The 115343-nt window shown below is 38.2% G+C and carries 104 protein-coding genes (2 of these 104 cut by a window edge); 6 read left to right on the top strand and 98 right to left on the bottom strand.

The window, feature by feature from the left end; all coding sequences use genetic code 11:
- The 28 genes from BHF68_RS09600 to BHF68_RS09465 all read right to left on the bottom strand — a co-directional run.
- Window positions 1-437 carry the 5' portion of a sulfotransferase family protein gene (locus tag BHF68_RS09600; RefSeq protein WP_069643417.1) on the bottom strand. It extends 343 nt beyond the left edge of the window, so 437 of the gene's 780 nt are visible here — the first part of the coding sequence; it begins with the start codon at window positions 435-437; its stop codon lies off the left edge, out of view.
- 104 nt (window positions 438-541) lie between these two features.
- Window positions 542-2320, bottom strand: coding sequence for an ABC transporter ATP-binding protein (locus tag BHF68_RS09595; protein ID WP_176719915.1), 1779 nt, complete (start codon window positions 2318-2320; stop codon window positions 542-544).
- A 35-nt stretch (window positions 2321-2355) separates the two neighbouring features.
- On the bottom strand, window positions 2356-3270 hold the full coding sequence (locus tag BHF68_RS09590; protein ID WP_069643415.1) for a sulfotransferase family protein: 915 nt from the start codon (window positions 3268-3270) through the stop codon (window positions 2356-2358).
- A gap of 8 nt (window positions 3271-3278) precedes the next feature.
- A complete protein-coding gene (locus BHF68_RS09585; protein ID WP_069643414.1) occupies window positions 3279-4073 on the bottom strand; it encodes a hypothetical protein in 795 nt (264 codons plus the stop codon).
- A 22-nt stretch (window positions 4074-4095) separates the two neighbouring features.
- Window positions 4096-5004: a sulfotransferase family protein gene (locus BHF68_RS09580; protein WP_069643413.1), complete on the bottom strand. Its 909-nt coding sequence runs from the start codon at window positions 5002-5004 to the stop codon at window positions 4096-4098.
- A 167-nt stretch (window positions 5005-5171) separates the two neighbouring features.
- Entirely contained in the window at window positions 5172-5954 is a 783-nt protein-coding gene (locus BHF68_RS09575) for a hypothetical protein (RefSeq protein ID WP_069643412.1), read from the bottom strand.
- On the bottom strand, window positions 5938-6834 hold the full coding sequence (locus BHF68_RS09570; protein WP_069643411.1) for a hypothetical protein: 897 nt from the start codon (window positions 6832-6834) through the stop codon (window positions 5938-5940). The genes BHF68_RS09575 and BHF68_RS09570 overlap by 17 nt, the downstream gene beginning before the upstream one ends.
- 20 nt (window positions 6835-6854) lie before the next feature.
- On the bottom strand, window positions 6855-7667 hold the full coding sequence (locus BHF68_RS09565) for a polysaccharide deacetylase family protein (protein WP_069643410.1): 813 nt from the start codon (window positions 7665-7667) through the stop codon (window positions 6855-6857).
- 16 nt (window positions 7668-7683) lie between these two features.
- Window positions 7684-8373, bottom strand: coding sequence for a class I SAM-dependent methyltransferase (locus BHF68_RS09560; RefSeq protein ID WP_069643409.1), 690 nt, complete (start codon window positions 8371-8373; stop codon window positions 7684-7686).
- Between the two features lie 67 nt (window positions 8374-8440).
- Window positions 8441-10489, bottom strand: a complete 2049-nt coding sequence (locus BHF68_RS09555) for a sulfotransferase (RefSeq protein WP_141706259.1) — start codon at window positions 10487-10489, stop codon at window positions 8441-8443.
- A gap of 5 nt (window positions 10490-10494) precedes the next feature.
- Window positions 10495-12204, bottom strand: coding sequence for a glycosyltransferase (locus BHF68_RS09550; protein ID WP_069643407.1), 1710 nt, complete (start codon window positions 12202-12204; stop codon window positions 10495-10497).
- A gap of 28 nt (window positions 12205-12232) precedes the next feature.
- The gene (locus BHF68_RS09545) at window positions 12233-12850 is read right to left on the bottom strand and encodes an N-acetyltransferase (protein WP_069643406.1); all 618 of its coding nucleotides are present in this window, start codon (window positions 12848-12850) and stop codon (window positions 12233-12235) included.
- A gap of 21 nt (window positions 12851-12871) precedes the next feature.
- Complete coding sequence (locus BHF68_RS09540) at window positions 12872-14206, bottom strand: nucleotide sugar dehydrogenase (protein WP_069643405.1); 1335 nt, start codon at window positions 14204-14206, stop codon at window positions 12872-12874.
- A 55-nt stretch (window positions 14207-14261) separates the two neighbouring features.
- Entirely contained in the window at window positions 14262-15368 is a 1107-nt protein-coding gene (locus BHF68_RS09535; protein ID WP_069643404.1) for a DegT/DnrJ/EryC1/StrS family aminotransferase, read from the bottom strand.
- A 10-nt stretch (window positions 15369-15378) separates the two neighbouring features.
- On the bottom strand, window positions 15379-16407 hold the full coding sequence (locus BHF68_RS09530) for a Gfo/Idh/MocA family protein (protein WP_069643469.1): 1029 nt from the start codon (window positions 16405-16407) through the stop codon (window positions 15379-15381).
- A gap of 35 nt (window positions 16408-16442) precedes the next feature.
- On the bottom strand, window positions 16443-17228 hold the full coding sequence (cysQ, locus tag BHF68_RS09525; protein ID WP_245669657.1) for a 3'(2'),5'-bisphosphate nucleotidase CysQ: 786 nt from the start codon (window positions 17226-17228) through the stop codon (window positions 16443-16445).
- 27 nt (window positions 17229-17255) lie between these two features.
- Window positions 17256-17861 carry an adenylyl-sulfate kinase gene (gene cysC, locus BHF68_RS09520; RefSeq protein ID WP_069643403.1) on the bottom strand — a complete coding sequence of 202 codons (606 nt, stop codon included), beginning with the start codon at window positions 17859-17861 and terminating at the stop codon, window positions 17256-17258.
- 49 nt (window positions 17862-17910) lie between these two features.
- Complete coding sequence (locus BHF68_RS09515; protein WP_069643402.1) at window positions 17911-19683, bottom strand: SLC13 family permease; 1773 nt, start codon at window positions 19681-19683, stop codon at window positions 17911-17913.
- A gap of 11 nt (window positions 19684-19694) precedes the next feature.
- On the bottom strand, window positions 19695-20888 hold the full coding sequence (sat, locus tag BHF68_RS09510; protein ID WP_069643401.1) for a sulfate adenylyltransferase: 1194 nt from the start codon (window positions 20886-20888) through the stop codon (window positions 19695-19697).
- A 148-nt stretch (window positions 20889-21036) separates the two neighbouring features.
- On the bottom strand, window positions 21037-21663 hold the full coding sequence (locus tag BHF68_RS09505; protein ID WP_069643400.1) for an acetyltransferase: 627 nt from the start codon (window positions 21661-21663) through the stop codon (window positions 21037-21039).
- 11 nt (window positions 21664-21674) lie between these two features.
- The gene (locus BHF68_RS09500; RefSeq protein ID WP_069643399.1) at window positions 21675-22298 is read right to left on the bottom strand and encodes a sugar transferase; all 624 of its coding nucleotides are present in this window, start codon (window positions 22296-22298) and stop codon (window positions 21675-21677) included.
- A 298-nt stretch (window positions 22299-22596) separates the two neighbouring features.
- Window positions 22597-25263 carry an S-layer homology domain-containing protein gene (locus BHF68_RS09495; protein ID WP_245669661.1) on the bottom strand — a complete coding sequence of 889 codons (2667 nt, stop codon included), beginning with the start codon at window positions 25261-25263 and terminating at the stop codon, window positions 22597-22599.
- Window positions 25264-25413: 150 nt separating this feature from the next.
- Complete coding sequence (locus BHF68_RS09490) at window positions 25414-27615, bottom strand: S8 family peptidase (RefSeq protein ID WP_069643397.1); 2202 nt, start codon at window positions 27613-27615, stop codon at window positions 25414-25416.
- Between the two features lie 119 nt (window positions 27616-27734).
- A complete protein-coding gene (locus BHF68_RS09485; protein WP_069643396.1) occupies window positions 27735-29204 on the bottom strand; it encodes a stalk domain-containing protein in 1470 nt (489 codons plus the stop codon).
- A 182-nt stretch (window positions 29205-29386) separates the two neighbouring features.
- Window positions 29387-31738, bottom strand: a complete 2352-nt coding sequence (locus BHF68_RS09480; RefSeq protein ID WP_069643395.1) for a copper amine oxidase N-terminal domain-containing protein — start codon at window positions 31736-31738, stop codon at window positions 29387-29389.
- Between the two features lie 254 nt (window positions 31739-31992).
- Window positions 31993-33894: an O-antigen ligase family protein gene (locus BHF68_RS09475; protein ID WP_069643394.1), complete on the bottom strand. Its 1902-nt coding sequence runs from the start codon at window positions 33892-33894 to the stop codon at window positions 31993-31995.
- A 144-nt stretch (window positions 33895-34038) separates the two neighbouring features.
- A complete protein-coding gene (murJ, locus tag BHF68_RS09470) occupies window positions 34039-35598 on the bottom strand; it encodes a murein biosynthesis integral membrane protein MurJ (protein ID WP_069643393.1) in 1560 nt (519 codons plus the stop codon).
- Window positions 35599-35608: 10 nt separating this feature from the next.
- Complete coding sequence (locus tag BHF68_RS09465) at window positions 35609-36709, bottom strand: glycosyltransferase family 4 protein (protein WP_069643392.1); 1101 nt, start codon at window positions 36707-36709, stop codon at window positions 35609-35611.
- Between the two features lie 187 nt (window positions 36710-36896).
- On the opposite strand from BHF68_RS09465, the gene BHF68_RS09460 reads away from it, so the two are divergent.
- The gene (locus tag BHF68_RS09460) at window positions 36897-38258 is read left to right on the top strand and encodes an O-antigen ligase family protein (RefSeq protein WP_176719914.1); all 1362 of its coding nucleotides are present in this window, start codon (window positions 36897-36899) and stop codon (window positions 38256-38258) included.
- Window positions 38251-41253 carry a hypothetical protein gene (locus BHF68_RS09455; protein WP_069643391.1) on the top strand — a complete coding sequence of 1001 codons (3003 nt, stop codon included), beginning with the start codon at window positions 38251-38253 and terminating at the stop codon, window positions 41251-41253. The genes BHF68_RS09460 and BHF68_RS09455 overlap by 8 nt, the downstream gene beginning before the upstream one ends.
- Window positions 41254-41291: 38 nt before the next feature.
- On the opposite strand, the gene hepT is transcribed toward BHF68_RS09455, so the two are convergent.
- From hepT to BHF68_RS09435, 4 genes are all read right to left on the bottom strand, one after another.
- Complete coding sequence (hepT, locus tag BHF68_RS09450; RefSeq protein WP_218070347.1) at window positions 41292-41723, bottom strand: type VII toxin-antitoxin system HepT family RNase toxin; 432 nt, start codon at window positions 41721-41723, stop codon at window positions 41292-41294.
- A gap of 29 nt (window positions 41724-41752) precedes the next feature.
- Complete coding sequence (gene mntA / locus BHF68_RS09445; RefSeq protein ID WP_084019337.1) at window positions 41753-42205, bottom strand: type VII toxin-antitoxin system MntA family adenylyltransferase antitoxin; 453 nt, start codon at window positions 42203-42205, stop codon at window positions 41753-41755.
- Window positions 42189-42368 (bottom strand): hypothetical protein, encoded by a 180-nt coding sequence (locus BHF68_RS09440; protein WP_069643390.1) that lies wholly within the window; start codon window positions 42366-42368, stop codon window positions 42189-42191. The genes mntA and BHF68_RS09440 overlap by 17 nt, the downstream gene beginning before the upstream one ends.
- Window positions 42369-42521: 153 nt before the next feature.
- Window positions 42522-43919, bottom strand: coding sequence for an NAD(P)/FAD-dependent oxidoreductase (locus tag BHF68_RS09435; protein WP_069643389.1), 1398 nt, complete (start codon window positions 43917-43919; stop codon window positions 42522-42524).
- A gap of 601 nt (window positions 43920-44520) precedes the next feature.
- Between BHF68_RS09435 and BHF68_RS09430 the strand changes: the two genes are divergently transcribed.
- The 3 genes from BHF68_RS09430 to BHF68_RS09420 all read left to right on the top strand — a co-directional run bounded on the left by BHF68_RS09430 (window position 44521) and on the right by BHF68_RS09420 (window position 45894).
- Window positions 44521-45162, top strand: coding sequence for a YigZ family protein (locus BHF68_RS09430; RefSeq protein ID WP_069643388.1), 642 nt, complete (start codon window positions 44521-44523; stop codon window positions 45160-45162).
- A gap of 101 nt (window positions 45163-45263) precedes the next feature.
- Complete coding sequence (locus tag BHF68_RS09425) at window positions 45264-45491, top strand: type II toxin-antitoxin system Phd/YefM family antitoxin (RefSeq protein ID WP_218070346.1); 228 nt, start codon at window positions 45264-45266, stop codon at window positions 45489-45491.
- Entirely contained in the window at window positions 45475-45894 is a 420-nt protein-coding gene (locus BHF68_RS09420) for a PIN domain-containing protein (RefSeq protein ID WP_069643387.1), read from the top strand. The genes BHF68_RS09425 and BHF68_RS09420 overlap by 17 nt, the downstream gene beginning before the upstream one ends.
- 1 nt (window position 45895) lies before the next feature.
- On the opposite strand, the gene BHF68_RS09415 is transcribed toward BHF68_RS09420, so the two are convergent.
- The 4 genes from BHF68_RS09415 to BHF68_RS09400 all read right to left on the bottom strand — a co-directional run bounded on the left by BHF68_RS09415 (window position 45896) and on the right by BHF68_RS09400 (window position 54811).
- Entirely contained in the window at window positions 45896-47350 is a 1455-nt protein-coding gene (locus tag BHF68_RS09415; protein WP_141706258.1) for a glycosyltransferase, read from the bottom strand.
- 82 nt (window positions 47351-47432) lie between these two features.
- Entirely contained in the window at window positions 47433-48926 is a 1494-nt protein-coding gene (locus tag BHF68_RS09410) for a stalk domain-containing protein (RefSeq protein WP_069643385.1), read from the bottom strand.
- 17 nt (window positions 48927-48943) lie between these two features.
- Window positions 48944-50257 carry a nucleotide sugar dehydrogenase gene (locus BHF68_RS09405; RefSeq protein ID WP_069643384.1) on the bottom strand — a complete coding sequence of 438 codons (1314 nt, stop codon included), beginning with the start codon at window positions 50255-50257 and terminating at the stop codon, window positions 48944-48946.
- A 120-nt stretch (window positions 50258-50377) separates the two neighbouring features.
- Window positions 50378-54811, bottom strand: coding sequence for an S-layer homology domain-containing protein (locus BHF68_RS09400; protein ID WP_069643383.1), 4434 nt, complete (start codon window positions 54809-54811; stop codon window positions 50378-50380).
- Window positions 54812-55250: 439 nt separating this feature from the next.
- On the opposite strand from BHF68_RS09400, the gene BHF68_RS09395 reads away from it, so the two are divergent.
- Window positions 55251-56135, top strand: a complete 885-nt coding sequence (locus BHF68_RS09395; RefSeq protein WP_069643382.1) for a class I SAM-dependent methyltransferase — start codon at window positions 55251-55253, stop codon at window positions 56133-56135.
- A 64-nt stretch (window positions 56136-56199) separates the two neighbouring features.
- Here BHF68_RS09395 and fabZ read toward each other — a convergent pair whose 3' ends face one another.
- The 62 genes from fabZ to BHF68_RS09085 form a co-directional block, all read right to left on the bottom strand.
- On the bottom strand, window positions 56200-56622 hold the full coding sequence (gene fabZ / locus BHF68_RS09390; protein WP_069643381.1) for a 3-hydroxyacyl-ACP dehydratase FabZ: 423 nt from the start codon (window positions 56620-56622) through the stop codon (window positions 56200-56202).
- A gap of 177 nt (window positions 56623-56799) precedes the next feature.
- A complete protein-coding gene (locus tag BHF68_RS09385; protein WP_069643380.1) occupies window positions 56800-57009 on the bottom strand; it encodes a DNA-directed RNA polymerase subunit beta in 210 nt (69 codons plus the stop codon).
- A 122-nt stretch (window positions 57010-57131) separates the two neighbouring features.
- The gene (locus BHF68_RS09380) at window positions 57132-58010 is read right to left on the bottom strand and encodes a flagellar hook-basal body protein (RefSeq protein WP_069643379.1); all 879 of its coding nucleotides are present in this window, start codon (window positions 58008-58010) and stop codon (window positions 57132-57134) included.
- A gap of 46 nt (window positions 58011-58056) precedes the next feature.
- Window positions 58057-58950: a flagellar hook-basal body protein gene (locus BHF68_RS09375; protein WP_069643378.1), complete on the bottom strand. Its 894-nt coding sequence runs from the start codon at window positions 58948-58950 to the stop codon at window positions 58057-58059.
- A 186-nt stretch (window positions 58951-59136) separates the two neighbouring features.
- Entirely contained in the window at window positions 59137-60162 is a 1026-nt protein-coding gene (locus BHF68_RS09370; protein ID WP_141706264.1) for a rod shape-determining protein, read from the bottom strand.
- A gap of 180 nt (window positions 60163-60342) precedes the next feature.
- Complete coding sequence (gene spoIIID / locus BHF68_RS09365; RefSeq protein WP_069643376.1) at window positions 60343-60603, bottom strand: sporulation transcriptional regulator SpoIIID; 261 nt, start codon at window positions 60601-60603, stop codon at window positions 60343-60345.
- 131 nt (window positions 60604-60734) lie between these two features.
- Window positions 60735-61493, bottom strand: coding sequence for a M23 family metallopeptidase (locus BHF68_RS09360; protein ID WP_069643375.1), 759 nt, complete (start codon window positions 61491-61493; stop codon window positions 60735-60737).
- A gap of 681 nt (window positions 61494-62174) precedes the next feature.
- Window positions 62175-63320 carry a stage II sporulation protein D gene (gene spoIID / locus BHF68_RS09355; RefSeq protein ID WP_069643374.1) on the bottom strand — a complete coding sequence of 382 codons (1146 nt, stop codon included), beginning with the start codon at window positions 63318-63320 and terminating at the stop codon, window positions 62175-62177.
- 141 nt (window positions 63321-63461) lie between these two features.
- Window positions 63462-64823, bottom strand: a complete 1362-nt coding sequence (gene murA, locus BHF68_RS09350) for a UDP-N-acetylglucosamine 1-carboxyvinyltransferase (RefSeq protein WP_301553616.1) — start codon at window positions 64821-64823, stop codon at window positions 63462-63464.
- Window positions 64824-64967: 144 nt separating this feature from the next.
- On the bottom strand, window positions 64968-65219 hold the full coding sequence (locus BHF68_RS09345) for a DUF1146 family protein (protein WP_069643373.1): 252 nt from the start codon (window positions 65217-65219) through the stop codon (window positions 64968-64970).
- Window positions 65220-65838: 619 nt separating this feature from the next.
- Complete coding sequence (locus BHF68_RS09340) at window positions 65839-67290, bottom strand: NADH-quinone oxidoreductase subunit N (protein ID WP_069643372.1); 1452 nt, start codon at window positions 67288-67290, stop codon at window positions 65839-65841.
- A gap of 5 nt (window positions 67291-67295) precedes the next feature.
- The gene (locus tag BHF68_RS09335) at window positions 67296-68828 is read right to left on the bottom strand and encodes a complex I subunit 4 family protein (protein ID WP_069643371.1); all 1533 of its coding nucleotides are present in this window, start codon (window positions 68826-68828) and stop codon (window positions 67296-67298) included.
- Entirely contained in the window at window positions 68828-70684 is a 1857-nt protein-coding gene (gene nuoL / locus BHF68_RS09330; RefSeq protein ID WP_069643370.1) for an NADH-quinone oxidoreductase subunit L, read from the bottom strand. Before nuoL ends, BHF68_RS09335 begins: the two co-directional genes overlap by 1 nt.
- Window positions 70685-70728: 44 nt before the next feature.
- Window positions 70729-71034 (bottom strand): NADH-quinone oxidoreductase subunit NuoK, encoded by a 306-nt coding sequence (nuoK, locus tag BHF68_RS09325; protein WP_176719917.1) that lies wholly within the window; start codon window positions 71032-71034, stop codon window positions 70729-70731.
- Window positions 71035-71038: 4 nt separating this feature from the next.
- Window positions 71039-71539, bottom strand: coding sequence for an NADH-quinone oxidoreductase subunit J (locus BHF68_RS09320; RefSeq protein ID WP_069643368.1), 501 nt, complete (start codon window positions 71537-71539; stop codon window positions 71039-71041).
- The gene (locus BHF68_RS09315) at window positions 71536-72324 is read right to left on the bottom strand and encodes a NuoI/complex I 23 kDa subunit family protein (RefSeq protein WP_069643367.1); all 789 of its coding nucleotides are present in this window, start codon (window positions 72322-72324) and stop codon (window positions 71536-71538) included. Before BHF68_RS09315 ends, BHF68_RS09320 begins: the two co-directional genes overlap by 4 nt.
- A 4-nt stretch (window positions 72325-72328) precedes the next feature.
- Window positions 72329-73288, bottom strand: a complete 960-nt coding sequence (gene nuoH, locus BHF68_RS09310; protein ID WP_069643462.1) for an NADH-quinone oxidoreductase subunit NuoH — start codon at window positions 73286-73288, stop codon at window positions 72329-72331.
- Window positions 73289-73293: 5 nt separating this feature from the next.
- Window positions 73294-74400 (bottom strand): NADH-quinone oxidoreductase subunit D, encoded by a 1107-nt coding sequence (locus tag BHF68_RS09305; RefSeq protein ID WP_069643366.1) that lies wholly within the window; start codon window positions 74398-74400, stop codon window positions 73294-73296.
- A gap of 14 nt (window positions 74401-74414) precedes the next feature.
- Window positions 74415-74903 carry an NADH-quinone oxidoreductase subunit C gene (locus BHF68_RS09300; RefSeq protein WP_069643365.1) on the bottom strand — a complete coding sequence of 163 codons (489 nt, stop codon included), beginning with the start codon at window positions 74901-74903 and terminating at the stop codon, window positions 74415-74417.
- Window positions 74890-75405, bottom strand: a complete 516-nt coding sequence (locus BHF68_RS09295) for a NuoB/complex I 20 kDa subunit family protein (RefSeq protein ID WP_069643461.1) — start codon at window positions 75403-75405, stop codon at window positions 74890-74892. The genes BHF68_RS09300 and BHF68_RS09295 overlap by 14 nt, the downstream gene beginning before the upstream one ends.
- Window positions 75406-75455: 50 nt before the next feature.
- On the bottom strand, window positions 75456-75821 hold the full coding sequence (locus tag BHF68_RS09290) for an NADH-quinone oxidoreductase subunit A (RefSeq protein WP_084019335.1): 366 nt from the start codon (window positions 75819-75821) through the stop codon (window positions 75456-75458).
- Window positions 75822-76452: 631 nt separating this feature from the next.
- Window positions 76453-76851, bottom strand: coding sequence for a F0F1 ATP synthase subunit epsilon (locus tag BHF68_RS09285; RefSeq protein ID WP_069643364.1), 399 nt, complete (start codon window positions 76849-76851; stop codon window positions 76453-76455).
- Between the two features lie 24 nt (window positions 76852-76875).
- The gene (atpD, locus tag BHF68_RS09280; RefSeq protein WP_069643363.1) at window positions 76876-78282 is read right to left on the bottom strand and encodes a F0F1 ATP synthase subunit beta; all 1407 of its coding nucleotides are present in this window, start codon (window positions 78280-78282) and stop codon (window positions 76876-76878) included.
- Between the two features lie 31 nt (window positions 78283-78313).
- Window positions 78314-79183, bottom strand: coding sequence for an ATP synthase F1 subunit gamma (gene atpG, locus BHF68_RS09275; RefSeq protein WP_069643459.1), 870 nt, complete (start codon window positions 79181-79183; stop codon window positions 78314-78316).
- A 66-nt stretch (window positions 79184-79249) separates the two neighbouring features.
- A complete protein-coding gene (gene atpA / locus BHF68_RS09270) occupies window positions 79250-80764 on the bottom strand; it encodes a F0F1 ATP synthase subunit alpha (RefSeq protein ID WP_069643362.1) in 1515 nt (504 codons plus the stop codon).
- A gap of 16 nt (window positions 80765-80780) precedes the next feature.
- Entirely contained in the window at window positions 80781-81332 is a 552-nt protein-coding gene (locus tag BHF68_RS09265) for a F0F1 ATP synthase subunit delta (protein WP_069643361.1), read from the bottom strand.
- Complete coding sequence (gene atpF / locus BHF68_RS09260; RefSeq protein WP_069643360.1) at window positions 81329-81814, bottom strand: F0F1 ATP synthase subunit B; 486 nt, start codon at window positions 81812-81814, stop codon at window positions 81329-81331. The genes BHF68_RS09265 and atpF overlap by 4 nt, the downstream gene beginning before the upstream one ends.
- A gap of 99 nt (window positions 81815-81913) precedes the next feature.
- On the bottom strand, window positions 81914-82144 hold the full coding sequence (gene atpE, locus BHF68_RS09255; RefSeq protein ID WP_069643359.1) for a F0F1 ATP synthase subunit C: 231 nt from the start codon (window positions 82142-82144) through the stop codon (window positions 81914-81916).
- A 93-nt stretch (window positions 82145-82237) separates the two neighbouring features.
- A complete protein-coding gene (gene atpB / locus BHF68_RS09250) occupies window positions 82238-83029 on the bottom strand; it encodes a F0F1 ATP synthase subunit A (RefSeq protein ID WP_069643358.1) in 792 nt (263 codons plus the stop codon).
- Window positions 83030-83032: 3 nt separating this feature from the next.
- Window positions 83033-83422 (bottom strand): ATP synthase subunit I, encoded by a 390-nt coding sequence (locus BHF68_RS09245; RefSeq protein WP_069643357.1) that lies wholly within the window; start codon window positions 83420-83422, stop codon window positions 83033-83035.
- An 81-nt stretch (window positions 83423-83503) separates the two neighbouring features.
- Entirely contained in the window at window positions 83504-83710 is a 207-nt protein-coding gene (locus tag BHF68_RS09240; protein ID WP_176719912.1) for an AtpZ/AtpI family protein, read from the bottom strand.
- 96 nt (window positions 83711-83806) lie between these two features.
- Window positions 83807-84943, bottom strand: coding sequence for a non-hydrolyzing UDP-N-acetylglucosamine 2-epimerase (gene wecB, locus BHF68_RS09235; RefSeq protein ID WP_069643356.1), 1137 nt, complete (start codon window positions 84941-84943; stop codon window positions 83807-83809).
- A 607-nt stretch (window positions 84944-85550) separates the two neighbouring features.
- On the bottom strand, window positions 85551-86180 hold the full coding sequence (gene upp / locus BHF68_RS09230; RefSeq protein WP_069643355.1) for a uracil phosphoribosyltransferase: 630 nt from the start codon (window positions 86178-86180) through the stop codon (window positions 85551-85553).
- Window positions 86181-86216: 36 nt separating this feature from the next.
- Window positions 86217-87470, bottom strand: a complete 1254-nt coding sequence (gene glyA / locus BHF68_RS09225; RefSeq protein ID WP_069643354.1) for a serine hydroxymethyltransferase — start codon at window positions 87468-87470, stop codon at window positions 86217-86219.
- Window positions 87471-87524: 54 nt separating this feature from the next.
- Window positions 87525-88064 carry a TIGR01440 family protein gene (locus tag BHF68_RS09220; protein WP_069643353.1) on the bottom strand — a complete coding sequence of 180 codons (540 nt, stop codon included), beginning with the start codon at window positions 88062-88064 and terminating at the stop codon, window positions 87525-87527.
- Window positions 88065-88080: 16 nt separating this feature from the next.
- The gene (rpiB, locus tag BHF68_RS09215; protein WP_069643352.1) at window positions 88081-88530 is read right to left on the bottom strand and encodes a ribose 5-phosphate isomerase B; all 450 of its coding nucleotides are present in this window, start codon (window positions 88528-88530) and stop codon (window positions 88081-88083) included.
- 218 nt (window positions 88531-88748) lie between these two features.
- The gene (locus BHF68_RS09210) at window positions 88749-90086 is read right to left on the bottom strand and encodes a methyl-accepting chemotaxis protein (RefSeq protein ID WP_084019333.1); all 1338 of its coding nucleotides are present in this window, start codon (window positions 90084-90086) and stop codon (window positions 88749-88751) included.
- Between the two features lie 62 nt (window positions 90087-90148).
- Window positions 90149-90652, bottom strand: a complete 504-nt coding sequence (locus tag BHF68_RS09205; RefSeq protein WP_069643351.1) for a low molecular weight protein arginine phosphatase — start codon at window positions 90650-90652, stop codon at window positions 90149-90151.
- A 79-nt stretch (window positions 90653-90731) separates the two neighbouring features.
- Window positions 90732-91475, bottom strand: a complete 744-nt coding sequence (locus tag BHF68_RS09200; RefSeq protein ID WP_069643350.1) for a ZIP family metal transporter — start codon at window positions 91473-91475, stop codon at window positions 90732-90734.
- Window positions 91476-91511: 36 nt separating this feature from the next.
- Window positions 91512-92678, bottom strand: a complete 1167-nt coding sequence (locus BHF68_RS09195; protein WP_245669656.1) for an L-threonylcarbamoyladenylate synthase — start codon at window positions 92676-92678, stop codon at window positions 91512-91514.
- Window positions 92679-92686: 8 nt separating this feature from the next.
- Window positions 92687-93139 (bottom strand): GNAT family N-acetyltransferase, encoded by a 453-nt coding sequence (locus BHF68_RS09190; RefSeq protein WP_069643349.1) that lies wholly within the window; start codon window positions 93137-93139, stop codon window positions 92687-92689.
- Between the two features lie 56 nt (window positions 93140-93195).
- The gene (gene spoIIR / locus BHF68_RS09185; RefSeq protein ID WP_069643348.1) at window positions 93196-93849 is read right to left on the bottom strand and encodes a stage II sporulation protein R; all 654 of its coding nucleotides are present in this window, start codon (window positions 93847-93849) and stop codon (window positions 93196-93198) included.
- Between the two features lie 398 nt (window positions 93850-94247).
- Complete coding sequence (gene prmC, locus BHF68_RS09180) at window positions 94248-95180, bottom strand: peptide chain release factor N(5)-glutamine methyltransferase (RefSeq protein WP_084019332.1); 933 nt, start codon at window positions 95178-95180, stop codon at window positions 94248-94250.
- Between the two features lie 32 nt (window positions 95181-95212).
- On the bottom strand, window positions 95213-96283 hold the full coding sequence (gene prfA, locus BHF68_RS09175) for a peptide chain release factor 1 (protein WP_069643347.1): 1071 nt from the start codon (window positions 96281-96283) through the stop codon (window positions 95213-95215).
- A 204-nt stretch (window positions 96284-96487) separates the two neighbouring features.
- Window positions 96488-97297 carry a YhcN/YlaJ family sporulation lipoprotein gene (locus tag BHF68_RS09170; RefSeq protein ID WP_069643346.1) on the bottom strand — a complete coding sequence of 270 codons (810 nt, stop codon included), beginning with the start codon at window positions 97295-97297 and terminating at the stop codon, window positions 96488-96490.
- 141 nt (window positions 97298-97438) lie between these two features.
- A complete protein-coding gene (gene rpmE, locus BHF68_RS09165; RefSeq protein WP_069643345.1) occupies window positions 97439-97636 on the bottom strand; it encodes a 50S ribosomal protein L31 in 198 nt (65 codons plus the stop codon).
- Between the two features lie 108 nt (window positions 97637-97744).
- Window positions 97745-98680: a peptidoglycan DD-metalloendopeptidase family protein gene (locus tag BHF68_RS09160; RefSeq protein ID WP_069643344.1), complete on the bottom strand. Its 936-nt coding sequence runs from the start codon at window positions 98678-98680 to the stop codon at window positions 97745-97747.
- 107 nt (window positions 98681-98787) lie between these two features.
- The gene (gene rho / locus BHF68_RS09155; protein ID WP_069643455.1) at window positions 98788-100032 is read right to left on the bottom strand and encodes a transcription termination factor Rho; all 1245 of its coding nucleotides are present in this window, start codon (window positions 100030-100032) and stop codon (window positions 98788-98790) included.
- A 21-nt stretch (window positions 100033-100053) separates the two neighbouring features.
- Window positions 100054-101022, bottom strand: coding sequence for a class II fructose-bisphosphatase (gene glpX / locus BHF68_RS09150; RefSeq protein WP_069643343.1), 969 nt, complete (start codon window positions 101020-101022; stop codon window positions 100054-100056).
- A 70-nt stretch (window positions 101023-101092) separates the two neighbouring features.
- A complete protein-coding gene (murA, locus tag BHF68_RS09145) occupies window positions 101093-102376 on the bottom strand; it encodes a UDP-N-acetylglucosamine 1-carboxyvinyltransferase (RefSeq protein WP_069643342.1) in 1284 nt (427 codons plus the stop codon).
- 123 nt (window positions 102377-102499) lie between these two features.
- Complete coding sequence (gene fsa / locus BHF68_RS09140) at window positions 102500-103150, bottom strand: fructose-6-phosphate aldolase (protein WP_069643341.1); 651 nt, start codon at window positions 103148-103150, stop codon at window positions 102500-102502.
- A gap of 42 nt (window positions 103151-103192) precedes the next feature.
- A complete protein-coding gene (locus tag BHF68_RS09135) occupies window positions 103193-103576 on the bottom strand; it encodes a response regulator (RefSeq protein WP_069643340.1) in 384 nt (127 codons plus the stop codon).
- Window positions 103577-103909: 333 nt separating this feature from the next.
- Window positions 103910-105520: a CTP synthase gene (pyrG, locus tag BHF68_RS09130; protein ID WP_069643339.1), complete on the bottom strand. Its 1611-nt coding sequence runs from the start codon at window positions 105518-105520 to the stop codon at window positions 103910-103912.
- Window positions 105521-105660: 140 nt separating this feature from the next.
- Window positions 105661-106248, bottom strand: a complete 588-nt coding sequence (gene rpoE / locus BHF68_RS09125) for a DNA-directed RNA polymerase subunit delta (RefSeq protein WP_069643338.1) — start codon at window positions 106246-106248, stop codon at window positions 105661-105663.
- A 100-nt stretch (window positions 106249-106348) separates the two neighbouring features.
- Window positions 106349-107449: a putative lipid II flippase FtsW gene (ftsW, locus tag BHF68_RS09120; protein WP_069643337.1), complete on the bottom strand. Its 1101-nt coding sequence runs from the start codon at window positions 107447-107449 to the stop codon at window positions 106349-106351.
- A 183-nt stretch (window positions 107450-107632) separates the two neighbouring features.
- Window positions 107633-109078: a lysine 2,3-aminomutase gene (kamA, locus tag BHF68_RS09115; protein WP_141706263.1), complete on the bottom strand. Its 1446-nt coding sequence runs from the start codon at window positions 109076-109078 to the stop codon at window positions 107633-107635.
- A gap of 158 nt (window positions 109079-109236) precedes the next feature.
- Entirely contained in the window at window positions 109237-110961 is a 1725-nt protein-coding gene (locus tag BHF68_RS09110; protein ID WP_069643336.1) for a methyl-accepting chemotaxis protein, read from the bottom strand.
- A 155-nt stretch (window positions 110962-111116) separates the two neighbouring features.
- On the bottom strand, window positions 111117-112121 hold the full coding sequence (locus BHF68_RS09105; RefSeq protein ID WP_069643335.1) for a rhodanese-like domain-containing protein: 1005 nt from the start codon (window positions 112119-112121) through the stop codon (window positions 111117-111119).
- 65 nt (window positions 112122-112186) lie between these two features.
- A complete protein-coding gene (locus BHF68_RS09100) occupies window positions 112187-113065 on the bottom strand; it encodes a rhodanese-like domain-containing protein (protein WP_069643334.1) in 879 nt (292 codons plus the stop codon).
- A gap of 121 nt (window positions 113066-113186) precedes the next feature.
- The gene (locus tag BHF68_RS09095) at window positions 113187-114455 is read right to left on the bottom strand and encodes a rhodanese-like domain-containing protein (RefSeq protein ID WP_069643333.1); all 1269 of its coding nucleotides are present in this window, start codon (window positions 114453-114455) and stop codon (window positions 113187-113189) included.
- A 104-nt stretch (window positions 114456-114559) separates the two neighbouring features.
- A complete protein-coding gene (locus BHF68_RS09090; RefSeq protein ID WP_069643332.1) occupies window positions 114560-114754 on the bottom strand; it encodes a hypothetical protein in 195 nt (64 codons plus the stop codon).
- A gap of 82 nt (window positions 114755-114836) precedes the next feature.
- Window positions 114837-115343: the 3' portion of a TorD/DmsD family molecular chaperone gene (locus tag BHF68_RS09085; protein ID WP_069643331.1), read on the bottom strand. 120 nt of this gene lie beyond the right edge of the window; the window shows 507 of its 627 coding nt (coding positions 121-627); the start codon falls outside the window, past its right edge; the stop codon is at window positions 114837-114839.

Raw genomic sequence — 115343 nt, 5'->3', positions numbered from 1 at the left:
CACCAATAATCATTGCTCTTGTTTTCTATAATTGATGTAACTACATCAAGACCATTTCTTACTGTACTAATAAAATAAGCTTCATTATTCTCTGCCACAAGACGATGATAATGGAAGCTATTTATTGGAGTCTTTTCAGCCCAAGCTGCCTTCCTATCACCTGTTAATTCCATATATTTAAGCATTATATTATCATAAGCTTCAAATGTATTAGCTGCATTATTTATTGCACCTATCATGCAGTCTTTTTCTAAATTTAGCTTGTTGTGTAACACTTTTGCGGTCTTATCAACCATCATCTGATGCCTATATAAAGGTTCTAGAAAAAATCTTGTTTCAGGCCCTGAAATAACAGATTCTGAACTATCTAATATAAACCGTAACAATGTTGAACCTGACCTAGGTAACCCGCCAATAATTATTCTTTTCTCAAACATTTCAGCACTACCTTTCAATATACAATTATAATTTCATATCACAGATGCAATAACTCGGTATCTCAGTAACATTCTTAATAAATATCTATAACCAAACACAGCTATTATATATCGTCTGGTTCGAATTCTTCTTCACAGCTATTTTTTCTGTCATTTTTTTGCTTTAGCCACTGCTTTAATGATTTTTTATTTACTTTGGCCCAAGTGGTTTCTTTAATAGAGTCTATTAATCCATTTTTAAATATAACCACTTTTTCTACAGATATTTCTTCAAAAAAAACAAGGTCTTTACCACAATCTAATATTATGGTTTTATTTTTTAAAGTATCTAATACTTTTTCTCTTAGTTCCTCTGATAGTTGATATAACTCTTTAATTTGTACAACTATTATATCTGAATCATCTTCATAGGCACTAATTACTGAAAGTAAGAATTTATGCTCAATAGGAATATCATTCCACTTATTCTCTGAAATGTGATTAAATAAGTTATAAATTTCATGGTTTCTCGAGTCGTTATTAGATTTTAATCTATTAAAAAAATCAAGTATTTTTTTATTGCAAATATTTTCTTTAAATCCAAATAATTTATACATAGGAGCTGGTATCCAGGGAGCATATCCAGTTATAATAAATGGGGTAGACTGTTTATTTAGGTCCTTATTTATTAAGTTACTTACTTCAATATAGCATGAATAATTAGTTTGCAGATTCGATAAAATTGCAATAATTCCATTACTTGAATTGCCTAGCATAAATTCATCTGTACAACTTTCATTTTTATAGTTTCTTCTTTCAGTGTTTTTGTTTTCTGCTGGTATAGATTCTGTATCTATTATAAATTGATAATATCTTTTTAATTGTGGATAAAACCTATTAATACTAGTAAGAAGCCTGTTTACTTGTCTTAAGCTCATCAATGTAAAACGAACAGCAACAATATATGCAACAACAATTGTCCAGCTTTTATCATATAAAAGTGCTTCTCTAATTAGAATTACAAGTATAAAAAATATTCCTGCTGCTATCAAAATGTTGCTGATAAATGAACTTTTTTCTAATGACAACAATCTTCCATATAAAGCACTATAGAATTTATTTAATGAACCTCTACCATATGCTTTATCGATATATTCATTAACTAATTCACTATTAATATTTTTAGGGGCTAATGATAGTGAGTTAAATAATTCCCTTCTTTCTTTACTTGCTGCGCCAGCGTTCCTTTCCACATTAATAGAGTAACCTGCTGCTGCCTTGCTTACCTTGTATTGAAATAATAATGATATAAATGCCAGAATTATTACTATAACCGATACTCTAGTTTCTAAATACACCATTATAGGTAAAGAAACCGCAAAAATTATTAGTGGTCTAATTAAGCTCAAGGTCATTCTTAATACTCGTCCGCAAAAGGTAGAATCTGAACTTGTTAAACACATAATTTTGGATTCATTATATTCTCTATTAAAATTAGTGTGAAATCTGCAATCGTAGTAATTTGATAATACTCTTTTGGAACAAAATTTTTGGTAATGGATTCTCAGATGGTACATTTTAGTCCCTGATAAATACAATAACATGGCCGCTACAAATAACAAAGTAAAAACCATAACACATACAATTATAAATAATTCAATTAACTCCCTAGGGTACCCTGAGATTACAAACATAGTTAAATATTCATTTTTTTCCAACATATATACATATTGAATTGCTAAAAGTATAGCACTTGCTTGCAAAAATACCCCAATTGCCTCTCCGATGATGATAAGTATTGACATTTTTCTAAATCGAAAAAGTGAGTCTTTTAACATCCATTTTATTACTTCATAATAATTAACTATTGTATTGAACAAATTTATTTCCCCTTTAGCAAGCACTACCTTCTGAAAAATAATTAGTTGTTTGGGTTTTCTTATATCTCATCGAATTTTACTGTGTATTGCAGTGTATTTAATACATCAAAGGCTATCTTGTTAAAAATAAGAATGTCTTGTTGAGTTAAGTCTTTTTTGTACCGACCGATAGAACTATCGTTCATTGGATTTATTACACTATTTATACTCGGGTGATTATAATGATTTTTGAACAGTGAGTGGTTTTTTAAGTGATGACTCATCAATGAGTCGTCCCATTCAATTTCGAGAAACCCACATATGTCCATTAATGTTTTTTCGGGAGTTAATATTAAATCTTCATACCTAATTTCACAAACTGGGAATTTTTTTGCATAATTTCTAGCCCTGTTAATTATATCCACCCAACCTAAAGCAGCCGATTCTATATCTGTATATCCCCATGAACTATGATCTATCATCTGAGATGCTGCCACATCTCTACCGTCTCTTACAATATGAATAAACTTTGCTTCGGGCCATATTTCAATATATTTATTTAAAATTTTTATATCACGCATAATTTTTATGCCCCAATATAAAACACCTTTATTTTTCTTTATTATTTCTCCTAATAAATCTATTAGTTTACATCGTTCCTCAAACGTTTCTATATTACATTTCTCTTTTCCCTTAATATTTATTATAGCTTCTTTTAATTTATCAGACGAGATACCCATCCTATGACAGCGTATAATAAAATTCATACCTGGGTTAAGTTCTTTTATTTTTTTCAATTCAACTATGTCTTTTTCAGAACTCTTTTCTTTATCTAAACACTCTAAAATATATGAACCTAGGTTTTTAGGCCCCCTAAAATGTAGTTCGGGTCCACATGCTATGTCCTTGTGAGAATTTAAAATAAGACTTAATAGGGTTGTACCTGACCTTCCGTCGCCACCTATGAATATTGGATCTTTTTGCGCTTTTTTCATCAAAGAAATCACTCCCTTTTGGGAAGAATTAAATAGGTCGGCTCAAATAGCATTTTCTTTTTCCATTGTTGTAACCCTTCTTTCCCTTGATAAAATCCTGCATATATTAAATGTTCTAATCCCTTTGTATATATGTTTTTCAAATCACTAATTGACCTCATAATATCAAAATGTAAATAATACATGATTCCTTGTTTTAGGTATTCTCCGTGTCCTAAAATCTGTGCGTATAGTGCATAGTTGCCATTTCTTCTTAATCTAATGTAACCCAATAACTTTTCATTAGTAACAATATCTCCTTGTTTGTATCCTGTCAATGGCTGAAAAACACCCCACCACATATCATAGTGAACTGGGCAATTTGGCAATTTCACATCTATATATTTTTCAGGAGCACCACCAAGCTCGTCTATTGAACGTCGGTATTGCTCTGTCATCGGGCGACCACAGCGCATTTCTTTCGAATGATTAATTTCTACAATATCAGGGATAAATAAATCATATGCAAAGGGTTTACATATGTATCCTTTACGCTCAGATTTTTTTGCATGTCTTAGTGCACTACCTTTATTTTTTTTCTTTACCTTTTGTATATATTCTTCAAAATTTAGCTTATTAACATTTAGCATTGCCGCAACAATTTGCTTGTCAAAAGGTTCACCTAGCCCTATATATCTTCCTACTAATTTTTCATACATTTGTTCCTTATACCATTTACATCCTTCATCTAATATACAGCCGCCTTCTCCAAGCATTAAATCAATATAACATATTGGCAATTGAAAATCTATTTGTTCACTCATTTACTTCTCACTCATTTACAATTTATATTTCGTATTCAAATTCCTGCAAATATTTTTTGGCAATTTTATTAAATGCCTCAATTTGATCTATTGATAAATCCCTCTTAAATCTTCCTACACTTGAATTATTAATAGGTTGTACCACCTGTTTAATACTTGCGTGATTATATGGGTTTTCGAACAAAGTATGTTCTTTTTCACTATGCTTTAATAAATCATCGCTCCAAGGCACATCAAGAAAATCTACAATTTTACCAATTGTTTTTCTTGGTTCTAAAACCAATTCTTCATACTTGACTTCAAATAATGGAGAAGCCTTAGCATTCTTCCTAGTACGTTCTATGATATCTACCCAACCTTTGGCCGCTTTTTTTATATCTTCATATCCCCAAGATCCATGTTCTATCATTTGAGACGCCGCTACATCACGTCCATCACGAATAATATGAATATATTGAGCATTGGGCCAAATTTTACTATAAACATGTATGTTTCGTATTTCTCTCATAATTTTAATTCCCCAACGTTTCTTATCACGTTGTTTTCTTTTAAATTCACCAATTGCATTGATTAATGAACAGCGTTCTTCAAAAGTTTCTAAATTACTATTTGTTTGTTCCATTTGTTCATTAACTAACTCCTTAAGCTCTATAAATTCAACGCCAAACCTATGGCATCGCTTTGCAAATTGCACACCATGTTTTAATTCCTTATTTTCTTTTAATCCTTTCCCAAATACTCGCGAATCATTTTCTATAAGCAAGTCTAAACATTGAATCATATAACTACCTAGGTTTTTAGGTCCGTTAAAATGCAACTCAGGCCCACCAAGCAAGTCTGGATGTGAATCGATTATTACACTTAATAATGTTGTTCCCGACCTTCCATCTCCACCAACAAAGATTGGATTTGTATTATAATTTATAAACATATTGCACCCCTATTCAATATTTTCCGTACACCTAATTTTTGTTTGTTCTGGATAACGTATTCTTAATTGAACACTTAACTCTTTTGTAAGTATTTCACATTCTTTAAATATGTCTAGGCATTCTGCCCATTGTTATCATAACACTACTCCTTAAGTAATTATTACTATCAACTGTTAAGAGTTAAATATGCACCTTCAAATAAAGCTCTTTTTTTCCATTGTTTAAGACCTTGTTCCCCTGAATTGATTGCACCATAGACTAAATATTCTAATCCTTCTAATAATCCGTCTTGGTTTTCGTCTACCCACTTCATTATTGAGAAGTGCAAATTATACATTATACCTTGATCTAAATAGTCACCATGCCCTAGAATCGATGTATATAACGCAAAATTGCCATTTCTCTTAAACTTAATATAACCTAATAGTTTCTCATCTGTTTGAATATCACCTTGAAAATAACCTTCTTTTTTTTCAAAAACACCCCATGTATGGGTGCAATGCACGTTACATTTAGGATTATTCACTTTCAATATTTCTTTTGGATTTCCTCCCATATCTTCTATTGATCTTTTATATGCCTGAGTCATTTTACCACCACTTCTAACTTCCTTAGAGTGATTAATCTCAACAATATCAGGTATATGGTTTTTCCAGACAAATGGTTTACAGTAGTGTCCAATTCGTTCAGCTTTCCTACTATGTCTTAGTGCTGCCCCTTTATGAACCTTTCTAACTCTTGATAGATATTCATCAAAATTAAATGAACGCAAATCTAATACTGCAGATTCAATCTGGCCTTTAAATGGACTACCTTCAGATATATACCTACCTACTAATCTATTCATTAAATTAATCTTATACTTTTCACATATCTCATTTTGAGTACAGCCGTATTTTCCATGCTGCAGGTCAACTGTTAATATAGGTGTATCATTGATTATTTCCATTCTCTTTTACCTCCCAATGACAAGGGTGTGTCATAACTTGCATTGCCCTAACGCCTGAATTTGGTGTTAAAGTAGATATTAATTTTTTAAATTCTTCAAGGTTAAAGTCATTGAACATCTTGTCTCTATCAATTTGATTTCCTAGTATTCTACCACCCCATCTACCTCCAGATTCAGAGATACGCGAGTCTCTTGGTAATGAATAGGCTTCATATTGGAATCCAAAGTCCGATAAATTCAAACTATGAAGCTTTACTTTCCATCCGTTATGTTCTATAGTCCTTCCTTGCTCCCATCCTTTTCGAATACACCCATCAAATAACTCTCGATTATTAAACTTTAGTTGCCTTGCTAAAGGACTCCCATGTGCTGCTGTACCAACTAGTTCGATATTATGCTTATCAAAATAGTCAAGTTCCCTTTTAATTAGTTCAGCTGGGTCTTTTCTTAATTTTAGAGACATAGCAACCATGTCATTGTGCAAACCTATATGATGGCCCAATTCTAGTAGTCTTTTACATTTATCAATTAATTTTGAGTCATATTTGATTTTCCCGTCTTCTAACGTACCATAATAATTTTTTTCTTCACCGTAGCTTCCAGTCGGAAGTAAAAAATAAGTGGATTTATAACCTAGCTCCGCTTCAACTTCAGCTTTTTTCAACCCCATCTCTAAACTATGATCTACATCGTGCCTTATATATAGACATGGTTCATTTTCTTTATAAACCTCAGTCATATGAACATTTTTCAAATTTATCAGGCCTATAAAGTCATCTATATAATTCACACCATCATTTTTCTTTGTGACATCAAAAATTCGCTCTCTTGCTTTATTATCTTCACCTTTAGTTAATAATTTCTTTAAAAAACTAATCACTATAATTATGCCTCCATATTCTAAAAACTTCTATCGAAATCCCACCAAATCGGATGAGTTAATATCCCTACTAAATTACCTTGATGCGTAGCATTTATTTCTAAATGTGTTCTGCCTTCTATATTTCTAAAACTTCTAATCCTACCACCAGAGTCTGTTATATATATATCTTTATCAAAGTCATATCCCTCATATACTAAACCCAATTCTTTCATAGAAACACTGCCTAGTTTAACACTCCCATATAAACCCTGTATTTCTCTTTTGCCTAATTGCTCGTTTACAGCTTCACTAAAAATTTCAAAATTTCTATAGTTTAATAATCTACATAATTTATCCCCGTGTGTGCTTGTCCCTTTTATGTCAATATTTATTTTTTTAAAAAAATTCAGTTCAGATTTAAGTACTTTGATAGGATCTATTCCTGTTTGTAATGACATTGTAATTAAATTATTATGAAAATTTATTTCGTGCCCCATGTCTCTTAACTCTTTACAAAGCGTAATTAATTCATTCGTATGAATATATCTTCCTTCTCTATACATACCGTAATACCAAGCTGAATGTAATATGCAAAAGGTGCTTCTAATTCCCTTCTTTTGTTCCCATTCACCTATTCTTAATGCAGTTTCGTAATCATGGTCAATGTCATGGCGAATTAAAAGTATATTATCGTAATACCTTTCACTTTGTGCAAATTCAGCATGTGTAAGTATACGGAATTTATAAATATAAGGCTCCAATAATTTTTCGTAATGGTATGTTGTAAAGACCTTTTTCTTTGAAAATATGTCCTTAATTTCCTTCACATCTACATCATGCAAATTAACCAAATAAATACCCCTTAATTCATTTATTGTCTTTTTTCGTCACTAGAACATGCATATTATTTACAAATGAATAACTTACAAGCTTAACATTTTCTGCCTTCCAAAACGGTGTCAGAAATGATTCAATGTTGTGATGGTACTTCCCACCTAGAAAATCAACTGCTTCTGTTTTTCGAGGACTACGATTATATGGGAGTTTAACTTGATTCATTGGTGTGTATGTTCCCATCTTTTCAGGCGTAGAAGCAAATATAGAATAAAAAAGACCTCTATCCGATAGCTTGTTATGCCAGTCTTCTATAATCTTAATAGTAGCCAATCTATCCATGCTGTGTTGATTATATAACCCTGGTCCTCTTGCAAATATAACATCAAAGAAACTATCTTCAAACGGTAATTTACCCTCTGCATCACCTATTACAAAATGTTGAGAGTCACTTTCCATCAAAATTCGAGCTTTTTCGATCGCACCAGATGATATATCTATGCCAAAATATTCTAAATTGGGATTAAGGATTTTCATCCCTTTTGACCAAATCCCATCGCCACAACATAAATCTAGTACATTTCCTACACGCGGAAGCTTAATATGTTTATCTAACCATTTTGTCACTTGATCTTCTGAATATTGAAAACCTTCAAGGTCTTTATAAAATCCATTAGTTGCTTCTAATGCTTCTAATGGTGTTTCATATATTTCTTTAGCCATCAATAACACCTCTTCCTATTACTCTTGCTAACTAAACATATTGCTATTTAAAAATCACGAGCCTAAATCATAAATATTGCTTCTCAACTATTAGTTTTTTTATCGTAATTTTATTAAATGATTTGCTAGATGGTAAGTAGATTGCTAAATTATATTTGCTGAAGTCACTTCTCACACGGAAAGTAAAACTATAAGCTGAGTCAAAGCTTTTAACTTGTCCAAGAGATTTTTTTTCAGCTAACTTGCCATCTTTGCCATACATTAATAAAAATAATTGAAAAGGTTGATCTACGTCTAGTATCCCTTCTATCTCTCCACGATAATAACAAGCAATATGATTTTTCCATCCTTCTCCATCATTAACCTTATACCAATCTCCACTACCAAGAATCAAATACGCATTCTTAGTACCATCAGTAGATATTTCTATGCCCTGTTCGTTATATTTATATGAACAATTCTTCGCAGTAAATGTTCTGCTTTTATCCTTGAAATGTGTTTCGTATATTAACTCTGAGGCATTTTTTTCTTGCTTTATTTCTCGTCCATTTTTTTTATTCTTCATTAAATATAAAAACTTATTGAGTGTTATTTTTACATAGTTAAGCAATTTATTGTTAAAAACTAAATTATCATAATAACCCAATTTATCACTGATCTTATCAGTTACATAATGAAATTTTTCTTTTTGTCTTTTAGACCACTGTTTATATTCAGGAAAAAAATCGTTTCTATTTTCATTTATTCTATTACTAAATACTTCATCTAGTAGTCGTGGATACGTAGCTATTCCTAAATCTTTTAAGGTTTGGTTTAAATACTCCTTATCACTTACCATACTGTCAAAACGAATTTCACTATCACAGAAGTGATTCAATCTTTCATTAGTATTAGCGACATAAATACAACACTTTCCAAATTGCGTTTTGCTATACCAGTTCTTTATATTAATTATAGGATGTTTCGTATCTTCGGGAGTATCATACCAATCCCTGTTCATGATAGAACGTACTACATCTTTCGGATTACGGTGCAAATGTATACAATATGCATCTGGAAATATTTCTTTCATCAAAGGAAGAAACTGCTCTAGATACACATTAGCCTCGGCCACATCTGTATTATGAGACTCTATAAAAGCTCTTGTCTGAATCAGTAGTTCCTGTGCTTCTTCTTTTTCTTTAACTAAACTAGTGAAATTATGGCTTGTACGCTTTTCTGGAATTACTTCACCTTTTATAAAGTTATGATTTAGACTCCATTCATGATAAGCTTTGACTGAGGAAGCTTGATCTAACATAGTAGCAAGCCACTTGGATCCTGAGCGAGCTGTAGACAAGAAAAAGTATATTCTCTGCTTGTCACGCCAATGAATTGGATGGAATAGAACTTGGTTTCTACCTTTTGACATATTCACGTTAAGCGGATTTGGAGAACGAGTCCAACTTCCTCCACTATCAGTATAGTAAGTATCCATTGGAATATGGTTAGCATCATATTCTAGATTGAGCTCTTCCATTGATATCGACCATAAAGGAAAAACACTTCCATCTTCTCTTTGTAATGAATGATTCAGTGGATATTGGATTTGCCAACGTTCATCTAATACTGGTATTCCTTCTGCTGATAATAAGTTTTCACTTTCTAATGGATTATAAGGGCGTAGCTCAGAAAAACACCAGTAGTTGATATATCCCTTTTTGTAGCAGTTTCTATCTCCGTGCGTGGAGATTCCAGATATAATCAGACCTTCTCTTCTTAGGTAATTTAATATTTCCTCAAGATGGGTTTTTATATCGTTTACTTTCCCTTGCTCCCACTCAGTAAGCAAATTTACATGAAGACCTATTTCATGACCAAAATCTTGAATCTGCAAGCATTTTTGAATAAAGTTTGGCTCATTCCAATATGAAGCAGTATGCAATAAAAAGTACGTTGAACGAATCCCATGTTCCTTTTCCCAATAACTCATCTCTAAAGCATAATCTAAGTTATGATCGACATCGTGTCTTAGGGCAATAACATTTCTTTCTTTTGGCTGTGAAGCAAATTCTCTCATTGTTACTGTTTTGCCAAAGTGCTGTAAATAATCAAAGTATTTTTCATTAATACTCATAGTAATCAACTCACAGTCTGGTATAACTCCACTAATTTCTTTGATTCGTTCTCCCAATTATAAACTTTTGATGCTTTAAGAGTGTTCTTCTTCATTTGTTCTAAACGCTTTTGATCAGCAAATATAAAACGAACTGCTTTAGCAATGTCCTCTGGACTATCTGGGTTAAAAGTAGTTCCAATATTAAACGTATTTACTACCTTAGATAGCTCTGGAAAATCACTTGCTATTACAGGAATGCTAGCATTGATATACTCAAATACCTTATTCGGTGAACAGTAATAATAGCTTAGGCATACGTTTTCTATTGGTGCAACCCCTAAATCTGCACTAGCTGCAAAACTTGTTACTTCTTCTGAAGGGACTGGACCAAAAAAAACAAATCTATTGTGAACATTCGTTTCTTCTGCTATGCTACTTAGGCTATTTTTATAATCCTCGTTACCATATCCCATAAAAACCAGATAACAGTCAGGTAAAAACTCCATACTTTTAATGAGATTTTCTAAGCCACGATTAAACGTTATACTGCCACAATAAAGTAATACATAATAATCATCTGGTATATTAAGTATCCCTTTTAGGGATAAACTCTTGTTGTCTTTAATAAATATTTCCTGAGATGGAGTATTCATGATTACGCTCGGCGTTTTAATCTTATATCTCTTTGAAAACTCATTTGCTAAGGCCTCATTCACAGTAATTGTCAAGTGAGCTTTCTTAATCATATATGACTCTGCCCATGTGAGTAATATTTTACCAGAACGTGATTTGGTTTTTACATTACGTTCTACATAAAATTCATGTGCATCATAAATTAATTTCGCATTTTGCTTTCGGCTTGCCCAAACTGCAACTGGTAAAGTGTTCAAGTCATGAGCATGGTATATATCTGCTGAATATTGTTTTGCTAATTTATAGCTGCGTAAATAATAATCAAAAAAACAGAAGGGTTTATGAAACTTTAACAATGTTTTCTTTAATAACTCGTAAATAATATTTTTTACCTTTTTCGATGGTATTATAAATACCACATGAATTATTTTTTTCAAATATTTATGCCGAATTATATACAAAGGCCTATAGATACCAAAACGGTATGCTTTTTTTATATATCTGGCCCATATTATTTTCATTGGACGCTGTATAGCTTTAGTGTACACTTTCTTTACATATCGAGCCCATATTATTTTCATTGGACGCTGTATAGCTTTAGTGTACACTTTTTTTAATATTCGAAAAAAGATGTACAGAAGGAGCATCATGCCCTTTAGCCCTAGCAGCAATTTCTTAGGATTTTTACGCCATTCATCTTTAACATATTTTTTCAGACCGATTTGTTTAATTGCTGCTTGAGCATCATTATACTCCCTTTTTTTTGCTGCTATAAAACCTATATTTTTGCTATTATTAGCTTTATTAACTTCGTCGGGCTTATTATTAATAAAACCTTTAACTCTTTTAGTTAATTTATAAAATACACTTTTAAACGTAAACTCTCTGACATGTTTAAGAAACCTTAAATGAAACGGTTTTTTTTCCACACGTATTACTCTTATCCCCTCAATCTCTTCATAAGGGGTAGTTTTGTCATCTAAAACTGCTACTATAGTTACTTCGTAACCAACTCCAGTTAGGGTTTTAGCTTCTTTAAGCACACGTGTATCGTGGGTAAAGTTGTTATAAACAAACATCATTACTTTATGATTTTGCATTTTCCCTCTCCAGTTTATACTTTTAAATTCAAAGTATTTGTATATTACTTATACTACTTCGGTATGTTTTGCCACACTCTTTGCATAGGCCTAGTTCTATTTCTAATTCCAACAAACTTCCACAATTACATGCCCAGCCAATTTGCTTCGCTGGTACACCTGCCATTGCTGCATTGTCCGGAACATCCTTGGTCACTACGGCCCCTGCAGCTATAAAAGAGTTCTTCCCCAAGACGATACCGCAAACTATAGTGGCATTTGCACCTATAGTAACTCCTTGCTTTACTCTTGTTATAAGATAATCATCGCTTGTATTCCTAGGCACTGCGCAGCGAGGGTTCTTGACGTTAGTAAACACCATGCTAGGACCACAGAAAACGTCATCTTCGAGTATAACCCCTTCATACACACTAACGTTATTCTGAATTTTAACATTGTTGCCAATCTTAACATCTTTCCCTATGAATACATTCTGACCTAAATTGCAATTATCACCTATGGTAACGCCATTCATCACATGAGAAAAGTGCCATATTTTTGTACCCTTACCTATTGATACTGGTTGATCTATATATGCAGATTCATGTGTTGTGTAGCCTAAACTGCTAATTATTAATTGCCCTTTTTGTTCTTTTATCTCAGACATTTTTTCATCCTACCTATTTTATTATAATTTTATATATCTATTAGATAAAGGTTTGTTGGGAAATACATTCCTAGTGTCAAATATCACCTTTGCTTCTTTCTCAATTAAATCGTAGTCGAAGTTGCTATGGTCAGTCGTAACGACTACAATGTCTGCCGTTTGCAAAGCTTTCTTCGTTAATGGGGTTGTAAGATAATCCTTACCAGCACAATCAAACTCATCTATAAAAGGATCACTAGTTTGAACAATTGCTCCTCTGTTCTCTAGTATTTCGATTATTTTTAGTACTGGGGACTCCCGATAGTCATCGATATCTTTTTTGTATGCGACTCCTAGCAGATATACAGTGGATCCATTTATTGGTTTCTTATGCTCATTCAAAATATAGCTAATGCGATCTACAACAAATTCTGGCATGCTATTATTTATTTCTCCTGCCACTTCTATTAATCGTGTGTGATAGTTATATTCTCTAGCCTTCCATGTCAAGTACCACGGGTCAATAGGTATGCAGTGCCCCCCCAAGCCAGGGCCTGGATAAAATGCCATAAAACCGTATGGTTTAGTTTTTGCCGCTTCTATTACTTCCCATATGTCTATTCCCATACGTTCACATAGGATTGCCATTTCATTTACTAACGCTATATTGATATTTCTAAAAGTGTTTTCTAGGATTTTCTCCATCTCAGCAACTGCAGGTGAAGAAACACAGTGCACTTCGCCTTCAAGTATTTGCTCATACATGGCAGCCGCGATTTTTGTGCAATTTGTGGTTATGCCACCAACCACTTTAGGTGTATTCTTGGTGTTGTATTCTTTGTTACCTGGGTCAACTCGCTCTGGTGAGTAGGCTAGATAGAAATCCTCTCCACAGATAAAACCAGTTGACTCCAATATTGGTTTTACTATTTCTTCAGTTGTTCCAGGGTACGTAGTACTTTCCAACACTACCAGAGTCCCCTTATTCATATACTTAGCTATTTCTCGAGTTGAAGCTTGGACGTAACTAATATTAGGCTGCTGATACTTGTCTAAAGGAGTCGGAACACATATCGAGACTACATCTAACTCTTTTATATAAGAATAATCTAACGTTGCTTGTAGCTTATTGTTCATTACGAGGTTCTTCAACTCATCATCAACTACATCACCAATGTAATTGATGCCTTGATTCACCATGTCAATCCGTTCTTGTTGAACGTCAAAGCCTATAACTTCATATCCTGCTTTAGCTTTTTCTACTGCTAATGGTAGACCTACATACCCTAAGCCAACAACACCTAATCTTGCAGTTCGGCCTTTCACTCTTTCTAGTGTTTTTGCTAAGAGATTTTGTTCTTTGGTAATCTGGCTCATTTCAGACTCCTTTCAGACTTCACTGTTCTATCACTCTAAATCTATTATAACGTGATTACTTATAATATTTTAATATTGTATCAATAACATAATCTTGATCTGAATCTGTTAATTCTGGATAAAGTGGGATTGCAAAAGTTCTTTCTGCCATTCTTTCAGCGACAGGTAATGATCCCAGCTCATAGCCTAAATGTTTATATACCTCCTGCTGATGCAATGGTACTGGATAATAGATTCCTGTTGCTATACCATGTTTTGCAAGATATTCTATTAAATCTTGACGGTTATCAGCTTGTAGAATATATAAGTGATATACATGTCTGCGATCACTTTCTTTAAATGGCAAGACTAATGGGGTGTTCTTAAATGCTTCGTTATATCTCATGGCCTTTTCAATTCGTGCATCATTCCATGTATCAATAGATTTTAGTTTAACAGATAACATGGCTGCTTGTAGTGCATCTAATCTACTATTATAGCCTATCATTGAGTGGTAGTATTTTGGGCTGCTGCCATGGAATCTTAGGATGCGGGTCTTTCGTGCTAACTCATCGTCATCGGTAACTATGATTCCCCCGTCACCGTAGCCGCCAAGGTTTTTGGTCGGAAAAAACGAAAAACAACCGCATGTACCTATAGAACCTGCCTGCTTTCCTTTATATGTAGAGCCGATTGCCTGGCAGGCATCTTCAATTACATATAAATTGTATTTCTCAGCTAATTGCATAATTGGTTCCATGTTTATTGGTTGTCCGAAAATATGAACTGGTATAAGCGCACGAGTCCTAGGGGTTATCGCTGCTTCTAATTTCGATACATCAAGATTATACGTTTGTGCATCAATATCCACGAATACTGGTGTTGCACCCATCTGTGATATTACCTCAGCTGATGCAAAAAATGTAAATGGTGAGGTTATAATCTCGTCGCCTGGCTCTATCCCTAAAGCATCTAGAGATAAGAGTAATGCATCAGTGCCATTCGCTACACCTATCGCATGTTTGACACCTACATATGATGCAATTTCGTCTTCAAAATTCTTAACATACGGCCCCATTATATATTGTCCACTTTCCATTACTTCATCAATTGCATTATGAAGTTCTTGTTTGTGAGCTTGATATTGTGCCTTTAAATCTAATAACGGAATTTCTCTACTCATTATGATCCTCCTAATTAATTGAATCCCAATTTACAGAATTATCTTCTTCAGCTGCTTGACATATTGCTAGCACTAGCTTCAACGCTTCTCTTCCTTGTTCACCAGATACAATTGGGTCTCTGTTTTCTTTAATCGATTCAATCATGTCTTGAATTATCATTTGATGACCTGGTGTTCCATACGGATCCTTGTCTATTTTGTCTACAACTTGCTTACTTGTTTCAGTATCTAATTGTTGAAATTGAAAATGTTTAATCCAGTTAGCAGTTTTGCCACTTAATACGGCAGATCCTGTCTCACCAAAGATACTTAGAGACTCTTCATAATTTTCTGGATAGATTGTTGTAGCTGCCTCCACAACACCTAGGGCTCCATTAGCAAACTTAATTATAGCTACTCCTACGTCCTCAGACTCAATATTACGTAATCGAGTTGTTGTGTAGGCTTTAATTTCTTCAATTGGCCCCATAAACCACAAGAGGAGATCGAGGTTGTGAATTGCCTGATTCATCAGTACTCCACCGTCCATCGCCTTCGTACCACGCCAAGCAGCTTGGTCGTAATACTCTTGATTACGATTCCAACGAACTGTGGAATTCGCATGACTTATCTTGCCAAACAATCCTTTACTAAACGCTTTAGTAAGCTCTATTACCGCAGGTCTGAAACGATTCGGGTGTACAACCGCTAGCTTCACATTGTTTTGTTTGCAAGCTTCTATCATTTCATTCGCGTCTGTTAAGGTAAGTGCGATTGGCTTCTCTACGATTATATGTTTGCCAGCTTCTGCAGCTTGAATTGTTAAATCTTTATGGAGTCCACTGGGAGTGCATATATTTACAACATCAATCCTTGGGTGAGCTCGAAATAATTCGGATAATGACTGATAGCCTTTAGCATCACATAAGTGACTGAATTCTTTTATGCGTTCTTCATTCACATCGCATAACGCTTCTACTTTAGCGTTATCTATATTATTTATTGCTTGAATGTGTTTCTTAGCAATGTGACCACACCCTACTACTGCAAAACTAGTTATACTATTGTTGATGGTAAACACCTTCCTATCTTATGTTATAATCGCTTTGCTATGAAAAAACCGTTTCTTAAGCACTCCTTATTATAACTTAATCTTCTGCCACTAGGAGTCTCTACTACTCCACCTGCAGCTTCAACAATTGCTTGTCCCGCTGCTGTGTCCCACTCCATTGTAGGGCCAAACCTAGGATAATAGTCTGCTTCACCAGCAGCGACAGCACAAAACTTAAGCGAACTACCACGACGAATCCTTTCAATATTATTGTAGCTATTATCTAAGCCTTTAGTAAATACTTCAAGTTCAGGCGAAGGATGTGAACGGCTCTCTACAATGATTGCTTTTTTCTGATCCTTTGGCTTAGTTTTTAAGTCTGCTCTGTTTTCCCATTTTGTAAAACTAAATGCTTGCTTATAGAGCTTGTGACCAAAATAATAAATCCCTGTAACTGGTGCATAAATAACTCCTGCCTCAGCTTCCCCATTAACAATCAATGCAATATTAACCGTGAATTCACCGTTTCGATTAATAAACTCTTTTGTACCATCTAATGGGTCTACTAGCCAGAATTTAGACCATTCCTTTCTTTCTTCGTAGGGTATATCCTTGCCTTCTTCTGATAATATTGGTATGAACGGATATAACTCTTTCAGTCCGCTCATTATAATGTTGTGGGACTCTTGATCAGCTAGCGTTAAAGGTGAATTGTCTTTTTTATGTTCAACAACATAGCTAGTGTCATGGTATATTGCTAATATTTTCTCTCCTGCTTGTTGCGTAATATCAAATATTGCTTTCCAGTCGATTTCTGTTGATACACTCACAATAACACCTCTAGTCTGATTGCATTTTTAATTAATATATTTGTTTTGCTTTAAGTAGTCTATTATAATATCTGCTGATTCATCTAGTGTATGTTTGTCTGTCTCTATAGTAATTTCTGCTTGTAGTGGTTCTTCATAAGGTGCGGATATGCCAGTAAACTCAGGTATTTGACCAGCACGCGCTTTACTGTATAAACCTTTCGGATCACGTTTCTCACATTCATCTAGTGAGCATTTTACATATACTTCAATAAACTCATCTGTTTCCAATAAGCTACGAACAGTTAATCGATCTTTCCGATATGGAGATATAAACGCCGTCATTACAAATATTCCTGCGTCAACAAATAGCTTTGCTACTTCTCCAATACGGCGTATGTTCTCTTTGCGATCTTCGGGGCTGAATCCCAAATTGTTATTTAATCCGTGTCGAATATTGTCTCCATCAAGCACATAGGTACGTATGCTTTGTTGATGTAATCTCTTCTCTACTTCCGTTGCGAGTGTTGATTTGCCTGCTCCAGAAAGTCCTGTAAACCAAACAACACAGCTACTATGCTTATTAAGTTCTCTGCGGTCTTCCTTACTTACAGTAGTATTATGCCACATTATGTTTGAAGATTTTTTTTCCATGTTTAGCACCTTTCAATCTTTATTTTTTATTTGTCTGATAAATATCATTCTATCCCCAAATCATACTGACTATGAATACTGTTACTACCATATAAAGCAATGTCAGTGGTAGTCCTACTTTAATGTAGTCAGTAAACCGGTACCCCCCTGGTCCATATACAATTAAATTAGTCTGATAACCTATCGGGGTAATAAAGCTTGCCGAAGCAGCTATTGTAAGTGTAATTATGACTCCTAACGGCTCAATATTCATTTGTTGAGCAGCCGATAGTCCTATTGGAAACATAAGAACTGCTGCTGCGTTATTAGTAATCATTTCAGTAAAAGCCGCCGTTATAATAAATATAATAATCAACAACCCTACTGTCCCGAAAAGCATTGAAGCTTGTACAATATATCCAGCTAAAAAGTCAGCAGCACCAGATTTTTGTAACGCTATACCAATTCCAAAAGCACTAGCTATAACAAGCAAGACACTGAATTGGACAGAGTTTTTTGCATCTTCTGGTGTAATACATTTCGTAACAATCATAAGACCAACTGCCAAAATTGCAGCTTCAAACATTGATAATATACCTGTACTTGCTAGTACCACCATAGCTATCAATGTTGCAATAGCTATTTTACCTTTACGAGCATCTGCAAGGTTAGGTTTGCTCTTTGGCATGATGAAGTAGAATTCATTTGAATTAGCACTACGTTTTTTAAAATCTTTACCTACCAGTAATAGCAAAGTATCTCCAGGTTTAAGTACTATCTCTCCTAGTTTCCCTCTAATACGTTCATTGTTGCGATGTATCGCAACTACTGCTGCATCATACTTACTACGGAAATTCGTTTCTTTGATAGATTTATTGAGCATACCTGATTGATGAGATACTACTGCTTCAATTAACTGAGTATTGTCATTTCGCAAATCTTCTAAAGATAAGTCTGATCCCGTCTCTAGACGTAGTCCTCGAATATTTTCTAGTTCTACTATTGTAGATACTAAGCCTGTAAATATTAAACGATCTCCCGAATGTATAGTCTCATAATAAGGAACAGGCATGATTCTTTCATTATTGCGAATAATTTCTATCAAAAACAAACCCGTTAAATTCCTTAAACCTGCTTTTTCAATAGTTTTACCAACTATCACACTGTCATCTTCGACTACCATTTCAGCTAAATATTGCCGACTTTCCTTGCTCAATTCTTGTACTAGTGTTTTATTTTCAGGGAGCAGCTTGTGCCCAATGGTTGAAAGGTAAATAATACCTAGAATTCCTGCAGGTAATCCAACTATAGTTAACTGGAACATAGAATAACCAGCAAATCCATAATCTAGTAGCAAGCCGTGTACTACTAAATTCGTTGATGTCCCTATCAAAGTCATAGTGCCACCGAATATCGATGCGTAAGATAGTGGCAATAAAAATTTAGACGGCGATACGCCTTTATCTTGACACCATTTGCGAATATCTCCCATAAGCATAACGACTATAGGTGTATTATTAAGAAAGGCAGACATCCCTGATACTGGTACTAGTAATCTAGCAAGAATTCCCCCAGTACTTTTACCCTTCCCTAATAATTGCTGCAACCAAAAATTTAGTAAACCAGCCTTGTGTACTGCACTAGCCACAATAAACAATAGGGCAACGGTTAGCATCCCTTCATTAGAGAAACCGCGTAAAGCTTCCTCAGGAGTAACAATACCTACTAGAAGTAAAAACGCTAAAGAAAAGAAAATTATTATATCAGGTCGGGCTACTTCTTTAATAAGACATACTAACATAATTAATAATACAGTTAGTACTATAACAATGTCTAAGTTCATTCTCTTCTCCCCTAAATATCTTTCATCCCTTTCATTAATACCTCTGCTACTTCAGGTCTTGTAAACTCAGCTGGTGGCACTTCTCCATTTCTTAACATCTCCCTAACCTTAGTACCACTTAATATTAATCTATCATCTTTACCATGGGGGCAAGACTTAGTAGAAGCCATATTCCCACATTTTTTGCAGTAAAAGCTATGTTCAAAAAATAGTGGCTGTATTCCAAGGTCTTCTTTTGAAAATTTTCTAAATATTAGTTGGGCATCATATGTCCCATAGTAATCTCCCACACCAGCATGGTCTCGTCCAACTATAAAATGAGTACAACCATAGTTTTTCCTCACTATTGCGTGGAATATAGCCTCACGGGGCCCTGCATAGCGCATTGCCGCTGGAAATATTACTAATCTTACTCGATCCATTGGGTAATAATTATTTAGTAATACTTCATAGCTTTCCATTCTAATATCTGCTGGAATATCATCTGACTTAGTCTCACCAACCAAAGGGTTTAAGAGTAAACCATCAACGATTTCTAATGCCGACTTTTGAATATATTCATGTGCACGATGTACTGGATTTCGCGTTTGAAATCCTACAACTGATTCCCAGCCTAAGTCGACAAACATTTTACGGGTCTCTTTCGGATCCATATAATAATTTTCAAATGGTGAGTGGCTAGGTCTGTTTAATAACCAAATTGCTCCACCTAAATTTACTACTCCTTTATCGTTAACCTTTTTTACGCCTGGGTGATTGTTATCTTCAGTTCCATATACATTTCTAGCTTCTTTCTTTTTATCATAATTGTATATTTCTGCTATTTCGATAACTCCATAGATTATGCCATCTTTACCTGCAAGAGCAACTTCATCATTTACCGCTATCCCTTTAGCTTCTGCTTCAGTTATTGATAATGTAATTGGTAGGCTCCATACAGTACCATCTTTTAATCTCATTTTTTCAACAACATTATTGTAATCTTCTTCGCACATAAAGCCTGTTAGTGGACTAAACCCACCAATAGCAATTAACTCCAAGTCCGATAGTGCCCAATTATCAAGAGTAATCTTTTTTAGACTTTCTGCCTTTTGTAATAAATCATCTCTTTCTACTCCAGTTAATTCTCTATTAATTAATACTCCACCGTGTGCAGGAATATTTGATACTTCTTTTTCAATAATATTGTTTTCTTGTTTGTACATTCTACAAACTCCCCCTATAATGAGATTGATCATACGTATTTCATATATTATAGTCTACTATTATATCAATAGTAGACACTACTAGCCATAGCATTTCCTTAGAATTTTACTAAAATTAGCTATTTTGCGATATGATGTCAGCTGGTTTTTATAAAGTTTTAATTATCTTTGCAGGTACTCCACCAATTAGTACGTTATCCTTAAAGTTATTGATAACTACAGCTCCTGCAGCAACTTTAACATTCTCACCTATCTCTATGTTGTTCGCTACATTGGCACCTATACATACCCAAGAACCATTCCCTATATAGACTGACCCACCTAAATGAACTCCTGGCGATATATGAACTCCATCCTCTATTATACAATCGTGGTCAACGCTAGAAGATGTATTTATTATACAGCCGTTACCTATTTTAACATCTGCATTTATTACTGCGCCTGGCATCACTATTGTGCCAAGTCCAATTTGTGATGTTGCACTAATTGAAGTAAAGGAATGTATAAGAGTTGGAACGGTATACCCTTTTTTGATAAGCTCATTTATTAATTCTAACCGCAATTTATTATTTCCTATTGCTACAAATGCATGAGAGTAGTGCTTATAATATTTATCGTATTGATTTATTTCACCTATAACTTTATAACCAAGCACATGCTTAAGGTCTTTATCATCATCTAGAAACGCAATATCTTTCCATTTGTTCATGCTTTGTGCCACTTCTGCGACTACTTTTCCGTGTCCGCCTGCACCTAATATTAAGAGATTAGCCATATAAATCACCACTACATTGTATTTGTTTTATTACTCCCTGTGAAAGTTTCCATTGTATTGGAATCTGAGCTGTTTATATCTTTTCTTTTTATTATTTTATAAATTGTTAGGAAAAAAATTTTCAAATCTAGCTTAAAGCTTATATTGTCAACATAGTATATGTCATATTTGAATTTTTCCTCCCAGCTTATCGCATTCCTACCATTCACCTGTGCCCACCCTGTTATACCTGGGTATACATCATGCCTTCTTTTCTGTTCATTACTATATAGTTCTAGATATTGAGGGAGCAGTGGTCTTGGACCTATAAAGCTCATATCGCCTTTAATAATATTGAATAACTGTGGTAGCTCGTCCAAGCTTGTTTTTCTCAATATATTTCCTACTTTAGTTATTCGTTTTGTATCAGATGCTTGGCTGTCTTCTCTTCTAACTCCTGTTGTCATCGTTCTAAATTTATATATAGTGAAGATTCTTTCGTTTTTTCCTGGGCGCTTTTGACTAAAGAGTATTGGGCTATTTGGTTCGCTGAATTTAATAACTATTGAAATTATTACCATCAACGGAGTTAGTAATAACAATAATAGCAACGAGAAAAGTATATCTAATACCCTCTTTATATTTTTGTAACTCATTAAGCTCCACCTTTGTAAAAATTTTCAATCTATAAGATGCTTCTTACATCAATCATATACGTGACCATTTGTCTGTTTTAATAAGTAACATTAATTACACAATTTTTAAATAAATACCGTTCTCAATATAGTTTTTCAATCATCAAGTGAGTGAACTAAGCCTATCTATGGACTCCTCTAACTTTTCATACAGAATTATAGTATGTTATACTGTTCCCACGTTTACGAACTAAAAGAAACGCATTATGCGTAATATTTTTACTCATAATGCGTCTGATGTCAAATGGTAATTTAATCACTAGTGTATTCTTATTCCTAGAACACGATTATTAAAAGTATACAGTGATATTTTTGCGCCTTGCTGTATGTCTCCTGGTAAGAAAAATGTATTACTCTGCCAGATTAGAGCCTCTCTATCTAGCGCAAGGTTTCTGTAATTACCATTATTATCATAATAGTAAATCCTATTTCCAAGTGCAGAGAAGAACTCAACTTCTTGCGTAGATGATAAATATACATTTGTCTTATCACCTATTCTCTGCACTCGAACAAAATCATTAGTATTTAAATTCGGTGCCGATATCTGGTTCCCATTTGCTGAATAGATATTCAAATTGTTGTTTATTAAAATCCTCTCAACTTCGTTTCGATTCCTTACTACGATTTCGTTAGTGCTAGCTTCTATTGAAGTAATATTTCCAATAGAAGCTGGAACTACGCGAATCTCTGATAACTCATAACCAGTAAAGGTTAGTTCGACTACATCATCCACTCTAATATCTGCTAGTTCAGGATCTTCAATTCCAGGAAAGATAATTACTACATCTTCATATACATAATATCTAATCGTATCATTAGAGTTGTCAGGGTCTATAACTTCAATTCTATCCCAGTCCGTATTAATTGTTTTAACTATAGATGAATACTTGTATTTAATATCAATTCTAATAATCTTATTTCGCTCTAGTTTTGCAACCATCTCCATACCTAGCTTAATATCTTCAACAATTGCACGTCTTATATCTTGCATCCGAACCTCAACGTTATTACTTAATTCGTATGTTGTAGTTCTATTATCATGTTCAACTGTCATTGTATTTCTATTTTTATCAAGTCCTACAATTGTACCAGCTATTTGGTTGTTAACCGTTATACGTATTATTGTGTTTTTATCAATCTTAATAGCTATGTTTGTGTCTAGCAGCAAATCATCTAGTCTTCCATCTTTGTTTCCGTCTATATAGACATCTAAAAGATCGTCATATTTAAATGTCTTGTATTCTTCATCTAAAGTTTCAATTGTTATCATCTTAAGGTCTTTATTTATATTTAGTAATTTACCTCTTATTTCGTCTTGGAGGTTTCTATTAATCACTTCTAATTTTTTGATTACGCGACCATCCACTGTAAAAATCACATGATCTCCGATCTCTAAGTCAGATAGTTTTGGATTATTCACATTATTTATTTTATATTCTGTTTGCGAATTTGTTCTATAAGCTACTGGATCTGACTCGGCAGTGATAATCGTTATGACTTCGTCTCGTACTGAAATAGTAACTATAGTGCCTTGGTATTCATTGCTTTGATATGGTGTTATAAGCGTAATTTTGCTTATTTTGTTATCCTCTGTCTGAATTTGTATTTCATCACCTTTTCTCAAATCACGAACTGTAGCAAATCTGATGTTATTGTACTCTACACTCACACTATCATCGAAGGTGTATGAGGTATACCTATTATTATTCTCTAGAGTAAGTATGCCTCTTTCAATATCAATCGCAAAGATAACTCCCGATAATACAGCTTCTTGAGAAGATTTTATTACCTTTATCCCAACTATATCATTATCACCTAAAATTAATTCTAGTTCATCCCCAATATGCAGATTAGAATCACTTATGCTTCGCCCTTGTTCTAAGTCTTCAATTTCAGCGTCTGTAGCATAAGTACCTGTATATAGTCTCCCATCTTCTTGTTCTACTATCATTAGTCTTTGCTCTTGATACAATTGTACTAATGTACCCTGTAGACGATTAACTTTTTCAATGACTGGCAAGTTGTCGTAATAATTCTTATCTATTAATTCTATATACCTAAGATTACCGCTGCTTGACAATTGGTATCGTATTGCATCTTCTACTGTAATTTTATTTTGACTAATATAACTGTAACTCTGATCATATATGGCAGTAGTGTTAGTTACTCTAGCATCCGACTCTGTTGTGTTATCTGGTTTTAGAATTGTTAAAGTATTGCCCTCTATCTTTTTCACGATGCCTATAGGAAGTTGACCTGAAACATCATTCATATAACGATCAGATCGACTTATTAGTGTTGAAAGCTGTGCTCTCGTTACAGCATCATTTGGACGATAGTCGTAGCTTCCCGATAAGTTAGGTATTCCTGAGATTATATTTTTATCGACCGCTAAAGCAACGTAAGGCTTTGCCCATACAGGTATGTAATTATCATCTTCAAAAGGTGTACTAGCGATCATGTTCAATTCATTTTCCATTTTCAGCATACGAATCAATAGCTGTGCAGTCCAAGCACGAGATGCCCCAGCGGATGGTCTAAAAGTCTGTTCATCAATTAAGCTATGCTTAATAGCAACACTTACAAATCCTCGCGCATTCCATGTTGTTGGTAAGTCATAATTAGAAGTGTCAGCAAATTGATTGGTATTGTGTGTTTCATTCTCTAAACCCATAGCTCTTACTGCCATAACAATTGCTTCTAATTGAGTCACAGTCTGGTCTGGTTTGAATATACCGTTTCCATAGCCAGTAACAACTCCGCGTAGCTCCGACTTAATAATGTGTGGCAATGCCCAATGATTAGTTGGCACATCGTGAAATGGTGAGTATTGTGCGCTTTGTGCTTGTACTATTCCAAAAGGTAGCATAGTAAGTAGAAGCGCTATTATAGTTAGTAAACAAACGTATTTTCTCCCTGTTCTCATAATCACGTTATCATCTCTCCCGTTAGTATTCTTTATTACTCCGTACTAATACAATATTCAATTCTACATAGCAATAAATTTATCCTGCATATGTTTCATATTTAAGACGGAAATATACGGTGTTTTGTTTCATTAAATTACTTGTTTATTCTAATTACTAGTAAGTCTCGATACAATTGCTACTGCCTCTGCTCTTGTAGTATAGAAATTAGGTCTAAATGAGCCATCTGGATAGCCTAGTAAAATATTGTTCCTAGCTAACGAGCTTATTTGTCCATTAGCCCAATAATTATTAGGTACGTCACTAAAGCTATTTGTATTAGCTACTAATAGATTTCTCCCGTAAGCATTGTGTGTTAACATAGCTATCTCAGCTCTAGTAATAGGCATGTCCGGTCGAAAAGTGTTATCTGGGTATCCTTGTATTAAGCCATAATGTTTTGCAGTGGCAATTGCTTGGCTTGCCCAATGATTTGAAGAAACATCTCTATATGAGCGTGTATTACTTGGTGGTATTGTTAGTCTTAACGATTTAACGATTAAGCTAGCATATTCGGCTCTCGTAATATAGCGATTTGGATGAAATCGATTTTCATTAAAAGCTTCTTGTAATACATTGAGTCGGTATAACCTTTGAATATCATTGCGCGCCCAATGCTGACTAATATCAGTATAACGTACTGATGATGGTTGAAAACTAACTTCTATTGTATACGGATAATTTACAATATTCCAATTATAATCACGAACTCCGAATGTATAACGACCGATTAATCCACTCATTGTATAAACTTCACCTATACCAGCTGCGTGACTATCAACAGTAGTAGTAAAACCTCCATAACGGACCATAAGCATAGGATCCATGTGTTCTGGCACGTTTTTAATTTCAATTCGTAAATCACCAGCTTCAACTACGTCGACAAAAAACCAATCCTGATCATTATTAGAATGTAAAGTAGATTCAATACTAGAACGCAATGATAAAGGTTTTGCTTGATTGATTGTGTTATTAGGTTCCCAAACGTCAGCACTAATACGATAGTCAAAAATAAAACTAGCTGTAGTTGGAGTGTTGCTTGCATCACTACTAATCCTTATATAAGTCCCTTCTGCGCTAACGCGAAATGTTGTTCTTTGGTTGTCTGCAGTAAGCCATCTAGAGCTAATTAATCTTAGGTTCTCATCAAATACATCTAGTTTAATGTAACTATTCACCCTATTTCTGTAGGTAACAGTAATATCTCCTTCAAAACCAGCTGCTACTTTATACCATCTGTACTGATTCTCATTACTGATTCGAGTGCTGATTATCCCATTACGAGGTATGTTCATTGCTCTATTCGGTGTTGTGTTGTTATGTCTAAGTAAGGATTGTAATATCGTTGAATTCGTTATTAATTGGTATTCAGCTTCTCCATAACCGATATTTTGATTCCAATTTAGCGAGTTTTTGCTGTTAGTAATTATATGGTTAATAATTTCATCCACTGAAGCACTTGGATTTCGTCTCATTGTTTCCATTGCTAATGCCGCAACTATAGGAACTGCCATAGATGTACCATGTGCTATTCTAGTTCCTCTCTCAAGTTGCAATACGGTTACTTGCTCTCCTTGGGCTAGTACATCTAACTCATAGCCTGTGGGGCTAAATGCAGAGCGTATACCTCTAGAATCAACAGAACCAACAGATAAAACTGTAGGGTAGGCAGCTGGATATTGCGGTTGCTTAGTATAATTCCCTGCAGCAGCGATTATTAATACGTTGTTCTGATAAGCATAATCTACCGCTTCCTTTAATACATTGGAATGAACTGATATGCCCAGCGATAGAACAATAACCCTAGCCCCATAATCCACGGCAGTTCGAATACTTTGTGCTAATACAAAATCCTCAGTTTCTCCTCGGTCATTTAATCCTTTTAATATGATGTATTTTGCATTTGGTAACAACCCCCTTGGGGCGCCACTCCGGCCACTAGATGCTAGAAGTCCAGCAATTTGTGTTCCATGTCCGTGATTATCTTGCACATTGTTATTATTTGATATAACATTTCTCCAATAAATAGCATCTATATCCGATAAAGCTGTGTGATTCCATGAAATACCAGTGTCAATAATCGCTATCCGATCTTGAACGGCCTCTAATGGTGCTAAGTTAGTATATGATAAAGCAGTTACATATGATTTATTTTCATATCTGTCAATAATACCTTTTTCTTTTAAATCTACTTCTACTAATTTACCAGTATTTTTTGTCGGCTGAACTGTGGCAGCACTTGGCACAACATCTATAAAAATGAGAGTAATCAAAATTAAGACTATGATTAGTCGACTACTGTATATGTTCAATATTATCACCACTTAGCCTTTCATAAAATACTAGAATTTTAAATCCTTTCCTTAATAATACCACAAATACAGTGAATGCCAACATGACATTCACTGTATTTGTTAAATATTCCTATAAATTACTGCATATATTCAGGAGCTAAGAATGGTTTATCAATTAGTTTATATAGCTTTATGTAGTTAATTATTATATTTTGCTTTTCATTCACTAGTTCATTGATTCCAAGTTGCATTTCATGTAGTTGAGCCTCAATAATCAAACCAAGCTGATATTGTGTTTCTAGAATGACGAGCTGTTCTCTTGCGTTTTCTAAGTTGAGCGATAATAATTGATATTGATTTTCCAATTGTATCAATTGATTATAGCGTGTAAGTATAGTTTGATTGTAATTTGCTTGAGATCTTTGTAAATCTAATTTTGCTCTCTGAACATCAATTTCTTTTGCTCTGAGGGGCTCTTGACCCGCATTATATACATATAATATAACACCGTATTCTGATAGTTCTATCCTATCTTTTTGCATAAGCATATACGGGTCTGTGTTTATAGTTTGACGAATGTGCCGACTAATATCAAAATCTTGTAACGGCTTCCATTCAACATCAAACTTAAGTGTATAACGCTCATCATCTGAGTTTAACATTTTGTTTAACTTTATATATTCCGAATCTATCTCTTTTTCTATAATTTTTTTTCTTTGTTTTTCTTGTTCTAAGGTGTTAGAAAGTTTTTTTATATCATTTGTGCTTTGTACACCATGTTCTTTTTGTATTTTAGCTATTGACAAATTCCTCTTTGCATTAATAATCCGCTGATTAAGTATATCGTACTCAGATTCTTTCTGTATTATATCTAAATATAGTGTAAGCAGGCGATTCTCAAGCTGATCTATTGTTATTTCAAGCTCTAACTCTGCCATTTTTACAGAAGCATCAGCACTAAATAAGGCTTGTGTAGCCTGGTTTCTTTGAAGGTCTGCTTGGCCATATCCAGGTCCTGCGGCTCTCATACCTGGCAAAGTCCATCCCAAACGTTCTCTTACTTCTTCAGTTCTTTCTAAGCTATATTTTTTATCTTTATATTCTGTACTATTAGATAGTACAATTTCTAAAGCGTCTTGAAAACTCAATTCTGGATATTCATTTTTTTCTACTATAGTGAAATTTGTATCTACATAAACTGAATTAGTGTCAGCTAGCCAAAGTACTTCTACACCAAAGCTTTCACCTATAAATCGCAATGGCACCATTGTTATGCCATCTATTATTACTGGCGGTGCATCTAGTTCTCTTTTTACATTATTAATGTAAGCAGTTGTTGATCCTGGTGAAAATCGGACTATCTTGTATTCTTTTACAGCTTCAATGTTTTTATTTGATTCATTCCATTTAACGGTTACACCCAACTCTTCAAATATTGTTCGCATAGGAACCATAGTTACTCCATTTTCATTATACGGAGGTATCGAAGATTCAACAATGTTACCGTTCATATAAATGGAAATATCCCTAGCTTGAGCTGTTTGTACAAAGGCTAATAATACAACCAACGCAAATGTGAATTTAAGTAATTGTTTTAAACGTTCCATCTGACTACTCCTATCTGTATTGTTATTGTAATTTATGATGATGGATATATCTATTTAATTATACTATATACATAAAACAATGTCAGCCAGTATAATTGTGAAACTTTGTTTTATGTATAAAAAGAAAGAAGGACTCAAAACGAGTCCTTCTTCTTTTTATACATAAGATATATTGCTATACCTTAGTTAATTGTTACTGTACGAGTAGCATCATCCCACTGAATGCTTACGCCTAGTGCTTGTGCTACAAAACGTACTGGTAATACTGTACGTCCGTCTTTAATTTCAGCAGTAGTATCCATAGCTACAGATACACCGTTAACTAGCATTACGTTGCTACCGATTGTCATTTGAGCAATACGGTCGCCTTTCATTAATGTTACTTGCTTAGTAACTGGGTTCCAAATGATGTTATCTTCACTTACAGCTACAGAGTCAGCTACAAAGCGTACTGGAAGCATTGTGCGTCCGTCTTGAATGAATGGAGCAACGTCCATTACTCTTTCAACGCCACCTACTGTGTAAGTGCTTGAGTCAACTGAGAAAACAACTTGTTGCTCACCTTGACCAGGAATTAGATAGTCTGGAGCTCTTGTTACTACATTAGCATAGTTAACACGGTCAACTCTGCTAGCGATTGAGTTAGAGTAGCTACCAGTATATTCAACTAGTGCAGTACCCTGAACATCAACTGTGAAGTATCCTTCTGGTGCATTACGGTTAACTGTAATTTCAATACCACTTAATGTTACTGTTGAAGCTACTGATGATTCTACATCTACAGTGAATGATAATACGTTATTGTTTCTGCTTACACCTCTGATTTCTAAGTCACCTTCAGTTACTGAAGCTCTGTGACCAGTGAAAGTGAAGTAATCTGCAGCACTTGAACTTAATGCGATTTGAACAGTCTTGCCTGCTTCCCAAGCACCTGCGTATGGCTCTTCAATAACGATGTTTGGAGCAGCTTGATCTTGAATACCTAAACGAATATCTGCTACATCAATTGTTGTAACTGCTGGCGGAGTAACTGTTGCAACTTTAACAGTTTGCTCTTCAACTCCTGCACCTCTTACTGTTAAGTTCACATCTCCACTTGCTCTTCCATCAATAGCTAATGGAATTTCAAATACTAGCTTCGCCTTATCTCCGCTTGCTAGTGGAGTAAATACATCAGAACTAATTTCAAAACGATTTAGGTTACGACCTTGGTTGTTAGTAATAACTTCGAAATCACTAGCTACAATTGCAGTTGCAGCATTTGAAGATACAATTCTAAAGTCATTTGTTGCATCAACAGCTACCCATGATGGTAACTCAAATTCAATTACACGACCAGGTAAGATTGAGTCAGCAATCACTTCTTCTAGTGTAATTTCAGCAGTGATATAGTCAGAATTTGTGCCGTAATCTTTACCAGCTAATAATTCAACTGCTTCTTTTGCACTTAAAGTTGTTCCGAAAGTTTTATATTCTGCAACTACTAATCCAGCTTGTGAAGTAAAGTCACCTTTTGGATTTGTGATATCAACAACAACGTTTCCATATGCAGCGTCACGAGTAACGTTGAATACTGGAGTTACTTGCATTGTTTGTCTTGTGTTGCTTGCAAATTCAGTGTTAAATGAAACGCTTAATACACGCTTGTTTGAGCTGATTTCAGCATCAAAACCAGTGATTGTTCCCCATTCAGCAGGGAAGTCAAAGTTAGCAGTAGTTTCCATAGAGTCATTCCACTCAAAACCAGCTGGTAAACGCATGCTAAATCCTTGCTCTACTGTGTTTCTTACTGCACCAATTAAAGCTTCGTCAATAAGAATTTGTTGACCTACTTTTCCAGGTCCTCTTGTTACCGTTTCTTTCTTACCTACAGTAGCAATCGTGTTTCCAGAAGAAGAAACAGCAATTGTATGGCTACTGTTGCTTAAGCGGCTATCTCTAGCATTAACTGTTAGTACAACCTCACCAGTAATACCATCAAGCTCTACAGCAGTTAATGGAATAAATAAAGTATCCCCTGATGCAACTACTTCATTTGTTCTGATTGTTAATACTGTGTCAGTTAGTGCTCTTACTTCTAATGTATCAAAAGTGTTAAGAGCAGCTCCTGTCATATTGTTTAAAGTGCTTCCGTCTAAAGTCATAGCAGCTGCCATTTGGTCTAACTTCGCTTGGTTACCCCATTTAGCACCAGCAGGTAAAGTTAGTCTAAATTCTTGAACAGCAGGCCAGCTAGTAGCGTCGTCATTCTCAATAGCAAGTGTTGGTACACCTGAGTAGTCATTACCAACTATGAAGCTAGTAAAGTTGTAGTCATCTTTAACTGTAGGAACACGGTCTACGCTGTTAACACTACGTGCATCAGCAGTTCCAACTGGAATTATCACTAAGGATAAAACCATTGCGAAAGCTAGTAAACTAGCTATAAGTTTTCTTTGTTTCATGTTTATTGTTTCTCCTCCTTGGAAAAATGTTCTCTTTTTTTGTCTTAAGGGTGTTGATAAATGTTTGCCTTTGTTTAATTGATCTCTCATTTGTCCACCCCCTTTCTTCGAGATAAGGCTATAGATTTTGACAAATCTAGCATTGAACATGCATACACAATTATATAATAGATTCCTCCTAATTGTAAATGACTTTTTATTTACAATTACACACCATATGATTCTATGAATCTATTATATGTTTAAAGTTATTGGTGTGCACAACGCCTAGTAAGTTGTCTTTTATAATTACACAATATTAGACGCAGGTTTTTTTTATAAGTTTCGAAATATTATTAAATTCTTTAATTTGTAATATTCATGTAATATTCATGCATGTAGTTGCAGGCGACGCCTACACCTATGAGTAACCAAAACACTGGAGCTACTGAAACAATACTATCATTAAATATAGCACTTATTAGATATGCTATAACAGATAATGCAATCCCTATATTTACTGTAGCTATTTTTCTCAATTTTTCATTTTCTTTTTGCTTTTCTTTGCTAGCATTATAGTTTCTAATGCTTTTAAATAAATACATTCCGACAAATGTCAAAAAAGCTAGCAACGAGATAAACCCAGTGTTTATGCTTTTTTGTAAATATAGATTATGTGGCTTATCTACAATTCTATGAGGGCTTCCTACATATTTCATCTTGGCTATATAGTCATCTTGAGGGAAATAGATTGGAAACGTGTCAGGACCATTACCTAATATAATAGTTTCCTTTAGCATAGGTATACTTCTCGACCAAATATAACCTCTGTTCGAACCTAAATTTTCTAACCCACTAAATCCCCAGTTCGGTGCATCGATGGGATATACTAGTTGCAAATTTCTATCCATATATTTAATATTCCCTTGGTCATCTACTCCCAAATTCACCTGTACTCGTCCTATATTTACTTGAACTAAGTTTCCTATTACCAACACATTATATCTATTATAATTTGATTCATTAAATGTTATTGTATTAGCATTTTTAGTTTGCTCTGTTGTTAATCTTATTCCATCGGTATCATAAAAAGCGAAATCCGATATATCATAATCTAAATTCTGATTTAAAGAAATCGTTTGTACTTGAATTGATTCCGTTGTCATATCTATAGTTGCTTTATTGCCATTAAGGTACATATTATTAAATGCTTGTCTCTTAGGCTCTTCTGGTTCGTCATATTGTTTCCCTACAGCATTCAGCATATCACGAACATCTAATGACAAATTCTTAATATTACTAGCAACTCTTCCACCCGAAGTATAATCTATCAACCCTACAACAAGTAACGGAACTAATACGATTAATAAGACTTTTCTCCAATTACGTAATATTTCTTCATACATAAAAATTATCATAATAATAAGTGTAAAGAGAAACCCTACTAGTCCAGCTCGCGAATTAGATCCAATCAAATTACTAAACGTTAATATTAATATGCTTCCATAAAGGAGATTGCTTATTTGGTTTCTAGAAAATAAAAATAAAACCATCGTAATAATAACAATCATAACCATATAACTACCTACATAATTCGTGTTATACATAGTGCTGTATATAGCGTTCGTACCAAAAGCAAAGTCAATTGATCCTCTAATACTCTCATAAAATTCAGGAATAATTAATGTTCTTCCAAACTCACTACGAAAAAAATCGTACCCTAAATACTGAAAAACCCCTAGTACGCTTAATACTGACGCTGAAGCTAACAAGCTTCCTAAAACAAGCTTAAGATGATTCTCAGTTCTTACTATATGTGCAGCAATAAATGTAATTAAAACGTAAGACAACAACACATACATTCCTTCGTAACGATCTGGGTATCCCTTAAATGCAACTTCTCTATATACTGAGTCTGCAAATACTGCAGATAATATAACAAATACTGCATATACAGCTAGTGGAATAAATATTTTATCTTTTTTAAATTCAATAGCGTTTTGAACTTTTGCAAGTAGCAAAGTTATGAGAGAGATAGCAGTTAATATTTGAATCCATATTGCTTTGTAATAGGAAAAGAAGTCAGCATTCGTATCCCCCATCCAAAATTGAGCTACATGCGGAGGCAAAGGGACTACTTTCAAGTAAACAATAGTAGGCACTATCGCCCCAATCATTGCTAGTGGTATTAGGTAATACCAGTCTGGCCCTTGGTTTTCAGGATTAATATTTTTCATCAGATTATTAGACCGCTTCATTTTAGCCATATTTTTCCCCTTCCAGTTCCATCTACTCTTTGTATAAAGGTTCTTGCTTCCTATATCCAACATTGTTATCTAGAATTTTAACCCAAATTGAACTGTTTTTTCAATGTTATGTTTTAAGACTCCTTCTTTATAAATTTGTGTTTATTAACTCTCTTGATTTCTTCTCCTCCTTAACACCGCATGCAGGCTATCCACTCGCAGTAGCAATGTAAATACCAAGTACATAATACATGCAAGTGTAAGTGGAATTAATAGTTGAATCAATTGTTCTATCGCCGAAGTGCTAACTGTAGTATCTATAGCGAAGTACGGCTTCGCTATTAGTAACGTTATAGCCATAGCTACTGTCGCTATTGCTATTTTGCCGATTTGTAAGATTGCATGTCTGTCTATAACTACTCCAAGCTTGTATCGAATAATAAAGAGCATAAGTATGAGATTTACAATACCTCCAAGGGCCATCGCTAACCCTAGTCCACCTTGATCCAAGAAGCGAACAAGTATAATTGCAAAGATAACATTCAGTGTAATTGTGATTGTATTGATAATTACTGGAGTACGAGTATCTTGTAATGAATAAAATACCCTCGTTAGTAAATCTCTCGCTGCATATGGAAAGAAACCAATAGCCAGAAATAGTAACGCCCAGTTAGTCTCTAGTGTACTCTGTCTGGTAAATTCCTCCCGCTCGAATAGTAATCTAACGATTGGCTCGCCCATAATCATGACAACAGCCGTTACTGGCAGCATAATAAAGGCTAGCATCTTTAACCCGCTCCACATTGTCGAGATAAGCTTGTCTATACTACCCTGGGAAGCGTATTGGGATAACAGCGGGAATAGAGGTAATGTTACTGCACCAATAAACATCCCAATTGGCAGTTGGTAAATACGCGTCGCATATATGTAGGCTGCGAATTTACCTTCTTCTAATCCTGACCCAAGGATACGATCAACTATAACATTAAGCTGGTTAATAGACATTCCTAGAATTATAGGTATCATTAATATAAAGAAGCGTTTTACTTCTGGATTCTTCAAGTCTAGGCCAAAGCCGAACTGTATCTCGTGTTTCCTTACCGTTGGGTACATAATAATCCCTTGAAAAAAGAAACCAATGACTGTACCGATTGTCAATCCATGTATACCGTATTTAGGCACGAGTGTAAAAATCGAGATAATTACAATTAAGCTGGCAACAAGAGGACCAAGGCTTGGCATTAGAAAGTGTCGCTGGGCGTTTAAATAGCTCCAAAAGATACTGATTAAACCTATTAGGGCCACTGCAGGTATCATTAATGTAACGAGTTCTACCGTCAGTTCCCGAACTTCACCTGTAAATCCAGGTGCAAGAACTGATACAATCTGAGATGCAAATAAGCCCCCTAGAATTGAGAGCAGTAGAGTGCCTAGTAGGACAAGGGTTGTGACTGTATTGAAAAGACGTTGTAAGCCTTTCAAGTCACCCTTTTCCTTATATTCAGCAAATAAGGGGGTACACACAGAATTTAAAGCGCCTGGTAAAACTGCTATTAATATAGTAGGAATTGTAATGGCGATGAAGTAAGCTTCTGCCTGTGCAGATGTACCATACTGGGCAGAAATGAATATCTCTCTGACAAAACCGAAAAGCCGCCCTAAGAACGTGGCGACTAGGATAATCATACCTGATTTAATTAATGTGCGTTTGTTGTCTTCGGTCATTAGTAATACCTCATAATTTTTCGTAAAAATCAGCAATTTCTGCAATCATGCGCTCGCTATTAAAGCGTTTAAGTACATCTGCTTGTCCACGCATACCCATCTGTTGGGCTATATTAGAATCTGCTAAAAGTAGTTTCGCATTCTCTGCTATGGCGTTAGCATCCTTAGCAGATACAAGTATTCCTGTGCTTGTTAGTAAGTCTCCTGTATCCTGGACTACATCAACCATGCCTCCTACCTCAGACGCGATGACTGGTATGCCTTGTGACATTGCTTCTATAAGAGATAAACCTAGCCCTTCAGATAGGGATGGCATTAGGAAGATATCGAATTGATTCAATAAACTAGAGACGGATTGCTGAAAGCCAAGGAAGTGAACGTTGTCAGCCACCTGAATCTGCTTCGCTAGCTTCATTAAATCTTCTTTAAGCGGGCCATCACCGATAATCACAAGGTTCACTTCTGGATACTTCTGCAAAATAGCAGGCATAGCCATAATAGCATAGCGATGACCTTTAACCTCCTGTAGACGCCCTACTATGCCGATTACTGGTGGTTGGGGTAGTTCTAGTGTTGACGTTTTTTCTTCTACGAATTCAGCAAAATCAATTCCGCTATAAATTACTTCTATCTTTTGTTCGGGGATTCCACGCTTTATCATATCCTGCTTAATACTGTTAGATATGGCGATATATCTCGTCGTTAATGGCTGGGTCATCCGTTCCATTCCTAAGGCTAACATATAAGCAACTGGGTTCTGATAATCCTGGCGAAGCTCACTATGGACAGTAGTAGCTATCGGCAGCTTTAGCTTCCTAGCCGCTAAACGTCCGAAGAAATTGGCCCTTACTCCATGGGTATGTACAATATCTATTTTCTCTTGAATCATTAAACGGCGTAGCTTCTGTGCTAAGGTAAAATCAAAACGACTGGATGGTAAAACAGTATGGACGGGAATCTGATACTTACGTAGTACAGCAGCAAATTCACTATCATAAAAACAAGCCATTTGAATCTGATATGGACTTCCCTGTAGCTTACGGGCAAGGTTTACTAGGTACTGCTCTGCACCACCGTACTCGCCACCACCTATTATATGTAGAATTCGCATTGTTTCACCACCGTCAAAAATTATAGCTACATCTGTAATTGTATATGAAATTCCTTACTAGCGCAATTACAACAACCGAATAGCATTCTCTTATATGCTAAATTATAGTATACTTGTATTTGTTTATAACAATAATGGTAGCGGGTGAGATATGAGTAGCCCACATAGACACGAAAGGGAAGGAACTATGCTAAAAAAAATAATGCAACTAGATTTAATAAAGCAGCATCTAAATATTACGACCTTTTTATTTATACTTTTCTTTTCTTTTCCCGTTGTAGATTATGTGTTACGATCTGTAATCGGAATTGGAATCCTTGCTGCCCTATGGCACAATCTCGTACTAGCGTTATTGTTAGTAATTCTTGGGTGGCGTTGGTTGATGGGTGAAGTAGATTTAAATGAGTTAAAAAATATAGATGTAACAAAACCATTACTATTAATTATGGTCTATGGGTTTGCACTTATATTCTTAAATATGTCTTATATCTCAATCGGTATAGAAGGATTTCGTGCAACCTTTCAATATATGCTGGCTTTCTTCGTCGCCTTCTACTTAATACGTGATCGCGTTAAGATGCTGACGATGATCTATATCATGGTGGGGATTGGTTTCGTTATGGGTCTCCACGGTGTATATCAATATATTGCTGGAGTGCCGATGCCTGGCAACTGGGTTGATGCAGGTGAAAACGTGCGCACCAGAGCATTCTCCTTCGTCGGCAGTCCAAATGTTTTAGGCAGCTATATGGCATTTATCGTTCCTATTACAATTGGACTAGCCTTCTGGCATCTTGGACAGGCGATGGAAAAGCTGACTGCTACTAAAACCGCTGGTCGATTGGCCGCTTATAAGGAAATACTATTGAGTCGTACAGGCTTATGGTCGCTTGTGTTACTCGGCATGTCTGGAGTTATGGCATTATGTCTATTACTGACCTTCTCACGGGGTGCGCTATTAGCCTTCGGAGCAGCAGTTGGGGTTGTGGCAGTGATTTTTGCCTTGATGTATGATAGGCGCATGATTTTCGGTGTAGCTGGACTTGCTGTCGTCGGTGTCGGCGTAATCTATATGCTTGCACCTACAGTTGTGGAGCGTATGCTTTATGTGTTCTCGCCAGAGTATTTTGAAAAAAGTGCTCAGGGAGGACGTGTCACCCGCTGGTTAAATGCCTTCGATAGAATGCGTCATGAACCGTTCTTCGGGGCAGGATTAGGACACTATGGTGGTGCTGTTGGAGCTAGACACTTCGGAACAATCTATGTGGATAACTATTATGCTAAGACCTTAGCTGAGATGGGATTGATTGGGATCGGTTTGTTCCTGTGGTTGATTGGCTCCTTATTGAAAAATTGCTTAGAAGTCTGGAAATCCCTCTGGAATTCTAGCTATAAATTTATTGCGGCTGGATTATTCGGTGGTTTGTTGGCAGTCATTCTGCACAATGGTGTAGAAAATATCTTTGAGGTTCCTTTTATGAATGTGTTGTTCTGGATGAGTGCTGGGATGTTGATAGGATTAGGACAGGAGGTAGATAGCAATGATTAGGAATCACAGTTTATATGTGCTATTTGCAGTTGCTGCCTTTATATTTTATCATTTTGTCGTATTTCCGCTGTTCTTAGATTATGGGCTCTACGGTGTACTGTTAACGGTAGCTTTATTAGGCGTATTGGCGTGGATGTTGCCAAAGGAGTATCGACTGTCCTTCGGTGTGGTGTTTATTGGTTACCTGTTACTAGTACGCGGTATGATGCGCATGGAATATAAGCCCGTCTTGGAGCAGATAATCGCCTTTATTGCATTGACTCTACTCTTTATAGTAGCTAGTAAAATTTTAGCTAGTAAGGTACGTGTTACTCAGGTACTAACATTATGTATAGTTGGTGGATTATTAACAAGTATGTGGAGTCAGCAGGAGCTGTTTTTTGCGAAAAAGTTTCAAGTCATCTATGAAAGCCCTAAGTTATACTCGGATACGAATATAGACTACTTTCCATTGCAGCTGGCTGATGTGACTGGTGATGGTACGAAAGAAATAATCACCCAAGGGGTGGCTGACCCGCAGGTATCTATCCCAGGTCTTTATCCAATGCAGATGGAACTTAGTAGATATATGGTGTTTAGCTATGAGCAGAATGGTGCTGGCAACCCTTCTTTCATGGAAATCGGCACTAGTCCAGATATCGAACAAGCTCTATGGAATTATATGGTGCGAGATTATGTAGGATTTCCTTATTATACTATGGAATGGAGTACGGGTTCAGACTTTATCCACAGGTATAAAGATGCCCGCTACGACTTATTAGACCAAGGATTCCTGCAGATGGACTTTTTCCACAAGCTTTTAGAGGAATTATCTGTGGAAACCGTGGATAACATGGGGATAACTCCTTCATTTTTCACCCTATGGGATCGTCGTTCTGCCGCAGTCCTGCAACCAATTGGGGGCAATGTGGATATCTCTAGCGGAACTGTTGATAACTTGACTTCCACTATTGGAACTGAACCTAAACGTAATTTTTTTACTGATATGCTCCAGAGTTTAGATATTGTTGGTAGTCCAGATAACGGTATTTACGAGCTGTTAGTTCCACGTTTCGATAGATTACATTTAATTCAGCATATGCTACCCTTTGGCCGTACACCTTTCGCCGCATTAGGGGTTAGTATGGAAAATATAGAGGAACAAAAGGTTAATTGGGCTCAGGTAAGTCAGGATACCCAAGGGTATGACCCATTTATTGAACAGTTAATGGAAGAGGGTGTCGCAATCCTTGGCTATGCAAACCTTACTGGTGGTGCAGATACTGAGCTTGTAACTTATCGGGATGGCTTAGAAGTGTATCAGAAGCAAACTGGACAGTGGCAATTAGTAGCTACCCTGCGTCCAGATATGCTACGACAGGTGGCTGATGGAGAATTTATCTTTGCCGATGTTACTGGTAATGGTGTTGATGAGGTGCTGTTATCTGCAACTCCTTCACAGGTACTGAGGTTAGTACCGAGTAGTCCGACAGGAACGGATACTTCAAATGGCGCTAATACATCATATACCTGGAAGCAATTGTGGGTAGCTCAGGACGATGTGTTTCGCTTCGAGACCGTTACTGCCACTGGTGAAATTATTGCCTTAAGCCAAAGCTACTATCGTAATGAAAATAGAAGATTCCTTACAGGATATAGACTTGAGTCGATAGGTAATGGCTCGCAATCTCAATATGTAATGAAGCCTCAGTGGCGAACTAATAACACCGTTATCAATGTACGTGTTGGAGATATTACTGGAGACGGTAATGATGAATATGTAGCTAGTTATTTTCGGGAGCATCGCTTTGTCGTATTACAGGAGCATGGCCTACCTGTGCAGCAGGGGGCCTGGTTGTTAACATTGTTAGGATTTGTAGTTGCTGGCTGGCATCGCGTGCGTTACGAGCAGTCACACAATTCACCAAGCACAGAATCTACTAACATTATCAATAAAAACTATATCACTACAAAGAACGTATTCTTAGGTGTCTTATTAGTTACTACTTTTGCCGTATCATTATATGGGGTGTTAGACAATCGCCATGTCAGTGCTGTACCTAGTGCTACAATGCTTGGAGTTGCTACTGATGACATTCTATACCCTGCTTCTACCCAAGGAAGCGATGCTATTGCAAATCAAAATAATGATACTGATGGTAAAACAGTATTTAGTGAAGATGAATGGCGCGATTATTGGCAGACTGCAGTTAACTATTCAAACGATAATGGTGAGCGTTTCTGGTATAGCGGCTGGGTTGTATCTAAGATACAAAAACGTCGTACGACAAGTATGTATGATGGTATTATCATTCAAGACGAAGGGATATCTGTAAACGCAAGAATGCTAGGTAATCCATTCCGCTATTACGAATCAGGAGATTATATGTATCTACACGAAGACAATATGTGGAAGCGCTTAGTTAATGAAGCTGGATTCCCTGTTGACTGGAAAGGTCGCTACGGACTTGTACTCCCAGAGCGTATGGATTTTAACGAGCCATTTAAGGATTTACTGAAGCTAGTAGATTTAAATGACGGTGACAATAATCTAACCGATCTAAGCTATACCTACCGTAAACAACCAACTATTGTTGGTGAAGAAAGAATTCTCGGGGAGCTATCTGATAAGATTACCTTCACATTAGATGTTACTAGCGCAAATGGTATGGAAGGAACAACCATGGAGTGGACTGTCTGGGTTGGTAAGGATGAGCCATATATTTATCAATATGAAGTAGAGAGTTTAATGCCTGTACCTGATGCTGGGATGATGCAGCAAACGACATTTTTCCGCTTTTGGAACTTTAATGACGAAGGTATTCAAATGACGAATCCGCTGGCAATTGAAAAGCAAATTGTCGATCGAGAGCTACGTCAAATTGAGAATATCGAGCATGCGTTATATGATGAAGAAGCACGTAGTAAACTTACAGAGAGGGAAATTCTGTTACTTGAACTACGTTTAGCGATTTTACAGGATAATGTGGCTAATTCAATAGTTAACGAACAATAACATTAGATATAAAAGAGTTAGCTGAATTTAGTCTTCAGCTAACTCTTTAGGTATCTATTAACGTAATCAATATATTTAACTATGTCTGCGATTCCAACAGTTAAAACTTCCTTAAGAATGTTCTCATCCATCTCCAAATAATCATGTACTAAGATATTCCTAAAGTGAGCCATGCCAGATATTTTTTCCGCAAATGCTTTTGGAACAATTTCTTTCTCACCGAGTTTTAAAAGTGTCTCTCTATATGTATCTGGAGTCTCCCAATCATTGGCAGATATTAGTATGTTTGCGATATCTATTACAATCTCTACCGAGAGCTGCAAACCTCTTTCGATTGCCCAGTACTTTACTTCATCTTCATGAAGATTGTCTATACTAATCTCCGCCTTAATTTGCTCTAGTAGTAGTATATTTTTCTGCAAATCAGCTATTTTCTTTGTTAGCATTACCTTCACATCTTTAGCGACCATATGAAATCCTCCCGCAGTTTGCATAATATTTATTCTAGCAACTTTTTCATTCTTCGCTCAACTTGTAGCTCTAAAAGTTTCCGCTGTTTCTCTGTGTCTGCATATTCTTTCCATACCTTATTTTCATATAATACTTTCGTTAGTTGGCTCTGTTGATAGATTAGTTTGCCATACTTTACAATTTGAAAAGCTAGTGTCGGATTAGCTTGATTCAGAATCAACAAATCAATGTCATCTCTTTTTAATGCTGATGTGTACTTATCTAGTAATTCCAGTTTGATTTGCGAATACCTATTACTGTCCGACTTAGATTGCGGGTCTATGAAAATACCTATATCTACATCGCTTCTGCTAGTAGCTTTATGCGTTGCGTAAGAGCCGAATATGTAAACTAGTTGAATAGCGTACTGGTCTTTTATAAGTTCCGTTTCAATCAGCACTGTTTTCATTACGTTATTAATTTTTTCATCTGTTAGTTTCATAATCAATCTCTGCTTTCTTAATTATATCATTAAGGTCATGTTCAAGTTGAGCAAGTGTTACCCCACTTTGTCCAGCAATACGTTCCTTTTCTACATTCATTAATTCTTCACTTAATTTAAGCAATTGTTCTTTATTGTTTGTAATTTTTGTTGGCTCCTTCACCTTGAACTCAACCTCCTTTATTTAGCTACATATATTACTTTAATAATACGTTGATTGCGCCCCTGAGTCAATTTCTACCACAAAAAAAGATGTGGAACACTCATATCCACATCCTTTTGATTATATAGTTAAATATTCCTGCTTCCAGACTGTTTAACCCATTCGCTTAACTATTTCTCTTGCAACAACTACACCACTTACTCCTGCTTGAGCCAAACCTCTTGTTACACCAGCTCCATCGCCAATGGCAAACATGTTATCAATATTGGTTTCTAGTTTCTTAGATAGCTCTGGGCGCGATGAGTAGAATTTCACTTCTACACCGTATAGAAGTGTATGCTCGCTCCCTACTCCTGGAGCTACCTTATCTAAGGCTTCTAACATTTCAATGATATTCGTTAGTTGGCGATATGGGAATACTAGAGATAAATCTCCGGGTGTAGCTGATGTTAGTGTTGGTTGTACTAGACCGCGAGCCATGCGCTCTTTAGTTGATCTACGGCCACGTTTTAAATCTCCAAAACGTTGAACTATTACTGTTCCACCTAGCATGTTAGCTAAGGTTGCGATATATTTACCATAGGCTATTGGCTCTTTAAACGGTTCAGTAAATTTATTACTAACAAGTAAGGCAAAGTTAGTATTCTTGCTGCGTTTAGTCGCATAGCTATGACCGTTTACTGTCATAATACCATCAGTATTCTCGACTACGACATCCCCATATGGGTTCATGCAGAATGTACGAATCGGGTCATCAAATTTCTTGCCGTAGTATACTAGCTTGCTTTCATATATATGGCGGGTAATGTGTTCCATGCTACTAGCAGGTACTTCGACACGGACGCCTATGTCTACCTGGTTATTGGTAAGTGCTAGCCCTAGTCTCGAGCATTCGCTACGGAACCAGTCAGATCCAACTCTTCCAGGGGCAACAATGACGTAAGGTGCAGTATAGACTTCCCCGTTCTCTAATATAATACCAGTTGCTTTATTATCTTCTGTAATTATTTCTTTCACAGTCGTCAGACTCTTTAAGTCAATTTTGTCGCGCAGGTAATCGCGGATTTTCGACAATAGTAATAGATTATTCTCAGTACCCAAGTGTCGAATTTCAGCCGGAATGAGCTTAAGATCTGCCGTTGCTGCCATACGCTCGATTTCTGCTACTTTCTCATCGTAGGATCCGTATGTTTTCTCGGTAGCCCCAAACTGTAGATATACTTCATCGACATATTTGATATATTTCATGACTTCCTGCTTAGTATCTAAATATTCATCTAACCAACCACCATAATCAGCTGTAAGTGTAAGCTTGCCATCACTATATGCTCCTGCTCCACCCCACCCTGTCATAATAGAACAGTGAGGTTTACAGTTAACACAGGCAATATCTTTTGCAATCATTGGGCAATGACGTTTGTTAATATCTTTACCCTTTTCTATTAATAAGACTTTTGCTTCTGGTTTTAATTTGACTATTTCATATGCTGAAAAAATTCCTGCAGGGCCTGCCCCCACTATAATAACATCGTAATTTTTTGATTGTGACATCTTTCTACCTCCATCTAGGAATAACTTTTAGGTTTTCCAGGTTAGTTGTCAGCCATTAAGTGGCATTTTTGAGGTTCATTTGAGTCCCTTATGCATTATACGGGTTTGAAATATAAACTTCAAGCTTTTTTTCATGAAAACATGATATCTTTTTGTGTTTTCTTTAGAATTTATCTCTAAATACGAACTTTCGAAGCTTCAAAAACTAGTAATGTTCGCCTTTGATATAATTATGTATTTTGTCGTATATTGTAACCTTATATTTCCTGGGAAATAATTTGTCGTAATAGTAGTGTGCCCAATGTCGAGAGTTGTAGTAGTGAGTATGTGGGAGGGCTGTGCTCGAATGTGAGGGGCTGTGCTCGTGATGGTTCCACTTCACTCCCAGGGCTTTCAGTGTAAGCCAACTAGAATTACTAATTGAATGTGTGGTAATATGTGGTGAAGGTGTCGTTTTGCGAACTGTTGTTGGAGTCTTTTTAGTAGTGCTTGGTGCAGACTTGGTAATGTAAGCTCCAACTGTTTGAGCGGTTTGTGGATGGGTAAAATGATATCGAGCGGCATATTATTCTCTAAAAATACTTCCATTAGGAGGGCCAACATGGGAAAAGATTTCTCAATCCTTGAATATCGGACTATCACTAGCTCTGCTGAGCATACTAATATAGTTAAAAAGTCGAAATTTATCGCTCACGTAAAGCCTGTCGAAACCGAGAACGAGGCGATTGCTTTTATAGATGAAATAAAAAGGAAACATTATGATGCCACTCATAACTGTTCTGCCTATATGATAGGTGAGAATGATCAAGTTCAAAAAGCTAGTGATGATGGAGAACCAAGTGGAACTGCAGGAAAACCAATCCTAGAGGTTATAAAAAAGGAGCGGTTGAAGAATGTAGTGGTTGTTGTTACAAGGTATTTCGGTGGAATTATGCTAGGAGCTGGCGGTCTGATCCGTGCTTATGGTCAAGCTGCTGCTGATGGGATACATAAGGCTGGTATTGTGCAAAGAATTATGCATACAGAAGTAAAAGCAACTGTAGATTATACGTGGGTTGGCAAGGTGGAAAATGAGCTTCACAGTAAGGTCTACAAGATTGCTGGTAAAGAGTATACGGATAAAGTGACATTTACAATTTTAGCAAAGGCAGGAGAAGAAGCTGTGCTTGAGAAGTTATTAACTGAGTTAACAAATGGGCAGGTAGAGATTTGCTATGGAAGCAGAATCTATGTGGATATTTAATACATTAGTATTCCATAATTCTTATACCCATTAACAAATCGTACAATTAATAGTATAATAGTACAATAATCGTACAAAATATGTTCTTAGGAGGTGGTATTGTGTTGGAAGTAACAGCAACTGAATTTAAGAAAAATTTAGGTAAATATCTAACATTAGTAAATAAAGAGGAAATAATTATTACTCGTAACGGTATTCCTATTGCGCAAATTTCTCCCCCAAAAAAGAAAAGTATCGTTAACCAACTAATTGGTATTATTCCTGATGATGGCTATAGCTTAGATGATGCAAGAATGGAGCGCCTTTTAAGAAATGAAGATTCTATTTGATACGAATATTATATTAGATGTTTTACAAAAGAGAGACCCCTTTTATATTCATTCTTCAGCTGTATTGCGTATGGTTGAAACAAAGCAAGTGAAGGGCTTTATTACAGCTAACTCAGTTACTGATATATATTATATTTTGAATCGCACTATTAAAGATAAAAAAGCCGTTTATTCAGCTTTAATTATCTTATTACAAGTTGTAGATATCATAGATGTAACTAGTGCTGACGTTAAGTCTGCCTTGCGCCATGATGTTATTGATTTTGAAGATGAGTTAATTAGTGTTTGTGCCAGTCGCGCTAAAATAAACTATATTATAAGCAGGAATACTGAAGATTTTGTAGATTCCCTAGTAAACACCATAACACCTGAACAGTTTCTTGAACTATCATTTAAGAATTAACCTAATTCTTTTTATGTAATATATCCAATTCCTCTGCCAGCATGCGGGCTTGTTCGTGGCGTTGGTATTTTTTTGTTTTCTCTAATATGTCTCCAGGCATATCTATAGCTATGCCTGTGTTTAACCAGTTACGGTATAGCACCGATAGTGATTTCTTGATTTCATGGAGAGAAGTTGGGTCAGCAACGATTCCGTTTCCTAAGGATTCAATTATTTCTGTAGATTCACCTTGATGGCTGAGTGCAAAAATTGGCTTACCAATAGCTATATACTCAAATAGTTTGCCTGGTATATATGCTCCTGCAGTCTTATCACTATCTGCTATTAGTAGTTGTACATCTGCACTTGCTAACAGATTTAGTGCTTGACCGTGCGGTAACTGCCCATGCAAAATAATTTGCTCTTCTAGTTCTGTGTCTATAACCGTTTGCCAGTTGGCAGATTGTCCAGGATAGTCAAATATTCCAGCAAAGTGAAGTGCAATTTTCTGTTGGTCAATTCGACCTTCGTTTATTAGCTCGCGTATTGCACGTAGTAAGAGCCTAGGGTTTCTCTTGTCGTAGAAGATTCCTGTGTAAACAAGTTTCAACTTATCCACAGGCGCTGTTGATACTTCCCTATTCACAGAGGCATCCACAGGTTTATGAACAGGGTTGTCCACAGGTTTATCAACAGGGCTGTCCACACTAATATCCACACCATTATCATCAGTATTATTCACTGTGTGATTCAAATTATTATAATCAGCTATATCATAGCCATTGTGTACGACGCTACCACGCTTTATCGCGGTGCTCCCATATTTATTAATAAATCCATCTAAAAAGCTTTCTGTAACTGTCATGATTACGTCAGCAGAGGTAACTACCTTTCTTTCCAAACGGGCTTCTAATTTCTCTCGCCACCATATGCCTGATCTGTGCATGTTATCTGTCCATGGGTCGCGAAAGTCTGCTATCCAAGGTAAGTCCATGTGTTTCTTTAATTCATAGGCTACTAAATGGTTAGTATTAGGTCCTGAAGTTGAGAAAATAGCTTGTATATTTTGGCTTTTAATTACTTCTTTACCAAGCTTGACCGCGTTGTTTCTCCAAAGGATTTGCTCGTCTGGTATTAGGATGCGGCTTTTTAGTGCTTTAAGAAATGGTTTAATTAATTGTTTTACTCGAGCTTTCATGCTAACTTTATTGGTAGTAGTTTGATTGTTTTTGGTTGCTTGTCCAGTGAATTTTCCAATTAGGTCTAAATGATTGGCTCGATGTATTTTCACTGATGGTGGAAGTTGGTTTAGTAGGCTAGCATCTTTAGACGCAAAATACACATCCTCTGTAACTGTCAGGATGTGTGCTTCCCAGCCGTATTGCTCTAGGTATTTTGCCATTTTCAATGCCCTCTGTACTCCGCCGCCACCAATTGGAGGAAAGAGATAGGAAACTATCAATACTTTCTTATCCATTAAACCCTTCAACCTTTCCAACTTTCCACTGTTCAATTATCTAACACCTAAAAATGTCTAATTCTCTTTTCTAACTGTCCAACTATTCTATCCCCACATAAGTTTTAAAGTTATCAATTGTTGTCCATGGATATATGCCAAATCTGTTTATCTGATAAGGGTCACTATGAGGTCTTACTGTTCCAGGGCGATTTGTAAACCCTAAGCGATAGCCCGTTTCTTTAAGTGCTCGAATTGTCTGCAGGTTATATTGTCCATAGGGATATGCAAAGTAAACCGAGTCATGATTGATATAGCTTTTCAAAAGCTTTCGACTTTCATTCATATCATTAATTAATTCATTATACGGTACGGTTATTAGGTGACTTAAGTTGTTACTTAGGCGATGCAGATTATGGCTATGGGCTTCTATTGTAAATACATCGCTATGCTGATTAATTTCCTGCCAGCTGATGAAATTTATTCTGCTTGTATTAAATGTTTCTGGTATTGGTCTAATCATATCAGTGATTGCAAAAATTGTTGCTGTATAATTATGTTCCTTCAGTATTGGATAGCCGTAAACGTAATTACTTAAATATCCATCATCAAAGGTTATAAAAACACTTTTCTTTGGCAGTTTTATTTCGCCATTTATAAATTGTTCTAACACATCTAAGCCATATGTTTGAAAGCCATTTTTATGTAAAAGCTCGATTTGCTCACGAAATGCTTCGACATTGATGATTGCACTATTCGCTGGATAATTGTTATTATTTTTTTGCTCCAGTAAGTGATGATAGGTTAATACAGGTACTTCAGTAGCAAATTCGAAATCCTTTAGAAACGCATTTAAATCGGTTTTCATGTTTTCGCTTGTATAAGGCTTGACTTTGAAATACTCTATGTCTGTATTTGCGTAAAATTTATTCGGTATTTGCAATTCCTTAGCAGTTAGTTCTAGAAATTCACTTCCAGATAATAGCTTATTATTTGTCGCTTGTAGTCTATGCCAAACATCATTGACTTGATCGTATAGGGGGTTTAAGTTAACTTCAGCACTTTTAAGCGATTGCTGGTCTTTTGTAATAACAGATATTTGCTGTGCTGGAGAGTGCACATTTATTACATCATTACCATTTTCCATACGCCAATTTACTTCTGCCTGTAAAGCTTCTAAAACATACCGAATTGGTACAAATGTTGTTCCTAGCTCTTTACTATATACCATTGCAGTATCCATTAACATCTCTTGTCCATTAACTATGTATTCAGGCTTATCAGTTGTCATCGTGACAATTGTATTGTCTTTAATGATGGTAGCCTGTAGATGTTCTTGGTTCCAAAAAATCTTAGCACCTATTGCCTCTAAAACAAAGCGAATTGGAACCATTATTCTGAAATTACTATCTACATATGGTTGCCCATGGGGGAATTCTATTCTCTTTCCATCTACGTATACGACTACATTACGCTCGGGATTTCTGTCTTGAGTGTATTTCTGTGTGCTTTCTACTGCAATCGGTGGAACTATAACTAATATAATTATGCTCGTACATAGTAAGAGCATAATTAGTTTCGTTGCTGTTTTATTCATAGACGTGTGCTTTCTCCCTATATTCTTAGTAATTTTATTCCATCCGTCAGCATTTCTAGACTTATTATATTTTTAGCGTCAAATATAGCTGCCTGCTCAGCTAGCTTACTAATTACTTCCGCCCAGTCTAGGTAACGAAACTCTTCCTGCATCGTTAACAGCATAAGTGCATCGGCATCTTGAACGCAATCGTACAAGCTTGGGTATTTAAAATCATAGGTAGTAATTACTGCAGGGTCATAGGCAAAAACCTTTGCACCCTTAGATAGTAATATATTAACTATATCGATTGGTGGACTAATGCGATCGTCATTAGAATAGTCCTTCATAGCAAGTCCTAAAACAGCAATTTTCTTCCCATGAATTGTTCCGAGTGCTTGCTCGAGTCTGTCTACAATCGCTGAAGGTACACCATCATTTATATTTCTAGCTGTGCGTAATAAGTCTAACGACACTCCAAGAGATTCTGCCCTTGGCTCTAGGTAGTAAAAGGCATTTGGTAAGCAATAACCGCCTACACCAGGGCCTGGTGTTAAAAGATTTACGCGCGTATGTGTGTTAGCGACTTTAATTAGCTCTTGTGTGTCTATATCAAAGGCCTGGGCAAAGCGCGCAAACTCCTGAACCATGGCAATATTTACATCTCGCTGGATATTTTCTATAACTTTAGCCGTTTCGACGGTTTTAATGCTTGAGATAGTTACCTCTGCTTTAGTTACAATAGTTAAAATTTCTTTCGCACGTTTAGCGCTTTCTTCATTTATTCCACCTAATGCTATGGGCATCGACTCAAATTCCACAAATGCCCTGCCTTCAGCGATGCGCTCAGAAGCATAGGCCAGGTAGAAATCCTGACCTGGGATAAGCCCTGACTTCATTTGTAGTAATGGAGCGATGCGTCCTTCCGTAGTACCTGGAATGACAGTGCTACGGATAATTACTGTGTCGCCCTCTTTTAAGACCTTGGCAATTGAATTGCAGGCACTATCGATGTAAGTGTAGTTAGGCACTCCATCTTTGATTGGGATGCCGACTGTTACGATGTATGTATCAACCTGTTGGCTTGCCTCGTAATAGTTAGATGTTGCAATAAAGCGTTTTGCGGTTAACTGCTCTTTAAGAATATCTCTAATCGTAAGATTATTATATTGCTCTAGGTGGTGGGATATGCCTTGATTAATTTCATCTATGAGCTCAGGGATAACATCGATGCCTATGACATTTGCTCCGCGCATAGAATAGCTTAATGCTAGCGGTAGTCCTATAAATCCTAATCCAATAACGGCAATCCCTTTAGTATTAATATCTGAGTGTTCTGTTTCTTTCACCATAAAAAGCTACTCCCCGTATAAAGTATTATATGACTCTAACAATTATTATTACATAACATTTCTATAGTATCACATCAACTACATAAAAAAAACAGCCAAAAGGCTGTTTTTTTCGGTGCTTTAGTTACCTTGGAAATCCCTTGGGAAATCAGGTAGCATACGTTTGTCTTGTAAGACCCTGCTGAGTACGATAGCTGCATCTGGTCTATTTAATGTTTGACCTGGCATAAAGATATATCCATCATTTGGATCGTTAGGGTTAATCTGCTTGCCTTTGATGTAGCCTGCTTGTGTAATAGCTAGAACTGCTGGTACTGCATACGGACGAACATCATCAGCATCAATAAATAGTCGGTCAAGCTGCTGCTTCGCTCTTGTATAGTCAGTCTGTAATCGTAAATCTAACGCCCGTGCAAGTATTACTGCAAACTCTTCGCGTGTGATATCGTTTCCTGGGCGGAACTCGTTAGGTCCTGCCCCTTGGACAATACCATAGTGGGCGGCTGTTTCGATATGCTCAAAGTCATACAGCATATTAGTGTAAAAGTTCCCTGACGGTACATCAAAGAAGTGTGTATTTGTACGATCATAGCGCAGTGGCAATTGTAACGCTTTCACTATTGCAGTCGCTACTTCTCCACGTGTCATGCGCTGATGTACCCCAAATTCAAATCCAGGGTTAACAGCTTTCATGATACCTTTTGTGTATATAGCATTTATCTCATTACGTGCATATGGATGCTCTAATACATCCTGCATTGTTAATTTACGCTTTCCTACAGCATAATATCCAAATCTATCAAACGGTGCTGTGATTGTATTGTTTCTCCCGTTAACAGTACCGCCGATATTTACCCAAGATTGTAGGTAGTCATCAAAGAAGAACATCGATACCTCAACACTGGCATTTTCTGTGACATTAGGGTCGTACGCTAGGGTTATTGTTCCTCGTTCAGACATTTTCAGTCGAGTATCGAACTGATCTGGCACACCAGGATCTGGCGTATCGTCTATAGTTCCTGGTAATGGTACTGGACGATCATTATAACTCGGCAGCTTACGTACTAAGTTCCCATCGTCGTCAGTCACATTCGTAAAGCCTGGAGCGACAAACGGTATTGTTTTCGTATGCTGGAATGGTAGCAAGCCACGTGTTATCGGCTCATATCTCGTACCTGTGAACGGTGCTACAGAACGATCTGCATCAGCCATACCTGCATCTAGATAAAAGACTTTACTAGCCATTACAAAATCACTTGGGAAATTGCTAAAGTAGGCTCTGTATAAGCTGAAGTTAGCGTCAAATTCATTACCTTTTTTGCGTAATCCCGCATTATATACATCGTAATGATCCATACGTTGTATAACCCCATCAAATGAATTAGCAATACCAATTAAAACGTCGTGATTACCAAATACATCAGTCTTCATATCTTCAGTACGCATAACATCGTATCTGATTAATGTAGCGTTCCTTGGTACTCTTATATCTAATTCGTTATTAAAGTACCTGCCCTGCAATGATGTGAATGGCTGCAAAAGATTGTGACCAGGGATGTTTGTAGGAGCATAGAACACTTCTATAATTCCTGGTGGTGGATTATTACCACCAGAACTCTCAACTTGTATTGTTATGCGATTCGGTCTATTAAGACCTGCACGTAGGTTTTTAACCGTATATTTATAGACTCCTGTGTAAGTCTTCGGATCACCATTTTCGTCATATAGAACAAAGTTTGATCTAGCTGCTGGTTGGCCATTAACTAATACTCTACTCGCACCTTCAGCTTCCACTACGATATCTACGTAGTTCTGGTTAACAATTCCATAGCGGCCTTTCTTAAAGTTGTAGTCAACATCGCTTTCACGCGTAACGTCTATATATTCATAGTCACGAAACGGATGTAAAATTCTATACGGCGTATACTGTGGCGACACAGACAGTGAGTATTCACGCTGAATACCATCGGTATTAATGACTCGGAAAACGTATCCGTTAGCTGCTCCTGTAGTGTCAAAATTCTCTCTTAAAAGCTCAAAAGTAAAGTATCCACCATAATCGGCATCTTTATAATAGTGCACGTTTAGGTTCTCCAAACCTTCAGGGAATTCACTAGAGTTAATTGTCTCATAGTTACTACTACCATAGCTTTCAAAAATTCGCACTTGATGTATTCTTGGATTAAAGCTACCTAATAGAATTCCATTTCTGTAAACTTCCAGGCGATTGCCAGTAGGGAAACTTTGTGGGTTGCCAGCAACAACTTCTGTAACTTTAAATGAACCGAATATATTATAAGTATCTAATACGTTGCTACCAATAAAATCGCGCCCACTACTATCTACATTAAAGTTAAAGGCATCTGGAACTGCAGTCTCAGTCTGATATGGGAATATTGCTGGATTCCATGAATTATTCGGTAAAGTTCTAGTTTGTCCAGTATTCTGATTCACACTTGTAGCAGGTATATATGGAATATTGGTTGAAATAATAAAGAAATTAATTGTGCGTTCGTATTTATCTACTCCGTCGTCATAACGAAATTCAAGTGTGTTTCTACCGTTCTTTAAAGCTCCCATTACATCTGCTAGACCAGTACGGTCATCCCCCGTTAGAGTCGCACCTTCTAATCTAAATCTGGTAGGATCGTCTAAATCAATTTTTTCTAATCTAATGTATTGGCCGTTAACAAATAGTTCTGCCGTTCTTTCGTTAACAGGTGAATACTTAATGTTATCTACGTTACGAATGTTATACAGGGTACCTCGAAAGTTACCAAGGGTATTTATAACAAACGACTCTGTTATATTTGGTATATTGTATGACTGGTTAGGTATAATTTGCTCATAGTCCATAAATGGCGAAAATACATATGTGACATTTACACTCATAGCATCAACCGGATTAGGTGCAGCACCAGTGTCGTTATCAAAAACTAGATTAAGCGGTTGTGTGCCTACTTGAGCTAATGAATCAACTCTCAAGAAAATCGTCTTATTCGCTTCAGAACTTTGGTTAGGAAAACCTATAGCTGCTGGTGCCGAGCCATTTATTGTAAAATGCCCTAACGCAGTCTGAGTCGAATTATGATATGAGCTAGCATTAGACAGATTTACTGCTATATAAAACGGTGTTTGCTGAATAACGCTATTATTTAATGGTGTCCTCGGGAGGTTTCTTAGCTCGTTGTGCAGGTTAGTCCCTGTCAAAGTACCCGCAGTAGCTTGATTAACACCATTAACTAATTCCATACTTGTAATACGCGGAAGATTTGCATTCTGTAATGTAAATTGTAGCATACCAGCATTAGCACCTTGGTTGTTAGCCGTTATATCATAGTTAGCTGACCAAATGTCATCACCATCCACAATTCGCATACGCACTTCGTATCTAAATCCATGTTCACTATCTTCATCTGTGATGTGAAGATTGAATGGTCCTGTAGGCTTAAAAATTAGCACTGCTTGATCAGGACTATCTAGTGGCTGAGATTCAAAATTCACAATACTAGTCTGCTCATTAACCTGAGTGCCATTAACATTAGTTACCCTTCTTGTTACTTCTACATCAATCGCTGCTGGAGTTGTACCAGTAAAATCAGTAGGCTTATTAACCATAAGCTTTGTATCTAGATTATAGTCTTCAGGATTAGTTATATCTATATATGGTCTATCTAATAGGTTATGAGTATTAGCTGTCCCACCTGGGGCAACCTCAACCGTTGCATCATAAAATGTCGGATTGCCATTGTAAAACATCAAGTTACGTGTAGTTTGAACTTTATGTGTATTACTAGTAGCAATAATTGTAATAGTGCTAACTCCTGGCCTTAAAGGCACTAAGGCTGAAAAAGCATGATTATTTGCTGGGTTTAATTGGGCTGGAATAGCGTCGTTTCCAATACGTCTGACAGAACCGTCAGCGCTCACAACCTCAACTCTAACAGACTGGGCGTTTGGCGCATGTCCAATTACACGCACAGAATTAGTTTGTAGATTCGCTACATAGCCTTGGTTAACAATTGTTAATTCCTGACTATCTCTAATTACAAGATCTTCTACTGGAGGAATTCCTTGAACCTTTAAATCATAAAGCGCTGGTGAATCCTGATATTTAACAAATACTCTTGAACGTATTACACTTCCATATATGTCTGTACCGACAAATTCTATTTCATTTAAACCGTTGTATAACGCAATAGCAGGCACTGTTATTTCATTATTAGGTAAAATCATTGCGCCTGCAGAGTCATGTGTTTGACCGTATGTATATTTGCTAGTATCTGTATAATTATTAGTGTCCCATGATCTTAGCTCTTTAATTATCATTTGCACACTTACTAATTCGGCTCCTGTATAATGACCATCCAATCGTAGCACTTGATCTATAACTGTGACCGCATTTGCGGGATTAGATTGCTCCATATTTGGGAAAACAAAGTTTAAATCTGAAGCAGCCCCTACTGGTTGCTGTGCTACAGCAGGCATGAGGGAAATAATCATTAGAAATGCCATGACAGTAGCAATTCCTTTTTTGTACTTTTGTATTATCATGCTAGTTCCTCCTCTTTGTATGTACATTGCAGAATTTATTAATGGCTACGAATACCATCCAATTAATATAAACACATATATTATCGGAATGAGCCTGTTTTTTTTAAAGATGTATTTTCTAAAAAATTAAAAAAAATAGTTATTCACTTCCTTTCAATTATTCTAATGCTACCAATTTTCGTTTTAATCTTTCTATTTGCGTTTTGCCCTTTGCTTTTGTATATTTTTAATGTATTATAAAAGTTCCGTAAAGAATATAGGTGAGTTGTTTCTAAATTAGGAATCTTTTTCTTTTCTTCGTTAAACTGCTTCTATAAAGCTGATTAATTCATAAGCTTTATAGTGAAATATGACTAGACTTCAAATGTGTTCATAGTGTAAAATTAGATATGCAACTAATACTAATTTAGAATCATTACTAAGGGGAGGGACAGATGACTTGTACGTGACACTTTGTAAAATACTTAATAGAATATTTCCTACCCCAGTACATCCATTTAATTTGCAAAATGAAGGAAAACAAACATATGCTGAGTGGCAATTCGAGCGTGGCGAAGAAACCATTAGATACTTTCAAGAGTTTACCACGGTTGAAGAAATGTTTAAAGATAAAATAGTACTAGATATCGGTTGTGGTGCAGGAGGTAAAACTTTATATTACACTACCTTAGGCACTAAATACGTAATTGGTATTGATCCTGTAGATAAATATAAAGAGAAAGCTGAAGATTTAGCATACAAAAAAGGCCTGCACGAGGCTGTTACTTTTATAACTGGCGATGCTGCAAATATGCCAATTGAGTCAAATGCTGTGGATACTATTATTATGAACGATGCGATGGAGCATGTGGACGACCCAATTGCAGTACTCAATGAGTGTTATAGGGTGTTAAAAAAAGGTGGTCGCTTATATATTAACTTCCCACCATATCATCATCCATACGGAGCGCATTTATCTGACGTAATTGGAATACCATGGGTACATAAACTTTTCGATGAGCAAACTCTTATTAATGTTTATAAAGACCTTGTTCAAAAGTACCCAGATGCTAAAGAACGTATTGACTTCCGTATTGCCCAGCAGTCTGATGGCGAAGAATATTTTTCGTACATTAACAAGATGACTTTAGAGCGCTTTGAAAGAATTCTAGCTATTATCCCATTTCAAGTTCTACATTACAAATTTGTACCATTACGATCATATTTTAAAACCATGGCTATGCTACCAGTGTTCCAAGAGTATTTTGTAAAAATGGTTGTTTGTGTCTTGGAAAAGGCATCAACAAAAACATCATCCAGCTTATACGACCAGACAAATCAATAGAAAGCTTACAATAAAAAAACTGACAACTCATTTAAAGAGTGTCAGTTTTTTTGTTATCGTACTGTTATTGTACTGCAAACATTAATTCCCCTTCAACAGCTACCTTACCGTTTACTTTAGCTACTGCATTGCCTTTTCCTATAGGCCCCTTCAAGCGAGTTATTTCTACTGATAATTCTAATGTATCTCCAGGCTTTACTTGATTACGTATACGAAGCTTATCTATGCCTGCAAAAAGGACAAGTTTGCCTTTATTAGCAGGGGATTTCAATATTGCTACAGCACCCACCTGTGCTAAAGCCTCAACAATTAGAACTCCAGGCATTACAGGGTATTCAGGAAAATGCCCTTGGAAGAATGGCTCGTTAACTGTAACGTTCTTAATTCCTACTGCTCGCTGACCTTCTTCCACCTCTAGGATTTTGTCAATTAGTAAAAATGGATAGCGATGGGGGATAATTTCTTTAATTTCTTCAATTGTTAACATGGTATGCTCCTTTCAATATTTTTTATTTTTCTTAATTTTTCTTAATTTTTCGATGGCAACATTTAACGCCTTTATGTACGAATGACTATTAAGCTTTTGTTGTAAACTAGGTATATCTCTCCTAGGGGAGTTCACATAAAGGAGCTTTGCAACGTACTGGATGTTGCAAAGCTCTTTTTACCCAAATATTATCAAAAAAATATTGCGCCACGTTGATCCTTCAAATACTTCTCCAGCTGCGCCACCACCGTATCGATAGCCTGTTGCCATACCAATCATAAACATTATAAATGCAAAAATTGGTACTGAAAGTATTTTCATAGTCGTTAGTAAAGCCTTTTGGCCCGACGTTAGTTTGCGTTTCTTTTTCGGTTGATTATCTGACATATACGCTTCCCTCTTAACAAAAATAATGATACATGCAAATGCATTGTATCATTATTTATAGTAATTTTCAAATTATTGGTTTTAAATGTTAGTTCACAATGTTAGGTCGCTATTCACATCGATTAAGACCTAATTGTGTTCGCTAGTCCCATCATAGTGTCTGTTGACTGAATTGCTCTAGCGCCAAATTGGAGCATACGCTGAGCATTAATTAGCTCCGTCATCTGCTCAATAATGTCTACATTAGAGCCTTCTATGAAGCCTTGGGCAAATTGTGTATTCTGAAACATATCTGGATTATCGTTGATTGTTTGGAAGTTTCCTTCGACAAATTGTCTTTCTACAAATATATTGTTACCAGCATGATGGAGAGCCTGTGTATTATTGAAATTAGCCAGCATTAGCTGTGTATGCGGCGCTGCCTCTTCATTAACAAAAAGGTTTCCTTGGTTATCTATGCTAAAGCTCTCAACATCAAAATCAAATTCTATAGGATTGCCAAGACGGTCTGATACCTGATAACCCCTAGCATCTACTAAAGAGCTATACCCGCCTCTTACATCAAGGCGAAAACTGCCGTCGCGGGTAAAGACATATCCGTAATCTTCGTTATCAAAGAGTTGGGCATAGACACCCATTGCTTCGTCACTTACTCCCAGTCTTTCAGCCTCTGCAGGTGGTACTATAAGTTGGAACATACCTGGGCCTGTAAGGGCAACATCATATGGGTTACTCGTCTCCTTAAGTGCGCCTGGACGTAAATCCTGAGTTATACCATTTATACGTACACCATGACCATACTGAAAGCCTAATGGCGTTGTTCTACCTGGTAAATTAATGCGCTCTGTTTGATTAATACGTTCGTACAATAGGTCCTGAAATGAAGCTTTGCTTGCTTTAAAACCTATAGTATCTATATTAGCTATATTGTTTGATATTAAATCTACCTTCGTGCCCGCACTACGCATTGTGGACGCAGCTATGTGAAGGGATAGGTTCATATACTTTTACCTCCTACGAGTAAGCATGTTGTTATTATTTTAGCGATTATACTCTACCTACTTCATTTACAGCTTTTTCTAAGCTGCGATCGTATGATTGGATAACCCTTTGGTTAGCTTCGTACGCCCTCTGGGCTATTATCATATCCATAATCGCTTGTGTAGGATCAACATTCGAGCCTTCAATAAACTTCTGTCTAGTCTGGATATTCTGAGCTATTTCTGGTTCAAATCCAGCCCCTAAGAAGTCTTCGTTTATTCTAAATAAGCCATGGCCTTCCTTAGTAAGTCCTGGCAGTTGTTCATTGGCAAATTGAACAAGATGAAGTTCACCTTGGATTGGCGGAAAGCCTGTTTCAAACACTTCTATGCTTCCATTGGAATGAATTACAAAATCTTCTTCAATAATTTCAACTGGCATTAATTGACCTGTAAATCCAACCCCCGCGATTAATTCACGCTGCATGACAAATTCTCCGTCTTGAGTAGCAAGGTATTGAACACCGTCTACTTCGCGGAGTCTAAAATCTCCTGCCCTTGTATAAAAAACATCGTCGCTATCTAGGTCTTTTTTTACAGCGAAAAAGCCTTTTTGATCATCTAATCCATCTATAATTGCAACATTAAACTCATTACCTGTCTCTCGGATTGCCCCTTGAGCGAAACGTGAGACTATCTCTTCCACCGTTACCCCTTGATGAAGGTAGCCTACTCTCGGTGGCTGACCACCCAAGTGTGATGCAACTCGAGAATGAGCAGGAACATGGCTATGCTGTTTTTTGCCCATGAAAAATAATAGTTCTTCTGGAAATGAGCGTACAACAGCTTCCTCACCTTTAAAGCCAGGAGTATTAATGTTCGCCAAGTTATTATTCGCAATGTCATGTCTTTGTTGATTAACTTTCATCCCTTGAGCCGCTGTATATAACCCTCGTAGCATCGTTAATTCTCCTTAGTTACAAATTAAATTTATTTAAATATATATTTAAAAACTACTTTTTTGTTTATTAAGTCTAGATACTAATCATCATAATATATGCTCTCTATAATTATCGTCAATGTATAAAAAATGTTAACGCCAAAAACAAAATTAAAAGCCCCTCTATGAAGCTTTTAATTTTGTTTCTTATCTAAATAATCCTCTAGAGAATCGATTGATTTGTGTTTTCGATAATTTGTCTATGTTTTGTAACGCTATGCCAGTTCCTCTGGCGACACATTCCATCGGTTCTTCAGCAATTAGGACTGGAACCCTAAGCTCTTCAGTTAATAGCCTGTCAAGTCCGTTAAGGAGTGCTCCACCACCAGTTAACATTATGCCTTTATCAATAATATCCGATGCAAGTTCTGGAGGCGTCTTTTCTAGTACACTTTTGGCTGCTACTACAATAGCTGTAATAGGATCTTCTAGAGCCTCACGAATCTCTTCTGAGGTTATTGTTATTGTAACTGGAAGGCCTGAGACTAGGTCTCTACCCCTGATTTCCATCGTTTTTTCTTCCATGCCTGGATATACGGTGCCGACTTCAATTTTTATGTTCTCCGCGGTTCGCTCTCCAATTAATAATTTATACTTATTTTTTATGTATCTTGTAATTGCTGCGTCAAACTTGTCCCCAGCAACCTTAATAGAAGTGGCGGTAACGACGTCTCCCATTGATAGAACTGCTACGTCTGTCGTCCCTCCGCCTATGTCAATAACCATACTGCCATTCGGTTCAAATATCTCTAAGCCTGCGCCGATTGCAGCTGCCTTTGGCTCCTCCATCAAATAAATTTCTTTGCCTCCACAACGCTCAGCTGCTTCTTTTACAGCTTTTTGCTCAACTGATGTTACATTTGTTGGAGTGCAAATCATTATTCTAGGTTTGAAAAGCATATGGCTACCAATTGTTTTCTTTATAAAATATTTAAGCATTGCTTCCGTCATATCAAAATCTGCTATGACTCCATCTCGCAAAGGTCTAATTGCAACAATATTGCCTGGAGTTCTCCCTAGCATTCTGCGAGCTTCTTCCCCTACTGCGAGCACTTGATTAGTAGTATTGTCTATAGCAACTACTGAAGGTTCATCTAAAACGATTCCTTTGTCCTTAATGTAGACTAATACATTTGCTGTTCCTAAATCGATTCCTATGTCTTTGCCAAACATCATTGGGTACCTTTTCCTCCCCGTATAATCGTGTAATACTATGTTGTTCGACAAAAAACGATAAAATCCTTTACGAAATCTCAATAAAAACACTTTTTCTTTTAATTGTCACATTTAAATTCATTTTAATTAAATGACGCACTTCTTTCACTGTATTCTTCTACTGTGTTCTTTCGCTGTTTACTCCTCTACTTTTTCTTTTAAGTATTTGTTTTTCGTTGCTTCTCCTCCCCTTAAATGGCGAATGGATTTGTGGTACTCCAAAATATTCTTAACTCTGTCTGCTAATTCTGGATTAATATCAGGTAAACGCTCTGCTAAATCTTTATGGACTGTCGACTTACTAACACCGAATTTTTTTGCCAATTCACGGACTGTATCTTGAGTATCTAAAAAGTGATTCGCAATTTTCAGGGTTCTATCTTTGATGTAATCATGCAAACTTCCTCGCCTCCTACTAAGGAATGTTGTTACATTATATGAGGCAGGAAATGAGATATGCTTAAATTTGTTTAATGGCGAAAAAAAGAACGTAAGGACAACGCGTCCTCACGCTCTTTTAAAAATACATTTTAGGTTCTTTCGTCATGTAATGCTGGTAGAATTGAAGTTGGATCGACAACTTCACCAGAGCGGTATGCTTCGAAATATAGATGGTTTGGTAGGTCTTTCTTAATTTCAGACTTTCCTGCTTGGCCAATAACTGTACCTGCAGCTACTTGGTCTCCTACTTCCACTTTCATAGACGATAAACTAGAGTAAACTGTTTCAAGTCCGTCTTCATGTACAATTTTAATTTTGTTGCCATGAAGCACGTCTGCTTCAGCCATTACAACTTTACCGTCAGCTACTGCTAGTACGTCGAATCGCTCGCCACCTTTGATAATATCAATCCCACTACTTGTATAGATTGTGTTCTGATATTCGTAGATTGCCTGGATGCGATCTTCTCGACTTGCTGCTTGATCGTAAAATTGACGAACAATTTCTGCATTCTCAGTAATTTCTAGTGGCCACATAATCTTCGGCTCTTCGCCTATTACTGGAACTGCTTCCTCACCAGCATATTCAGCCTCTAGACCATCAATGTCTAAGCTAGGTTCTGCTGAGATTGGCTCTTCCTGAACAATTTCCTGTTGCTCATTGAATAAGCTGTCATCCTTCGTTAACTGGTAGTTACCAGTATCACTTCTTGTCCACAAAATAGTTACAATGAGTACAGAGGCCACTAAATAAATCGCTGGAAAAGTCCATTTCTTCCCTAATAGGGATTTCCACCATTGTACTTTTGGATTTGATTCTGAATTTTGGTTTTTGTTTTCATTTTCCATTTGGACATCACCTCAATTTCCAGTGTGTCCATATTTTTCCTAAGTATACAGGGTTGCATGAATTTTTTTGTAATTTATAATATGTGGCTTGATATCATTTTACTCACATAGGTTTCCGGCTTTAAGAAGTGCTAAAGTTTGACTTGGTAAATCTCCAAAACTCGCACAAATCGCTCAAACAGTTGGAGCTAATATTACCAAGTCTACACCAAGCACTACTAGAAAGCCTCCAACAACAGTTCACAAAACGATACCTACACCACATATTACTTTAAAAAATTGTGTGTTGCTTATGCGGAGCCATATGCCAACCTTTCGTCAAGCACTACTAAAAGCCTTCACCAAGGTTCGCTCATCGACACCAGCCCATCTTTTCTGATGTACAACATACAATATCATTTATACAACTAAGCTGAGCTGTGTGAAGAGAATGGTTTCGCTGAGCAGCCTCAAGCGTTGTCTACCCTGTAAAAGTACTTGGGATGGGTTTAGCGAACGAACTTTGTCGGAGGTATGCTAATATTTCTTAGTGAAGATATCCCCAAAAAAGCTTCACCTGTTTGAGCGTATTTTGCGAGTTTGAAGCTTAGGGATATCGAACTTAGAAATATCAATACCAGAGGCCTTGAGAGCGAGCTGAGCCCATTCTAAGTACTTTAACCCACACATCCATCTGAACTTCTAGCTACTCACATCTGTCTGCGCCACTTGATTAGCTTCATTTGTTGCAGCTATTGTGTCTTTAATTTTTGGCAGCAAGCTAGCAATTTGAATGTATGGCTCGATGTCAGTGCCTTGATAGAAGTATCTAGTTATATCCTCTGCCTTCATGCCGTCTCTAGCCATTGCTTCTGCACCCCACTGACTCATACCAACCCCATGTCCATATCCATAGGTTGTAAAGTGCATTTTGCCATCTTTGATGCTAATCGTGAAATGGGTAGAGTTAAGGCCGAGACGCTCGCGGACTTCACGACCTGAAAATGTTTGGTCTCCAATTTGCATCTCAATAATTCGCTGTGCATTTGAGCGTTTAGTTGCAACTATTCTTGGCATCTGATCTCCACCACCATTCCATGCTGTTACAGGGATTGCAAGTCCTAGTTTCTCATGGACCTCCGATATTGGTATGCTTTTGGTCACTTGAAAATTCGGCGAAATAGTATCCCACGGGCTTTCTACGCTACGCAAATATGGTATAGCAGCGCTCCAGACATCCTCCGAGTTCTCAGTAAACCCATTTGAAGTGGAAAAATAATATGCTTCAATTGGCTGCTGATTAAAGGTAAGAATCATTCCTTTAGTTTCATTAATTGCTTGATTAATTTTATTTGAGTACTCCTGATAGGATCCTCCCCAGCGTATCTTAAGCTCATCATCAGAGTAATAGGCTTGGTCAATCCGAAAGTCATCCGATATTGGTCGATTTTCTGTAATCCATTTATTTATAAAGTATGTTCTTGCTGCTAATGCTTGTGCTTTTAAGGCTTCCATTTCAAATGAAGCTGGCATTTCTGCAGCAACTACCCCTCTTATATACTGCTCTAAGGGTAATTCAACTATTATATCTTCTTTGCTTCTATGTAGTTGTACCATAAAACCGTCTTCATCAAGCTCTAATTCTATTGGCTCGATTTTTGGGTCAGTGACCCAAAGGGCAATGGATGGAATACCTATAATCAGAAGCATTGTAATTATAAATCCTAAGGATGTTGCAATAATAACTTTTTTTCGTGGCGAGGATGTTGTTGGAGATTTAAATAGATGATTGTAGCGTCGTTTCTTCAGTCGCTCTTTGATTGATTGGTATTGTCTTAGCTTGTTCAAAACTGGCACCTCCGCTGCTATGATTGAAAAAATAAAGACCCTTTATCAAGGGCCTATATCAATCTATATGCATTCGTATATCCAGTTATGATTCCAAATATGCAGAATAACAGTTATTATTTTAAGAATTCTATGAAATAGTTAAGCAAATGTAGGCTTCAGAATAGCTCGACGCTCTCTCTGTGTAGCTTCTTGAATTCTTTCCCTGTACACAGCTTTTTCAAGCGGCTGTCTGACTCTATATATATCTGCTCCTACCTGCTGAAGCTTACCAACAATATCTACATAGCCACGGTCAATATGGTGTAAATTAGTAACCTCAGTTATACCTTCTGCCACAAGACCAGCAATAATCATAGCTGCCCCTGCACGTAAATCTGTCATTTCAACCTTAGTTCCCTGTAATGTCCTGCCACCAACTATTGATGCATGACGGCCTTCGACCGAGATATTTGCGCCCATTTTTTGTAGCTGTTTACAGTGCATATAACGATTTTCAAAAACTGTTTCCGTTATGTAGCTTGTACCTTTAGCTATGGCCATTAATGCAGTAAATTGGGCTTGCATATCCGTTGGAAAACCTGGATAAGGCAAGGTTTTAATTTGTAAGGGTTTAAGAGGTTCACATGCCTTGACAAGTATTCCATCATCCTCTTCAGAGATGTCTATACCCGCTTCTGTTAACTTAGCTATTACTGCCCTAAGATGATCACCTATTGCATTCTGTAGAAATAATTCGCTTCCTGTAGCTGCTGCAATTGTTAGATATGTGCCTGTCTCGATACGATCTGGAATTACTGTATGTCGAGCTCCTGTTAGCTTCTCAACGCCTTCAATACGGATTACGTTCGTTCCTGCTCCCTTTACCTTTGCACCCATGGTGTTCAGATAGTTAGCTAAATCAACGATTTCTGGTTCTTGAGCGACATTTTCAATAACAGTAGTTCCTTCAGCTAAAGTCGCTGCCATCATTATATTCTCAGTTGCACCGACGCTTGGCACGTCTAAATAAATCGTTGCTGCTTGCAGACGACCTACCACAGATGCTTCAATATATTCCTTCGTTTCAATAATTTCGGCTCCTAATGCTTGGAATCCTTTTAAATGCTGATCAATTGGGCGTGCTCCTATGGCACAGCCACCTGGTAAATAAATACGTACATGTCCAGTTCTTGCCAACAAAGAGCCCATCAATAAAAATGATGCACGCATTTTTTGCACTAAGTCTTTTGGTGGATCCGTCTTTGTTAATGTACTGGTGTCAATCATTAGCGTATCATCTTGATAAGAAAGTTTTGCACCTAAATACTTTAACGCATCCCGTAGAATTCTTACATCCTCTAAGTCAGGCACTTCCTCAATATAGCTTGGCTGTTCCTGTCCTAATATAGAAGCAGCAATTATTGGAAGTACGGCATTTTTTGCTCCATGTATTCGAATCGTCCCTTTAAGCGGAGGCGCTTTTTTTATTATAATTCGCTCGTTGAAGTCTGTTTCAATCAAATGTCTGACTCTCCTCTCTGGTAGATTCTTCTTAGCTACCCTAGTCCGTCACTCTTATTAGTTTATCACTGTAGTTTCAGATAATACAAGTACAATTATTAGTATTTTTAGCAATTTACACAGCCACTAAAGGGCTACACATTCTTAAAAAAGAAACTGTAGGTATAAGGAATTAGTTAGGTATTGTGTAAAGAATTCCGCTAACATTGTACCTAAGATTATAGACAATATAAGTACAAAGCCTCGGGCCTTAATATCTGATGCATCATAAAAAACCTTGTCCCAACGTGCTTCACGTAAGCATATATATGTTAGGTAGATGCTTCCTACCAGCATAATTATATTTAAAAAGCTTACAATTCCATAAAACATTTGCGACTGTCCTGCCATCATCATTCGGGGTTCCCTCCCCCACAGTATATGTTTATAAATACTCAAAATACATTATAACCAATTTTTATATTAAAAAACAAGTGTTAGCAGTGATTATTGAAATAATTGTGGGTTGTAATATATGACTCAGCACCTATTCGCTCACTAAAGTCTCCAGTTATAAGAATTGCTAAGGCTTGAATTTGCAAACTCCAAAACTCCCTCCGGTCAAACAGTTGGAGTTTTTTGCAAATTCTTCGCCAAGCACTACTAATAACCTCCGCCAAACTTCGCTCACAGGCACTAAGTCATATATTACCTACAGCATAAAATTCACGTACTGTTAGTGGTGCATGGGTCGGGTATGGTGAGCGAACTTTTGCTGGAGACTTTGCTAATATTACTTAGTGAAGATTCCCGTTAAAAGCTTCTTGTTTGAGCGTTTTGTGCGAGTTTGAAGCTTTAGGAAATCGAGCTTAGTAATATCTAAGTCGGAAGCCTTAGTGAGTGAGCCATGCCCGACTCATGCACCATAAACTTCTATGCAAAACCCCTTGCCCACGACATGAAATCCACGTCACTGTGCAAGGGGTTGACACTAACATTGCTGTTATGTTCTTTACTACTATATGCTAATCAATCTTTAGAACTGCATCCAAACTGAAGCTGTCAATATATCCATCAAAAATCCTGGTAATAAACCAAGCCCGATTGTTCCAATTAAAGCTATAGCTACAACTACTGACAAGCTGGTAGAAGGCACGAGCTTCGATTCTTCTGTTGGACGCATGTACATTTGCTTAATAATGCCAAAGTAATAGTAGAATGAGATGATACTCGTTATTGCCATAATGATTGCTAGCCAATATGTTTCAGTGGCCATAACACCTAGGAAAATGTAAAACTTCCCGATAAAGCCTGCCGTTATTGGTAATCCTGCCAATGACACTAGGAATACTGTCATGGCAAAGGCTAAGAACGGTGAGCGTTGAGCTAGACCAGCAAAGCTAGATAGCTCCTCCGAGTCTCTGTCGTCTGTCACCAATGTAATGACCGCAAATGCTCCAATAGTCATGAACAGATAGGCAACGGCATAGAACATAATTTGGCTTAAGGTAACATCCCAAGCTAGCGGTGCTGCTAATGGTACTAGCAGGTACCCCGCCTGGGCAATTCCCGAGTAGGCCATCAGGCGTTTTATATTCGTCTGTGTTAAGGCCACGACGTTACCAACAATCATCGTTACTGCCGCGATAGCTGCAATATAGAAGTACCAGTGTGAGAATATCCCCCCAAATCCTAGAGAGAATACACGTAGTAAAATCGCAAATGCTGCCACCTTAGATACGACAGTTAGAAACGCCGTTATTGGTGTTGGTGCACCCTCATAAACATCTGGCGCCCACATATGAAACGGTACAACTGAAATCTTAAAGCCAAAACCTACAAGCATAAATAGTACCGACATAATTACCAGGAAAGGATAATCAGCGTATACCTGTGGAATCTGCTGCCCAATAGTTAATAGGCTCGTAGAACCAATTAAACCATAGATAAATGACATTCCGTATAGGATAAAGGCTGATGCCACACCGCCAAGAATTACGTATTTCATAGCTGCTTCGTTCGACTTCACATAGTTTTTACGGAAGCCCGCTAAGCAATAGGATGAAATACTTAAAATCTCAAGTCCTATATATAGTGTAATTAAGTCTGCTGACGACGTCATAAGCATCGCACCTGCAGCAGCAAATAGCAACAGGTAGTAAAATTCCCCTTGGTATATGTCCTTATGCTTTTCCATATAACTCATGGAAATTAGGATGACAAGTCCTACACCAGCAAGGATTACGGTTTTAAATAATACGGCAAATGGGTCCAGAACAAAGGTATGTCCAATGGTTCCAATGCGATTATCAGATATGACCAGTACCATCGTAACGACAATGGCAAATACGCTCATCATTCCGAGGGAAATCTTACGACCACGTACTCCAGTCATAAAGTCAATAATTAGAATTAACAAACCAAAGGCAACAAGGACAATTTCTGGGGTCATTAAAGACCAGTCAGCATTGAAAACATTTTCGCTCATCGGCTTTAACCCCCTATCCTCGACACTAAGTCGATTACTGTAATGTTAATAACGTCTCCTAAGATTGCCGGATACACTCCAATAAGTAAGCTTAAGCCAAATAATGTTACCATTGGAATATACTCAAGTTTACGAGCGTCTGGCAAATCTTTGTATTCATCTCGTATATGGCCAAACGTTGTCCGCTGGATAGCCCAGAGCAGATATGCTGCTGTGAGGATAATACCCAAGGCGCCAATGACGGCGATTGTCTTAGCAGCTGGGATAATCTCAGGTGCTGCAGCGAAAATACCCATAAAGGCTAAAAGCTCACTGACGAAACCAGATAATCCTGGTAGACCAACCGAGGCCATCGCTGCCGCTAGCATAAATCCTGCTAAGATAGGCATCGATTTCGATAATCCTCCAAGGTCTGCTAGCATGCGCGTATGGGTACGCTCATAAATTGCTCCAACCATGAAGAACAGTAACGCTGAGATAAACCCGTGGGATACCATTTGGAATATTGCACCCTGCATCCCTTGCGTAGTATAAGATGCTACTCCAAGTAAAACGATACCCATATGACTAATACTAGAGTAGGCAATAAGTTTCTTTAAATCCTTCTGTACGAGCGCTAGCATGGCTCCATAAAGGATATTGATCACACCGAGTATGGCTATCAGTGTTGCGAATTGGGCTGCTGCTTCTGGCAAAATTCCATAGCCGATACGTATCAGTCCATATGCTCCCATTTTAAGTAGTACTCCCGCTAGTATCATACTTGCTGGAGTTGGTGCCTGCACGTGGGCGTCAGGTAACCATGTATGGAATGGGAATATTGGTAGTTTTACAGCAAAGGCGATAAAGATAGTTAAGAATATTGCTGCCTTCACACCAGAACTGACAACATCAGCAGCCATTGGACTTGCAAAAATTTCTGACAGGCGGATCATGTTAAATGTTGTTTCTGTAAAGCCCGTCGCTACTGCTCCGTATAGGAAGAGTGCGAAGAATCCTAACAGCATTACAATACTTCCTAAACCTGTATATACTAAAAACTTAAATGCTGCGTATTCACGCTCCTTGCCACCCCAGATACCGATAATAAAGAACATCGGAATTAGTGTAAGCTCAAAGAACAGAAAGAACAATAACATATCTAGTGCAACAAACACGCCCGTCATACCCGTCTGCAGGGCGAATAGCCACATAAAGTATTCTTTGGTCCGATCCTTAATGTTAAAGGACGCAATAACCGCTAAAAACGTGACAATCGTTGTTAGTAGTATCATCGGTAGCGATAAACCATCAACACCAAGGTCATAGTTGAATTGGACGAAGCCAACATCGAACCAACGATAATTCTCCTCAAACTGCATACCAACCTGGGTTGTATCAAAAGCCACCCATAGCATCAGTGATAGCACTAGAGTTACTGCTGTAACTGCTACAGCGACTGTGCGGATAGTACTAACATTATCCTTAGGAATGAAGAAGGTAATCAATAATCCAACTAGTGGGAAAAACACTAACCAACTAAGAATGTTTGGAATCATTACATATACCCCCTTACCAGAAACGCTATAGCAAATAAGGCAATACCACCAAGTACTGTAACTACTCCATATGTCTGTACTTGACCGTTATGCTGTTTGCCCAGGCTTCCTCCTGCTTGGCCAGCAGAGCGACCAGCTACATTGACTAAGCCATCAATGATGTGTCGATCCATCGCCCATAGACCTTTGCCTAAGCTAACAACAGGCTTAACTATGACATTGATATAAAGCTCATCGATGTAGTATTTATCACGTAATAATTGATAGGCAAACGGGAAGCTGTTTCTAATATTTTCACTTTTTATAACTTGTTTTCCGTAGATTAAGTACGCTGGAACAATCCCAGCTAAGGCAATTACTATGGACAGGAAAATCATCCATGTCTCAGCATGTACCTGTGGCCCAATCAATGTCCCCGCTAATAAAAATCTTTCTAACGGGTAATCCCAAAATGAAGCGTTTGCAAAACCAGCTACAAGAGCTAGTGCTGCTAGGACAATCAACGGAATTGTCATAAATGGACCGCTTTCGTGTGGCTTATGCTTCCCACGATATTCCCCAGTAAATGTCTTAAAGAATAATCTAAACATATAAAAACCTGTCAGGACTGCCGTAAGGGCAGCGATGGCGAATAAGAAGAATCCACCGTGTACCCAAGCATTTGCTAGTATTTCTTCCTTACTCCAGAACCCTGCAAGTGGCGGGATACCAGCAATCGCCAAACATCCAATTAAGAAGGTAACTGCAGTCGTCCGCATCTTCGACCACAATCCACCCATGTCATTAATATCTTGACTATGTACTCCATGGATTACACTACCTGAACCTAGGAATAATAGCGCTTTAAAGAATGCATGTGTCATTAGGTGGAAAAGTGCTGCTACGTAACCAAATGTACCAAGCGCTAACACCATTAATCCTAATTGACTGACGGTTGAATAGGCAAGGATACGTTTAATATCATTTTGCACAAGTCCTATAGTCGCTGCAAACAGTGCTGTAATGGCACCAGTATACGCAACTACCGTCAATGCCGTATCTGACATAACAAACATCGGATACATAACCGCTACTAAATACACACCAGCGGCAACCATTGTTGCGGCATGGATTAAGGCACTAACTGGTGTCGGACCTTCCATAGCATCAGGCAACCATACATGTAGCGGAAACTGTGCCGATTTACCAACTGCCCCTAGGAAGATTAAAAGTGCAATGATTGTAATCATTGTCTGATCTACAAGGTTTGCATTTAATGCTGCAAATATTGCATCATACTCAAATGAACCTGTATAAATAAACGTCAATATCAAACCAATAAATAGACCAACATCACCAATTCTCGTAGTTAGGAAGGCCTTCTTCGCAGCTGCAGCCGCCTCTGGCTTAAAGTACCAGAACCCAACTAATAGGTACGAGCACAAACCTACTAACTCCCAGAAAATGAATAACTGTAGAATATTAGGTGCTAATACTAACCCAAGCATCGAAAAAGTAAATAGCCCTAAGTATGAGAAAAACACTTCTATTCTTGCATCATCATGGAGATAATCTCGCGAAAACATATGCACTAACAAACTAACTAGGGTTACAATTACGAGCATCATTGCGTTTAAAGCCGTTACTTCAAAGCCCATCGTAATTGTTGTATCACCAAATGTTAGCCAGTTAAAGACAAAGCGAACCGTCTCTCCACCAATTCGTTCTATTAATACGATTACCGACATCCCAAACGAAGCCAATAGGGCAACAATCCCTACATATGCTGCTTTCTCTTTAATTTGTTTACCAAAAAGAACGAGCAGCACGAAGGCTAGTAGTGGGAAGACAGGTATTAACCAGGCGTATTGTATCATACCATCACCTTTCTCCTTTTATTCTACTTGCCACAGTCTCACAACTACCAACGCAATAAATTGTGTTTGCGACTATCAACCGTTCCGCGATTTCTAAAGAGTGCGATTAGAATTGCAAGACCTACAGCTGCCTCAGCAGCGGCTACCGATATGATAAAGAGGGTAAACACTTGCCCTGTAATGTTGGCAACCGGTCCAAGACTAGAAAATGCAACTAAGTTAATGTTAACTGCATTAAGCATTAATTCAATTGATACAAGTACTATTACAAGATTCCTTTTTGTTAGAACTCCGTAAAGTCCTACACAGAATAAGATAGCAGCTAAGGCTAAATAAGATGTTAATGGTATCAACTTAGTCAGCCTCCTTTCTAGCGATTACTATAGCTCCAACTAAAGCTACTAATAACAGAATCGCTACAGCTTCAAAGGCTATTACGTAATATCCGTAAAGCTCTAAACCTATATCCTTGGCTGAACCAATGTACTGTGGAGATTGATTCGCTGGCATATCTAATGTAGAAATCCCATAGAGCATACCCGCTAGTAATGCACCAACTCCCACGAAGGATAACACTTTGTGCACTTGGTGTTTTTCAGGACCGAAGGACACAACTTTGTGTTCCGTCATCATAACAGCGAATACGAATAAAATCGCCATTGCTCCGACATAAACTATAATCTGAACGACTCCAATAAATTCTGCTCTTAGTAAGAAATACAGTCCCGCAATTGCTAAAAAGGTAAACACCATCGAGAGGATCATATGGGCCATGCGCTGTGCACTTATCATTAGTACCGCACAAGCGATAGCCACGATTGCTAGGACAAAAAATACTGCTAATTCTCCTGTCACTTACGATCCCCTCCTTCACCCTTGTTATTATCCTGTTTATTATCTACTTCATTCTTTGCAGCTGGTGTAGCTGCAGCTTGGTCAGTAGCTTGAGTTTTTGCTCCTGGTGCTTTGATGGCTTGATCTATCGCCTTCGCCTCGGCACCTTCCTGTTGAGCTTTTGTAGCGTTTACATCCTTCATAACATCTGCAGTAACCTTAGCTTCTGATTTCGCAGCATTGTTAGCTTCTGCCTCAGGCTTAGCTTTTGCTTCAGGCTTTGCTTCTGCCTCAGGCTTTGCTTCTGCTGCTTCCTTTGCCTTCTTAGCTTCTGCAGCAGCCTTTGCCTTTGCTTTGGCTTCGGCTTTAATAGCATCCTGCTTTGCCTTTTCCTCCGGTGTTGTATAGTTACCAAAGATGTGGTTATCCTCTAACCACTGCTGGTCGATTTTCATCTTGCTGCGGTCGATTACCGATAGGTTGTCGTACTTAGTTGTAAATACGATTGCTTCCGTCGGGCATACCTCCGAGCAAAACTCACAGCGAATGCAGCGCTCAAATTCTATATCGTAGCTTGTTAAGACTTTTTTCTTTGTTTCTTCGTCCTTTTCTCCAGTTAAGGAGATAACCTCTGTCGGACATACTTTCACACACATGTTACACACAATGCACCGTTCCGTCATCAGGCGTTGTACTCCACGAAAGCGTTCTGGCATTACTTCCTTAACATCTGGGTACATGACGGTGACTTTCTTTTTTCTAAAGTAATTGAGTGTAACACCAAACCCCTTTAAAAAACGAAACATTTTATCACCCCATCCACGCTTTGACTACGGCAGTAATTACGATATTTAGTAATGCTAATGGTATTAGTACCTTCCAGCCAAAGGTCATCAATTGATCGACTCTAGCACGTGGCATTGTTGCACGTAGCCAGAAGAATACAAATACAAACAGTGACATTTTCAAAAAGAACCATACGATTCCTGGTAGGAATGCTGGTCCAAGCCATCCACCTAAGAACAGAGTAGTAGCTAACGCTGCAATTGCAATTGCATATACATATTCCGCAAGGAAAAAGAACGCCATACGAAAGCCTGTATATTCAGTATGATATCCCGACACTAGCTCTGATTCGGCCTCTGGCAAGTCAAAAGGCGAACGATTTAGTTCAGCTACGGCAGCTATCATATAGACAACAAAGGCTAAGAATTGCGGTATAATAAACCATACTCCCATTGTTTGCTGAGCAAGTACTATCTCCCGTAGGTTTAGTGATCCAGCTAGGATTACTACACCAATGATTGACATAACTAATGGGATTTCGTAGCTTATCATCTGTGCGACACCACGCATAGCACCTAACAGAGAGTACTTATTATTCGAGCTCCAACCACCCATAAGAATTCCTATCGTAGTGATTGATGATACTCCAACGAAGTAAAGCACACCAACGTTTAAGTCTGCACCCGTTAGTCTTTCGGACCAAGGAATTGTTGCTAAAACCATAAATGATGGCGCAAAGGCAATTATCGGTGCTATCAGGAATATATTACGATCTACGTTCGCTGGTATGATATCTTCCTTAAGCATTAGTTTCATAACGTCAGCAGGAGACTGTAATAATCCCTTCCAACCGTGGCGGTTAGGCCCAATACGTACCTGCATAAAACCAATAACCTTACGCTCGAAATAGATGGTATACATGACAACTAATAGCAAAGCACCAAGTGATGCGACAGAGTATATTGTAATCATTAGTAGATTCATATCCACTATGCATCAACCTCCCCTAAAACAACATCAAGTCCACCGAAAATCGCTACCAAATTAGCTATGTTCTCACCTTTTAAAAGCTCTGGTAGAATCGACACATTAACAAATGATGGTCGTCGGGTTTTCATACGATACGGTTTTGTAGTACCGTCACTGATTAAGTGAACACCTAGCTCACCCTTCGAGCCTTCAACACGGCAGTAAATTTCGCCTTTAGGCGGCTTGATAATCTTCGGAACCTTAGCAAGTACTGGACCATCGATTTTTTCGATTTGCTCACATGCCTGTTCCACTATGTTTAGTGATTGGCGAATTTCCTCAAGTCGCACTTCGTATTTAGCGTATACGTCACCTTTTGTTCTGACTGGAATATCGTAGTCAAAGCGATCGTATATTGAATATGGATCGTCACGACGAATATCGAAATCTACACCGCTCGCCCTAGCCACTGGTCCTGTTAGTCCCCAATCAATAGCTTGTTCTTTCGTTATGACTCCGACACCCATTGTTCGATGCTGGAACACTTCATTACCAGTTACTAATGTGTCATATTCCTTAATATTCTCACGTAATAGTTTTACAGTTTCTTTTACCTCATCAATCCATCCTGGAGGAGCATCGAAGCGAACACCACCAATGCGCATGTACGTATATGTAAGTCTTGCCCCACAAATTTTGTTAAACAGGTCTAGGATGTATTCACGATCTCTAAATGCATATATAAACGGACTTAATGCACCAATATCAAGCAGGAATGTTCCCCACCAGACTAGATGGCTCGCTACGCGATTTAGCTCCATATTTATTACTCTCAGGTATTCAGCACGTTCTGGTGTTTCGATACCCATCAATTTCTCGACAGTATAGCACCATGCGTAATTATTAGTCATAGCGTTCAGATAATCTAAACGGTCAAAATATGGGTTTACCTGTGCATATGTTAAGTCCTCAGCAATTTTTTCCGTACCACGATGCAGGTAACCAACTACAGGTATTGCTTCGTTAACTATTTCACCATCTATTTTTACCATAATTCTAAATACACCGTGTGTACTAGGATGCTGAGGCCCTATATTTAACATCATTTCTTCTGTACGTATTGCCATGTAGTATTCACCCCCTATTCTAGTCCTAGTTTTGCTTTGTCTACTTCGTAATCTTTACGTAAAGGATATCCTTCCCAATCATCTTCTAATAGGATTCTTGTTAGGTTAGGATGACCCTCGAAATGAATTCCTAATAAGTCGTATGCTTCACGCTCATGATAATCAGCAGAGTTCCAGAGCTCCTTAACGGACATAATCCTTGGGTTATCCCTTGGAATTCTAACCTTAATTACTGCGTTCTGATTTAGTGTGATGGAATAAAGCATATAAACCACTTCCATCATTTGTTCTTCTGGATAGTCGACACCTGACACACAGCTAAGGTATTCAAATTGCAGTGCTTCATCGTCCCTAAGTAATAATGCAGTCATGCGATTCCATGATTGATTATCTATAACAATATAAGGGCAGTCATAGTTTAGCTTGCTTTCTATAATCGAGTCGGGACCATTAGTACTAATAAAAGAATCAACAATCTGCTCTAATAACTTATTTTGGTCCATTGACTTTCACCTTCTTCCCCTTTGCTTCGGCACGTATTTTCACCCGTAGCTTTTCAATGCCGTCAAGTAAAGCTGGTGGAGTTGGCGGACAGCCTGGTACATAGACATCAACTGGCACTATTTTATCAACACCATTTAGTACGCTGTACCCTTTATAATAAGGACCTCCACATATAGCACACGAGCCCATCGCTATAACCCATCTTGGCTCTGGCATTTGATCATATAGTCTTCTAAGTACTGGCGCCATTTTCTTCGTTACAGTACCTGCTACAATCATTACATCAGAGTGTCTTGGCGTCGCGCGAAATATTACTCCAAAACGGTCCAAGTCATACCTAGCAGCTCCTGTCGCCATCATTTCTATTGCGCAGCAAGCTAATCCAAAGGTCATTGGCCAGAAGGAGCGCGTTCGAGCCCAGGCTTTTAGTTCTTCTAGCTTAGTAAAAGCTACATTTTGCTTTACTTGTTCTAATACATCTGGATCAAAGTCTTCAAACATTCTTTGGTCGAAAATAATCTTATTTTCATTCATAATGTTATTGTTGTTTTTTAGTTCCATTCAAGCACCTTCTTTTTCCACGAATATGCGAGCCCCACAGCTAGAATAAAGATAAATATCAGCATTATTTGCACACCAAACCATCCTAGCTCATCAAAGGCAACTGCCCAAGGGTAGAAAAATATTGTCTCTACATCAAATATGACAAACTCCAGGGCGATGATATAATAGGCAACCTTAAAGCGTACTTGCGCATCACCAGTTGGTAGTATCCCACTTTCATATGTAACGAGCTTCTCTGGATACGGGTTATGTGGTCTCAGAAATCTACCAAAGGTTAACCCCCCTACTGGAAGTGCGATACCAAGCAATAGAAAGAAGATTACAAATGTATAGCTCGTTAAATACAAATCCATGTTTTCCTGCACCCTCCTATTCACAAAATAAATATTTCTACATCTTTTTTACTATATAGTGCTAAAAATATTCAATGTGTAGATTATATCAGATGAAACTTCAAACTGTCTACCTAGTTATTACTGATTATACGCAATTATGACGTATTTTTTAACTATAACAGTTGTTGTCTGCTAATTATAACAGTAGTTTTAGTCTGTGATACATAAGGCTTTAACTAATCATTGTGTGTTCTAAAACAAAGAAACACCATTGTTATGTAACAGTTATTAATTTTACTCTCTGTTATATGCTGAATATACTTGTTTTTTAATATATATTTTTCTAGTTATTTTTTGGTGACTATTATCTATGTTTTTAAACTAATTTTCTATTTTTATTATCTAATTTCTTAGCCACCACTAGTAATACCACTAACCAAATAAATAGTTATAATATTTATTTTTTCTGAGTTGCAGTCAGAAAGTTTATAGTTAATTTATACTTATAATAGTTATGTAATACATACTAAGCTTTATTTATTATGTACCAAATGTAGCCAAGTATGCCTGAATGAACACAAAAAAGAAAGCCTTATAAAAGACTTTCTTTTTTTAGAAGTATAAAAGTATATAACTCTACTTATGTTGTTTACTTGCCACTAACTTTAATACGAGTAACTGCTCTTTGCAGTGCTAGCTCTGCGCGTTTGAAGTCAAGAACGTCTTCTTTAGCACGGATGCGCTCTTCAGCACGTTCCTTTGCACGCATAGCGCGATCAATATCGATTTCTTCTGCAAGCTCTGCCGCCTCGGCTAGAATTACTACCTTAGTCTCAGTAACCTCCATGAAACCTTTCATAATCGACATTAATATTTCTGCACCGTTTTTCTTCACTCGTAGTGGGCCTATAGCTAAACTGGCTACTAGTGGTGTATGACCTGCTAGAATACCAATTTCCCCTGATTCTGCCTTTGTTATTAGCATCTCTACGTCATCACTATATACTTTACGTTCTGGGGTAACAATTTCTAATAAATATGTTTTCATAATGAACCTCCTAATTTACGAGGTTTAGCCCTTTTTCGCTTTTTCTACAGCTTCTTCAATCGTTCCAACGTATAGGAATGCGCTCTCTGGAAGATCATCATGCTTACCATCTAAGATTTCCTTAAAGCTGCGAACCGTATCCTTAACAGGAACATATTTACCAGGGAATCCAGTAAACTGCTCTGCCACGTGGAAAGGCTGAGATAAGAAACGTTGAATCTTACGCGCACGAGCAACTAGCATCTTATCTTCGTCAGATAATTCATCCATACCTAGGATGGCGATGATATCTTGTAGCTCTTTGTAACGCTGTAGGATTATCTGAACACCACGAGCTACATCATAATGCTCTTGTCCTACAACAGCAGGAGTCAAGATTCTAGATGTAGAACCTAATGGGTCAACGGCAGGGTATATACCAAGCTCTGATATTTTACGATCAAGGTTTGTAGTCGCATCTAAGTGAGCAAACGTTGTAGCAGGAGCTGGATCCGTATAATCATCCGCTGGTACGTAGATTGCTTGAATTGATGTTACTGAACCTTTATTAGTTGAAGTGATACGTTCTTGTAATTGTCCCATTTCTGTAGCAAGTGTTGGCTGGTAACCAACCGCTGATGGCATACGTCCAAGTAGGGCAGATACCTCAGAACCAGCTTGTGTGAAACGGAAGATGTTATCTACGAAGAATAGTACGTCTTGTCCTTCTTCGTCACGGAAATATTCAGCCATTGTCAGTCCAGTTAGGGCAACGCGCAAACGTGCACCTGGTGGTTCGTTCATCTGACCGAATACCATTGATGTTTTACTAATAACTCCAGAATCCGTCATCTCATGATAAAGGTCGTTACCCTCACGAGTACGCTCCCCTACACCTGCGAATACGGAAAGTCCACCATGCTCCTGAGCTATATTGTTAATAAGCTCCTGGATCAGTACTGTTTTACCAACACCAGCACCACCGAAAAGACCAATCTTACCACCTTTAGCGTAAGGAGCTAGTAGGTCAATAACCTTGATACCTGTTTCAAGAATCTCTTCTTGTGTTGATAGATTTTCAAACGTTGGAGCTGGTCTGTGGATTGGGTAATTTGTTTGTGCTACTACATCGCCTGCTTCGTCAATTGGTTGTCCTAGTACGTTAAATACACGACCAAGAGTCTCGCGACCTACAGGTACAGTGATAGCTCTACCTTGGTCAACTACTTCAGTTCCACGAACTAGACCGTCAGTTGTTGACATCGCTACACAACGGACAACGTTGTCCCCTAGGTGCGTAGCAACCTCCATCGTAAGACTTACGTCTCTTTCATTTTCATTCTTTGCTTTATAATCTATTGTTACAGCGTTATAGATTTCTGGTAGATGCCCTTTCTCGAACTGAACGTCTACAACAGGACCCATAACCTGTAATACGCGACCTTTTTGCATGTTTGAGTTTCCCTCCTATCTTAAGGATTTTCTATAGCGCGTTCGCACCGCCAACAATTTCAGAGATTTCTTGAGTGATTGCTGCTTGACGTGCTCGGTTGTATTTCAACGATAATGTCTTAATCATTTCTGAAGCATTATCTGTCGCACTTCCCATGGCAGTCATACGTGCTCCGTGCTCACTTGCCTTCGCATTCAAAATTGCATTAAAGATTAATGTCTCAGCGTACTTCGGTAATAGTTCTTCTAAAACTTCCGTAGCCGATGGATCGTAGATGTATTCCTTCTGCGATATCTCCTGCTCTTGTGCTTCCACTTCATCTGAAGCTTCAACGTTATCGAGTGGTAATAGCAGTTGGACTGTCGGCACTTGTGTTACTGCCGTTACGAATTCATTATAGACAACATACAATTCATCAAAAATCCCTTCGGCATACATGCCTACTGCTGTAGAAGTGATCTTCTTGATGTCTGCAAAGGTTGGATAATCCGTTACACCTGTAATCTCGCCAACGATTGGATATTCGCGACGCTTAAAGTAGTCAACGGCTTTACGTCCGACTGCAAACACCGCATAGTCATTCTGGGATTGATGCTTTTGCATTTCTGTTGCCGCTTTGCGAAGAATATTAGTGTTATAACCACCAGCTAATCCACGGTCTGAAGTTATGACTATGTAGCCCGTCTTTTTCACTTCACGCTTTTCAAGCATTGGATGACTGACATCCTTAGTACCTTTCGCAATGCTAGATAGCACTTCTGCCATCTTAGCCGCATAAGGCTTAGCTTGTTCAGCTCGCTCTTGAGCACGACGGAGTTTAGCCGCAGCTACCATTTTCATAGCTTTCGTGATTTGCTGTGTGTTCTTTACACTACGAATTCTTCGCTTAATCTCACGCATTCCTTGCACGTTAATTCACCACCTTTTTCTTGCAAACATTAGCAATACCTTTAACCGGTGATAATGTTATCCTTTTATAGCGAAGCCTTTTTTGAATTTATCGATTGCAGCTATAAGCTGATCTTCTGTTTCTTTTGTCATTTCTTTTTGCTCACGGATTGACGTTTGGATTTGTGGAGCTTCTTGCTCTAAGAAAGCTAAGAATTCCTTTTCAAAACGTAAAACGTCAGCTACAGGAATATCGTCAAGGTGTCCTTTAGTAACAGCGTAAATACTGATTACTTGGTCCTCAACCTCCATAGGCTTGTTCTCACCCTGCTTCAGAATTTCTTCTGTACGCTTACCACGCTCTAGGCGAGCTTGGGTTGCTTTATCTAAGTCAGAGCCAAACTGAGCGAATGCTGCTAACTCACGATATTGTGCAAGGTCAAGACGTAATGGTCCTGCTACCTTTTTCATTGCTTTAATTTGAGCTGATCCACCAACACGGGATACAGAAATACCTGCGTTAATCGCTGGTCTAATACCTGAGTAGAATAAATCTGACTCTAGGAATATCTGTCCGTCTGTGATGGAGATAACGTTTGTCGGGATATAAGCAGAAACGTCTCCTGCTTGAGTCTCAATAAACGGTAATGCCGTTAAGCTTCCGCCACCATTAGCGTCACTTAACTTCGCTGCACGCTCTAGTAAGCGCGAGTGTAAGTAGAATACATCCCCTGGATATGCTTCACGGCCCGGAGGACGACGAAGTAATAGGGAAAGCTCACGATACGCTGCTGCTTGTTTGGTTAAGTCGTCATATACGCAAAGAACGTGTCCGCCTTTATACATGAAGTACTCACCCATTGAGCAACCAGTATATGGTGCTAAGAATAACAATGGTGCTGGATCAGACGCACTCGCAGTTACTACGATTGTGTAGTCCATTGCACCGTGCTTACGAAGTGTTTCCACAACGTTTGCAACTGTTGATTGTTTTTGTCCAATCGCTACATAAATACAAATAACATCCTTACCTTTTTGGTTTAGAATGGTATCAATAGCAATTGTCGTTTTACCTGTTTGGCGGTCACCGATAATTAACTCACGTTGTCCTCTACCAATTGGAATCATCGAGTCAATCGCTTTAATTCCTGTTTGTAGTGGCTCGTGAACTGATTTACGATCAATTACACCTGGTGCTGGAGATTCAACTGGACGGAAGCTTTTAGCATTGATTGGGCCTTTACCATCTACTGGCTGTCCAATTGCGTTAACTACACGACCAACTAGTTCTTCCCCTACTGGTACTTCCATAATACGTCCAGTACGTTTTACTTGGTCTCCTTCACGAATATCTTTGAAAGGACCCATGATAACACTACCGACGTTATCTTCTTCCAAGTTTAGTACCATACCATAACTGCCATTGGAGAATTCTAGAAGCTCACCAGCCATAGCTTTTTCTAAGCCATGGATACGAGCAATCCCGTCACCAACTTGCATTACAGTACCGACATCAGAAACCTGGATATCAGATTTATAGTTTTCAATCTGCTTTTTGATCAGCGAACTGATTTCTTCTGGTCTGATACTCATACTCTTTGATTCACCCCTATCTACCGACTTGAGCTTCGCGTAATGAAACTTTAAAACGATCTAATTGCGTTTTAATGCTGCTATCATAAACACGATCTCCAATACGTACTATAAAACCGCCGATGATATCTTTATCAATCTCGGTGGTTATACGAAGATCTTTTCCAATAAGCTCTTTAAAGGTTGCACGAATTTGCTCTAATTGTGTGTCAGTTAAAGCACTTACAGATACAACAGTTGCATCCGCTATGCCTCGTGCTTCATTGGAAATCACGATAAATGATTTTACGATTTGTGAGAATATATCCTGTCGCTGTTTATCAATTAGAAGATTTAGAAAGTTCACTGTAACCTCTGAGATGCTAGTTGCAAATACATCGGCTAGTAAGCGTTTCTTGTCTTCCTTAGCAACGTGTGGGTGATTAAGAAGCTTCTTGAAATCTTCATTCGCTTCCATCGCCTGATCAATCGTTGTAAGTTCAAGCTCTAATTGGTCAAAGGAGTTATTCTCCTTTGCGATAGCAAACAGGGCTTCCGCATATCGCGTTGCTACTGTTGTTTGTATCATACGCCCTTACCTACCTCTTTAAGGTATTTATCTATAAGTGCGTTATGCTCAGCTTCGTCCATATCTTTCTCGATAATCTTAGACGCTATCAGAACAGACATAGAACCGATTTGATCGCGTAGCTCTGCTAAGGCTTGTTCCTTTTCCTTAGTAATCTCAAGCTTTGCAGTTTCCTTCATGCGATCTGTCTCTGCCTTAGCTGCTGCTAATATATCACTAGCTTGCTTTTCACTTTGCTTGCGTCCGCGTTCAACGATTTCTAACGCTTCTTCACGCGCTTTCACCATTTCTTGTCTATGTTCAGCCTGAAGCTTTTCAGCTTGGATGCGCTGATCTTCGGCATCTTTAATCTGTTTCTCAATGTGATCTTGACGATCTTGAATGGCTTTAGCTAGTGGTGCAAAAGCAAATTTGCGTAATAGTAAGAATAATACAAGGAAGGCGAAGAGCTGAGCAATCATTGTTCCAACTTGAAATTCCATAACAATTTCACTCCCCTCAGTTAATCAGCACCTTCATGCTGATGTGGGACAAAAATTAAGGCGCTGGCAATTAGCCACCGCCAGTTGTCCTCAAAAGTCTTACAGATTACCTAATAGCATAAATGCGATTACCGTTGCGATAATAGGTAATGCCTCTACAAGACCAATACCGATAAACATTGTTGTTTGAAGTGATCCTTTTGCCTCTGGTTGACGGGCAATTCCTTCAATTGTTTGAGATGCAACTCTACTTACACCTAAAGCTGCTCCTAAAGCTGCAAGACCCATGATAATACCAACTGCTAAAGCGATACCTGCTCCTACTTCCATGCCTTTCCCCTCCTTTCCAAATTTCAAAACCTCAAATAAGAAAATTATGATTACTATATTATGAAACAGCTAAATAGCTAATGTTTCGCGATACTAATGATGGTCGGCTGTCTGTGTTGAAATGTACACCATACTTAATACGGTAAATACGAAAGCTTGAACAGTACCCATAAAGATACCAAAACCCTGCCAGATTACCATCGTTGCAAATCCACCTACATAGTAGTACATTAGCGGCATTGTTAAAATAACAGCTATCAATACTTCCTTAGCATATATGTTACCATAAAGACGGAAGCCGAGAGTAAGCATCTTTGCTCCTTCTTCAATAATATGCAATGGGAAGAACAGTGGATTCGGTTGGAAAAAGTGTTTAGCATGCTTGGCTGGACCGCGGTACTGTACACCAAGTACGTGAGACAAAAGAACTATAGCTATCGCCATTGCAATCGTCACACTAGCACTAGATGTAGGAGATGTCCAAAACAGTACGTAAGCAGATCCACCTTGGGCTTCGATTACTTCCTTTGTTATCCCTAGAGACTCCCAAAATGGTGTAGTCTCAGTAAAACTGGCTGTTACTTTTAATGGAATCCCTAAAAAGTTGGCAATGAAAATAAATAAGAATAAGGTCATAGCTAAAGCAACAAATCGTTCGCCGCGCTTCATATCCATCGTACTTGCTACAACACCACGAATGAATTCATAAATCGTTTCAAATATTACCTGCTTTTTCGAAGGGTTGTTGACACTTAAGCCACGAATAAACCACATACAGAGTGCATAGGTAATAACACAGGTTATTAAAATCATAGCTACTGTGCTAAGGTTAAATTCTAGCCATGGTAAGCTAGCGGGTGACCATTTAGGAAAAACATAATCCATTTATTATTTCCCCCCCTTCATATACTCTGTTTTGTAAACATTGATAAAAAAGTATATATATGCAACGATTTGCGCAAAAAATGCTCCAAATACTGTCGCAAACACACTAACGCCCTCTACTCGATCAGCAAAGATAACAGCGATAATCACAAAAAAAACGCGCCAACCCATCCCAGATGAGCGCATAAGGCTATTACCGTCAGATTCCTTCCATTCCGTTACTGTAATTACGCTTCGATAAAGAAGATATGTATTAATAATACTAACGGCTGCGCCTAAAACAAATCCTGCATAGATAGGGTTTGGATTGAAAAACCATAAAACACTTACACTCAGCATTATTATAGCGGTGATTACAACAACTTTTTTATAATTCTTATGAAAGTTGTCCATCTATATTTTCCATCCATTCTATTAATGAAGACTTGTTATTAACCCAGTATAAAATAATGCTATATTGCATTAGAACAATCACTACTCAAGGAACGGTTTAATCAACTTTGCAGCCCCTAATAATCCAGCCGCTAAGCCTAGGAAAACACCCATTACCATAAACAATTGCCCTGTCCCAAATCTACCATCAAGATAGCTGCCTATTAGAACTCCAATTACTATAGCAGCAGCAAACTGAATCCCTATAGATGTAACTAGTACAATCGCTTTGAGCGGGGTTTTATCCAAGCTAATCACCGAGCCTCGTTAAATAATACAATAGCGTAGGGGCAATGTCAACCCACCGCTGGTCACTAAATAGTATTTAATTGCTATAATTTACTATTATAATGAAAAATATTCCTTAATAGCCTTAACTATGCGTTCCGACGCATATCCATCACCATACGGATTCGACGCTTTTGACATTCTCAAGTACAGCTCTTTGTCTTCCAATAATTCTCTTGTTAGTTTGTAAATCTGTTCTTGATTCGTACCTGCTAGCTTTAAGGTTCCTGCTTCAATTCCCTCTGGTCTCTCCGTTGTATCCCTAAGTACTAGCACTGGTTTACCCAAGGAAGGAGCTTCTTCCTGAAGACCACCTGAATCTGTCAAGATTAAGTATGACCGTTTCATGAAATTATGGAAGTCTAGTACATCTAAAGGCTCTATTAAATGAATTCGTTCATGCCCAGATAGGAACTGATTTACAGTATCTCTCACCCGCGGGTTTAAATGTACTGGGTACACAACGTGAACATCTTCGTATTCCTCTACTACGCTAACAATAGCTCTACAAATATTTTCTAAAGGTTCACCTAGGTTCTCACGGCGATGAGCTGTTACCAATAGCATACGTGCTCCTTTAGGAATCTTGTCAAGTACCTCATGGGAGTACTGCTCTCTAACTGTAGTTTTTAATGCGTCAATGACAGTATTACCAGTTACATAGACTGATTTCTCTGGCTTGTTTTCTTGTAATAAGTGTTGTTTCGCGGTATCTGTTGGGGCAAAATGCAAATCTGCAACAACCCCAGTTAGTTGACGATTCATCTCTTCTGGAAACGGTGAGTATTTATTATAGGTTCTTAAGCCCGCTTCAACGTGCCCGACTGCCACCTGCTGATAGAGAGCAGCCAAGCTTGCAGCCATCGTAGTAGTCGTGTCACCATGAACTAGGACTATATCGAATTTTTCACTCGTAAGAACTTCCTCTAAACCAGAAAGAACCCTCGTAGTAACTCCAGTTAGGGTTTGTCTATCTTTCATTATATTCAAATCGTAGTCAGGCTCTATTTCGAATAGGCGTAATACCTGATCAAGCATCTCACGGTGCTGAGCTGTCACGCATACCTTCGAGCAAATCTTTGCATCATTCTCTAGCGCTTTCACTAGTGGAGCCATTTTAATAGCCTCAGGGCGTGTGCCAAAGACAGTGAGGACACGGATTTCGCGTTGCTCGTTTTGTGAGTAAGTGGTCATGTCAAATACTCCTTACTAAAAATATTGTAGTGAACTCATGGTGGTATAGATAGGGCTTAGGGCGAAGTGCTAATTTCCTCACCACAATGCTCCCGACTTTTCAAATTGCGCGCCGTCTTTTAGGAAACTCCAAAACTCCCTCCGGTCAGACATCGGAGTTTCTGCCTAAAAGACGCCACGCAATTGATCAAAAAAAGTCTCCCGCAAAGGGTTCGAAAATCAACACTCCACCCACGCCCTACAAATAGCAATATCTTTTGAAGAGTGCATACGAGTAAAGCTATGCTGCACGAGCACTCAATCACTACCAAAAAGTTAGCTGTATTAACCAAGTGCTCCCCGCTCCCGCTGAGGAGCAAGATATGTAGAACGAGCACTCACTTATCCGCAAAGAGTAGGGCGGTGTTAAGTGAGTGACCTTGACGTAGGCTTACTACTAGTTCTTAGCGAAGCTTCGAAATGATAGCTTCCACTGTTTGACCGAAGGGAGTTTGGAAGTTATTTCGAAGTGAGCTATAGAAATAGTTAAGCCGCAGTCCTTGGGAACGAACTTAATACCCCCTACTCGCCTTGTGAGCGAGTTCAGCATACCTTGCTCCGACACTCTCTACTTAGTCCCAAAAAGCCTATCCCCAGCATCCCCTAGCCCAGGAACAATATAACCCTTTTCATTAAGCTTTTCGTCAACTCCTGCAATGTATATATCTACATCATCATGATGCTCTTGTACCTTAGCAATTCCTTCAGGCGCTGCAATTAAGCACATTAGTTTGATATTTTGGGCGCCACGGTCTTTTAGAAATTGAATTGCTGCCGCAGCCGAACCACCAGTAGCTAGCATTGGGTCTATTACAATTAACTCCCGCTCTTCAACGTCTGTTGGTAGCTTGCAATAGTATTCTACTGGTTCAAGTGTTTCTGGGTCACGATAAAGACCTACATGCCCAACTTTAGCTGCTGGAATCAGTCTAAGTACCCCATCTACCATTCCTAGACCAGCACGCAGAATAGGAATGATGCCAAGTTTTTTGCCTGCAATTTGTTTTGCAGTCATTTCACATAAAGGTGTCTGGATTGGTTTGTCAGCTAACGGTAGGTCTCTTGTAATTTCGTATGCCATAAGCATAGATACTTCTTCTACCAAGTCGCGAAAATCTTTAGTACCTGTCTTTACATCTCTTATATATGATAACTTGTGTTGTATTAACGGGTGATCAGTAACGTATACGTTGCCCACTGATGTACCTCCTAGCGATTAATGTTTTCTTATATACTACTTGCTGCATTTAGCTGAAGCGTAGAGTGGGAACTTGTCACATAATTCCTTAACTAATTTACTAGCTTCCGCTAATGATGGCTGATGCTCAGGGCCTTTAAGTGTTAATTCGATGATGTCTGCAATTGTAACCATTGCTGCTTTATCCATTTTCCTACTTGTAACTGCAGCCGTACCAATGCGAATTCCACTTGTAACAAATGGACTTTCTGGATCATTTGGTATGGCATTCTTATTTACAGTCACGCCTACTTCATCTAATACATGCTCTGCAACCTTACCAGTTAGGTTAACACTTCTTAGGTCAACTAATAATAAATGGTTGTCTGTTCCACCAGAGATTAGGTTGAAGCCACGCTCTGTTAATGCATTTGCAAGTGTTGCGGCATTTTCTACTACATTTTGTGAGTATTGCTTGAAATCAGGTTGTAGTGCTTCGCCAAAGGCAACGGCTTTTGCAGCAATAACATGCATTAACGGCCCACCCTGACTACCAGGGAATACCGCTTTGTCGATAGCTTTAGCTAATTCTTCTTTACATAAGATTACACCACCACGAGGTCCGCGTAGTGTTTTATGGGTTGTACTTGTTACAACGTCCGCATATGGAACTGGGCTTGGATGATGTCCAGTAGCAACTAGACCTGCAATGTGCGCCATATCTACCATGAAGTAAGCATTAACTTTCTTGGCAATTTGAGACATTCTTTCAAAGTCTATTACCCTTGGGTAAGCGCTTGCACCAGCAACAATTAATTTCGGATTGTTCTCAACTGCAAGTTTTTCAACTTCATCATAATCGATTCTGTGAGTTTCAGAATCTACCCCATAGGCAACGAAGTTATAGTATTGTCCTGACATATTAACAGGACTTCCGTGTGTTAAATGTCCTCCGTGTGCCAGGTTCATACCTAATACTGTATCACCTGGTTTAATTAAGGCTAGGTAAGCTGCCATATTTGCTTGGGCACCTGAATGGGGCTGAACATTAGCATGTTCAGCTCCAAAAATTTGCTTCAAGCGTTCTCTTGCAATGTCCTCAATTACGTCAACATGCTCGCAGCCACCGTAGTAACGCTTCCCAGGGTAGCCTTCAGCATATTTGTTCGTCAATACTGTCCCCGCTGCTTCCATTACTGCCTTGCTTACAAAGTTTTCAGAAGCGATAAGTTCAATTTTATTACGTTGACGCTCTAACTCCTTATGTATTAAGTCAGCTATTTCTTTGTCTTTGTGAATTAAATGATGCATTTTGTTAAATTCTCCTTCCAGATTTTGAAATTTAAGCCTGCCGTCAAGCAGATATCAATAAACAGCCCTAGCGCCACCAATAAGCTTAGGTCTTGTTTTTGCCAATAATACACGTGCATGTCCTATGTATGGATTTGAATAGCGAACTGGTACAGCAACTGGCTTAAGGTGCATGCCAATCATCGTCTCTCCTATATCTATACCAGCGTCAGCACGGATATATTCAATCAATACAGGGTCAGACAGTTCTTTATACGCATAGGTAGCAAGTGAGCCACCTGCTTTTTGTATAGGTATAACCGTTACCTCATCATAGCCTTTATTTTCCTGTAAGGTGCGTTCTACAACGAGAGCACGATTAAGATGCTCACAGCTTTGGAATGCCAATTGAAATTGGTATTTCGTAGCACAATCAAATAGAGCTCGATAAATTGCTTCTGCTATCTGCAGGCTCCCGTCGGTACCGATATGCTTACCAGCTACTTCACTTGTGCTTGTACCAACTACAACCACCTTATTAGTCAATGCTGTGCTCTGCCTTAGATGTTCAATGGCACGTAACGTGTCGTTATAAACATTATGTAAGTCAGACATATTGCTAATCACTATCCTATTTACAGTATTTTTGCTCAATTGCTGCTATTTTATCAAGTCGGCCTTGATGTCGACCGCCCTCAAATTCAGTCTCAAGCCATACAGAGACAATATCTAGGGCTAAGCCTGGGCCAATCACCCTAGCTCCCATTGCTAAAACATTGGAGTCATTATGCTGGCGCGTTGCCTTTGCTGAAAATGTATCATGAACAACAACCGCACGTACTCCAGGAACCTTATTAGCTACAATTGCCATACCTAGGCCTGTCCCACAAATTAATATGGCTCTATCGAAGCGTTTCTCAGACACTCCTTCTGCTGCTGGTAAGCCATAATCAGGGTAGTCGACTGATTCACAATTACTGGTGCCGAAATCATGGACTTCATGCCCTAGTTTATGTAATAACTCTTTAATTTCTTCTTTAAGCGAAAATCCACCATGGTCTGCCGCAATAGCAATTTTCATAATTACACACACCTCCATGTCAATACTCTTAGCATACCATAACTAAAAAATTTCTTACAGCAATTCATGCAAAAAAGAAACGCATCTAACAATAATTAAGCAAAAATAATAAGCCAGGTGCAGCTTATGTAAAAATCAAGCGACTCCCAGCTTTATTTTATTTAATTTTACGATTACACTTTAATTTTTTACGATTACTTAATTATACAATTACTATTTTATTTTTTCGTTAGTTTAAATCTACTTATAACCTGTTTCAAATCTAGGGCAGAATTGCGTAATACATCAGCATTTGCGGAAATCTCCTCCATTGAGGCTGTTTGCTCTTGGGCAGAAGCTGACATCTCCTGTGCAGATGCTGCTGTTTCTTCAGCAACTGCTGCTACACTCTGAGCTTCTTCAACGGTGTACTCTGCTTGCGCAACCTGATCCTTAACAAGGTTTGCTATTTCTTCGATAGCCTTTACAACATCATTAACTGAGCATGTTATATTTCTCAGTGCTTCGTGGCTCGCAGTCCCTTTTTCAGAAGCAGCATTAGCCTGCTGCACTTGACCTTCAATTTGCTGTACAACATTTCTTACTTCTTTTTGCATTTGTGTGATTAGATTTGTAATATTACTAACTGCTGTTCCACTTTGGTCTGCTAGCTTACGCACTTCTTCAGCTACAACCGCAAAGCCACGTCCATGTTCGCCCGCACGTGCTGCCTCAATACTGGCATTTAGAGCAAGTAGGTTAGTCTGTTCAGCTATATCCCCAACAACAGCAGAGATATTGCCAATCTCCTTCGCATTATTCTCTAAGCGACGCACTACTTCTATTGAGTCCTGGTTAGTAGCTGCGATATTATGCATGCCCTGTACGAGCTCTTCAAACACCTTACCACTCTCTTCAATTGTCTTGAGCATTGCATGTGATAAATCCTTCGTACTTGTTCCCCGTTGCTCTATTTGCTGTGCTAAGCTCGTTACTTTGCCAACAGCCTCAAGGGTGGTTTGGGCTGCAGTGGCCTGCCTTTCCGCTCCCTGTGCTATGTCCTCAATAGCATAGCTAATTTGCTCTGCTGTTTTGGCGGATTCTTGGGAAGCAGATGTTAGCTCCTGTACATTTGCGTTTGTTTGCTCAAAGTTGCGATTAATTTCACTAACCATGTCTCTTAAGCTCTCTAGCATAGTATTAAAGGCCATGCCTAAAGCACGGATTTCATCATCAGACTCGCCAACCTCAACCTTGCAATCTAAGCAGCCAGTAGACGCTTCTACCGCTGTCTTTTCAATTCTGATAATTGAACTACTAATTAATCTGGCTATAACGAAACCTAGTATCGCTGACCACATAATACCCATAGAAAGGGTCATGACCACAACTGTCGTTTCTGTCATGCCGAAATATTCATAGAAATAATCCCTCAATACTAATAGGAAGAATGCCGAACAACCATATGTGATAAATGCCAAACCAGTAATAGACAGGACCATTTTTTTCGTCAGGCTAAATTTATACTTCCGTTCACTCTTTGTAAAAATATCCCGCAAAATCTTCTTAATACTCACACAAATCTCCTCCGTCCTACTCTACAAGCTTAGTAACAAACAGCGCTAGCCTCTTGCCAGCTTCAACATGACATAAGTAGTTCATCTATTAATAACTCGAGTTGGTCGGCACATGATAAATATGTCTCTAAAGAACCACCAAATGGATCAATTATATCTCCATAATTATTGACGTTACAATCGTCACTAAGACTGTTATAGTTATTGTATATGTATACTGGGAAATTGTAAATCTTGTTTTCAAGATTTGGATAAAAATTTATAATCTGACTGCGATGATTACTTGTCATTGTTAAAACTATATCAGCCCAGTTTAGCAATTGCTCGGTAACTACCTGGGAAGAATGGTTTAGATTCGATACGTCATAGCCTTTAACCTTAAGTGCTTCCAATGCGTTTTTGGATATACTTAAGCCGTCAATAGTAGCCACGCCCGCCGACTGGAATATCAGAGGTTTATCTAGTTGCTCTGCTTTCTCCTTTGCAATTACTTCTGCCATTGGACTTCTACATGTATTACCAGTGCAAACAAATAATATGTTTGTTTGTTTTTCTTCGTTAGTCATTTCAATATTTCCTCCTAGCTTTAACTCGACTTTATCTTCAGCCTTAACTTAACTCCAACGCTTACTTAACTGAATCGATTTATATCGAATGTGCTGCATATAACGCAATTATACCGACAACAATACCTAACTGTGCATATATCGGCTGCTGCTTAAATGCCGCAGGTGTTAGCTCAAAAACAACAATATACATCATTGCTCCAGCAGCAAAACTCAAGGCTAACGATATAAAAGCTGGCGTTATCTCTATTATATATAAGCCAAGTAATGTACCCATTGGTACACAAAGTGCTACGAAAATCAATGCAATGACAATTATTGCTTTACGGGTACCACTTTTCAGCAATGGGGCTGTTACACCTATCCCCTCAGGTACATTGTGTAACGCTATTGCAATTACTATTGCTATTCCAAGTTTATGGTCAGCAGCTTCCCCTGCAGCAATTGCTAGCCCTTCTGGTAGATTATGGGCTGCAATGCCTAAAACCATCGTCCAGCCAATCTTTGCAAACTTAACGTTGAAGGCTGAACCACGGCGATGTGTGAAATTTTTATGGATTATTGCTATTATGCCAGATAGTAAAGCCATAAGCAATGCTCCAAGGACTAATCCCATTAACAATGTCTTATAATGCCCAATTTTGGCAGAATGTATGATTAAATCGATGCTAACGGTTATCATTACACCTGCAGCTAAACCAAGATATAACGCTATTGACTGCCTATTTGGTGTCCCAAAATAAAAAACAATGAAAACACCTATAATTGTAGCCATTCCAGCAAGCATGCTGAAAAACAAAATGCCCTGCAACAGTTCTCCCATATTATATTAGCTCCCGACTGTCACAAAAGCGTTTACCTAAATAATTTTCCCTCCAGCAGCCTTAAGCAGTCGATTCATAACTGCCGACCCTAATCCTTGTTCTTCTAGTGCTTCGATAAATATATATTCAATGTTCTGCTGATCAACGGCCCGTAGCCATCTGTATAGGTTATTAGCGACTTTTTCAATATTACCGTCATGAGTTATGAGAAAATCTATTTTTCTATCTAAAATTTCCAGTTTGTTTTTTAATTCAGGTTCATAGCTTGAGCTGGTACATATTAAACCGACAGAGGCCTCATTAGGTAAGCTTTTGATTATTTCTACTACTTTATGAGCAGAACTTTGCAAATATACAACAACCTGACCCTTAGGCGCATAATGTGTATATTTCATCCCTGGCGATTTAGGTGTAGTCGAAGGGTTCATGCCTAAATCAACCATACTGTTGCTTGAACTGAAATTTGCTGGATCAACCATAACTCGTCCTAAAACATCCTGAAGCGCTTCAATACTGATTCCGCCTGGACGTAAAATCATCGGAATTTCCGATGCTATATCAAGGACTGTTGATTCAACTCCAACCCCTGTGTTGCCTCCATCTAATATAAGTGGTATCTTACCATTCAAATCATTGTATACATGCTCAGCAGCCGTCGGGCTTGGCTTCCCAGATAGATTAGCGCTCGGTGCAGCTATAGGTAAATCCACAGCCTCTAACAAAGCCAGAGCTATAGGATGATTTGGGATGCGAATACCTACAGTATCTAAGCCTGCAGTTACGTTTTCAGCAATCCCTTTTGCAGCCGGTACAATACAGGTAAGTGGTCCAGGCCAGAACTTTTCCGCTAGTAATTGCAGGCGTTGCCTTAACTGATTATTGAATCTCTTTATGTCAATCAGTTCAATCGCTTGCTCAAGGGAATGCACATGTACAATCAACGGGTTGTCACTAGGCCTACCTTTAGCGCGAAAAATTTTGCGAATTGCATTACTGTCATAGGCATTAGCCCCTAGACCATATACGGTCTCTGTTGGAAATGCTACTACTTGTCCCGCTTTTAGCTGCTCCGCTGCCAGATGTAAAACACTTAGACTTACTTCTGATTGCAAAGCATGTTTATTTAGCTTATGTATTTTTGTGTGATAATTATTCTTCTGCATATCCGTATGCATGTTTGTTTGTGTATCGATTGCTAACACCTCTAAACTTACTCTTTTATTAAACGCATAACCGTCGCATAGCTTGAGTCATATTCTTTAAAGTGGGTAGACTTTCGTAGCTCATCTGGCACATCGTCCCAGTTAACCTCCGCAAACCCCCAATATTCGAAAAAAGCCTGAGAATTGTGTGTCATTAAAAATATTTCCTTCAAGCCTCGTCTCCATCCATAGGAAATAATTAATGCAATCAGCTCAACCCCAACCTTAGAATTCCACTTCTCTGAGCGCAGTACCAGTGAGCGTAGTATGCCCCGTTGTTCATAGATTTCTAATCCTACCATGCCGACTATATTACTATAATTTTCGTCACGCAAGTCCTCGACAACTAAGAAATTCTCCAGATGCTCTGTTATTCCATCCTTATTTAATTTAGCTTTTTCTAACAAATATTCCATGCTAATAATATCACTTTTTTTCGCCAGACGCACTACAATACTCACAAAAAAACCCCCTAGATAGGTATTTATACCAATTCTATGAGGCTTGACTTATTATATTACCTTTTGAACAACTTTGCTAAGAAAAATTTGTATTGAACTTCATCAATTTGTTTTTGTTCCTTAAGCTCCTTAAGTTCCTTTAACTCTTTAATATTTTGCAGATCATTTCCCGTAGTACTTGTAGGCTCTTCATTGTCTATAATTGTAGCTGATGTTATATCGACTAGGCATAACGGTGGATACAGCACGCACCACCAATTTTCTCCCGCTGCTTGACCAATTTCTATTATGAGTGCTTTGTATACCCCAGCAGGATAAAGATGCTCGCCATATTTAATCGTAGGAAATTGAGCTTCATCTAAACGCACATTGACGTTGTAATTAAATCCCTGCTCCCGTATTGTATTTATAACCAATTCAGTTACTACTTCGATCTGCTTCTGCAGGTACTGCTCTGCTTGATCACTAGATGTAAAATCTTCGGCTAGATCCTGCATATACTCAGTTACAGCGTCACGAACATTCTGCTTCAACCACTGATCTACTGGTCTATCACTATTAGGCAGAACCCTAAGTCGAATTGCATCTTCTGGTAGCTCTTGGCTTTTCCATAGTAACGGCTGTGAATAGGCCTGCTCCCAACTCATTACTAAAATCATTACTAGTACTAATATATATTGGATTAGTTTAGTTTGTGTTTTTGTAAGCATTTAATTCTCTCCCATGAACTGTAGCAGCTAAACTGTCAGTTTATTTGTTTGCTTACAGTATGGTCATGGGTGAGGAGCTTTAAACCTGAAGTAAAGAATTTTTTTGGGTGTCCGTGGTTGTGCGGGGTAGCAAAGCCTCCAACAAAGATTCGCTCCGCCAAACCGCCCAACAACTGGGCTACTCAAAAATCTGTAATTCTTATGTTAGTTAAATTTAGTTTCATCTGGAATATATGGCTCGGTATCGATGAACGATCTTTGCCAGAAGCTTTTAGGAGTGCTTGGTGAAGGTTTGGCATAAAGCTCCACGCGTCTGACCGAAGGGAGTTGTGGAGCTTGCCAAAGCAAACCTTAGCAATCATTAAGCTGTAGGCTCTAGTGAGTGAATTGATGCCGAGTCATATATTCTGCCTCTGCCCGAAAATCACTCTTTGATGTCCTGCCAAGTCCTTATACACTTCAATATTTTTAAAGTTATGTTTCTGCAACAGTTCGCTAATAACCTCAGATTGTTGGTAGCCAATCTCAAATCCTAGCCAACCAGCTGGTGTGAGATATTGGTTTGCTTGAGAGATAATTTTTTTATAAATTGCTAAGCCTTCCTCTTCAGCAAATAGTGCAAGCTCTGGCTCATAATCTTTAACTTCACGGTCCATAGTGTCTGACTCAGCACGGTCTACATACGGTGGATTTGACAATATCACCTGATATTGCCTCTCATGCCGTGACCACGTGTCACCTAGATGCCATTCGACTCTGACATTAGATGATTTTGCTGATAATAAAAGTTTGGCATTTATCTTAGCCACCTGCAAAGCTGACTCTGATATATCTAATCCATCAATATTAATATTTATAGCCTGCTTAGAACTGCTATCTAACCAGTTCAAAAGTTCTGCTGCGATTGTAATTGGAATCGCTCCACTACCAGTGCCAATATCTAATATGCTAATTTGTTGAGTGTTGTTATTACAGCTATTCTCATACAGCTTATGTATACGTTTTAAGGCTTGTTCTACTAAGATTTCTGTTTCTGGTCGCGGTATCAGAACCCGCTTATCAACATAGAAGGTTCTCCCATAAAATTCTTGCTCCTGGGTCAGGTATTGCACTGGGACATGTTCTCCACGCTGTTTAATCCATGTATAATATGTATGCCAATCGCCTTCATCAATTTGTTCATCCCAACTCATAAAAAGCTTGTGCCTCTCCAGCTTAGCCGCTTTGCGGAGTAATAGCTCAGCCTCAAAGAGTGGATTCTTCGTTTTTTTAGTTGTTAAAAAAGAAGAAGCCCAATTAAAGGCTTCTCGATAGGTCTTAGGAGTGTTCATGATTACAAAACCTCACAGTATTTTAAATATTTTTAATCTTCAATGTCCTTTAGTAAGCTTGATTGTTCTTCTACCACGAGGCTATCGATGATTTCATCAAGATCTCCCTGTAATATGTAATCAAGTTTGTGTAACGTTAATCCAATACGATGATCAGTTACTCGACTTTGTGGAAAGTTGTACGTGCGAATACGTTCACTTCTATCACCAGTTCCAACCTTACCTTTACGCTCCTGTGCTAGCTCTGCATCACGCTCCTGCTGAATCTTATCATAAACACGGGCACGTAATACTCGCATTGCCTTATCTTTATTTTTTATTTGTGATTTCTCATCCTGACAGCTAACTACTATGCCCGTAGGAACATGTGTTAGACGTACTGCAGATTGAGTCGTATTAACACTTTGACCTCCAGGTCCAGATGAACAAAACAGGTCTACTCGAATATCCTTCTCATGAATATCTACTTCTATTTCTTCCGCTTCTGGCAGGACAACGACCGTTGCTGTCGATGTATGTATACGTCCACCGCTTTCCGTCTCTGGAATACGTTGTACACGATGCGCACCACTTTCATATTTCAAGCGGCTATAGGCACCATTACCAATAATGGTAAAGATAATTTCTTTGTATCCACCTATCCCTGTATAATTGGCTTCTAAAATCTCTGTTTTCCAGCCTTTATTCTCAGCGTAGCGTACATACATTTTATATAAATCGCCAGCAAACAAGGCAGCTTCATCACCACCAGCAGCACCTCTTATTTCAACGATTACGTTTTTGTCATCGTTCGGGTCTTTTGGTAGTAGCAAAATCTTAAGCTTTGCACTTAATTCCTCAATGCTATCTGTAAGCTCATCAATCTCCATTTTCACCATTTCGCGCATCTCATCATCTAGCTTATCTTCAAGCATTGATTTAGCATCTGTTAGCTGCTGTTTAGCTTCCTTGTAAGCTCTATATGTCTCTACAGTTTCCTCTAGGTCAGACTGCTCCTTCGAATACTTACGTAATTTGTTAATGTCGTTAACGATTTCAGGATCACAAAGTAATTGACCAAGTTTATCGTATCGTTCTTCTAAAGATTGTAATTTATCAAACATTACTACATGCCACCTCATTACTACTGTTATTTGCTTTTATTACTATTGCTTACTGTTATTTGAATAACAGTATAATTATATTCGAAACATGCTATTAAAGTCAAAAAAATATTTGTGCACATATGCAAAAGCCTAGACACAATATTTGTATCTAGGCATATGCTATATGGAAATACATTGATAAAACGTTACCGAAACTACAGTTTATCGTGTTCTAACTGGTGATGGCCCTGGTGCTGCAGGTCCCATTCCAGCTCCACCTGGTGCTGGAGTAAGTGCTCTACCTAAATCACGTAGTGCATCACCAAAGTCTGCTACAGGTCGCCCTGTGCGAATTTCGTTAGCAATTCCACCAAGCTCACGAGTGAACCCAGGGTCTTCGCTAACGACAACATTTCTGAATTGTGTTTCTTGATTAACAAGCTGACGTACTTTCTCTTTTATTTGCTGTGCATCACCAGCTTGACCAATTTGATTCTGACCTGTTCGACCAAACTGTGCTTGGCGATTATTTTGGACTCCTTGCATCCCTAAATCATTACGTGCTCCCTGATGCTGCATACCAGCATTACGATCCATGTCAAGTCCTACATATACCGTATCACCTTCAACAACGACTGTTGCATCTCTAACGCCAGCAATTTGCTCTACTCTGTGTTCTAAACGTCGTGTCATGTCTTGCTCAGCACCACCGCGTCCAATTCCGCCATCCATTAAGTCAGCGTTGTCACGCAAACCTAAATTGTTAAAGCCTCCACCAAGTGTTCCATTACGTATAGTCTCGGCTCTATAGCGTTCAGAATCTTGAACTCCATGGAAATCCCAATCAAAGCCAGGGCCCATATTACGGTCACGATCAGCTACACGGTCAAATTCTGCAAGCGGACCACCGACACCATCTTGTGCACGGTCATACCTTGCTGGTTCTGGGCGTTGTGCTGCCTGACAACCGAATGAAGCAACAACCACCGCAACTACTAACAGTGATAGAAGAATGATTCTTGATATTTTCATTGTTTCACCTCCTCGATAATTATGGTTTCCGAAGCACCAGAAAAATCTCAGGAAATTACCGAAAAGGCTGGCAATGATTTGCTTACTGATTAATACAAAAAAGCCTTCCAATCTTCATTGGAAAGCCACTTGTTCATATAATTACAAATTGTATTTTTTCTTGAATTTGTCTACACGACCACCAGCGTCGATCATCTTTTGACCACCAGTGAAGAATGGATGACACTTAGAGCAAATCTCTACGCGCAGCTCTTGTTTCACAGAACCTGTTTCAAATGATTCACCACAAGCACATTGTACTTGAGCTTTCTTATAATCAGGATGGATTGCTGTTTTCATTGCTTTCACCTCTTTCTCTTCCTTACAGCCGACAAAAATTGCTCTTTAACGGCACAGTGCTTATATTATATCAGGTGTAAAGCATCAATGCAATAGTTAGTTCTGATTTTAAGGGAGATACAATAATGGGTTGACAGGTTGTTCATCGACGCGCAACTCAAAATGTAAATGAATACCAATAGAGTCACCAGAGTCACCCATGTGTCCAATAATATCACCCTGCCGAACCTTCTGTCCCTCAGAAACAAGAATACGACTTAGGTGGGCATAGTAGGTCTGGATTCCGTTGCCATGATCAACTATCACAAGTCGACCGTAGCCACTTCCACTCCAATCTGCAAACACTATATCCCCAGGAAGGGACGCATAAATTGGGGTTTGGAATTCACTTTGATGCCAGATGTCAATTCCTTGATGAAATCTACCCCAGCGTGGACCATAGTAGCTTGTTAAGACACCAATTACTGGCCATTTCATTGGATTATTAAAATTCTTTTGATTGACTGATGCTGCAAGCTGCACTGTTTGCTTACGTTCCTTAGGAATACGCACCTCTTGATCGATTGTCAATGCTTCTATATCAAGACTAGGATTAATAACTAACAAATCTGAAATACTAACACCGTAGCGCTGTGCTATCGTGAAGATGGTATCTCCCCATGAGACATGGTGCACACGGTCAACTGCCAACGGTACATAAATGACCTGACCAAGCTCCAGAGGATCCGTCGCCCAAGGATTTGATTCTTGTAAATCAGCTCTTGCAATCTTATATAGCTGAGCAATTGATTGCAGAGTGTCATTAGCCTTCACTTGATATTCGGTGTGCAATGGTAGCTCTCTCCACGATGTATTAGTTTCCAATGCTGTCACCGTTGAGTCGACTTGTCTTGCATACTTTTCTTTTTCAATATATTCATTAATTGTATGAAATGGGTTGTAAAAATCTCGTAAGCTTAATGCTGAAGTTGTCATTGGTGCCAAAACAACACTACTCATCAACAAGAACGACAAAAAGACTGGTAGTGCCTGTACTTTTTTCACCGCTTACACCTCACAAATGTTGGATGTATTATACTATGATTTCTAGTACAAAAATGTGCACTATTCAGTCTATCCTCGTTCTTATTTATTTATTCCATAATTGGAAATTATTTTTTGAAAAGAGTATCTATAAACTCTCGATTATCCTTAGTTTGCTTCAATCTTTTCAAGAAAATTTCTGTGAAATCTGGGCTATCTGTAAGGGTTTTACGAAGCTTCCAAAGAACATCCAAGGATTCTTTATCGAGCAGAAGCTCTTCCCTTCGTGTTCCAGATCTACGGATATCAATAGCAGGGAAGATCCGCTTCTCTGACAGCTTACGGTCAAGCTGTAGCTCCATATTACCTGTACCTTTAAATTCTTCAAAAATTACATCGTCCATTCTAGAGCCAGTGTCCACTAAAGCTGTCGCTAAAATAGTTAAGCTTCCACCTTCTTCAATATTACGGGCTGATCCAAAAAAGCGTTTCGGACGATGAAATGCCATCGGATCGATACCACCAGATAACGTACGACCGCTACTAGGTATAACCAAGTTATATGCGCGTGCAAGACGTGTAATACTATCCATTAAGATGACTACGTCTTTTTTATGTTCAACTAGCCTCTGAGCACGGTCAAGCACAAGTTCAGCTACCTTGACATGGTTTTCTGGAAGTTCGTCAAAAGTAGAGCTTACAACGTCACCCTTCACAAACCTCTGCATGTCAGTCACTTCTTCTGGTCTTTCATCTATCAGCAGTACAATCAAATATACATCTGGGTGGTTAACTGTAATTGCATTGGCTATTTCTTTCAGCAATAAAGTTTTCCCCGCCTTCGGTGGCGAAACAATTAAACCACGCTGACCAAAGCCTATAGGTGCGATTAAATCAACAATGCGTGTAGATAAATTGCTACTAGTAGTCTCTAGAGTCATTTTCTCATTCGGGTAAATTGGTGTTAGGCCTGGAAAGTGTACACGTTCGGCAGCTACCTCAGGCACCATGCCATTAACTGCTTCAACATATAGCAATCCGTAGTAGCGCTCGTTTTCCTTAGGCGGGCGCACTTTACCAGATACGAGATCTCCATTACGCAAATCGAATTTTCTAATTTGTGATTGCGATATGTAAATATCTTCAGAGCTAGGTGAATAGTTAATCGGACGCAAAAAACCATAGCCGTCTGGCAGAATCTCTAATACCCCTTCAGCAAACATAAAGCCGTCTTTCTCAGCCCGCGCCTTTAAAATTGCAAAAACTAACTCCTTCTTTTTTAGCTGCGAATAATATGAAATTTTATATTCCTTCGCCATTTTATATAAATCAGCTAGTTTTAGACTTTCTAACTCATTGATATTCATGTTCATATTCATTTACTTACCTGCTTTCTATACCATAACCAGGTTAGGTTTTTTCGATAGCTTATGGTCAGCGTTAATAAATCTTAGGGTTCCACTTTGAGCACGCATAACTACCGTCTCTGTTTTAGCTAGATCTTTCCCCATAAAACGCACACCTTTAAGTAGCTCACCATCGGTTACGCCTGTGGCTGCAAAGATTACATCATCGCCCTTAACCATATCTTCTAGCTTAAGTATCCGCTCAACACAGTCTATATTCATCATTTTGCGGCAGCGTTCTCGTTGCTCTTCATTATCTGGAATTAGGCGCCCTTGAATATCTCCACCAAGGCATTTAATGGCTGCCGCTGCTAATACGCCCTCTGGAGCGCCACCAATACCAAACATGATGTCTACTCCCGTACCTTCGAAGCAGGTGTTGATTGCCGCTGCTACATCTCCATCAGGTATGAACTTAATTCTCGCACCCGCAGCTCTTATTTCATCGACAATCAAGTCATGTCGAGGTCTATCTAGCAGGGTTGCAGTTACTTCTGATATGTCCTTGTCCAATGCTTTGGCAACAGCCTTTAGATTGTCTGTAACGCTAGCTGCTAAATCGACCTTACCTTTTGCTTTTGGCCCTACTGCAATCTTATCCATATACATATCAGGAGCATTAAGCATCGTTCCAGCATCAGCAATTGCAATTACAGCCAGTGCATTCCATGAGCCCTTGGCAACTATATTAGTCCCTTCTAAGGGATCAACAGCAATGTCTACTGGCGCTCCGCCACTACCAACTTCTTCGCCTATGTAAAGCATCGGAGCCTCGTCCATCTCCCCTTCACCAATAACGATTTTACCGCTTATCGGAATTGTGTTAAGGACTGTGCGCATAGCGCTTGTTGCTCCTTGGTCAGCTGCCTCTTTCTTACCTCTACCCATCCATCTAGCAGACGCTAACGCCGCTGCCTCGGTAACCCTTGCAATTTCTAATGTCAAACTTCTATCCATCTTGTATCGTTCTCCCCTTTCAAAATTTAACTAAATGTCAATATCCTTATCCACTGTCATGTTAATTTCCTTATTCATTACTTTGTTCATTGCTTTGTTCATCAGTTTGCTCTCGCCACACCTCCGCCCCCAGGGAGGTCAGCTTATCTTCGATTCGCTCATAGCCACGATCTATGTATTGAATACCACTAATTGAAGTTGTCCCCTCGGCACAGAGACCTGCTACAACTAAAGCTGCACCAGCACGCAAATCTGTTGCTCGTACGCTCGCTCCTTGCAGACAGGTACTGCCTTCAATCACGGCAGAGCGGCCTTCTACTTTAACATTGGCTCCCATCCGCTTAAGCTCATCAATATGCTTAAAACGACATCCATATATATTATCTGTTACTATACTACAGCCATTTGCTTGTGTTAACAGGGTAGTAATTGGTTGTTGAAGATCAGTGGGGAATCCCGGGTATGGGAGGGTTTTTACATCAACGGCTCGGTAATCGTGTTTACCTCGAATCAGTAGTTGATCGTCCGCTTCTTCTATCACAACACCTATCTCACGGAGTTTTGCCGTAATCGGCTCTAGGTGTTTCGGTATAACAGAATCAATTATGACTTCACCCTTTGTTGCAGCTGCCGCAATCATATACGTGCCTGCCTCTATTCTATCAGGAATGATAGAGTGTTTACAACCACCTAGACTTTCAACTCCAGTGATTTTTATAATATCTGTGCCAGCACCCTTAATTTTTGCACCCATAGAAGTTAAAATCGTAGCTATATCAATTATCTCTGGCTCCTTGGCTGCGTTTTCTATTATCGTCTGACCCTTAGCCTTGACTGCAGCTAGCATAATATTTATTGTCGCACCGACACTTACAACGTCTAGGTAGATTTTAGCACCGATTAATTTGTCTGCTTTTAAATAAATCATCCCTTGACTCTGTTCAATAGAAGCACCTAAGGCTTGAAAACCCTTCAGATGCTGGTCAATTGGTCGCGGTCCTAGGTTACAGCCACCTGGCAAACCAACACATGATTCTCCAAACTTGCCTAGCATCGCCCCCATTAAGTAATACGATGCTCTTAGCTCTGTAACTAGACCGTTATTAACAGGATTACAAACCATTTTGGCTGGGTTAATAATTAGCTCGCTTTCATTATGTACGACTCGAGCATCAAGCTGTTCTAAAATCTGTTTGTATATACCTACGTCCCTAATATTAGGTAGGTTCTCTATTGTTATCGCATCTTCCCCAAGGATACTCGCTGGGATTAGGGCAACTGCACTATTTTTTGCTCCACTTATTGTCACTGTTCCCTGTAAGCGTCGACCTCCTCGAATAGAAAGCAACTCCATAACATTCCCCTTTCTGCCGTCCATTTTCCACGGCGGAGATAAAGAAAATTAATAACTAACGCAACTGAGATAAACTACAATGTGCACCTTTAAAGGTGCACACCATTCAATCACATTTTCAAGCTATTTTGATTTGTTAGCCTCTTCCCAATCCTGCAGGAATCGTTCAATACCTAAATCAGTCATCGGATGTTTAAGCATGCCTTGAATGACCGAGTAAGGTACAGTTGCTATATGTGCCCCCGCCAAGGCAGACTTAGTTACATGCAACGGATGGCGGATGCTAGCAGCAATGATCTGTGTATCTAGCTGGTGGATTGCAAAGATATCTGCTATTTCAGAGATTAACTCCATACCATCATGCCCAATATCATCTAAACGACCAACAAATGGACTTACATAGGTAGCGCCAGCACGGGCTGCTAATAATGCTTGATTAGCAGAGAAAACTAATGTCACATTAGTTTTAATACCTTCATCACTTAAGGCTTTAACTGCTTTTAGGCCTTCTCCTGTCATAGGTACCTTGATAACAATATTTTCGGATAATGACGCTAGCTTCTTAGCTTCTTCAATCATTCCCGTTGCTTCTAGACTAATGACTTCAGCACTGATTGGTCCGTCGACTATTGAGATTATCTCATTTAACACTTCTACAAAATCTCGACCTTCCTTAGCGACTAGACTCGGATTGGTTGTCACCCCAGAAACCACACCCATAGCATGTGCTTTCTTGATGTCTTCTGTGTTCGCTGTATCGATAAAGAATATCATATATGTAATGCCTCCTCAGTAAAGTTTGCTCTCTTAATCATATTATCCACAAAAACTAGGTGTTTTGCAAACTTCATGAACAATCTCTTTACTAACAGAGAAGACATCAAACGGTTTCATGATTTGTCTATTAATCCCTAAACGTATTGCTTCCTCTAGCATCTCTAGCTCACTATAGGCAGTCATGAGAATCACAGGTACATCCAAATCCAATTCTTTTCGTAGATATCTAAGGGTATCGACCCCACTCATACCTGGCATCTTCATGTCGAGCAAGACTAAATCAGGCTGTAATTTAGGACATACCTGAATCGCTATTTCACCATTGGGTACATCCACTACCTCGACACCTTCACTTCTAAGAACCTCACTTAACAGCATACGAATCCCCGCTTGATCATCTACAATAAGAACCTTCTTATTCACAGAACCCACTCCCAGCGACTTTCTAGTTTTTCATACTTATTTGATACTAGTCTAAAAGTTAATACACAATACCATCGATATAGCCATTGCAATACTAAATATCTATAAATGCGTTATAATAAGTCTGTATATCTAATTCTATAGTCCTACTAATATTCCTGCTTTTTATCAAGAGTTTTTTTCCATTAAATAACTGCTTAATTCGACAACCTTCGACAATCCCAATACATAAAAGTAGCCCTGGCTCTTCCAGGGCTACTTTTTAGTCGCTATCTTAATCGGTGTTTCAGACGCAATCTTCATTCATATGCTTGTATCTAACTTTAGTAACGTTTACTCGCTTCCTTTAGTCGCAACTGTCGCTTCTACGAACTTAGCAAACAACGGCTGCGGTCTATTTGGTCTAGATATAAATTCTGGATGGAATTGACAAGCAACGAACCAAGGATGGTCTTTAAGTTCTATTATCTCCACTAACCGTCCATTCGGCGATGTACCAGAGAATACCATGCCACCAGCTTGCATTGCTTCTCTAAATTGGTTATTAAACTCATAACGATGACGATGACGCTCATACACTAATTCATCATTATATGCCTCATAGGCTTTAGTGTCTTCAGGAACCTTACAAGGATAAAGCCCTAAGCGCATGGTGCCACCCATGTCCTCTACATCCTTCTGGTCAGGTAGTAAATCAATTACTGGGAATTCCGTTTCTGAGTCAAATTCCGTTGAATGGGCACCCTGCATATTTAACACATTGCGGGCAAATTCAATCACAGCTACCTGCATACCTAAGCAAATACCGAAGAACGGAATCTTGTTTTCACGGGCATATTTAATAGTAGCAACTTTCCCTTCAACACCACGGTCACCAAAGCCACCTGGCACTAGTATTCCATCGACATTCTTTAATAAATCTGCTACGTTTTCTTCATTCACATCTTCAGATTGAACCCAGGATATATCTACCTTATAGCCATGCTGAATACCTGCATGATTTAATGCTTCTGCGATACTAAGGTATGCATCATGCAATGCTACGTATTTACCTACTATGGCTATCTTAACTGTCTTAGTTAGGTTTTTTACACGATTAACTAATTGGATCCATTCCGTCATATCTGCCTTAGGCTCACACTTAAGCTGCAGGTGACTCACGACGTACTCGTCCAATCCTTCTGCTTGTAAGTTTAACGGAACTTCATACAGCACATCGGCATCACAGGCTTGAATGACAGCATCTTGGTCAATATCACAAAACTGAGCTAGCTTCGCCTTTAAATCGTCAGAAATCATTTGCTCCGTACGGGTTACGATAACATTAGGTTGAATACCAATGCTGCGTAGCTCTTTTACGCTATGCTGAGTTGGCTTAGTTTTAATTTCACCTGCTTTATTAAGATACGGTAAAAGCGTTACGTGAATGTACATGACATTCTCACGGCCAATATTACTTTTAATTTGGCGGATTGCTTCAAGGAAAGGCAGACTCTCAATGTCCCCTACAGTTCCACCAATCTCAGTAATTACAACGTCTGGGCTTGTCTCCTTCGCTGCCATGAAGATACGCTCTTTAATCTCATTAGTAATATGCGGAATAACCTGTACCGTGCCACCGAGGTAATCACCTTTGCGCTCCTTCGATATGACTGACCAATATATCTTACCTGAAGTTACATTGTTATATTTAGAAAGATTTACGTCTATAAATCGCTCGTAGTGACCCAAATCTAAGTCTGTTTCCGCACCGTCGTCTGTTACAAATACCTCTCCATGCTGATACGGACTCATAGTGCCAGGGTCTACATTTATATACGGGTCAAATTTTTGAATAATTACTTTAAGCCCACGGTTTTTAAGTAGTCTGCCTAAGGATGCTGCTGTAATCCCTTTCCCTAATGAAGATACAACACCACCTGTTATAAATATATATTTGGTCATAAAAAAAAGCCTCCTCGATTTGTTTCCTCCGCATATATTACAGATTCTAGGTAAAGGTGTCAAGTGAAAAAAGCCGCAGTTCTACCACTTTCTATATACTAGAAAATCCTGCGGCTCTAAATCGCTTTTAAGCATTTTTACTAAAGCCGATCTTCGTCGTCCTCGTCCTCAGCTTCAGTATCAGCTATATCATATCCCTCATCTTCATCTTCATCATCTTCTTCTATATCCTCATCCAGGCTATCATCGATGTCAAATTCATCATCAACAGGATCGTCGATGTCTATGTCAATATCTTCATCCACATCTACATCATCCACATCATCTTGTTCATCAATATCTGTATCATCTAAGTCATTATCGTAATCGTCATCCATGTAGAACTCATCATCAAGATCATAATCATCATAATCATCGTCATTACGCTTAAAGCGTTTTGGCGTTGGCCCTGTTTTAGCCGTCTTCTCTGATGGATACCATCTCTTAAGACCCCATACATTAGACCCTATCGATAAGAAACGTCCATCAATATTGATTTCTGAATATATAGTCGCCATAACTTCCATAAGATCGTCTTGACTTAATCCTTTCCGATGTCCAACCTCTAACAACAAATCCTTATAATGAAACGTATTTCCCGATGAATTTAAAATTTCGTAGGCTAAATCCACATAGGATATATTCTTAATCTCTTCTTCAGTCAACTGTACACTAAATTGCTCTGACATTCACAGACACGTCCTTCCTGCTATTTCCTATAACATTACATACATCACTATTGTATCCAAACTACTACCGATGTCAAACATTTTATGTTAAATCTATTGATTATTTGCTAACATCCCTTGAAATGTTAAGAATAATCCCCGTGGCTATTAGTGTTACCAACAGGGATGAACCACCATAGCTAATAAACGGCAACGTCAATCCTGTTACTGGGAGCATACCTATTGTAATTGCAATATTCATAAATGCTTGCACCGATATCATCACCGTTAAGCTTAATGCTAGCAAGCTACCAAATGGATCCTCAACCTTAGACGAAATCAACAGGCCCCTCCATAAAAACAATGCAAATAGCAGAATAATTGATATAGCACCAATCAACCCTAGCTCTTCTCCAATGATAGAAAAGATAAAATCTGTATGGGGTTCTGGTAGGTAAAATAACTTCTGCAGTCCTGCACCAAACCCAACACCTGATATACCACCGTTACCAAAGGCATAAAGGGAATGGATTATTTGATAACCTTCCTTTAAGGAGTCAGCCGCCCATGGGTCTAAAAATGTCATTAAGCGTTTAATACGGTAAGGCTTCCAAATCGCCATTATAATAACCAGGGGCAGCATGGCAACTCCAACAAGAAAAAGGTGCTTAATTCGTGCCCCTGCACTGAAGAGTAGCGTAAAGGTTATAATCGCAATTATAACTGCTGTACTAAAATCGGGCTGGAGCATAATTAAGCCGAAGCATATCGCTAGCATTATTAAAATCGGCTGTACAGTCTCCTTAAATTCATCCATCCTATCCAAACGTTTGCTTAGATAATGCGCAAAATAAATACTGATAACAACCTTCAATAGTTCGGATGGTTGTATTAGTATCGGGCCAAAGCCTATCCAGCGCTGGGCAAAATTCCGCTCAACTCCGATTCCAGGAATCAACACGATTACTAACAAAAAAAGCGTCACAAAAAACATCAATGGTGATAGCTTCCTAAGAAATTTATATGGTATGTTCATAGTAATTAATAGTGCAATAAAACCAAGAATTGCCCACATAAGCTGTCGTGTGAAAAAGTAGCTAGCATCATGATATCTCTCAAAGCTGATGGCAAAGCTAGCACTATATACAGCAACAAGACCAAAGCAGGTTAATACAAATGTAATTGTCAGTAGAAAAAAATCTGGAAGTTTACGCTCTTGCATTCACATCACACCTATGCTTATATCATCATTATACTCTAAACAGATAGTATTCTATATAAAGAGCAGCTTTTCCTGCATAGTGTAGAGAAAACTTTCACTAAAGCTATACAAATTTTAGTGCAAAATAAGCAGCCGACAGATTTGTGACCTGTCGGCTGCTTTAATTAGTGAATATAAGTCGTGCTATTTTCCTGCTAGAGTTGCAGTTTTAACCTTAACCCTCGGCTTATCTTTTAACACCTTAGCGTTTTCGTCCTTATCTTTAGCTTTTGCTTTCTTAAAGTCGAACTTTATCGTTCTGCGCTTGTATCTAGCCAGGTGCTTAGGCACTAAGCTCATAGCATTACCACTTAAAAGTCTGCCAACACCAGTATTAGAAGTCGCTTCATCATAGGCAAGCTCACTTTGATACTGAACAGATCCGTCCTTGTTAGCTTGCTGTCCATTCATCGCACTTTCATGGTCATAGTCATGGTCATGCTCACAGCTCGGCGGACACTGACTGTGCTCAGCCGACGGGGCTGGTTCTGGGTACACACAGATAACACCTTCGAAGTTCCGTAAAATAACCTTGCCTTCTCCTTGGGATATCATATACTGCGGTCCTACTGGAATCTTACCCCCACCACCTGGTGCATCAACGACAAATGTTGGGACGGCATATCCCGAAGTGTGTCCACGTAGCTGTTCAATAATTTCTATACCCTTAGACACCGGTGTTCTAAATTGCTCAATCCCTTGTGATAAGTCACATTGATAAAGATAATAAGGGCGAATACGCATTTTTACCAGCTCGTGAACAAGTTTTTTCTGTATATGGGCACAATCATTGATTCCCTTCAATAAAACTGTTTGATTTCCTAATGGGATTCCTGCATCCGCTAACATAGCAATTGCTTTCTTCGATTCAGTTGTAATTTCCTTCGGGTGATTGAAGTGCGTGTTTAACCAAATTGGATGATACTTTTTCAGCATGTTCACGAGATTTTCAGTAATACGTTGCGGAAACACAACAGGTGCACGAGATCCGATACGGATAATCTCTACATGCTCTATAGCTCGGAGCTTCTTAATGATATACTCCAGTTGTTGATCACTGATCAATAGTCCATCGCCACCAGATATTAGAACATCACGTACTTGTGGAGTATTTCTAATATATTCGATAGCTAGGTCAATGCGGTCCTTTGGCGTTGACTCATCGTTGTTTCCTGCATATCTTCTTCTTGTGCAATGTCTGCAATACATGGAACATTGGTCAGTGACTAACAATAACACGCGGTCAGGGTACCTATGGGTTAACCCCGGTACTGGTGAATCGGTATCCTCCCCTAACGGATCTTCCATATCGGAGTCCGAGAACGATAATTCATGGGACATTGGAACCGCTTGCATACGCACAGGACAGCATACGTTGTCTGGGTCCATAAGTGTTGCGTAATATGGCGTAATTGCCATTCGTAGTGTGCCTAATACACCTTTAATACCATCCTCTTCTTCAGAACTTAGATTAATAACCTGCTTCAACTCTTCAACTGTAGTAATTCTGTTTGCTAATTGCCATTTCCAGTCATTCCATTTGTCTTCTGATACATCACTCCAAATAGGAATTTCTTTATAGTCTCTCATGGTATTAATGATTACACCTCCATTATGATTCATTAATATATACCCTCTTCTCAATTTTCTAAACATTAGTGTTTCCAATAAATATAAATACTAAATTAAAAAAACAAAAGAGCTACTTAGTATATTATTCCAAGTAGCTGTGAAGCTTGTTTTTTAAATTATAACTTAAACCTTGACAGCATCTTCTTGCTATCATTAGCCACGCTTTGTAATTCTATAAATCGCTCTACAATTTCATCTATCATTTGCTGCTGTCTTGCTACCTCTAATTGCATAGAATTAGCACTTAAAATATGTGTTTCTGCATTGTTTGTTAGCTCCGCTAAAGCAGCATTTACTTGTTCTGTGCCTGCCGACATCTGTTCAGATATCGCCGACAATTCCCCCATATCATCACTAACTAATTCTACAGATTTACTTATATTTTCGAAAGCCTGTTTTACCTGCTCAATTAACTGAATTCCTTGCTTTGCTTCATCTCTACTTCCGTCAGCAGAATCGTTTGCCTCTAATGTACTTAAGCGCACATGCTCTAAAATTTCTTTTATTTGTATTGCTGACTGACCTGATTGATCTGCAAGTTTACGTATTTCATTAGATACTACAGCAAAACCCTTTCCTGCTTCCCCAGCTCTTGCAGCCTCAATTGCTGCATTTAAGGCTAGTAGATTTGTTTGCGCTGCTATATCCGTTATCATCTTTAATGCAACTTCTATCTCTTTAGTCCTTTGCAAGAGTGAGTCTATAGCCTGTTTAGTATTTTTGTTACTATTCTCTATGCTTTGCATGCGTTTTACTGCTTGATAAACTGTTTCGCTACCAGCTTCAGCCTGTCTACGAACATCAATCGTATTACTTGCAATTGTTGATGCAGAAGTAGCTACTCTACTTACACCTGCAGCCATTTCTTCCATTGCTAGCATACTATCCTTGCTACCACTAATTTGCTCGTTCATAGCGTCCCCTACACCCTGTGCCTGGTTAGCTACATTAGCAGAGATACCTTTAACCTCATTTGCTTGTAAAGATAGTTCTGATACTGAGCTATATAATGACTGCGAGGTTTGCTTCACTTTTGTAATTATTTCGCGAAAATTATTAACAATACTATGAATACTGTTAGATAGGATACCGACTTCATCACGTCTTTGTTGAAATTCAGTAGGAATCTCGACCGTCAATAGTCCATCAGATATTTCCTTTGTATATCCAGCAAGCCTACGAAATTGATTGCCAATTTGTCTCCCGAACAACATAGAGCCAATGAGACAAAGCAAAGCACCAATTGCAGTTATCGACGCTGATATGGTAAAGGTCTGATAGATATTCGATTCTACGAGTTTTTCAGTGTGCAAAAATTCTTGCTCTAGTACTGCTACAAAGCCTTGTAATATTTCACTTAATTGCTGCTGCGTAGCTAACATATCCTTGCTAATACGGGCATAATTATTTAATAGCTCATCTGCACTCACTAGTCCACGTTGCTGTTGATTAGCTATAATTCGCTGATATTGTTCTTCGTAAAGCTCGAGATTCCCCTCCACTCCCTGTATATAATCAAGATAGTTATTATTCTTGTCTTGTTCAATTTCAACTCTCAACTGTCCAAAACTATTTTGGACATGCATGTTAATCTCTCTATATTCATCAAGAACTTGAAAATCATTACTGATTGTAAAATATCCTATTAATCCATACATATAATTAACTGATTCATTAATACTATTCACTATACTCAAACGTTCACTTGTTATTGACAGGTTATCAAAAGAATCTCTGACTTCCTTTAAGGTAAGAAGTGAGTAGCCTACAATACCGCAAAAGATAGTTACAATAATCAAAAAACTAACAAGTAATTTAATTTGCAAAGGGAAATTCTTCATATAATGCACTCCCTACATTTTGTCCTGAGCTGTACCTTAGTGATAATCGTATTTATTAATATAGGCTAGGATTATTTATTAAACCCTAGCCTATATTATTTATGCTGTTATTTATAAATTTGTTATAATTTTATGCTTGTTTTATGCTTGTTTTTTTACGGAGTAACTACTGGTAATTCTTGACCATTTGTTCTCTCAGGGCTCATCCAGCCTTGGTTAATTCCGTATAACAATGATACTGCGTCATAGCCATTCATACGAAGCAATGCTACAGTTTGACCTGCGTTATTACCAGACCAACAAGCTACAACAATTTTCTTATCTGTTGGGAATTGACCCATGTTGTTGGCAATATCGCCCCACGAATAGAAATATGATCCTTCAATATGACCTTGGTCATAGTTATCAGCCTTTGGTCCACGGATGTCTACTACATAGAAATCGTTAGCGTTAGCTTCTAGAGCTTCATATAATGCTACTGGAGCAATTAGGTTACGAGTTTCAGGAGTAACGATTGATCCAATAAACTCTTCTGCTGCTTCCCAAGCTAACTCGTCAGCTTCAGAAGCTGGAGATGATACTACTGGTGCATCAGCTAATGGGTTATCTCCTGTACCTTCTAACGGAAGCTCAGCTCTTGTCCAGTTACCCGATCCACCAGTGATTGCATAAGAATTAAAGCCAGCTAAATTTAATGCTCCATTGATTTGGTTTGCTGTTTGACCAGAATAACATAAAACATATACTGGTTTGTCAGAAGGAATACGATCTAAAAGTCCTGCAAGCTCTCCGCCTACAAAGTTCACATTGTAAGAACCTGGAATGTGAGCTTCAGCAAAATCCCCAGGCGCTCTTACATCAAGTACAAAAATATCTCCATTTTGAATGTCTTCCCAAGCTGCAGCTGGTGCCTTCATAAAGCTTTCTCCTGCATCACGAGCAGCAGCAAAATCCATAGCGCGATCTAATGCAACTTCAGCAATTGTTAATTTTGGCTCTGGAGCTGGCTCTGGAGCAGCAGGTGCTTCAGGCGCTGGTGCTGGAGCTGGCGCTGGATCTGGAGTTGTTGATGTGTCGCCACCACCGCAAGCAACCAATGTTACAGAAAGAACTAATGCTAGTGCTAACAGCATTGCTTTAAAACTTTTGTTCTTAAACATGTTTAATACCCCCACTTTTTGTTTTTTTATAGTAAACCAGCAAATTTGCTGGCCAACTAACTAAGTTATTGCGGCAATTCCCAATCTGGATATTCATAGCTTCCTGCTTCAGGATATACTAAGGCATAATCTAAATAAAATGAATATTCATATCCTAAATCTTTAAAAAATTGATCAGACCTTGCAGCTCTACCACCTGCTTTACAGTGTGTCAATACTAAGTCTGTCTTAGCAATACCCATAGACTCAAATGTTTCAGCAATAATCGCTGGGTTATCTTGAATGTCCGCGCTATTAAGATTAATAGAATCTGGCAACATACCGTCTTCTGCTAATTCATCTGGCCTACGTAAATCTACAACTACAGCAGCATCCCCAGATGTATACAAGCGATCCCATTCTGTTGGATTTAAACCATAACGAAATTCGCCTTCCTCTGTGAAATATACTCTATCCCTTAATATAAAGGTGTTTTCATAACCTTGAGCTAAAAAATGCTCTAAAGCTCTACCAGCTCTTCCGCCAACTGCGCAATGTACTAGTATAACGCTATCTTTATCAACACCTAAATCACCTAATGTTTCTGAGATAATTTCTGGACTCTCAGTAATATTGTCGTTATTGATATTAATAGAATCAATAAACTTACCTAGTTCCTCCAATTCATCTGGTCTACGCACATCTACAACTACGTAATCACCTGTATTGTAAAGTTCCAGCCATTCTAATAATGTTAATTCATAGGTGTCTGGTAATGCTAATGTTGGTTCTGCTTCAGTTGCTGGTTCAGGCGCCGGTTCAGGTGCAGGAATTGCTTCTGAAGCTGGTGCTGGCTCTAGATCTGGTGCTACAGTAGTGTCTCCACCACCACAAGCAACTAGCGTCACTGAAAGAGCTAACACTAGTGCTAGTAGTAAAGCTTTAAAACTTTTGTTAGTAAACATATTATCTCCCCCTACTTATTATATTTATTAAACAGCTATTTCCTGTCTAGCAGCCTTAGGCGATAAATCTATACATATCATTAAACTACTAGACATATTAAAATAGCCGTTAATAACTACTCTAAAATTCGAAGGATCCGTCGCTCGAAATACGAATCGCACTATTTAGATAGAACGTATTCTCATAGCCTAACTCGTAAAACTTATCAGCTACACCAGCAGCCCTCGCACCTGCAGCGCAATGAATTAACACTGTCACGTTTTTGTCAGCTGGTAATCTTTCAAGGATAATATTTGGATTTGCTAAGATGTCACGATCAACAATATGAACAGAATTAGGAATTGCTCCTGCTGCACGTTCTTCCGTTGTTCTTACATCGACAACAACTTTATTTGATACTTCATTGAATTTCTTTTGCCATTCACCTGGAGGAAGTGCTAGATTCGGCTTACCACCTGTGATATCAAAGCTGACTCCACCTGCTTGTGCTCCAAAAGTCGGTAGCCCCGCTGAGTTCCATGCTGGCATACCACCTGCTAAAACCTTAATATTGGTGTAGCCCATACTTCTAAGCAATCTTGCTTCGGCGTGACTCTTACCACAGAAGAAGCCGCCACAATAGATAATAATTTCTGTTGATTTATCTGTTGGGAATGTTCTTGCAAATTTCGTAAATACAGAGTCATCAATTGGATATGATAATGGAATGTGTGACTGGAACCAGCTCGCATACGGTCTCGCATCAATAATTATTACTGGTTTTGTGTCTGCACCCATCATGTAATCATCTGTGATTTTAGTTGCTACATATTCAGGTGTTGTTACATAGTAGTTGTTTTCCTCTGTCCAAGCATCTGTACCCTCTTGATATACCCAGACGTTGGTATATCCCATTTCAATTGCTTTGTTAGCTGATGCAGGACTTAATGGACAGTGCCAACCACCACAATAGAATATAAGCATCTTATCTTTGTCTTCTGGCAAACGATGGGCAAACTCTTCAAACTGCGCATCAGGGATATTGATTGCACCGTTAATATGAGCTTCGTTGTAGCGCGCTACAGGACGTGAATCAACGATTACAAAACCCCATTCTGGCGAATACTGTTCATACTTTTGTCGCACCTGGCTTATAGGGCTTGTTTTTGCATATAATGCCATTAGCTCAAATGTATCAATATAATTAAGGTGAGCCTCTATAGGAACAGCGTTATCCATTCCTTCAGGAGCTTGCACTCCAGGTGCTTGTGGTGGATCTGCAGGGACCGCTGGTAGTTCATAGCTTCTATCCACTACGTTAGCCGTTGACCCACAGCCAGTTATGACCAATGCTAATACTAGGAGTACAGCTAAGAAGCTAACTGTATTCCGTTTTTTATGTCTGTACACAAGGATTCCCCTCCTTCATTTGACTTGTTTAGCTCGTTGATTTTTTATTTTTTAACTTGTACTTAACTTATGATTTGCTTCCAGCAAATCTAGTTGTTCTAGCCTCAGCCAATTCCTGTTGATGCTTGAGGTTCAGGTGCTTCCGTTCTCTCCGGAGCCTCGTATTTAGCTAAATTAGAAACAACTGGCTTGGCAGGTTCCTCTACTTGCTTTACAGGTACACCCTTACACCCAACAATGGTAGCAGAGCATAGAAATACAACGAGTAGCACAAGAAGTTTTTTCCGCAAAGCTGTCATATTATCCCTCCTTAAGGGTTTAGTTGTTAATAGTATGATTGTTTAATTGTCTGATTGTTTAATTGTCTGATTGTTTAGTTACTTATTTTATATTTTTCGTTAAGAGCACTTTCGTTTCTTCTATTACATCAATTAATAGCTCAGTGGTGTATATATAAAACTCATGGCCTTCAACCTTTTCAATTTCTTGCTTAAAATCTCGAATCCAATCGAAATGATCTTTTGCAAATTGTAAGGCCGCCTCATCACTCTCGTGTTCTAGAATGTAACTTTGCAGTTCTAGTAGAACGCTTATATGATCAGGTTTCTTACCTAATTCTTCAGGTATTTCTAGTTGAAATTTCTCGAGCAAATGTTGTACATGCAGGGCGCTATCTCCCATCAGATAACCCTTGCTTTTTGCAAAAGCCATTGTAGCTGTTTCGTCTGTTGTCCAGACCTTGTATATCGACTCCACAGGAGTTGCTGCTGGTTTATCTATACCTATAAAGGCACGGGTATATTCAATACGCATTTCATCAAAGCTCGCAAATGGTTTGTAGATTTGAATTGCAAAATCCATACCCGCTCCATTGACCAGCTGTTTCAG

The organism is Desulfuribacillus alkaliarsenatis, from assembly GCF_001730225.1.
GTDB lineage: Bacteria > Bacillota > Bacilli > Desulfuribacillales > Desulfuribacillaceae > Desulfuribacillus > Desulfuribacillus alkaliarsenatis.
Note: the sequence above shows the minus strand (reverse complement) of the source record. Positions and strands in the feature narration are given on the sequence as shown.

Coding starts and splice junctions, on each gene's coding strand:
- prfA (WP_069643347.1), bottom strand. CDS start 96,283: ATGTTTGATAAATTACAATCTTTAGAAGAACGATACGATAAACTTGGT.
- BHF68_RS09435 (WP_069643389.1), bottom strand. CDS start 43,919: ATGTCACAATCAAAAAATTACGATGTTATTATAGTGGGGGCAGGCCCT.
- BHF68_RS09090 (WP_069643332.1), bottom strand. CDS start 114,754: ATGACAGCTTTGCGGAAAAAACTTCTTGTGCTACTCGTTGTATTTCTA.
- prmC (WP_084019332.1), bottom strand. CDS start 95,180: ATGAACACTCCTAAGACCTATCGAGAAGCCTTTAATTGGGCTTCTTCT.
- atpE (WP_069643359.1), bottom strand. CDS start 82,144: ATGGAAGTAGGAGCAGGTATCGCTTTAGCAGTTGGTATTATCATGGGT.
- BHF68_RS09345 (WP_069643373.1), bottom strand. CDS start 65,219: ATGATGATGGCAGGACAGTCGCAAATGTTTTATGGAATTGTAAGCTTT.
- nuoL (WP_069643370.1), bottom strand. CDS start 70,684: ATGATACAATACGCCTGGTTAATACCTGTCTTCCCACTACTAGCCTTC.
- BHF68_RS09545 (WP_069643406.1), bottom strand. CDS start 12,850: ATGTCTGAGATAAAAGAACAAAAAGGGCAATTAATAATTAGCAGTTTA.
- BHF68_RS09505 (WP_069643400.1), bottom strand. CDS start 21,663: ATGGCTAATCTCTTAATATTAGGTGCAGGCGGACACGGAAAAGTAGTC.
- BHF68_RS09555 (WP_141706259.1), bottom strand. CDS start 10,489: ATGAGTATTAATGAAAAATACTTTGATTATTTACAGCACTTTGGCAAA.
- atpG (WP_069643459.1), bottom strand. CDS start 79,183: ATGCGTGAGATTAAGCGAAGAATTCGTAGTGTAAAGAACACACAGCAA.
- BHF68_RS09475 (WP_069643394.1), bottom strand. CDS start 33,894: ATGGCTAAAATGAAGCGGTCTAATAATCTGATGAAAAATATTAATCCT.
- nuoH (WP_069643462.1), bottom strand. CDS start 73,288: ATGAATCTACTAATGATTACAATATACTCTGTCGCATCACTTGGTGCT.
- murJ (WP_069643393.1), bottom strand. CDS start 35,598: ATGACCGAAGACAACAAACGCACATTAATTAAATCAGGTATGATTATC.
- mntA (WP_084019337.1), bottom strand. CDS start 42,205: ATGAAACTAACAGATGAAAAAATTAATAACGTAATGAAAACAGTGCTG.
- rpoE (WP_069643338.1), bottom strand. CDS start 106,248: ATGTCAGAGCAATTTAGTGTACAGTTGACTGAAGAAGAGATTAAGAAT.
- BHF68_RS09100 (WP_069643334.1), bottom strand. CDS start 113,065: ATGTTTACTAACAAAAGTTTTAAAGCTTTACTACTAGCACTAGTGTTA.
- BHF68_RS09590 (WP_069643415.1), bottom strand. CDS start 3,270: ATGAAAAAAGCGCAAAAAGATCCAATATTCATAGGTGGCGACGGAAGG.
- BHF68_RS09340 (WP_069643372.1), bottom strand. CDS start 67,290: ATGAGCGAAAATGTTTTCAATGCTGACTGGTCTTTAATGACCCCAGAA.
- BHF68_RS09515 (WP_069643402.1), bottom strand. CDS start 19,683: ATGAACTTAGACATTGTTATAGTACTAACTGTATTATTAATTATGTTA.
- BHF68_RS09170 (WP_069643346.1), bottom strand. CDS start 97,297: ATGAAAATATCAAGAATCATTCTTCTATCACTGTTAGTAGTTGCGGTG.
- BHF68_RS09300 (WP_069643365.1), bottom strand. CDS start 74,903: ATGGACCAAAATAAGTTATTAGAGCAGATTGTTGATTCTTTTATTAGT.
- wecB (WP_069643356.1), bottom strand. CDS start 84,943: ATGACCACTTACTCACAAAACGAGCAACGCGAAATCCGTGTCCTCACT.
- BHF68_RS09400 (WP_069643383.1), bottom strand. CDS start 54,811: ATGATAATACAAAAGTACAAAAAAGGAATTGCTACTGTCATGGCATTT.
- BHF68_RS09500 (WP_069643399.1), bottom strand. CDS start 22,298: ATGAGTTACAAAAATATAAAGAGGGTATTAGATATACTTTTCTCGTTG.
- BHF68_RS09410 (WP_069643385.1), bottom strand. CDS start 48,926: ATGAATAAAACAGCAACGAAACTAATTATGCTCTTACTATGTACGAGC.
- atpD (WP_069643363.1), bottom strand. CDS start 78,282: ATGCAAAAAGGTCGCGTATTACAGGTTATGGGTCCTGTTGTAGACGTT.
- BHF68_RS09465 (WP_069643392.1), bottom strand. CDS start 36,709: ATGCGAATTCTACATATAATAGGTGGTGGCGAGTACGGTGGTGCAGAG.
- atpB (WP_069643358.1), bottom strand. CDS start 83,029: ATGGATTATGTTTTTCCTAAATGGTCACCCGCTAGCTTACCATGGCTA.
- BHF68_RS09455 (WP_069643391.1), top strand. CDS start 38,251: ATGATTAGGAATCACAGTTTATATGTGCTATTTGCAGTTGCTGCCTTT.
- BHF68_RS09315 (WP_069643367.1), bottom strand. CDS start 72,324: ATGTTTCGTTTTTTAAAGGGGTTTGGTGTTACACTCAATTACTTTAGA.
- BHF68_RS09265 (WP_069643361.1), bottom strand. CDS start 81,332: ATGATACAAACAACAGTAGCAACGCGATATGCGGAAGCCCTGTTTGCT.
- BHF68_RS09430 (WP_069643388.1), top strand. CDS start 44,521: ATGGGAAAAGATTTCTCAATCCTTGAATATCGGACTATCACTAGCTCT.
- BHF68_RS09285 (WP_069643364.1), bottom strand. CDS start 76,851: ATGAAAACATATTTATTAGAAATTGTTACCCCAGAACGTAAAGTATAT.
- BHF68_RS09575 (WP_069643412.1), bottom strand. CDS start 5,954: ATGGAAATAATCAATGATACACCTATATTAACAGTTGACCTGCAGCAT.
- BHF68_RS09370 (WP_141706264.1), bottom strand. CDS start 60,162: ATGTTTGGCAAAGACATAGGAATCGATTTAGGAACAGCAAATGTATTA.
- BHF68_RS09495 (WP_245669661.1), bottom strand. CDS start 25,263: ATGAGAACAGGGAGAAAATACGTTTGTTTACTAACTATAATAGCGCTT.
- pyrG (WP_069643339.1), bottom strand. CDS start 105,520: ATGACCAAATATATATTTATAACAGGTGGTGTTGTATCTTCATTAGGG.
- BHF68_RS09580 (WP_069643413.1), bottom strand. CDS start 5,004: ATGTTTATAAATTATAATACAAATCCAATCTTTGTTGGTGGAGATGGA.
- murA (WP_069643342.1), bottom strand. CDS start 102,376: ATGGAGTTGCTTTCTATTCGAGGAGGTCGACGCTTACAGGGAACAGTG.
- BHF68_RS09560 (WP_069643409.1), bottom strand. CDS start 8,373: ATGGCTAAAGAAATATATGAAACACCATTAGAAGCATTAGAAGCAACT.
- BHF68_RS09540 (WP_069643405.1), bottom strand. CDS start 14,206: ATGAGCCAGATTACCAAAGAACAAAATCTCTTAGCAAAAACACTAGAA.
- BHF68_RS09375 (WP_069643378.1), bottom strand. CDS start 58,950: ATGCTACGAGGGTTATATACAGCGGCTCAAGGGATGAAAGTTAATCAA.
- BHF68_RS09415 (WP_141706258.1), bottom strand. CDS start 47,350: ATGGATAAGAAAGTATTGATAGTTTCCTATCTCTTTCCTCCAATTGGT.
- BHF68_RS09335 (WP_069643371.1), bottom strand. CDS start 68,828: ATGATTCCAAACATTCTTAGTTGGTTAGTGTTTTTCCCACTAGTTGGA.
- cysC (WP_069643403.1), bottom strand. CDS start 17,861: ATGGAAAAAAAATCTTCAAACATAATGTGGCATAATACTACTGTAAGT.
- BHF68_RS09295 (WP_069643461.1), bottom strand. CDS start 75,405: ATGTTTGAAGACTTTGATCCAGATGTATTAGAACAAGTAAAGCAAAAT.
- glyA (WP_069643354.1), bottom strand. CDS start 87,470: ATGCATCATTTAATTCACAAAGACAAAGAAATAGCTGACTTAATACAT.
- atpA (WP_069643362.1), bottom strand. CDS start 80,764: ATGAGTATCAGACCAGAAGAAATCAGTTCGCTGATCAAAAAGCAGATT.
- BHF68_RS09550 (WP_069643407.1), bottom strand. CDS start 12,204: ATGCAAAATCATAAAGTAATGATGTTTGTTTATAACAACTTTACCCAC.
- BHF68_RS09485 (WP_069643396.1), bottom strand. CDS start 29,204: ATGGAACGTTTAAAACAATTACTTAAATTCACATTTGCGTTGGTTGTA.
- rho (WP_069643455.1), bottom strand. CDS start 100,032: ATGAACATGAATATCAATGAGTTAGAAAGTCTAAAACTAGCTGATTTA.
- BHF68_RS09405 (WP_069643384.1), bottom strand. CDS start 50,257: ATGGTGAAAGAAACAGAACACTCAGATATTAATACTAAAGGGATTGCC.
- BHF68_RS09305 (WP_069643366.1), bottom strand. CDS start 74,400: ATGGCAATACGTACAGAAGAAATGATGTTAAATATAGGGCCTCAGCAT.
- rpiB (WP_069643352.1), bottom strand. CDS start 88,530: ATGAAAATTGCTATTGCGGCAGACCATGGTGGATTTTCGCTTAAAGAA.
- ftsW (WP_069643337.1), bottom strand. CDS start 107,449: ATGCAAGAGCGTAAACTTCCAGATTTTTTTCTACTGACAATTACATTT.
- BHF68_RS09380 (WP_069643379.1), bottom strand. CDS start 58,010: ATGAACCTATCCCTTCACATAGCTGCGTCCACAATGCGTAGTGCGGGC.
- fabZ (WP_069643381.1), bottom strand. CDS start 56,622: ATGTTAACAATTGAAGAAATTAAAGAAATTATCCCCCATCGCTATCCA.
- BHF68_RS09110 (WP_069643336.1), bottom strand. CDS start 110,961: ATGAAGAATTTCCCTTTGCAAATTAAATTACTTGTTAGTTTTTTGATT.
- atpF (WP_069643360.1), bottom strand. CDS start 81,814: ATGGAATTTCAAGTTGGAACAATGATTGCTCAGCTCTTCGCCTTCCTT.
- BHF68_RS09220 (WP_069643353.1), bottom strand. CDS start 88,064: ATGTCTGACTTACATAATGTTTATAACGACACGTTACGTGCCATTGAA.
- BHF68_RS09585 (WP_069643414.1), bottom strand. CDS start 4,073: ATGAGTGAACAAATAGATTTTCAATTGCCAATATGTTATATTGATTTA.
- hepT (WP_218070347.1), bottom strand. CDS start 41,723: ATGGTCGCTAAAGATGTGAAGGTAATGCTAACAAAGAAAATAGCTGAT.
- BHF68_RS09420 (WP_069643387.1), top strand. CDS start 45,475: ATGAAGATTCTATTTGATACGAATATTATATTAGATGTTTTACAAAAG.
- BHF68_RS09460 (WP_176719914.1), top strand. CDS start 36,897: ATGCTAAAAAAAATAATGCAACTAGATTTAATAAAGCAGCATCTAAAT.
- BHF68_RS09535 (WP_069643404.1), bottom strand. CDS start 15,368: ATGAGTAGAGAAATTCCGTTATTAGATTTAAAGGCACAATATCAAGCT.
- BHF68_RS09480 (WP_069643395.1), bottom strand. CDS start 31,738: ATGAGAGATCAATTAAACAAAGGCAAACATTTATCAACACCCTTAAGA.
- BHF68_RS09385 (WP_069643380.1), bottom strand. CDS start 57,009: ATGTCAGATAATCAACCGAAAAAGAAACGCAAACTAACGTCGGGCCAA.
- fsa (WP_069643341.1), bottom strand. CDS start 103,150: ATGATATTCTTTATCGATACAGCGAACACAGAAGACATCAAGAAAGCA.
- glpX (WP_069643343.1), bottom strand. CDS start 101,022: ATGGATAGAAGTTTGACATTAGAAATTGCAAGGGTTACCGAGGCAGCG.
- BHF68_RS09290 (WP_084019335.1), bottom strand. CDS start 75,821: ATGGATTTGTATTTAACGAGCTATACATTTGTAATCTTCTTTCTATTG.
- BHF68_RS09205 (WP_069643351.1), bottom strand. CDS start 90,652: ATGACTAACGAAGAAAAACAAACAAACATATTATTTGTTTGCACTGGT.
- rpmE (WP_069643345.1), bottom strand. CDS start 97,636: ATGAAAACAGCAATCCATCCTGATTATAAGAAAGCTCAAGTACAATGT.
- sat (WP_069643401.1), bottom strand. CDS start 20,888: ATGTACAAACAAGAAAACAATATTATTGAAAAAGAAGTATCAAATATT.
- BHF68_RS09245 (WP_069643357.1), bottom strand. CDS start 83,422: ATGGACAACTTTCATAAGAATTATAAAAAAGTTGTTGTAATCACCGCT.
- BHF68_RS09360 (WP_069643375.1), bottom strand. CDS start 61,493: ATGGAAAATGAAAACAAAAACCAAAATTCAGAATCAAATCCAAAAGTA.
- BHF68_RS09200 (WP_069643350.1), bottom strand. CDS start 91,475: ATGGGAGAACTGTTGCAGGGCATTTTGTTTTTCAGCATGCTTGCTGGA.
- BHF68_RS09105 (WP_069643335.1), bottom strand. CDS start 112,121: ATGTTTAAGAACAAAAGTTTTAAAGCAATGCTGTTAGCACTAGCATTA.
- kamA (WP_141706263.1), bottom strand. CDS start 109,078: ATGAGAGACTATAAAGAAATTCCTATTTGGAGTGATGTATCAGAAGAC.
- spoIIR (WP_069643348.1), bottom strand. CDS start 93,849: ATGCTTACAAAAACACAAACTAAACTAATCCAATATATATTAGTACTA.